This window comes from Streptomyces sp. NPDC046909, assembly GCF_040644695.1.
In the GTDB taxonomy this organism is placed as follows: Bacteria; Actinomycetota; Actinomycetes; order Streptomycetales; family Streptomycetaceae; genus Streptomyces.
In genome coordinates this window covers 55,702-168,126 of record NZ_JBEYXC010000016.1, presented here as the reverse complement: position 1 = coordinate 168,126, position 112,425 = coordinate 55,702, and the positions used below count along the sequence as shown (strand labels likewise).

Annotated in this window: 110 protein-coding genes and 3 pseudogenes (2 of these 113 cut by a window edge); 59 read left to right on the top strand and 54 right to left on the bottom strand. The window is 69.5% G+C overall.

The genetic code is table 11. The features are described from left to right. Nucleotides 1-847, top strand: the 3' portion of a protein-coding gene (locus tag ABZ928_RS40410) for a TIGR03619 family F420-dependent LLM class oxidoreductase (RefSeq protein ID WP_361530344.1). The gene continues 23 nt to the left of window position 1, outside the view; only the last 847 of its 870 coding nucleotides appear in the window; the start codon falls outside the window, past its left edge; the stop codon is at nt 845-847. Between the two features lie 270 nt (nt 848-1,117). Here ABZ928_RS40410 and ABZ928_RS40405 read toward each other — a convergent pair whose 3' ends face one another. From ABZ928_RS40405 to ABZ928_RS40375, 7 genes are all read right to left on the bottom strand, one after another. Next, the gene (locus tag ABZ928_RS40405) at nt 1,118-1,615 is read right to left on the bottom strand and encodes a hypothetical protein (protein ID WP_361530341.1); all 498 of its coding nucleotides are present in this window, start codon (nt 1,613-1,615) and stop codon (nt 1,118-1,120) included. After that, nucleotides 1,612-2,337 carry a DUF6152 family protein gene (locus ABZ928_RS40400; protein ID WP_361530338.1) on the bottom strand — a complete coding sequence of 242 codons (726 nt, stop codon included), beginning with the start codon at nt 2,335-2,337 and terminating at the stop codon, nt 1,612-1,614. Before ABZ928_RS40400 ends, ABZ928_RS40405 begins: the two co-directional genes overlap by 4 nt. Before the next feature lie 211 nt (nt 2,338-2,548). Beyond that, nucleotides 2,549-4,084, bottom strand: coding sequence for an AMP-binding protein (locus ABZ928_RS40395; RefSeq protein ID WP_361530335.1), 1,536 nt, complete (start codon nt 4,082-4,084; stop codon nt 2,549-2,551). Between the two features lie 29 nt (nt 4,085-4,113). Further along, nucleotides 4,114-4,620, bottom strand: coding sequence for a flavin reductase family protein (locus ABZ928_RS40390; RefSeq protein WP_361530332.1), 507 nt, complete (start codon nt 4,618-4,620; stop codon nt 4,114-4,116). A 72-nt stretch (nt 4,621-4,692) separates the two neighbouring features. Continuing rightward, complete coding sequence (locus tag ABZ928_RS40385) at nt 4,693-6,309, bottom strand: AMP-binding protein (protein ID WP_361530329.1); 1,617 nt, start codon at nt 6,307-6,309, stop codon at nt 4,693-4,695. A gap of 22 nt (nt 6,310-6,331) precedes the next feature. Further along, a complete protein-coding gene (locus ABZ928_RS40380; protein ID WP_361530326.1) occupies nt 6,332-7,447 on the bottom strand; it encodes a hypothetical protein in 1,116 nt (371 codons plus the stop codon). Then, nucleotides 7,444-8,493, bottom strand: a complete 1,050-nt coding sequence (locus ABZ928_RS40375; RefSeq protein WP_361530323.1) for an LLM class flavin-dependent oxidoreductase — start codon at nt 8,491-8,493, stop codon at nt 7,444-7,446. Before ABZ928_RS40375 ends, ABZ928_RS40380 begins: the two co-directional genes overlap by 4 nt. 175 nt (nt 8,494-8,668) lie before the next feature. Between ABZ928_RS40375 and ABZ928_RS40370 the strand changes: the two genes are divergently transcribed. Then, nucleotides 8,669-9,478 carry a MaoC/PaaZ C-terminal domain-containing protein gene (locus tag ABZ928_RS40370; protein WP_361530320.1) on the top strand — a complete coding sequence of 270 codons (810 nt, stop codon included), beginning with the start codon at nt 8,669-8,671 and terminating at the stop codon, nt 9,476-9,478. A 14-nt stretch (nt 9,479-9,492) separates the two neighbouring features. Then, the gene (locus ABZ928_RS40365) at nt 9,493-10,335 is read left to right on the top strand and encodes an SDR family oxidoreductase (protein WP_361530317.1); all 843 of its coding nucleotides are present in this window, start codon (nt 9,493-9,495) and stop codon (nt 10,333-10,335) included. Between the two features lie 54 nt (nt 10,336-10,389). On the opposite strand, the gene ABZ928_RS40360 is transcribed toward ABZ928_RS40365, so the two are convergent. Beyond that, entirely contained in the window at nt 10,390-11,301 is a 912-nt protein-coding gene (locus ABZ928_RS40360) for an SDR family oxidoreductase (protein ID WP_361530314.1), read from the bottom strand. Between the two features lie 30 nt (nt 11,302-11,331). Next, nucleotides 11,332-12,108, bottom strand: coding sequence for an SDR family oxidoreductase (locus tag ABZ928_RS40355; RefSeq protein ID WP_361530312.1), 777 nt, complete (start codon nt 12,106-12,108; stop codon nt 11,332-11,334). A 78-nt stretch (nt 12,109-12,186) separates the two neighbouring features. On the opposite strand from ABZ928_RS40355, the gene ABZ928_RS40350 reads away from it, so the two are divergent. The 4 genes from ABZ928_RS40350 to ABZ928_RS40335 are packed head-to-tail and all read left to right on the top strand — an operon-like array spanning nt 12,187 to nt 15,632. Further along, nucleotides 12,187-12,954 (top strand): enoyl-CoA hydratase family protein, encoded by a 768-nt coding sequence (locus ABZ928_RS40350; RefSeq protein ID WP_361530309.1) that lies wholly within the window; start codon nt 12,187-12,189, stop codon nt 12,952-12,954. Further along, the gene (locus ABZ928_RS40345; protein ID WP_361530306.1) at nt 12,947-13,810 is read left to right on the top strand and encodes a CoA-transferase; all 864 of its coding nucleotides are present in this window, start codon (nt 12,947-12,949) and stop codon (nt 13,808-13,810) included. The genes ABZ928_RS40350 and ABZ928_RS40345 overlap by 8 nt, the downstream gene beginning before the upstream one ends. An 8-nt stretch (nt 13,811-13,818) precedes the next feature. Continuing rightward, a complete protein-coding gene (locus ABZ928_RS40340) occupies nt 13,819-14,577 on the top strand; it encodes a CoA-transferase (RefSeq protein WP_361530618.1) in 759 nt (252 codons plus the stop codon). Next, a complete protein-coding gene (locus ABZ928_RS40335; RefSeq protein WP_361530303.1) occupies nt 14,574-15,632 on the top strand; it encodes a nitronate monooxygenase in 1,059 nt (352 codons plus the stop codon). The genes ABZ928_RS40340 and ABZ928_RS40335 overlap by 4 nt, the downstream gene beginning before the upstream one ends. A gap of 184 nt (nt 15,633-15,816) precedes the next feature. On the opposite strand, the gene ABZ928_RS40330 is transcribed toward ABZ928_RS40335, so the two are convergent. Then, on the bottom strand, nt 15,817-16,137 hold the full coding sequence (locus tag ABZ928_RS40330) for a MoaF N-terminal domain-containing protein (RefSeq protein ID WP_361530300.1): 321 nt from the start codon (nt 16,135-16,137) through the stop codon (nt 15,817-15,819). A 346-nt stretch (nt 16,138-16,483) separates the two neighbouring features. On the opposite strand from ABZ928_RS40330, the gene ABZ928_RS40325 reads away from it, so the two are divergent. Next, nucleotides 16,484-16,732, top strand: a complete 249-nt coding sequence (locus ABZ928_RS40325; RefSeq protein ID WP_361530297.1) for a hypothetical protein — start codon at nt 16,484-16,486, stop codon at nt 16,730-16,732. Nucleotides 16,733-16,874: 142 nt separating this feature from the next. Here the strand turns inward: ABZ928_RS40325 and ABZ928_RS40320 are convergent, their stop codons facing one another. The 6 genes and pseudogenes from ABZ928_RS40320 to ABZ928_RS40295 form a co-directional block, all read right to left on the bottom strand. Next, nucleotides 16,875-17,879: an alpha/beta hydrolase gene (locus tag ABZ928_RS40320; RefSeq protein WP_361530294.1), complete on the bottom strand. Its 1,005-nt coding sequence runs from the start codon at nt 17,877-17,879 to the stop codon at nt 16,875-16,877. Nucleotides 17,880-18,347: 468 nt separating this feature from the next. Then, nucleotides 18,348-18,527 (bottom strand): annotated as a pseudogene (locus ABZ928_RS40315) (IS256 family transposase); the annotation flags it as partial. Between the two features lie 4 nt (nt 18,528-18,531). Continuing rightward, complete coding sequence (locus tag ABZ928_RS40310; protein WP_361530291.1) at nt 18,532-19,689, bottom strand: acetyl-CoA C-acetyltransferase; 1,158 nt, start codon at nt 19,687-19,689, stop codon at nt 18,532-18,534. A gap of 26 nt (nt 19,690-19,715) precedes the next feature. After that, nucleotides 19,716-20,303: a TetR/AcrR family transcriptional regulator gene (locus tag ABZ928_RS40305; protein ID WP_361530288.1), complete on the bottom strand. Its 588-nt coding sequence runs from the start codon at nt 20,301-20,303 to the stop codon at nt 19,716-19,718. Nucleotides 20,304-20,354: 51 nt separating this feature from the next. After that, nucleotides 20,355-21,143 carry an SDR family oxidoreductase gene (locus tag ABZ928_RS40300; protein WP_361530286.1) on the bottom strand — a complete coding sequence of 263 codons (789 nt, stop codon included), beginning with the start codon at nt 21,141-21,143 and terminating at the stop codon, nt 20,355-20,357. Then, complete coding sequence (locus ABZ928_RS40295) at nt 21,140-22,306, bottom strand: acyl-CoA dehydrogenase family protein (RefSeq protein ID WP_361530284.1); 1,167 nt, start codon at nt 22,304-22,306, stop codon at nt 21,140-21,142. The genes ABZ928_RS40300 and ABZ928_RS40295 overlap by 4 nt, the downstream gene beginning before the upstream one ends. A 79-nt stretch (nt 22,307-22,385) precedes the next feature. On the opposite strand from ABZ928_RS40295, the gene ABZ928_RS40290 reads away from it, so the two are divergent. From ABZ928_RS40290 to ABZ928_RS40275, 4 genes are read left to right on the top strand one after another with little or no spacing between them, the layout of a single operon-like run. Then, a complete protein-coding gene (locus ABZ928_RS40290; protein WP_361530281.1) occupies nt 22,386-23,243 on the top strand; it encodes an enoyl-CoA hydratase in 858 nt (285 codons plus the stop codon). Then, nucleotides 23,243-24,421 (top strand): acyl-CoA dehydrogenase family protein, encoded by a 1,179-nt coding sequence (locus tag ABZ928_RS40285; RefSeq protein WP_361530278.1) that lies wholly within the window; start codon nt 23,243-23,245, stop codon nt 24,419-24,421. Before ABZ928_RS40290 ends, ABZ928_RS40285 begins: the two co-directional genes overlap by 1 nt. Then, a complete protein-coding gene (locus ABZ928_RS40280) occupies nt 24,421-25,410 on the top strand; it encodes an acyl-CoA dehydrogenase family protein (RefSeq protein ID WP_361530275.1) in 990 nt (329 codons plus the stop codon). Before ABZ928_RS40285 ends, ABZ928_RS40280 begins: the two co-directional genes overlap by 1 nt. Nucleotides 25,411-25,452: 42 nt before the next feature. After that, entirely contained in the window at nt 25,453-26,520 is a 1,068-nt protein-coding gene (locus ABZ928_RS40275; protein ID WP_361530272.1) for an acyl-CoA dehydrogenase family protein, read from the top strand. 101 nt (nt 26,521-26,621) lie between these two features. On the opposite strand, the gene ABZ928_RS40270 is transcribed toward ABZ928_RS40275, so the two are convergent. Then, a complete protein-coding gene (locus ABZ928_RS40270; protein WP_361530269.1) occupies nt 26,622-27,329 on the bottom strand; it encodes a TetR/AcrR family transcriptional regulator in 708 nt (235 codons plus the stop codon). A 155-nt stretch (nt 27,330-27,484) separates the two neighbouring features. Between ABZ928_RS40270 and ABZ928_RS40265 the strand changes: the two genes are divergently transcribed. From ABZ928_RS40265 to ABZ928_RS40240, 6 genes are all read left to right on the top strand, one after another. After that, nucleotides 27,485-27,856 (top strand): DoxX family protein, encoded by a 372-nt coding sequence (locus tag ABZ928_RS40265; protein ID WP_361530266.1) that lies wholly within the window; start codon nt 27,485-27,487, stop codon nt 27,854-27,856. 40 nt (nt 27,857-27,896) lie between these two features. Further along, nucleotides 27,897-28,535: an NAD(P)H-binding protein gene (locus ABZ928_RS40260; RefSeq protein WP_361530264.1), complete on the top strand. Its 639-nt coding sequence runs from the start codon at nt 27,897-27,899 to the stop codon at nt 28,533-28,535. A gap of 55 nt (nt 28,536-28,590) precedes the next feature. After that, a complete protein-coding gene (locus ABZ928_RS40255; RefSeq protein WP_361530261.1) occupies nt 28,591-28,782 on the top strand; it encodes an LLM class flavin-dependent oxidoreductase in 192 nt (63 codons plus the stop codon). A gap of 6 nt (nt 28,783-28,788) precedes the next feature. Further along, a complete protein-coding gene (locus tag ABZ928_RS40250) occupies nt 28,789-29,634 on the top strand; it encodes an LLM class flavin-dependent oxidoreductase (protein ID WP_361530615.1) in 846 nt (281 codons plus the stop codon). Nucleotides 29,635-29,728: 94 nt separating this feature from the next. Further along, a complete protein-coding gene (locus ABZ928_RS40245) occupies nt 29,729-30,616 on the top strand; it encodes a hypothetical protein (RefSeq protein ID WP_361530258.1) in 888 nt (295 codons plus the stop codon). 220 nt (nt 30,617-30,836) lie between these two features. Next, nucleotides 30,837-31,717 (top strand): IS5 family transposase gene (locus ABZ928_RS40240; protein ID WP_361530612.1). Its coding sequence is split into 2 segments (ribosomal slippage): nt 30,837-31,200 and nt 31,200-31,717, totalling 882 coding nucleotides; the frame shifts between segments, so codons are not numbered across the junction. Between the two features lie 18 nt (nt 31,718-31,735). On the opposite strand, the gene ABZ928_RS40235 is transcribed toward ABZ928_RS40240, so the two are convergent. Together ABZ928_RS40235 and ABZ928_RS40230 are read right to left on the bottom strand one after the other, a co-directional pair. Continuing rightward, the gene (locus tag ABZ928_RS40235) at nt 31,736-32,566 is read right to left on the bottom strand and encodes an aminoglycoside phosphotransferase (protein WP_361530255.1); all 831 of its coding nucleotides are present in this window, start codon (nt 32,564-32,566) and stop codon (nt 31,736-31,738) included. Between the two features lie 69 nt (nt 32,567-32,635). Continuing rightward, entirely contained in the window at nt 32,636-32,794 is a 159-nt protein-coding gene (locus ABZ928_RS40230) for a hypothetical protein (protein WP_361530621.1), read from the bottom strand. A 383-nt stretch (nt 32,795-33,177) separates the two neighbouring features. Between ABZ928_RS40230 and ABZ928_RS40225 the strand changes: the two genes are divergently transcribed. Together ABZ928_RS40225 and ABZ928_RS40220 are read left to right on the top strand one after the other, a co-directional pair. Further along, a complete protein-coding gene (locus ABZ928_RS40225; RefSeq protein ID WP_361530252.1) occupies nt 33,178-34,512 on the top strand; it encodes a hemolysin family protein in 1,335 nt (444 codons plus the stop codon). Then, nucleotides 34,509-35,531: a hemolysin family protein gene (locus ABZ928_RS40220; protein WP_361530249.1), complete on the top strand. Its 1,023-nt coding sequence runs from the start codon at nt 34,509-34,511 to the stop codon at nt 35,529-35,531. Before ABZ928_RS40225 ends, ABZ928_RS40220 begins: the two co-directional genes overlap by 4 nt. Nucleotides 35,532-35,878: 347 nt before the next feature. Here the strand turns inward: ABZ928_RS40220 and ABZ928_RS40215 are convergent, their stop codons facing one another. After that, nucleotides 35,879-36,103 (bottom strand): twin-arginine translocase TatA/TatE family subunit, encoded by a 225-nt coding sequence (locus ABZ928_RS40215; protein WP_361530246.1) that lies wholly within the window; start codon nt 36,101-36,103, stop codon nt 35,879-35,881. A 167-nt stretch (nt 36,104-36,270) separates the two neighbouring features. Between ABZ928_RS40215 and ABZ928_RS40210 the strand changes: the two genes are divergently transcribed. Genes ABZ928_RS40210 through ABZ928_RS40195 form a run of 4 tightly spaced genes read left to right on the top strand, consistent with a single transcriptional unit; the run spans nt 36,271 to nt 39,395 of the window. Continuing rightward, nucleotides 36,271-37,206, top strand: a complete 936-nt coding sequence (locus ABZ928_RS40210; protein WP_361530243.1) for an ion transporter — start codon at nt 36,271-36,273, stop codon at nt 37,204-37,206. Nucleotides 37,207-37,236: 30 nt separating this feature from the next. Further along, complete coding sequence (locus ABZ928_RS40205) at nt 37,237-37,500, top strand: GlsB/YeaQ/YmgE family stress response membrane protein (protein WP_361530240.1); 264 nt, start codon at nt 37,237-37,239, stop codon at nt 37,498-37,500. Nucleotides 37,501-37,543: 43 nt separating this feature from the next. Then, complete coding sequence (locus ABZ928_RS40200; RefSeq protein ID WP_361530237.1) at nt 37,544-38,158, top strand: TetR family transcriptional regulator; 615 nt, start codon at nt 37,544-37,546, stop codon at nt 38,156-38,158. Nucleotides 38,159-38,198: 40 nt separating this feature from the next. Continuing rightward, nucleotides 38,199-39,395 carry an acyltransferase gene (locus tag ABZ928_RS40195; RefSeq protein ID WP_361530234.1) on the top strand — a complete coding sequence of 399 codons (1,197 nt, stop codon included), beginning with the start codon at nt 38,199-38,201 and terminating at the stop codon, nt 39,393-39,395. Between the two features lie 133 nt (nt 39,396-39,528). Here the strand turns inward: ABZ928_RS40195 and ABZ928_RS40190 are convergent, their stop codons facing one another. Beyond that, the gene (locus tag ABZ928_RS40190) at nt 39,529-40,239 is read right to left on the bottom strand and encodes a response regulator transcription factor (RefSeq protein ID WP_361530231.1); all 711 of its coding nucleotides are present in this window, start codon (nt 40,237-40,239) and stop codon (nt 39,529-39,531) included. Then, nucleotides 40,236-41,513 carry a histidine kinase gene (locus tag ABZ928_RS40185; RefSeq protein WP_361530228.1) on the bottom strand — a complete coding sequence of 426 codons (1,278 nt, stop codon included), beginning with the start codon at nt 41,511-41,513 and terminating at the stop codon, nt 40,236-40,238. Before ABZ928_RS40185 ends, ABZ928_RS40190 begins: the two co-directional genes overlap by 4 nt. A gap of 262 nt (nt 41,514-41,775) precedes the next feature. Here ABZ928_RS40185 and ABZ928_RS40180 point away from each other — a divergent pair, with 262 nt between their 5' ends. Both ABZ928_RS40180 and ABZ928_RS40175 read left to right on the top strand, forming a co-directional pair. After that, nucleotides 41,776-42,681: an ABC transporter ATP-binding protein gene (locus ABZ928_RS40180; RefSeq protein ID WP_361530225.1), complete on the top strand. Its 906-nt coding sequence runs from the start codon at nt 41,776-41,778 to the stop codon at nt 42,679-42,681. Between the two features lie 39 nt (nt 42,682-42,720). Continuing rightward, entirely contained in the window at nt 42,721-43,659 is a 939-nt protein-coding gene (locus ABZ928_RS40175) for a transporter (RefSeq protein ID WP_361530222.1), read from the top strand. 103 nt (nt 43,660-43,762) lie between these two features. Here ABZ928_RS40175 and ABZ928_RS40170 read toward each other — a convergent pair. After that, nucleotides 43,763-43,993: pseudogene (locus ABZ928_RS40170) on the bottom strand (hypothetical protein); the annotation flags it as partial. Nucleotides 43,994-44,571: 578 nt separating this feature from the next. Between ABZ928_RS40170 and ABZ928_RS40165 the strand changes: the two are divergent. Continuing rightward, entirely contained in the window at nt 44,572-44,724 is a 153-nt protein-coding gene (locus ABZ928_RS40165) for a hypothetical protein (RefSeq protein ID WP_361530219.1), read from the top strand. 74 nt (nt 44,725-44,798) lie between these two features. On the opposite strand, the gene ABZ928_RS40160 is transcribed toward ABZ928_RS40165, so the two are convergent. The 3 genes and pseudogenes from ABZ928_RS40160 to ABZ928_RS40150 all read right to left on the bottom strand — a co-directional run. Next, entirely contained in the window at nt 44,799-45,827 is a 1,029-nt protein-coding gene (locus ABZ928_RS40160; protein ID WP_361530216.1) for a hypothetical protein, read from the bottom strand. 27 nt (nt 45,828-45,854) lie between these two features. Next, nucleotides 45,855-46,439: a TerD family protein gene (locus ABZ928_RS40155; protein ID WP_361530213.1), complete on the bottom strand. Its 585-nt coding sequence runs from the start codon at nt 46,437-46,439 to the stop codon at nt 45,855-45,857. A gap of 278 nt (nt 46,440-46,717) precedes the next feature. After that, nucleotides 46,718-47,325, bottom strand: a pseudogene (locus ABZ928_RS40150) (hypothetical protein); the annotation flags it as partial. A gap of 197 nt (nt 47,326-47,522) precedes the next feature. Between ABZ928_RS40150 and ABZ928_RS40145 the strand changes: the two are divergent. From ABZ928_RS40145 to ABZ928_RS40125, 5 genes are all read left to right on the top strand, one after another. Continuing rightward, a complete protein-coding gene (locus ABZ928_RS40145; RefSeq protein ID WP_361530210.1) occupies nt 47,523-49,214 on the top strand; it encodes a hypothetical protein in 1,692 nt (563 codons plus the stop codon). 210 nt (nt 49,215-49,424) lie between these two features. Next, nucleotides 49,425-49,940: a hypothetical protein gene (locus ABZ928_RS40140; protein WP_361530207.1), complete on the top strand. Its 516-nt coding sequence runs from the start codon at nt 49,425-49,427 to the stop codon at nt 49,938-49,940. Nucleotides 49,941-50,043: 103 nt separating this feature from the next. Then, entirely contained in the window at nt 50,044-51,477 is a 1,434-nt protein-coding gene (locus ABZ928_RS40135) for an SPFH domain-containing protein (RefSeq protein ID WP_361530204.1), read from the top strand. A 244-nt stretch (nt 51,478-51,721) separates the two neighbouring features. Beyond that, on the top strand, nt 51,722-51,946 hold the full coding sequence (locus ABZ928_RS40130; RefSeq protein WP_361530201.1) for a hypothetical protein: 225 nt from the start codon (nt 51,722-51,724) through the stop codon (nt 51,944-51,946). Then, a complete protein-coding gene (locus tag ABZ928_RS40125) occupies nt 51,939-53,243 on the top strand; it encodes a hypothetical protein (protein ID WP_361530198.1) in 1,305 nt (434 codons plus the stop codon). The genes ABZ928_RS40130 and ABZ928_RS40125 overlap by 8 nt, the downstream gene beginning before the upstream one ends. A gap of 52 nt (nt 53,244-53,295) precedes the next feature. Here ABZ928_RS40125 and ABZ928_RS40120 read toward each other — a convergent pair whose 3' ends face one another. The 7 genes from ABZ928_RS40120 to kdpF all read right to left on the bottom strand — a co-directional run bounded on the left by ABZ928_RS40120 (nt 53,296) and on the right by kdpF (nt 62,023). Then, on the bottom strand, nt 53,296-54,045 hold the full coding sequence (locus ABZ928_RS40120) for a DUF4118 domain-containing protein (RefSeq protein WP_361530195.1): 750 nt from the start codon (nt 54,043-54,045) through the stop codon (nt 53,296-53,298). A gap of 143 nt (nt 54,046-54,188) precedes the next feature. Next, nucleotides 54,189-56,741, bottom strand: coding sequence for a sensor histidine kinase KdpD (locus ABZ928_RS40115; protein ID WP_361530192.1), 2,553 nt, complete (start codon nt 56,739-56,741; stop codon nt 54,189-54,191). Between the two features lie 2 nt (nt 56,742-56,743). Beyond that, on the bottom strand, nt 56,744-57,427 hold the full coding sequence (locus ABZ928_RS40110; RefSeq protein WP_361530190.1) for a response regulator transcription factor: 684 nt from the start codon (nt 57,425-57,427) through the stop codon (nt 56,744-56,746). Between the two features lie 86 nt (nt 57,428-57,513). Continuing rightward, the gene (kdpC, locus tag ABZ928_RS40105; protein ID WP_361530187.1) at nt 57,514-58,125 is read right to left on the bottom strand and encodes a potassium-transporting ATPase subunit KdpC; all 612 of its coding nucleotides are present in this window, start codon (nt 58,123-58,125) and stop codon (nt 57,514-57,516) included. A 5-nt stretch (nt 58,126-58,130) separates the two neighbouring features. Then, nucleotides 58,131-60,269: a potassium-transporting ATPase subunit KdpB gene (gene kdpB / locus ABZ928_RS40100; RefSeq protein WP_361530184.1), complete on the bottom strand. Its 2,139-nt coding sequence runs from the start codon at nt 60,267-60,269 to the stop codon at nt 58,131-58,133. Beyond that, nucleotides 60,269-61,930 (bottom strand): potassium-transporting ATPase subunit KdpA, encoded by a 1,662-nt coding sequence (gene kdpA, locus ABZ928_RS40095; protein WP_361530181.1) that lies wholly within the window; start codon nt 61,928-61,930, stop codon nt 60,269-60,271. The genes kdpB and kdpA overlap by 1 nt, the downstream gene beginning before the upstream one ends. A 3-nt stretch (nt 61,931-61,933) precedes the next feature. After that, nucleotides 61,934-62,023: a K(+)-transporting ATPase subunit F gene (gene kdpF, locus ABZ928_RS40090; RefSeq protein WP_016434100.1), complete on the bottom strand. Its 90-nt coding sequence runs from the start codon at nt 62,021-62,023 to the stop codon at nt 61,934-61,936. Between the two features lie 373 nt (nt 62,024-62,396). On the opposite strand from kdpF, the gene ABZ928_RS40085 reads away from it, so the two are divergent. Then, nucleotides 62,397-64,445, top strand: a complete 2,049-nt coding sequence (locus ABZ928_RS40085; protein WP_361530178.1) for an amino acid permease — start codon at nt 62,397-62,399, stop codon at nt 64,443-64,445. 225 nt (nt 64,446-64,670) lie between these two features. Then, complete coding sequence (locus ABZ928_RS40080; RefSeq protein WP_361530175.1) at nt 64,671-65,147, top strand: CBS domain-containing protein; 477 nt, start codon at nt 64,671-64,673, stop codon at nt 65,145-65,147. On the opposite strand, the gene ABZ928_RS40075 is transcribed toward ABZ928_RS40080, so the two are convergent. From ABZ928_RS40075 to ABZ928_RS40060, 4 genes are all read right to left on the bottom strand, one after another. Next, entirely contained in the window at nt 65,086-66,207 is a 1,122-nt protein-coding gene (locus tag ABZ928_RS40075) for a hypothetical protein (protein ID WP_361530172.1), read from the bottom strand. The genes ABZ928_RS40080 and ABZ928_RS40075 overlap by 62 nt on opposite strands. 165 nt (nt 66,208-66,372) lie before the next feature. After that, nucleotides 66,373-71,280 carry a DNA repair ATPase gene (locus tag ABZ928_RS40070; RefSeq protein ID WP_361530169.1) on the bottom strand — a complete coding sequence of 1,636 codons (4,908 nt, stop codon included), beginning with the start codon at nt 71,278-71,280 and terminating at the stop codon, nt 66,373-66,375. Between the two features lie 81 nt (nt 71,281-71,361). Continuing rightward, nucleotides 71,362-73,440, bottom strand: a complete 2,079-nt coding sequence (locus ABZ928_RS40065; RefSeq protein ID WP_361530166.1) for a flotillin family protein — start codon at nt 73,438-73,440, stop codon at nt 71,362-71,364. Nucleotides 73,441-73,555: 115 nt separating this feature from the next. Further along, on the bottom strand, nt 73,556-73,987 hold the full coding sequence (locus ABZ928_RS40060) for a hypothetical protein (RefSeq protein ID WP_361530163.1): 432 nt from the start codon (nt 73,985-73,987) through the stop codon (nt 73,556-73,558). Nucleotides 73,988-74,342: 355 nt separating this feature from the next. On the opposite strand from ABZ928_RS40060, the gene ABZ928_RS40055 reads away from it, so the two are divergent. The 3 genes from ABZ928_RS40055 to ABZ928_RS40045 all read left to right on the top strand — a co-directional run bounded on the left by ABZ928_RS40055 (nt 74,343) and on the right by ABZ928_RS40045 (nt 78,562). Next, nucleotides 74,343-76,292 (top strand): NAD-binding protein, encoded by a 1,950-nt coding sequence (locus ABZ928_RS40055; protein WP_361530160.1) that lies wholly within the window; start codon nt 74,343-74,345, stop codon nt 76,290-76,292. Between the two features lie 252 nt (nt 76,293-76,544). After that, complete coding sequence (locus tag ABZ928_RS40050) at nt 76,545-78,179, top strand: hypothetical protein (protein WP_361530157.1); 1,635 nt, start codon at nt 76,545-76,547, stop codon at nt 78,177-78,179. Then, the gene (locus ABZ928_RS40045; protein ID WP_361530154.1) at nt 78,179-78,562 is read left to right on the top strand and encodes a hypothetical protein; all 384 of its coding nucleotides are present in this window, start codon (nt 78,179-78,181) and stop codon (nt 78,560-78,562) included. The genes ABZ928_RS40050 and ABZ928_RS40045 overlap by 1 nt, the downstream gene beginning before the upstream one ends. A gap of 15 nt (nt 78,563-78,577) precedes the next feature. Here ABZ928_RS40045 and ABZ928_RS40040 read toward each other — a convergent pair whose 3' ends face one another. Then, nucleotides 78,578-78,967 carry an AAA domain-containing protein gene (locus tag ABZ928_RS40040; RefSeq protein WP_361530609.1) on the bottom strand — a complete coding sequence of 130 codons (390 nt, stop codon included), beginning with the start codon at nt 78,965-78,967 and terminating at the stop codon, nt 78,578-78,580. 21 nt (nt 78,968-78,988) lie between these two features. Next, nucleotides 78,989-81,841, bottom strand: coding sequence for an AAA domain-containing protein (locus ABZ928_RS40035; RefSeq protein ID WP_361530151.1), 2,853 nt, complete (start codon nt 81,839-81,841; stop codon nt 78,989-78,991). A gap of 332 nt (nt 81,842-82,173) precedes the next feature. Between ABZ928_RS40035 and ABZ928_RS40030 the strand changes: the two genes are divergently transcribed. Together ABZ928_RS40030 and ABZ928_RS40025 are read left to right on the top strand one after the other, a co-directional pair. Further along, nucleotides 82,174-83,703, top strand: coding sequence for a potassium/proton antiporter (locus tag ABZ928_RS40030; protein ID WP_361530148.1), 1,530 nt, complete (start codon nt 82,174-82,176; stop codon nt 83,701-83,703). Between the two features lie 92 nt (nt 83,704-83,795). Beyond that, a complete protein-coding gene (locus tag ABZ928_RS40025) occupies nt 83,796-84,626 on the top strand; it encodes a hypothetical protein (protein ID WP_361530145.1) in 831 nt (276 codons plus the stop codon). 56 nt (nt 84,627-84,682) lie between these two features. Here the strand turns inward: ABZ928_RS40025 and ABZ928_RS40020 are convergent, their stop codons facing one another. Together ABZ928_RS40020 and ABZ928_RS40015 are read right to left on the bottom strand one after the other, a co-directional pair. Continuing rightward, on the bottom strand, nt 84,683-85,324 hold the full coding sequence (locus tag ABZ928_RS40020) for a chaplin (protein WP_361530142.1): 642 nt from the start codon (nt 85,322-85,324) through the stop codon (nt 84,683-84,685). A gap of 174 nt (nt 85,325-85,498) precedes the next feature. After that, a complete protein-coding gene (locus ABZ928_RS40015) occupies nt 85,499-85,825 on the bottom strand; it encodes a hypothetical protein (protein WP_361530139.1) in 327 nt (108 codons plus the stop codon). 244 nt (nt 85,826-86,069) lie between these two features. Here ABZ928_RS40015 and ABZ928_RS40010 point away from each other — a divergent pair, with 244 nt between their 5' ends. Next, on the top strand, nt 86,070-87,131 hold the full coding sequence (locus ABZ928_RS40010; protein WP_361530136.1) for a helix-turn-helix domain-containing protein: 1,062 nt from the start codon (nt 86,070-86,072) through the stop codon (nt 87,129-87,131). Nucleotides 87,132-87,473: 342 nt separating this feature from the next. Continuing rightward, the gene (locus ABZ928_RS40005) at nt 87,474-87,698 is read left to right on the top strand and encodes a hypothetical protein (protein WP_361530133.1); all 225 of its coding nucleotides are present in this window, start codon (nt 87,474-87,476) and stop codon (nt 87,696-87,698) included. 24 nt (nt 87,699-87,722) lie between these two features. On the opposite strand, the gene ABZ928_RS40000 is transcribed toward ABZ928_RS40005, so the two are convergent. The 4 genes from ABZ928_RS40000 to ABZ928_RS39985 form a co-directional block, all read right to left on the bottom strand. Beyond that, complete coding sequence (locus tag ABZ928_RS40000) at nt 87,723-88,100, bottom strand: GNAT family N-acetyltransferase (RefSeq protein ID WP_361530130.1); 378 nt, start codon at nt 88,098-88,100, stop codon at nt 87,723-87,725. Between the two features lie 345 nt (nt 88,101-88,445). Continuing rightward, the gene (locus tag ABZ928_RS39995; RefSeq protein WP_361530127.1) at nt 88,446-89,744 is read right to left on the bottom strand and encodes an ArsB/NhaD family transporter; all 1,299 of its coding nucleotides are present in this window, start codon (nt 89,742-89,744) and stop codon (nt 88,446-88,448) included. Further along, a complete protein-coding gene (locus tag ABZ928_RS39990; protein WP_361530124.1) occupies nt 89,741-90,163 on the bottom strand; it encodes a CBS domain-containing protein in 423 nt (140 codons plus the stop codon). Before ABZ928_RS39990 ends, ABZ928_RS39995 begins: the two co-directional genes overlap by 4 nt. Nucleotides 90,164-90,185: 22 nt before the next feature. Beyond that, a complete protein-coding gene (locus ABZ928_RS39985; protein ID WP_361530121.1) occupies nt 90,186-91,424 on the bottom strand; it encodes a cation:proton antiporter in 1,239 nt (412 codons plus the stop codon). Between the two features lie 307 nt (nt 91,425-91,731). Here ABZ928_RS39985 and ABZ928_RS39980 point away from each other — a divergent pair, with 307 nt between their 5' ends. Beyond that, entirely contained in the window at nt 91,732-92,160 is a 429-nt protein-coding gene (locus ABZ928_RS39980) for an STAS domain-containing protein (protein WP_361530118.1), read from the top strand. A gap of 209 nt (nt 92,161-92,369) precedes the next feature. On the opposite strand, the gene ABZ928_RS39975 is transcribed toward ABZ928_RS39980, so the two are convergent. Beyond that, on the bottom strand, nt 92,370-92,819 hold the full coding sequence (locus ABZ928_RS39975) for a hypothetical protein (RefSeq protein ID WP_361530115.1): 450 nt from the start codon (nt 92,817-92,819) through the stop codon (nt 92,370-92,372). Next, a complete protein-coding gene (locus tag ABZ928_RS39970) occupies nt 92,816-92,959 on the bottom strand; it encodes a hypothetical protein (protein ID WP_361530112.1) in 144 nt (47 codons plus the stop codon). The genes ABZ928_RS39975 and ABZ928_RS39970 overlap by 4 nt, the downstream gene beginning before the upstream one ends. A gap of 305 nt (nt 92,960-93,264) precedes the next feature. Between ABZ928_RS39970 and ABZ928_RS39965 the strand changes: the two genes are divergently transcribed. From ABZ928_RS39965 to ABZ928_RS39955, 3 genes are all read left to right on the top strand, one after another. Next, complete coding sequence (locus ABZ928_RS39965; protein ID WP_361530110.1) at nt 93,265-93,846, top strand: hypothetical protein; 582 nt, start codon at nt 93,265-93,267, stop codon at nt 93,844-93,846. Nucleotides 93,847-94,069: 223 nt separating this feature from the next. Then, entirely contained in the window at nt 94,070-94,492 is a 423-nt protein-coding gene (locus ABZ928_RS39960) for an alpha/beta hydrolase (protein WP_361530107.1), read from the top strand. A gap of 262 nt (nt 94,493-94,754) precedes the next feature. Further along, a complete protein-coding gene (locus ABZ928_RS39955) occupies nt 94,755-95,750 on the top strand; it encodes a PP2C family protein-serine/threonine phosphatase (protein WP_361530606.1) in 996 nt (331 codons plus the stop codon). A gap of 65 nt (nt 95,751-95,815) precedes the next feature. Here ABZ928_RS39955 and ABZ928_RS39950 read toward each other — a convergent pair whose 3' ends face one another. Beyond that, nucleotides 95,816-96,409 carry a hypothetical protein gene (locus ABZ928_RS39950; RefSeq protein ID WP_361530104.1) on the bottom strand — a complete coding sequence of 198 codons (594 nt, stop codon included), beginning with the start codon at nt 96,407-96,409 and terminating at the stop codon, nt 95,816-95,818. A 352-nt stretch (nt 96,410-96,761) separates the two neighbouring features. Here ABZ928_RS39950 and ABZ928_RS39945 point away from each other — a divergent pair, with 352 nt between their 5' ends. After that, nucleotides 96,762-97,997 carry an MFS transporter gene (locus tag ABZ928_RS39945; RefSeq protein ID WP_361530101.1) on the top strand — a complete coding sequence of 412 codons (1,236 nt, stop codon included), beginning with the start codon at nt 96,762-96,764 and terminating at the stop codon, nt 97,995-97,997. On the opposite strand, the gene ABZ928_RS39940 is transcribed toward ABZ928_RS39945, so the two are convergent. The 6 genes from ABZ928_RS39940 to ABZ928_RS39915 all read right to left on the bottom strand — a co-directional run bounded on the left by ABZ928_RS39940 (nt 97,956) and on the right by ABZ928_RS39915 (nt 102,276). After that, nucleotides 97,956-98,717: a class I SAM-dependent methyltransferase gene (locus ABZ928_RS39940; protein ID WP_361530098.1), complete on the bottom strand. Its 762-nt coding sequence runs from the start codon at nt 98,715-98,717 to the stop codon at nt 97,956-97,958. The two genes, ABZ928_RS39945 and ABZ928_RS39940, sit on opposite strands and share 42 nt — an antisense overlap. Nucleotides 98,718-98,808: 91 nt before the next feature. Continuing rightward, nucleotides 98,809-99,237, bottom strand: coding sequence for a hypothetical protein (locus tag ABZ928_RS39935; RefSeq protein WP_361530095.1), 429 nt, complete (start codon nt 99,235-99,237; stop codon nt 98,809-98,811). 29 nt (nt 99,238-99,266) lie between these two features. After that, nucleotides 99,267-99,992: a phytanoyl-CoA dioxygenase family protein gene (locus tag ABZ928_RS39930; protein WP_361530092.1), complete on the bottom strand. Its 726-nt coding sequence runs from the start codon at nt 99,990-99,992 to the stop codon at nt 99,267-99,269. Nucleotides 99,993-100,114: 122 nt separating this feature from the next. Next, on the bottom strand, nt 100,115-100,606 hold the full coding sequence (locus ABZ928_RS39925) for a DUF6415 family natural product biosynthesis protein (protein WP_361530089.1): 492 nt from the start codon (nt 100,604-100,606) through the stop codon (nt 100,115-100,117). After that, on the bottom strand, nt 100,603-100,965 hold the full coding sequence (locus tag ABZ928_RS39920; protein WP_361530086.1) for a hypothetical protein: 363 nt from the start codon (nt 100,963-100,965) through the stop codon (nt 100,603-100,605). Before ABZ928_RS39920 ends, ABZ928_RS39925 begins: the two co-directional genes overlap by 4 nt. 96 nt (nt 100,966-101,061) lie before the next feature. Beyond that, nucleotides 101,062-102,276 (bottom strand): helix-turn-helix transcriptional regulator, encoded by a 1,215-nt coding sequence (locus tag ABZ928_RS39915; RefSeq protein WP_361530083.1) that lies wholly within the window; start codon nt 102,274-102,276, stop codon nt 101,062-101,064. 131 nt (nt 102,277-102,407) lie between these two features. Between ABZ928_RS39915 and ABZ928_RS39910 the strand changes: the two genes are divergently transcribed. The 13 genes from ABZ928_RS39910 to ABZ928_RS39850 all read left to right on the top strand — a co-directional run. Next, nucleotides 102,408-103,085 carry a haloacid dehalogenase-like hydrolase gene (locus ABZ928_RS39910; RefSeq protein WP_361530080.1) on the top strand — a complete coding sequence of 226 codons (678 nt, stop codon included), beginning with the start codon at nt 102,408-102,410 and terminating at the stop codon, nt 103,083-103,085. Between the two features lie 571 nt (nt 103,086-103,656). Beyond that, the gene (locus ABZ928_RS39905) at nt 103,657-104,016 is read left to right on the top strand and encodes a hypothetical protein (protein WP_361530077.1); all 360 of its coding nucleotides are present in this window, start codon (nt 103,657-103,659) and stop codon (nt 104,014-104,016) included. 320 nt (nt 104,017-104,336) lie between these two features. Next, nucleotides 104,337-105,047 carry an ATP/GTP-binding protein gene (locus ABZ928_RS39900; RefSeq protein ID WP_361530074.1) on the top strand — a complete coding sequence of 237 codons (711 nt, stop codon included), beginning with the start codon at nt 104,337-104,339 and terminating at the stop codon, nt 105,045-105,047. 216 nt (nt 105,048-105,263) lie between these two features. Next, nucleotides 105,264-105,869, top strand: coding sequence for an SAF domain-containing protein (locus tag ABZ928_RS39895; protein ID WP_361530071.1), 606 nt, complete (start codon nt 105,264-105,266; stop codon nt 105,867-105,869). After that, nucleotides 105,866-106,702 (top strand): hypothetical protein, encoded by an 837-nt coding sequence (locus ABZ928_RS39890; RefSeq protein ID WP_361530068.1) that lies wholly within the window; start codon nt 105,866-105,868, stop codon nt 106,700-106,702. The genes ABZ928_RS39895 and ABZ928_RS39890 overlap by 4 nt, the downstream gene beginning before the upstream one ends. 179 nt (nt 106,703-106,881) lie before the next feature. Then, on the top strand, nt 106,882-108,138 hold the full coding sequence (locus ABZ928_RS39885) for an ATPase, T2SS/T4P/T4SS family (RefSeq protein ID WP_361530065.1): 1,257 nt from the start codon (nt 106,882-106,884) through the stop codon (nt 108,136-108,138). An 8-nt stretch (nt 108,139-108,146) separates the two neighbouring features. After that, nucleotides 108,147-109,046 (top strand): type II secretion system F family protein, encoded by a 900-nt coding sequence (locus ABZ928_RS39880; protein WP_361530062.1) that lies wholly within the window; start codon nt 108,147-108,149, stop codon nt 109,044-109,046. Beyond that, on the top strand, nt 109,047-109,940 hold the full coding sequence (locus ABZ928_RS39875) for a type II secretion system F family protein (protein WP_361530059.1): 894 nt from the start codon (nt 109,047-109,049) through the stop codon (nt 109,938-109,940). 32 nt (nt 109,941-109,972) lie between these two features. Further along, on the top strand, nt 109,973-110,158 hold the full coding sequence (locus tag ABZ928_RS39870) for a hypothetical protein (protein WP_361530056.1): 186 nt from the start codon (nt 109,973-109,975) through the stop codon (nt 110,156-110,158). Nucleotides 110,159-110,169: 11 nt separating this feature from the next. Next, the gene (locus ABZ928_RS39865; protein WP_361530053.1) at nt 110,170-110,637 is read left to right on the top strand and encodes a TadE family protein; all 468 of its coding nucleotides are present in this window, start codon (nt 110,170-110,172) and stop codon (nt 110,635-110,637) included. Then, a complete protein-coding gene (locus ABZ928_RS39860) occupies nt 110,634-111,164 on the top strand; it encodes a TadE family protein (RefSeq protein WP_361530050.1) in 531 nt (176 codons plus the stop codon). The genes ABZ928_RS39865 and ABZ928_RS39860 overlap by 4 nt, the downstream gene beginning before the upstream one ends. A gap of 2 nt (nt 111,165-111,166) precedes the next feature. Continuing rightward, the gene (locus ABZ928_RS39855) at nt 111,167-111,613 is read left to right on the top strand and encodes a pilus assembly protein TadG-related protein (RefSeq protein WP_361530603.1); all 447 of its coding nucleotides are present in this window, start codon (nt 111,167-111,169) and stop codon (nt 111,611-111,613) included. A 12-nt stretch (nt 111,614-111,625) separates the two neighbouring features. Further along, on the top strand, nt 111,626-112,425 hold the 5' end (the start) of the coding sequence (locus ABZ928_RS39850) for a hypothetical protein (protein WP_361530047.1). Its footprint extends 2,062 nt past the window's final position; 800 of the gene's 2,862 nt are visible here — the first part of the coding sequence; the start codon lies at nt 111,626-111,628; its stop codon lies beyond the right edge, outside the window.

Below are 112,425 nucleotides of genomic sequence, written 5' to 3'. Positions count from 1 at the left end.
CCTGCTGCATCCCGCCGTCTGGCGGGACTTCGCCGTCGAGGCGGACGCGCTCGGCTATGAGTCGCTCTGGGTTCCCGAACACCTCGTATTCACCGCCGACATGGCGGAGTCCGCCTATCCCGGAACGAGCAGCGGCCGCCCTCCGGTGGACCCCCGGGCCCAGCTCTTCGACGCGCCGGCCTTCCTCACCGCCATCGCGGAGGCGACCCGGCAGATCCGTCTCGGCACGTATGTCTACCTCTTCGGGCTCAGGCACCCGTTCATCGGCGCCCGCGCCTTCCTGACGCTGGACGTGCTCTCCGGCGGACGGGCCGTCGTGGGCGTGGGCGCCGGGTGGCTGGAGTCGGAATGGCGGGCGGTGGGGCTGGACTTCGCGTCGCGCGGGCGTCGGCTCGACGAAGCCGTCACCGTGGCCCGGCGTCTGTGGACCGAGCAAGTCGTCGAACACCACGGTGAGTTCTACGACTTCGAGGGCGTCCACTTCGAGCCCAAGCCCGTGCAGAAGCCCCACCCGCCGATCGTTGCGGGAGGCGAGTCCAAGGCCGCCCTGCGCCGGGCGGTGAGACTCTGCGACGGCTGGGTGAGCATGCCGCACACCCTGGAGTCGGCCAAGCCCAAGCTGGATCTCCTCCACCAGCTTCTGGAGGCGGAGGGCCGCGACAGAGACTCCTTCGAGATCACCGTCAGCGCCTTCGAACTCTCCGGCCCGGACGAGGTGGAGGAGTGGGAGGCGCTCGGGGTCGACCGGCTCATCGTGCGGCCGTACACGCGGACCACGGGGGCCGTCGACGATCTGCGGGTGTTCGCGGAGCGGTACGGCATCACCGCGAGCGCCGCCCAGGACTGAGGGCGCGGCCGAAACGACATGCCGGCAAGCTGACCGAGGAGACCGAGCACGGGGATCCGGTCGTCAAGGACGCCTGGGCGAAGGGCTTCAAGGCCTGGGCGAAGGCTGGCTTCAAGGCGCGGGGACCTCGTACGCGGCCGCGGCACTTGGTACGAGGTCCTGCGCGTCGGCCCGGAGCTCTGCGCAACACCGCACCTGGCCCTGCGGCCAAGCACCCAGAGTCGTCCGAACCTGAGAGCGGTCGCGGTGCGACGTGCCTCGGTGGCGGCGTCAGGTGTAGGCCAGGAGCCTCCCCGCGATCGTGACGCCTGACCACGACGTGAGGGAGACGACCGCGGAGATCCGGGCCGCGACAGGCGTCGGCTGGTCCACGTCCCACTCGGCCACGTTTCGGTAGGTCCGCCGATGGAAGATCAGGATGTTCAGACCTGCGAGCAGGATGAGGCCGAGCTTCCACGGGGCGCTGCCGCGGTCGGCGATGAGGCCGGCGCCGGGCACGAACATGGCCACGCCGGTGACTGCCGCGATCACGAAGCCGAGGTGTGACAGCCGGAGCAGGTGGCTGGCCGCGGTCGTCACCCGCAGTGCCCGCCGCCAGAGCCCCAGCAGCCGAAGATCGAAAGCTGCGGCCGGGCCGATGAGGAGGGCGATACCGATGATGTGGACGCTTTCGAGCATCGGGTAGAGGTAGTCCGTGCCACGGACGGCCTCGGCGAACCAGCTGTCCTCCAGCCAGGAGAAAACACTGTCCATGACGAGGGCCGTCACGATCGGGGCGAGCGTCGGCGCAGGTAGAAGGCTCCACCTGCGATTGTGGCGACCAATACGCCACCGAGCGTGGCCCACACCACGGCCGGTGACGTGCCCTCGGAGTCCGCTGTGGCCGTCGGGGAATCCTGGTCTGCGTCGGCGTCCGGGGCCGCCGCGTCGCCCTCCGGATACGGGACCGGCAGCGGCCTTGCCGGCAGTTCCTCGTTGAGTACCTGGTTGACAGGCTTCCCCTCTTCGTACCAGAACACGACCGGACGGAACTCGTCGGTGTGACTCCTGCCGACGTAACCGACGGCTTCGATGCGCTCGCCGTCCTCGAGCTCGCGGTCCAGGCCCCACATCCCCGTGAAGCTCGGCGGCGCGATGGTGACCGCGAGCTCGTCGTGAGACCCGCTGTAGGACGGTGCGGCGTTGATCGGATCGCTGTCGGGGGCGTCCCGCAGCCCCTCGGGCAGATCGAGCTCGGGGGTGTCGGCGGGGAGATCTCCCTCGACGGTCACGGTGAAGTAGGAGTGCGGCTCGCCCCAGCGGACCTGCGAGACGGTACCGGCTATGTAGTAGAGGCGCTCGGTGTCGTAGTCGTCGAACCCGTGATGCGCCTGCGCGGCACCCGCCGAGAACAAGGTGAGCATCGCCGTGGAGGCCAAGGACGCGGTCGCCAGCCTGACAAGACGGGCGCTTTTACGAGCCGCGGGGGCGGCGATCGAGCTGAAGTGCATACCGAGTCGTTCCTTCGAGAGGTCTTGGATGGTGCCGCAGCCAGTGAACCTCAACAAATGCCCGGTAAAGAGGGGTCAATTTTCTCCTAGGAATACGGTGGTCATGTCGATCCGGAGCTTCACGACCAGGCGACTCAACGGCGGATGCATCGAGTCGGCCATGGGCAGGACGGCCTTCTGCAAGTAGCCGAACCCGCGGCCGCACCGTACGTCAGAAGATGGGGTACCCGCCCCCGCCGAACCGGGCGTCCAACTCGTCGTAGTCGGGAGTGAAGCCACGTCGTGGAACGGCGTCGACGAACTCCACGGACTGGGGCTTCTTGTACGAGGCGATGCGATCGCGGCAGTGGTCGGTGATGTCCTGCTCGGTGACCCGGGCCCCGTCCCGCAGGGCCACGACCGCTTTCACGCTCTGGCCCCACCGGGCGTCCGGGACGCCGATCACGGCGCACTCCGCCACGTCGGGGTGCGCGGTGATGCAGCGTTCGACCTCGGCCGGGTAGATGTTCTCGCCGCCCGACTTGATCATCCTGACCTTCGGGCCGATGAAGGTGATGGTGCCGTCTTTCTCACGCCGGGCGAGGTCACCGGTGTGATGCCAACCGCCCGACCGACGAGCAGTGTTGAGCTCAGGGCGCTCGTGGTAGCCGTACATGACGTGAGGTCCGCGGGCGACGATCTCGCCGACCTCCTCCGGAGGCAGCTCACGGCCCTCGGGGTCGACGATCCGTACCTGTGCGAATGGAGATGGCCGGCCATGCGTGCCCAGGCCGCCGAGCCCGAGTCCCCCGTAGGTCAGCATGCCGCCGACCTCGCTCTGGCCGTAGCCGCCCAGGGCTCTGCCCCATGGGCTGTCGTCGACGGTGACCGCGGCGTTCCAGGCGTCGCTGCCGGCGGGTGCGCGCAGGCTGGAGAGGTCGTAGCGGCCATCGGCGCAGGCTTCCAGAAGCTGGTCGGACATGGGAGGGAACAGGAGCATCGACTCACAACGCTCGGCCTCTACCAGTCGGCACGCCTCGGCGGCGTCGAAGGCCGGCATGAACACGTTGGTGCCGCCGAGGTGGAAGGTGGCCGTGCAGAACATCATCGTGCCGACGTGGAAGAGCGGTCCGCAGTTGAGGTAGACGAACCCGGGCTCGATCTGCCGTACGAGGGCGAGGGACATGTTGTGAGTGAGGATGCCCGTGTGGCTGAGGAGGGCGGCGTTGGGGCGTCCGGAGAAGGCGGCGGTGTAGAGGGCCAGACACGGCGATGCCGGATCGATCTCGCGTTCCGCGGCCGGGTCCGGCGTGGACACTGAGGACAGCCGTGCTTCGTACTCGTTGTCGTCGGCCGGGCCGTCGGCTCGTATCCAGTGCGTGCGGGTTGCGGACGCCCCCCTGGCGGCCATGGCCGTGTCGCCGACCGCCGCCTGTTCCCAGATCACCACCCGCGGTGTGAAGTCGTCCATAACGAACGTCAACTCGTCTGCGGACTGGCGCCAGTTGACGGGGCAGAACACGGCGCCGACACGTGCGGCGGCCAGCAGGCACTCCAGGATCCGGAAGGAGTTGCGGCCGACCCAGAGCAAGCGGTCGCCGACTTCGACACCCTCGTCCCGGAGTACGGACGCGAGCCGGTCGACCCGGGCGTCCAACTGCTCGTAGGTGAGGCGTACCTCGCCGTCGACGACGGCCGTAGCCAGCGGCCGGCTGCGCCGGTTCTCGCTCGCGACGTCACCGAGCGTCAGGCTGTGCGGCATCTGCATGGTCGCGGACCTCCTGGACAGGGACCTGGTCAGCCGTCGAGGCGCCCGTACGCGCCTCGGAAGAAGAGCAGCGGGGCACGCTCCGCGGCGGCGAGGGCCCGCACGCGGGCGACGACGATGAGATGGTCGCCGGCGAGGTGCTCGTTCTCCGGCGTGGCGTCGATCCAGGCGACCGCGTCGTCCAGCAGGGGAGAGCCGCCGGGGGACGGCGACCAGTCGAGGCCCTCGAACTTGGCGGCGCCCTTCTTGGACATCTGCCGGCTGACGTGCTGCTGGTGCTCGGCGAGGATGTTGATGCAGTACCGCCCCGCAGCCCTGATCCTGGGCCAGGACGAGCTGGTGTGGGCCACGCAGAACGCCACGAGCGGCGGGTCCAGCGAGACGGAGGTGAAGGAGTTCGCCACCAGTCCGGTCGGCTGCCCGGTGTCCGGGTCGACGGCGGTGATGGCGACCACCCCGGTGGCGAAGTGGCCGAGCACGGTGCGGAAGAGATCGGGGTCGATGTCCGTGGGTGTGGCGGTGGGCAGACTCGTCATGTCCCTCTCCTGGTCAAGCGGTTGCTTGTTCATAGGCGTCGTGGGTGGTCCTGGACGAACGGCCCAGGTCCGTCAGGTGGGTTGTCCAGTGGCGGCCCGTGCTCGCAGCTGCCGCTTGTCGATCTTGCCGTTGGCGCTGACGGGAAGCTCGGGCACGATGAAGACCTGGCGGGGGACCTTGTAGTTGGACATGTTGCGGCGCGCCCAGGCGATCACCTCGTCCGCTGTGGGCTCCGTGCCGGATTCCGGTACGACATAGGCGCAGCCGACCTCGCCCAGTTCGGGGTGAGGCACCGGCACCACTGCCGCCTGCCCGACGTCCGGATGGCGCAGCAGCAGGTTCTCGATCTCCGCGGGGTAGGCGTTGAAACCCCCGGCGATGAACATGTCCTTCTTGCGGCCGACGATGCTGAGATTGCCCGCATCGTCGAGGACGCCCACATCGCCGGTGTGCAGCCAGCCGCCCGCCAGAGCCTCGGCGCTCTCCGCGGGCGCTTCCCAGTAGCCCTGCGTCACCCCGTAGCCCCGCACGAGTATCTCGCCGCGCTCCCGGGCTGGGAGCAGGTGGCCGGACTCGTCGACGATACGGACCTCCATGCCGGGGACCGCACGGCCGGCCGTGGCGGCGACGATCTCCGCGGGGTCGCCGTCCCGGGTCATCGTGACCACGGAGCCCTCGATGAGGCCGTAGGCGTTGATGACGCGTTCCAGGCCGAGCCTGTCGCGCATGTCGTGGACGAGTTCCTCCGGTACGGCGGCCGCTCCGACTATGGCGACGCGTAGCGAGGAAACGTTCCGTTCCGCAAGTTCGGGGTGGTTCACGAGTCTGGCGAAGAGCGTCGGCGGTCCGGCCAGCAGGCTCACCTGCTCACGTTCGACCAGGTCGAGTGCGGCGTCCGGATCGAACAGAGCGATGGGGAGCAGGGTCGCGGTCCGCATCACGCAAGCCAGGATCCCGGCGTTGATGCCGAACCCGTGGGCGAAGGGGCTGACCACCGGGTAGCGGTCACCGTCCCGCAGATCCGCGATACCGCTCCAGTCCCAGTACGCCCGCAGCATCTGTTCATGGCCCAGCATCACCCCCTTGGGTACCCCGGTCGTCCCCGACGTGGACAGCACCTCGCACAGATCCCCGGGGTGCACAAGTTCGGCGCGCTCTTCGGCCGCACCCGCGTCCACCTTGTCGGCACGGGTCAGGAATGCGTCGATGGTCTCCACTCCCGTACGGGGGGTGATCTCGTCGAACGAGACGACCAGCTCCAGTCGTTCGAGTCCGGCGAAGGGGGATGCCCCCTCGGGAGCGCCGTACACGTCGGCGAGCAGGTCGACGTACGACGTGCCCAGGAAGCCCTCGGATACGAACAGCACGCGCGCAGCGGTACGTCGTAGCAGATCACCTGCCTCGTATCCCTTGGCACGGGTGCTCAGCGGGACGACGGCCGCACCGGCGTCCCAGACGCCGAACACGGTCACGACCCACGAGAGGTGGTTCGGCGCCCAGATCGCGACGCGGTCGCCGGGCTGCACCCCGCTGGCGAGCAGCGCGCGGGCCACCCGGGTCGCGCGGTCACGGAGTTGGGAGAGGGTCAGTGTGTCGAGGCCGTCGGACACCACGACGGCGTCGGGACGGGCGGCTGCCTGAGCGCGCAGCATCCGGGGGACGGTTCCCCAGTCGGGAAGCGTTTCCATGGCGGCTGACTCCCTTCCCGCGTCAGACGATGGAGGACCGGTCCAGGCCCAGGTGCTGGCCGCGTCGGTCCACGACTTCGATCGGCAGCGGCGTCTCCTCCACCTGCTCGGCCACCGTGACGCCCACGTGCACGGGGGTGACCGCGTCGATCACTTGCTCGATACGCGCCTTCCACATCGGGTTGCCGGTGAGGGAGGCCCGGCCGAACGTCACCCGCAGGGTCGCCGCGTCGAGTGTGCCCTCGCGGGCGATGTCCAGGCGCGGCCGGGTGATGCCGTCGATCGCGCGCAGTGCTCCGGCGAGACGGGCGACCGGCAGCCAGCGGCCGCGGACCAGGACGTGTTCGCCCACCGTGTGGGCCGCCGCCGGCAGCGCCTTCGTCTGGCCTTCGACGCGGGCGAGGTACCCGGTGCGCAGGATCGCGCCGGACAGGACGTCGTGCCACGGGTGCGTGACGACGTACTCGGCGAGTCCCTCGGGGTACGGCGCCTCCCACGCGACGTCCGCCTCCGGCCGGGCCAGCAGCAGGGTGTCCTCTATGGTCGGTTGCCACGACGGGTCGGAACCGGTCGGGCGCCGGTGCGCCAGGGGCGTCCCGAGCAACGGATCGGCGAACAACTCGACGATCTCGGCGCCGAACTCACGCGCCAGATGCTTGTACGTTCGCGGGTCGGTGATCTCCCCGACCAGGACGATCAGCCGCAGTTCGAGGTCGAGCGGGTCCGCGAGGAACTCCATATGCAGCCGGGCCAGGAAATCCATGGCGCCGGAAGGGGTCGCCACCAGCACGTTGGCGCGAAGCGCTTCGACGACCTTGAGGAGCCGCATTCTGCCGCGCGGGCCGGTTGAGGTCACGGCTTCCGCGACGGTGGCCGCGGCCTGGGCGTAGAGGGCTCCCGACAGCTCGCCGTCACTGTTCAGTGCAACGACCACCCGGTCGTCGGCCACCAGCCCGGCGGCCGTCAGCGTCTCCCGCCCGATCGTGAGGGCCCGCGCCAGGTCCTCCGGGCTCATGGGCACGACGACGTCCGCGACCGGAGAGGTGAGCACGAGCCCGCTTGTCGTACGGGCGTTGATGCCGACCTTCGCCAGTTCTGACCGGGTGTACCAGTCCCGTGAGCCGGTGTCCGCGCTCACAATCCCGCCACCTCGCCGGCGAAGAGGCGGATCGTGTCAAGGACGTCGGAGTTGGCGAGCCCACCGACCTGGAACTGCAGGATGAGGTCGGTCACGCCCGCCTCCTCGAAGCGCTGGTAGGCCTTGCGGGAGCCCTCGACGTCATCGCAGACGATCATGTGGTTCTCGCGCAGCGTCTCGATCGCCTCCTCCTCCGACTGACCGGCGGCAAGCTGACCGAGGACCTTGTAGCTGGCATGGCGCGCGTCGTAGTAGTCGGGCGGGGTCACCAGGTTCACCTGGCGGCGGATGTACCAGAGGATCGCGTCGGCAGCCCTCTCGTAGGCCCCGTCCCTGGTCGGAGCCACGTGCCAGGGCACCATCAGTGCCACACGCCGGCTCTCCGGGTCGAATCCGTTGCGAGCAAGGGCCTTCTTGTACTCCGCGATGTCCTCGGCTACCGCGTCCAACCCCTTGAGCATGGTCATGCCTAGCAGGTTGTAGCCCTTGGCCGCAGCGGCGAGGTAGCCGTCGAGGCTGGTGGAGGCGACCCACACCGGCGGGTGGGGTTCTTGGACCGGCCGGGGGTAGACCGAGACATCGGGCACGCTCCAGTACTCGTGCTCGGCGCTCACCGGCTCGCCGTCGGCGTTCCAGATCCTCAGCACCGTGTCGAGGTTGTCCTCCCACAGCTTGCGGGACTGCTCGAACGGCCGCTGGAACGCCTGGTACTCGAGGGGAGAGGCGCCGCGTCCGGTGCCGAACTCGGCGCGGCCTCCACTGAGGACGTCCAGCGTGGCGACCCGTTCCGCGGTGCGCACCGGGTGGGCGAACGGCAGCAGAACGACGCCGAGCCCCAGCCTGATCCGCTCGGTCACTCGGGACAGTGCCGCGAGGACCAGGTCGGGCGCCGAGGAGTGCGAGAAGCCCCGGGTGAAGTGGTGCTCGACCATCCACACGGCCTCGTAGCCGAGTCGGTCGGCGAGCACCGCCTGCTCGATCAGGCTCTCGAACGCCCGTTGCTCGACCTGGCGGGAACGGCCCCGCACCTCGAGCTCGTACCCCATGCTCACCCGAAGGGATCCCATTCCCTCTCCATCTCTCGGACCAAACGCTTGCTTGGTTTTCAAGCTAGCGGGTCACCCTTCACTCCACAACCTTCCCCGACATCTTGACCAAGCACTTGCTCAACAAGTTACGTGAGGGGGAAGGGGCGACAACCGCCCCGCCGTTGGAGGTGCGATGGAACTGGCCGAACTGTCCGGGACGCATCTGGGCAGGCGAACAGTCGAATACGGCGAGCGGGACGTGATCCTCTACGCCCTCGCCGTCGGAGCGAAGGCCGACGAACTCGGCCTCGTCTTCGAGCGCGGTCTGCGCGTCCTGCCCGCGTTCGCGCTGACTCTGGGCCTGTGGACCGCCGACGCGGTCGGGGCGCTCGGCGCGTTCACACCCGACGCCGCGCTGCACGGGGCGCAGTCTCTTGAGGTCCTGCGGGAGCTGCCGCCGACCGGGATCGTGGACATCGGCGGGCGGGTCGCGGCGGTGTGGGACAAGGGGCGGTCGGCCGTGGTCGACGTGGTGGCCGAGTCGGCGTACTTCACCGCCACGTACTCCATCTTCCTGCCCGGCCGAGGCGGGTGGGGCGGCAGTCGCGGAGACGGTGCGCGGAACGGGGCACCCGCCACCGACAGGCCCTCCTGGTCCGCACGTTTCGCCACGTCACCGCAGCAGGCTGCCCTTTACCGACTGACGGGTGACCGTCATCTCATCCACATCGACCCCGAGGCCGCCCGTGCGGCAGGCCTTCCCGGCGTCATCCTGCACGGCCTGTGCACGCTCGGCATCGCCGCGCGGCAGAGCGCGGCCGCAAGCGGCGCCCACCCCGCGGAACTGCGCGGCCTGCGGGCCCGTTTCGCGGCGCCGGTCATCCCGGGCGACGTCCTCGACCTGCACGGCGTGCCCGGTCCGCCGGGCACCGTCGCGTTCACCGCCCAGGTCGGCGGTACTGCCGTGCTCACCGACGGCCTGGCCGTCTACGCCGAGCGTTGAAGGGGGCGGCCACGATGCCATCTGTACTGATCACTGGAGCGTCCAGCGGATTCGGTCTGGGGGTCGCGGTGGAGTTGGGGCGCCGCGGCTGGAGCGTGTACGCCGGACTGCGCGACCCGTCCCGACGCGCCGCACTCGACCTGGCGCTGGCCAAATCGGGCGTGCCGGCGGAACGGGTCCGGGTCGTACCGCTCGACGTCACCGACCGGGACGCCGTGGACGCCGCCGTCGCCACCGTGCTGTCCGAAACCGAGGGGAGTCTGGACGCCGTTCTGCACAACGCCGGATATACGACGGCGGGATTCTTCGAGGACCTTCCCGAAGCCGACGTCAGAAGGCTGGTGGAGACCAACTTCTTCGGCACCCTGGCGCTGACCCGGGCACTGCTCCCGGCGATGCGGGCCCGCGGCCGGGGCCGGATCGCGGTGGTCTCCAGCAATGCCGTCAACGTGCCCCACCCGATGTTCTCCGTGTACGCGGCCACAAAGTGGGCCTTGGAGGGCTGGTGCGAGGCGCTGGACGCCGAAGTGCGCCCGTTCGGGATCGACGTGCTGGTCCTGCAGCCGGGAGCGCATCGGACAGAGTTCTCCGCCAACGTCCTGCCCGTGTGCCCCGACGGCAGCGCCTACCGGGCACTGTTCGACGCCGCCGCTCCGCGCATGGCGTGGATCGGCCGGCACCAGCGGGAACCACAGGGGGCCGTACGGGCCATCGCCGACGCGCTGGAGGCGCGACGGGCGTCGTTCCGGGTGCGGCTCGGCGCCGACGACAAAATCGCCGCGGCGGTCCGCGCGCTGCTGCCCTATCGCGTGCGGGCGCGGGCGGTTCGCTGGATCACGGGCCTGCACCGCACCTGACGGACGGGACGGGCGAGCGGTGCGCCGTACGGCCGGGATCCTCCCATCACCGGCCTACTGTGCCCCGTACACGGGCAATGGTGCCTCCGCCTGCGCGAGCAGCTTCGGCACCGTCTCGCCCGCCTCCGTCGGGGTCCAGCGGACGCCCTTGTCGGCCGTGGGACCCGGCCGCCAGCCCTCCATCACGGTGACGCGGCCGCCCTCGGCCTCGAAGACCCGCCCGGTCACTCCCGTGGAGGCGGCGGAGGCGAGCCAGACGACGAGCGGGGAGACGTTCTCGGGTGCCATGGCGTCGAAGCCGTCGTCGCCGGGGGCGGCCATGGTGTCGGCGAAGGTCGCCTCCGTCATGCGGGTACGGGCGGCCGGAGCGATGGCGTTGACCTGGACGCCGTAGCGGCCCAGTTCGGCGGCGGCGACCAGTGTCAGCCCGATGATGCCCGCCTTGGCGGCGCTGTAGTTGCCCTGTCCGACCGACCCCAACAGCCCGGCCCCGCTGCTGGTGTTGACCACTCGGGCGACCGGCGTCCGCCCGGCCTTGGCTTCGGTGCGCCAGTGCGCGGCCGCGTGCTTGAGCGGCAGGAAATGGCCCTTGAGGTGGACGCGCATGACGGCGTCCCAGTCGTCCTCGTCGACGTTGACGAGCATCCGGTCGCGCAGGAAGCCGGCGTTGTTGACCAGGGCGTCGAGGCGGCCGTACGTCTCCACGGCCGTACGGATCAGGGACGACGCGCCCTCGGTCGTGGCTATGTCCGCGCCGTGTGCGACTGCCTGCCCGCCGAGCGCCCGGATCTCGTCGACGACCTGCTGCGCGGGCCCGTCGGCGCCTCCGGTGCCGTCGAGGCCGACGCCGAGGTCGTTCACGACGACCGCGGCGCCCTCCGCAGCGAGGGCGAGGGCGTGCGCGCGGCCGAGTCCGCGTCCCGCCCCGGTGACGACGGCGACGCGTCCGGTGCAGAGTCCGTTCATGGGTTCATCCTCACGTCGTGGATGGGCGGCTCACTGGTTGGCGGTGGCCGCGTCGAGAAAGGCCGGGCGTTCGCCGCCGCCGTGTACGAGGAGGCTGGCGCCGGTGATGTAGGAGGCGCGGTCGGAGGCGAGGAACGCGCAGGCGTCACCCACCTCGGCGGGGTCGGCCAGGTGGCCGAGCGGGATGGTTCGGCCGACGGCGGTGATGCCGTCCTCGTCGCCGTAGTGCAGATGGGCCAGTTCGGTGCGGACCATGCCCAGGACGAGGGTGTTGACCCGCACCTTCGGGGCCCACTCCACGGCCATGGTGCGGGCGAGGTGCTCAAGTCCCGCCTTGGCGGCTCCGTACGCCGCCGAACCGGGGGAGGGACGGTTGCCACTGACGCTGCCGATCATCACGATTGACCCGCCGCCGGGCTGCTCGCGCATCACCTCGTACGCGGCGAGGGAGACGGTCAGAGGAGCCAGCAGATTCAACTCGACGACCCGTGCATGCCGCTCTGCCCCGCCCTCGTCCAGCATCCGGTACGGCGTGCCGCCGACGTTGTTGACCAGGACGTCGAGACGGCCGTACTCCTGGCGCACCTGCTGGAGGAAGGTGCCCACGGCGTTCCCGTCGCGTACGTCGAGCGGCCGGAACCGGGCTGTGCGACCGGCTGCCTCCACCGGCTTGTCAGGGGGCCGGCGGGCGCAGGTGACGACCTCGGCGCCCGCCTCCAGCAGTGCCCGAGTGATCCCCCCGCCGACGCCTCGGGTGCCGCCGGTGACCACCGCCACAGCCCCGTCCAGATCGATGACCGATGCCATGTGGGCCTCCCGGAGGGTGTGCTCCGCTGCTACCTTCGTACCTAACAAACGTTTGGTGGAAAGGTAGCTGATTTGCTCATGGGTGTCTCCACCACAGCCCCCGAAGAGGGCGTTTCCGTCGTCAATGTCGACTTCCCACCGGTCAACGCCCTCCCCGTCCAGGGCTGGTACGACCTCGCCGCCGCGGTGCGCGCCGCCGGGGCCGACCCGAAGGTGCGCTGTGTGGTCCTCACCGCGACCGGCCGTGGGTTCAACGCTGGCGCCGACATCAAGGAGATGCAGCGCACCGAAGGACACGCGGCGCTCATCGGCACCAACCGAGGCTGCTACGAGGCATTCGCCGCGGTCTACGACTGCGAGGTCCCGGTCGTCACCGCCGTGCACGGCTTCTGCCTGGGCGGCGGTATCGGTCTGGTAGGCAACGCGGACGCGATCGTGGCCAGCGAGGACGCGACCTTCGGCCTGCCCGAACTGGACCGGGGTGCACTCGGCGCCGCCACCCACCTGGCCCGGCTGGTACCCCAGCACCTGATGCGGGCCCTCTACTACACCTCGCGCACCGTCACCGCCGAGGAACTGCACTGGCACGGCTCGGTGTGGCGAGTGGTACCGCGTGAGCAACTACTCGATGTGGCAATGGAGTTGGCGCGCGAGATCGCCGCCAAGGATGGCTTGCTGATCCGCCTGGCCAAGGCTGCGATCAACGGCATCGACCCGGTGGACGTCCGCCGCAGCTACCGCTTCGAGCAGGGCTTCACCTTCGAGGCGAACCTCAGCGGGGTCGCTGACAGGTACCGCGACGAGTTCGTGGCCTCCAAGTCGTCAGAAGGGAGCCGTGGTGAGTGACAAGACGATGACCGTCGAGGAGGTCGTAGGCCGCCTCCGCAGCGGTATGACCATCGGCATCGGCGGATGGGGATCACGGCGCAAGCCGATGGCCCTGGTCCGTGCGCTTCTGCGCTCCGACCTGACCGACCTCACCGTTGTCTCCTACGGTGGCCCGGACGTCGGACTCCTCGCCGCGGCCGGGAAGATCCGCAAGCTGTTCGCCGCCTTCGCCACCCTCGACTCCATCCCCCTGGAACCGCACTTCACCGCGGCCCGTCAGCGCGGCGCCTTCGAGCTGGTGGAGCTGGACGAGGCCATGTTCATGCATGGCCTGACCGCCGCCGCCCAGCGGTTGCCCTTCATGCCGATCCGGGCCGGTCTCGGCTCGGATGTGATGAAGGTCAATTCCCACCTGCGCACGGTCACTTCCCCCTACGAGGACCGCGAGGAGCTCGTCGCCGTGCCCGCCCTGCGCCTGGACACCGCGCTCGTACACCTGAACCGGGCGGACGCGCAGGGCAACGGCCAGTACCTGGGCCCCGACCCGTATTTCGACGACCTCTTCTGCCAGGCCGCCGACGCCGCCTACGTCTCCTGCGAGCAGATCGTCGACACCACCGACCTGCTCAAGGACGCGGCACCGCAGACCCTGTTGGTCAAGCGGGCGTTCGTCACCGGGGTCGTACAGACGCCAGGCGGCGCGCACTTCACCTCCTGCGCCCCCGACTACGACCGTGACGAGATCTTCCAGCGCGCCTACGCCCGTGCCGCCCGGGACCCGGAGGCATGGCAGGCGTTCACCGGTCGCTTTCTGTCCGGAGACGAAGAGACGTACCGGGCCGCGGTCGCGGCATTCCACGAGGAGCGGGCGTGAGCGCACCCATGACGAACGAGACGACCCGCGCCGAGTACTGCGTTGTGGCCTGCGCGGAGGCCTGGCGGGACGCCGGGGAGATCCTCGCCAGCCCCATGGGCACCGTCCCGACCATCGGCGCCCGGCTGGCCAAGCTGGCCTTCGCCCCCGATCTGCTGCTCACCGACGGCGAGGCGCTACTCATCGGCGACGTCCCGGCCGTCGGCGCTCCCACCCAGGTTGTGGAGGGCTGGCTGCCGTACCGTCAGCATCTCGCGCTGGTGGCCACCGGGCGGCGGCACGTCATGATGGGCGCGAGCCAGGTGGACCGCCACGGCAACCAGAACATCTCCTGCATCGGCGACTGGGCCCGTCCCAAACGGCAACTGCTGGGAGTGCGCGGCGCTCCCGTCAACACCCTCAACAACCCCACCAGTTACTGGATCCCCAAGCACTCGTCCCGCGTCTTCGTCGAACGCGTCGACATGGTCAGCGGGGTCGGCTACGACCGGGCCGCCGCGGCCGGTCCCTCCGCCATGCGCTATCACCGCATCCCCGAAGTCATCAGCAACCTGGGCGTGTTCGACTTCGACACCGCGGACCACACGATGCGGCTGCGCTCCCTACACCCTGGCGTCACGGTAGAACAGGTGCTGGAGGCCACCGGGTTCGAGCTCGCCGTCCCCGACGAAGTGCCGTTTACCCGCGAACCGACAGGCGATGAACTGCGCCTGATCCGGGAGGTCATCGACCCGGGCGGCGCGCGGAACCGTGAGGTGCCCGCATGAGCGACACCGCGATCGTCACTCCGCTCACCAAACTCGTCGGGGTGCGGTACCCGATCGTCCAGACCGGCATGGGCTGGGTGGCCGGTCCACGGCTGGTGAGTGCCGCGGCCAACGCCGGCGCGCTGGGGATTCTCGCCTCCGCAACGATGACCGTAGAGCAACTGCGCGCGGCCGTCCGCGAGGTCAAGTCCCGTACGGACGCCCCGTTCGGGGTGAACCTGCGGGCGGACGCCTCGGACGCGGTCGACCGGGTGCACGTCATCCTCGACGAGGGTGTGAGGGTTGCGTCGTTCGCGCTCGCGCCGAGCCGGGAGCTGATCGCGCGCCTGAAGGACGCGGGCGTGATCGTCGTGCCCTCGATCGGTGCCCGGCGGCACGCCGAGAAGGTCGCCGCCTGGGGAGCCGATGCGGTGATCGTGCAGGGAGGCGAGGGCGGCGGCCATACGGGTGCCGTCGCCACCACGGTCCTGCTGCCGCAGGTGGTGGACGCCGTGGACATCCCGGTGATCGCGGCGGGAGGCTTCCACGACGGGCGCGGACTGGTGGCCGCACTGGCCTACGGCGCCGCGGGTGTCGCGATGGGCACCCGCTTTTTGCTCACCTCGGACAGCACGGTCCCGGACGCCGTCAAGGCCCGCTATCTGGCGGCGGGAGTGCAGGACATCACCGTCACCACCAAGGTCGACGGCCTGCCCCACCGGATGCTGCGCAGCGAACTCGTCGACACGCTGGAACGCTCGGGCCGGGCCGCCGCGCTGCTGCGCGCGCTGCGCCACGCGTCCGCGTTCAAGCGGGAGTCCGGCATGGGCTGGGCCGCCATGATCCGCGACGGACTGGCGATGAAGCACGGCAAGGACCTCACCTGGAGCCAGGTCCTGCTGGCGGCCAACACCCCCATGCTGCTGAAGGCGGCCATGGTCGATGGCCGCACCGACCTGGGCGTGATGGCCGCCGGGCAGGTCGCCGGCCTGATCGACGATCTGCCCTCCTGCGCCGAACTCGTCGACCGTGTCATGGGGGAGGCGTATGCAGCGCTCCAGCAGCTGCGGCCGTGAGCTCGCCGACCTATCCCATTCGGTCGAAGGGCGCGGCAGGACACATCACGTCACCGCGGCCTTCCAGCAGGGTCCGATGGAAGGCCACGGTGGGCTTCGGACAAGCAGGCTCGGAGAAATACGAGCCCTCGCCCGCATCGAACATCGGTTTACGGGCCGTGTGTAGTCGGCGAGCGCCCGCTGTTCAGCGGATGCGGGTCCACTTCCCGGTGAGCTGGACGAATTCCCCGCTGACGATGGAGCTGGCCAGGGACGTCCCCGCCGTGTAGTCCTGGACGTGCGTGACGACATCACCGGAGACGGGCTCGACCCACCGCACGACGTACAGGCCGTCGCGGACCTTGGTCGCGGTGTAGTCCATGGTCTCGGTCTTGCCCTTGTGATCGCCCGTTGTCAGCGCGAAGCTGACCTTGGACTCCGATTCGAAGGTGATCTCGGCGTTGAAGGGGCCGAGCTCGGCCAGCCAGGTCTGTCCCACGCTGGGGAGGGTCGCGTTGGTGTCCATTCGTGCTGTCTCTTTCTGCTTTCTGAGGCGGTGCCGGGTCAGCCGAGGGCCTTGATGACCTCCTCGGCCAGCTCAGGCGGCGAGGACGGCGGTGTGGCCGTATCCGGAGTGGAAGGCGACGCGACCGTGGGGCGGGAGGGGGGAAGACACGAGGGGTTGCTCCTCGAAAGGGAATTGCGGGGTATGGCTGCCAGCATGACAGCGGATCGGCTGGTTGTGAGGGGGAAGAAACCTTCCCCTGTACGGGATTCACCGAGATCAGCAGGAGCGCCGTCACTGGCGGACCTGGTGGGAATTCAGCCGCAAAGGCAAAAGGGACTTTGCCCTGGTCTATCTCGTGAATAGCTTGCAGAAGAAGGACCCCGACTTTTCGTCGGTACGTGAGTCGGGTTCGACGTCCCAGCCGAGTCTGAGCTCACCGGTGAACTGCTCCGGGATCGGTGGAGTGGTCTGCCTTGGGTCTGATGGACGCGGGCTGCCGCACCAGCTGGCGGCGGATTTCTCCCACGCCGCGGCGATCTGTGACGACGATCAGATCCACCACGCCCGGATCGTGCGTGACTTCGTCGCCGCCCAGCCTGGTCTGAATCTGTGATGCGGCGCCAGCTACAGCCCGCACCACAATCCCACCGAATGCGTCTGGGACGCCTCACGGCCAGGGCACCGACGCTGGAACCCGGCCTGGCGGTGCGCTGGCATCGGATTGCCGAGAGGTCGATGCCAGCGATGTGCCCTTCTCAGATGGCGAGGTTCTTGGTGAAGAACTCGTCGAGCCTGTCGAAGGGGATGAGTTCCGTGCGGTCGTACAGATCGACGTGGTCTGCCTCCGGAACGATCACGAGTTCGATGTTGCCGGGTGCCGTCGCCTGGACGTCCTCGGAGTAGTAGCGCGAGTGAGCGTTGGCTCCGGCCACCAAAAGGGCCCGGCGGGGTGCGAGCATGGCGATGTTCGACATCATGGGGAACGCGAAGAACGCCGTGGGGGTGGTCGCGGTCCACGCGGTGGTGGAGTTGATCGATCGAGGGTGGAATCCGCGCTCGGTCCGGTAGTAGTCGAAGAAGCTGGAGACGATCGGGTTGGCGTCCTTGGGGAGGGTCTCGGGAAGCGTTCGGTTCGTCACGGTCAGGTTGCCGTCCGCGTCGAAGGGCACTTCGTGGGACGCCCGCGCGAAGGTGCCGGTCTCGGCGTCGATCCAGCGCTGCCTGCTGAGGTAGTCCACAACCTCATGGCGCTGCTGGGGCGTGTAGCTGTCCCTGTAGCCGCGGGAGATGCTGCGCGACATGTCGTACATCGAGCACGTGGCGACCGCCTTGATACGGCTGTCGGCGGCTGCCGCTGTGAGCGCCATGCCGCTCAGGCCACAGATGGCCTGCAGGCCGATCCGCTCGCGGTCGACGATCTTCTGTAGCCCGAGGAAGTCGACGGCCGCGCTGTAGTCCTCGGTGTAGATGTCGGGCGAGGCGACGTCGCGGTTGTCGCCTCCGCTTTCGCCGGTGAAGGACGGGTCGAACGCGAGGGTGACATAGCCGCGGCGAGCGAACTCGTTCGCGTAGAGGCCGGACGATTGCTCCTTGACAGCGCCGAAGGGCCCACTGATGGCCAGAGTGGGGAGTCTGCCTTCCGCGCTCTTCGGTACGTAGAGGTCTGCGGCGACCTCGATGCCGTAGCGGTTCTTGAACCGCACGGGGGTTCGGCCGACGTTCTCATTCAGCGGGAAGGTGTAGCCGTCGGACACGGTCATGGTTCTCTCCTGGTTCCCAGTGGTTGTGACGCTTCTGGTCGAGCCGTGTGCTGGGATCGGTCCGTTTCTGACTTCTTCATGTTCTCCGAGGCCAGTGGCGCTCGCATTTCCAGGAGGCAGCTGGTCGTGTGTAAAAGGGGCTGTACTGATGGCGGGTGCGGATTTGCCCCCTTGCCCACTGGATCCTTGGAATTCGCGCATTGCGCGCTGGAACGGTGCGGGGTGTGTGATCGGGCGGTTGCCCGGCGAGGGCCGACGGCGCGAGGACTTCGCCGAGCTTGTCGGAGTGGCGCCGCTGACGGTGGACCGGCAAGGCCCGTCAAACTGAGCGGGGCCTTGCCGGCCTGGGGGAGAAGTGCCGTGGCGGACCGCGCATCCAGGTGCGGGCGCGGTGATCGCTTTGACGAGGATGTACCCGCCGGCGGAATCAAGCCTGTCGCATCACGCAGCGCAGGGCTTCGGGCACTCGACGAGCTTGAAGACCATGGCCAGGGCGGCGGTGCGGTGGACGGAGCCGCGGGTTACCGTGGTCCGGAGGCGGACGGTGGGGGACCCGGACTCGATGGGGTTGGCGCTGCGCAGGTGGGCCCAGTGGTGGCGGACCGGGAAACTACAGAAGGCCAGTAGCTGCTCTTGGTCGTCGGTGAGCTTCTCAGAGCCGCTCGATGATGGTGACGTTGGCCTGGCCGCCGCCCTCGCACATGGTCTGCAGTCCGAACCGACCGCCGGTGCGCTCCAGTTCGTGCAGGAGCGTGGTCATCAGCTTGGCGCCGCTCGCGCCGAGCGGGTGGCCGAGCGCGATCGCGCCTCCGTTCACGTTCACCTTCTCCGGATCGGCACCGGTCTCCTTGATCCAGGCCAACACCACAGAGGCGAAGGCCTCGTTGATCTCGACCAGGTCGATGTCGTCGAGCGTCATGCCGGCCCGCTTCAGCGCGTACGCGGTCGCCGGTATCGGAGCGGACAGCATGCGGATCGGATCCTCGCCGCGCACCGAGAGGTGGTGGACGCGGGCGCGCGGGGTCAACCCGTGCTCCCGTACGGCCCGTTCACTCGCCAGCAGCATCGCCGAGGCGCCGTCGGAGACTTGCGAGGAGACCGCCGCCGTCAGCTTCCCGCCCTCGATCACCGGCTTCAGGCCCGCCATCTTCTCCACGCTCGTGTCGCGGCGCGGCCCCTCGTCGGCGGTGACAGCGCCGTAGGGAACGAGTTCACGGTCGAAGCGTCCCTCGTCGATCGCGCGGACGGCCCGCTGGTGCGAGCGCAGCGCAAACTCCTCCATGTCCTGGCGGGAGATGCCCCACTTCTCGGCGATCATCTCGGCCCCGGCGAACTGGTTGACGGGCCGGTCGCCGTAGCGGGCCCGCCAGCCCTCTGAGCCCGCGTACGGCCCCTGTGTCAGCCCGAGGGGCTCGGCGGCCTGCCGGGTGGCGAAAGCGATGGGGATCATCGACATGTTCTGCACACCGCCCGCGACCACCAGGTCCTGGGTGCCGGAGAGTACGCCCTGGGCGGCGAAGTGCACGGCCTGCTGGGAGGAACCGCACTGCCGGTCCACGGTGGTGCCCGGCACCTCCTCCGGCAGGCCGGCCGCCAGCCAGCAGGTGCGGGCGATGTCGCCGGCCTGCGGGCCCACGGTGTCCAAGCAGCCGAAGACGACGTCCTCGACCGCTGCCGGGTCGGCTCCCGAACGCTCCATCAGCGTCTTGAGCACATGCGCGCCCAGGTCGGCGGGGTGCACGGCGGACAGCCCGCCGTTCCGCTTACCGACCGGGGTACGGACCGCTTCGACGATGTATGCCTCGGCCATGGTCACTCCTCATCACTCTCACGGGGTCATTGCCGCAGGGTGATGCCCTCCAGCACCATCGACAGGTACTGGCGGGCGATCTCCTCCGGGCTGTGCTGCCCGCCCGGCCGGTACCAGGACGCGGCCACCCAGACGGTGTCGCGCAGGAAGCGGTACGTCAGCCGGACGTCGAGGTCGGCGCGGAAGACCTGGTCGGCCACTCCGCGTTCCAGCGTGCCCAGCCACGCCTTCTCGAACTTCGCCTGGGAGTCGGTGAGATAGGCGAAGCGCGGCTGGGCCTGCAAGTGCTTGGACTCCTTCTGGTAGATGGCGACCGCCGCATGATGCCGGTCGATCTCCCGGAAGGACTCGGTGACGAGGGCCTCGACGGTCTCCCTGGGCCCGAGACCGGCGGCGAGCACGGCGTCGTAGCGGGACCACAGGTCGTCGAGGAACGTCGAGAGGATCTCGTCGATCATCGACTCCTTGGAGTCGAAGTGGTAGTAGAGGCTGCCCGCGAGCATCCCCGCCGCGTCCGCGATCTTCCGGACGGTGGTGGCGCGGTAGCCCTGCGCGGCGAACACCTCGGCGGCGGTGGCCAGGAGCTCCCCGCGCCGTTCGGGGGCGGCGCTCACGGTCGTCTTCTTACGGTCACTACTGCGGTTCGGCACCGGGTCATTGTCACCTCACGCATGCTGGCTGCTCACGGAGACGATCTCGCCGGTCATGTACGAGGAGTAACCGGACGCCAGGAACACGATCACGTTGGCCACCTCCCAGGGCTCGGCGTACCGCCCGAACGCCTCCCTCGCGGTCAGCTCCTCCAGCAGCTCCGGTGTCGTCACCTTCACCAGATGAGGGTGCATGGCCAGACTCGGCGCCACCGCGTTGACCCGGACCCCGTACTCGGCTGCCTCCACGGCAGCGCACCGCGTCAGCGCCATCACACCCGCCTTCGCGGCGGCGTAGTGCGCCTGGCCCCTCTGTGCCCGCCACCCGATGACCGAGGCGTTGTTCACGACGACTCCACCCTCGCCCCCGGCCTTCATCCGCCGCAGCGCGGCACGCGTGCACCGGAAAGTGCCGTTCAGCGTCACGTCGAGCACCCGGCTCCACTGCTCGTCGCTCATGTCGACCAGATCGGCGGTACCGCCGAGTCCGGCGTTGTTGACGACGATGTCCAGCCGTCCGTGCCGTTCCTCGGCGAGGTCGAACAGCGCGGCCACCTGGTCCTCGTCGGTGACGTCGCAGGGCAGGGAGGCGACCCGGTCGGCCCCGAAGGCGTCGGCGAGTTCCGCGGCGGACTCCTTGAGTCGGCGCGCATGCGCATCCGACACGACGACGCTTGCGCCCTCCTCCAGCAGTCTGCGCGCGGTCGCCCCACCGATACCGGCTCCGGCCGCCGCAGTCACGACCGCGCCACGTCCGGTCAGCAGGTGGTGGCCGGGTACACGGGGCGGCGGTGAGGTGGTCACGGGCGAGCCTCCTTGGGCAGGCCGAGGACGCGCTCGGCGATGATGTTCCGCTGGATCTCGTTGGAACCGGCGTAGATGGTGTCGGCGCGGGAGAACAGGAACAGGCGCTGCCAGTCGGTGAGTTCGTACGGCCCGTCCACCGCCAGCATGCCCTCGGTGCCGCACACGTCCATGGCGAGTTCGCCCAGTTCCCGGTGCCAGGTGGCCCAGAAGATCTTGCCGATGGACGCCTCGGCTCCGGGGGCGCCGGAGGCGACCCCTTCGAGCATGCGCAGCGCGTTGAAGCGGATGATCTCCAGGCCGGTCCAGGCTCGGGCCAGGCGGTCGCGGATCAGTGGGTCCCGGGCGGCGCCGTTGCGCCGCGCCAGTTCGATGAGCGCCTCCAACTCGCGCCGGAAGCCGACCTGTTGCCCGAGTGTGGACACACCCCGCTCGAAGCCCAGGGTGGCCATGGCGATCTTCCAGCCGTCGCTCGGTTCCCCGACGACATGGCCGGCCGCCGTACGCGCTCCGTCGAAGAACACCTCGTTGAACTCGGAGGTGCCGGTCAGCTGGGTGATCGGGCGGATCTCCACGCCCGGCTGCTTCAGCGGTACCAACAGGTAGGACAGCCCATGGTGACGGCTGGACCCGGGTTCCGTACGAGCAACGACGAAACACCAGTCGGACTCGTGCGCCAGCGAGGTCCAGATCTTCTGCCCGGTGACCAGCCACTCCTCGCCGTCACGTACGGCGCGGGTGCGTACGTTCGCCAGGTCGGAGCCGGCGTCCGGCTCGCTGTAACCCTGGCACCACAGCTCCCGCACGGCCACGATCGGTGGCAGGAAGCGGTCGCGCTGCTCGGGTGTCCCGAAGGCGATGAGGGTCGGGCCGAGCAGCTGCTCGCCGATGTGGTTGACGCGGGCTGGAGCATCGGCGAGTGCGTACTCCTCATGCAGGGCCACCTGCTGCTCCAGACTCGCACCCCGGCCGCCGTATTCCTTCGGCCAGCCCACGCACGTCCAGCCCGCATCGGCCAAGTGCTGCTCCCAGGCGAGGCGTTCGGCGAAGGCCTCGTGCTCGCGCCCGGGTCCGCCGCGACCGCGAAGACCGGCGAACTCACCCGTGAGGTGCGCCCGAAGCCACGCGCGGAACTCGATGCGGAACTCCTCGACGCTGCTCATGGGCGGCTCCGGGCGGCTCTCGACGGCTGACTCCTCGTACGTTAACCTACCAAACACTTGTTAGAGAAGGAGAGGGCGGATGTCCGCTGCCCGCACCGCACCGGGGGAACCCGTCCGCTACGAGCGCCGGGGACCTGTCGCCGTGGTCACGATGGATCGGCCCGACTACCGCAACGCCCAGAACTCCGCGATGACGTACGCCCTGGACCGGGCCTTCTATCGGGCGGCCGAGGACGAAGAAGTCAAGGTCGTGGTCCTCGCGGGGGAGGGCAAGCACTTCTCCGCGGGGCACGACATCGGCACCCCGGAGCGGGACGCGCATCTGCCGTTCGAGCGCAGGGCCGGACTGTGGTGGGACCACTCGGACAAGCGGGGCGCGGAGAGCCGGTTCGCCCGCGAGTCGGAGGTCTACCTGGGCATGTGCCGCCGCTGGCGCGAAATGCCCAAGCCGTCCATCGCCTCCGTGCAGGGCGCGTGCATCGCCGGTGGTCTGATGCTCGCGTGGGTCTGCGACCTGATCGTCGCCTCCGAGGACGCCTTCTTCGCGGATCCGGTGGTCCGCATGGGTATCCCCGGCGTCGAGTACTTCGCCCATCCGTGGGCGATGCCGCCGCGGATCGCCAAGGAGTTCCTGTACACGGGCGACCGTATGACCGCACGACGGGCGTACGAGGTCGGCATGGTCAACCGGGTGGTGCCCCGCGCCGAACTGATCGACCACACCATGGAGCTGGCGGTCCGCATCGCCGAGATGCCGCGCATGGGCCTAGCTCTCACCAAGCGCGCCGTCAACCAGGCCGAGGATCTTCAGGGCCTGCACACCGGCATGGACTCCGTCTTCGGACTGCACCACCTCGCTCACGCGCACAACGCCGAGACGGCGGCCGACTCCCTCGGGGGCCTGGACGTCCGCGCGATGAAGGAGGCAGGAGCCTGATGGACCTCGACTTCTCCGCGGCCGAGGACGATTTCCGCACCGAGGCTCGCGCGTGGCTCACCGCGCACGTGCCCGAAACGCCCCTGCCCTCCCTGGAGACCGAGGAGGGCTTCGCCGCCCACCGGGAATGGGAGCGCACCCTGTCCGCCGATCGCTGGTCGGTGGTCTCCTGGCCCGAGGAGTACGGCGGTCGGGGAGCCTCGATGCTGAAATGGCTGATCTTCGAGGAGGAGTACTACACGGCCGACGCACCCGGACGGGTCAGCCAGAACGGCATCAACCTGCTGGCCCCGACCCTCTTCGAGCACGGCACCCCCGAGCAGCGTGCCCGTATCCTCCCCGCCATGGCCACCGGAGAGACGATCTGGGCCCAGGCCTGGTCGGAACCCGAAGCCGGTTCAGATCTCGCCTCCTTGCGCTCCACCGCCCGACGGACTGACGGAGGATGGCTGTTGAACGGCCAGAAGACCTGGTCCTCCCGTGCCGCCTTCGCCGACCGCGCCTTCGGTCTCTTCCGCAGCGACCGGGATGGCGCGGACGAGGCCAAGCCCCACCGGGGCCTGACCTACCTGATGTTCCCGCTCGACGCCGACGGCGTGACCGTACGGCCCATCGGTCGCCTCGATGGAAAGCCGGCCTTCGCGGAACTCTTCCTCGACGACGTCTTCGTACCCGACGCGGACGTCATCGGCGAGCCCGGACAGGGCTGGCGGGTCGCGATGAGCACTGCGGGCAACGAACGCGGCCTCACCCTGCGCAGCCCCGGCCGCTTCATCGCCGCCGCCGAGCGTCTTGTCCGCCTGTGGAGGGACCAGGCTGACCCCACCGACACCGCACTGCGTGACCGCGTCGCCGACGCCGTGATCGGCGCTCGCGCGTACCAGTTGTTCACCTACGCGGGTGCCTCACGCATCGCCTCCGGCGGCTCGATCGGCGCCGAGTCGAGCATGAACAAGGTGTACTGGTCCGAGCTGGACATCGCCCTCCACGAGACCGCGCTCGACCTGCTCGGCCCTTACGGCGAACTCGCCGACCATGCCGACGAGGCGCCCGATCATGGCAGTTGGGCCGAGGGCCATACCTTCTCCCTGGCCGGGCCGATCTACGCGGGCACCAACGAGATCCAGCGCGACATCATCGCCGAGCGGCTGCTCGGCCTTCCGAAGGGACGCCGGTGATGCGCTTCCTCCTCGACGACGGGCAGCGGGAGTTCGCGCGTTCACTGCACGGCATGCTCGCAGCGGCGGACACCCCGGACGCCGCCCGCGCTTGGGCCCGCGGCGACCAGGGTCCCGGCCGTGCCCTGTGGGCCCGCCTCGCGGACTCCGGCGTCTTCGCTCTCGCGACCCCCGAGGAATACGACGGCCTCGGCCTGCTCCCAGTTGAACTCACCGTGGCATTCACCGAGTTGGGGCGACATGCGGTGCCCGGCCCCCTGGTGGAGACCGTGGCCGCGGCGGCCCTGCTGGACCGCCTCGGCGACCGCACCGCGGCCGCCACCTGGCTGCCCGGCATCGCCTCCGGCAAGACGGTGGCGACCTTGAACCCGCTCACCGACGACAGCCCCTACACGCTGGACGCGGACACGGCCGACCTGGTCCTGATCGTGGCCAGCGGCACCGTACGCATCGCCGGGTCCACCGGCCCCGTCCAGCCGTCGGCCGACCCGGCCCGACGCCTGTCCCGCCCGGCCGGCGGCACCCTCATCGCCGACGGGCCGCACGTTTCGCGCGCCTCCGCGTGCGCTGCCGCCGTCGCCACCCTGACCACCGCCGCGCAGGCGCTGGGGCTGGGCCGGGCACTGCTGGAGAAGACCGTGGCCTATGTGCGACAACGCCATCAGTTCGGCCGGCCGATCGGCTCCTTCCAAGCGCTCAAGCACCGTCTCGCGGACGTCCTGATCGCCCTGGAGTTCGCCGAGCCACTCGTCCACGCCGCCGCGCTCTCGCTCGCGTCCGCGTCCCCGCGGGCCGACCGGGACATCGCGGCGGCGAAGGCGGCGTCCGGCGAAGCGGTGTACTTCGCTGCCCGTACGGCCCTGCAGTGCCACGGAGCCGTCGGCTACACCGAGGAGCTGGACCTGTCGCTGTGGATCCGCAAGGCACGCTCTCTGCGCGCCGCCTGGGGCACTCCGGCAGCCTGCCGCGCCCGCGTCCTCGCGCCCTGAACCGCGGTGCCGAACAAGCCGATTCGAGCAAGGAGCCGACGGATGAAGCTGACAGCGGAACACGACGAACTCCGCTCGGCCGTGCGATCCCTCCTCACCCGGAACGAGAGCATGGCGGCTTGGCGTCCGCTGACCGAGCAGATCGGCGTGGCTGGACTCGCCGTACCTGAGGAGTACGGAGGGGCAGGAGGCGGCGCGCTCGAAATCCACGTCGTCATGGAGGAGCTGGGGCGGTGCCTGAGCCCCGTACCCTTTCTCGGATCCTCGGTGCTAGCGACCCAGACGCTACTGGCGTCGGGCGATGAGGCGGCCTGCGCGACGCTGCTTCCGTCCCTGGCCGAGGGCCGAACAACGGCGACCGTCGCCTGGGCGGAACACGGCACCTGGGATCCCGCGACACTGCGCGCCCAGGCCGTACGCGGTGCGGACGACGAATGGCGGATCACCGGGACCAAGGAGCACGTACTGGACGGGGCAACGGCTGGTGTCCTCCTCGTCGCTGCCCGCACCGATGCCGGAGTGTCGCTGTTCCGGGTCGATACCGACGAAGCCGGTGTACACCGCGAGCCGCTGGTCACGATGGACCAGACACGCGCGCAGGCCCGGATCCGGCTGGACAACGCACCCGGCCGGCTCGTGGGGGAGGACGGCCAGGCGGAGCGGGCCTTGTGGCACGCGCTGGACCTCGCCTGCGTCGCACTGGCCGCCGAACAGGTCGGCGCGGCCGAACGCTGCCTCGAACTCACCGTCGCCTACGCCAAGGAACGTGTGCAGTTCGGGCGTCCCATCGGATCCTTCCAGGCTGTCAAACACCGCTTGGCGGACATGTACGTGCTGGTAGAGGGGGCGCGTTCGGCGGCACTGGGAGCCGCCGTGGCTGCCCTTGGCGATCCGTCGGAACTGGCGCGTCTCTCCGCCGTTGCCAAGTCCGCCTGCTCCGAGGCATTCTCCGCGGTCGCGGCCGAGACCATCCAGCTGCACGGCGGCATAGGCATCACTTGGGAACACGACGCCCACCGCTACTTCAAGCGCGCCCACGGCTCGGCGCAGCTGTTCGGCTCGGCGGCATGGCACCGAAGGCGATTGAGTGTTGCGGTGGGGTTGGGCTGAAAACGCACGAGGCGTCGCTGGTCTCACGTCAGGTGGAATGACCGGCATCTCTGAACCGATCTGAGCTTCACCCCCGAGATGCGGCAGGTGTTGGCAGAGCGTCAGATGGGTTTCTTGGACAGGGAGGTACCGCCCCGGGCGAGACGGACCATGGCGCGAAAGAGGGTCGGGGGATCGGGTGAAGCGGGCAGGGGCGGGGCGTCGGTGCCCGGCGCGGCGTAGGAGCGAAGCATGTGGCCGACCAGGCGGCGCCAGGCGTCGGGTGCGGCGTCGCCGGTGGCGGCGATGACGCCGGCATTGGCCATGAGAAGGATGACGAGGTCCTCCGCGGTGAAGTCGTCGAGGAGATTACCGGCGGCCTTGGCGCGGGCGATGAGTTCGAGGAGCCCCGCGTACGCCTCGGCACGACGCGTCTCCAGCGCCTTGGCAGTGGGAAAGGTCATGGTCAGGACGTCGGCGAAACCGCGATCGGCGGCCTGCATGAAGCAGACCGCCTCGATGTAGCCGGTGAAGCCGTGCCAGGGATCGGGGTCGTCCAACGCGACGGCGACGGCCTCGGCGTAGGCGTCCATGCGGTCGGCGAAGACCGCGTTGATCAGTTCCTCCGGGTTGGCGAAGCGGCGAGAGAGGGTGGCCTTGCCGACGCCTGCCTCGCGAGCGACCGAGGCCATGGAGACGCCGAGCCCTTCAGCGGCGTAGAGGCGACGGGCCGCGGCAAGGATTCGGTCGCGGTTGCGTTCTGCGTCGACGCGGAGCCCGGGTTCGGGCTCCCGGCTTGAGGTATCGGCCGGAGTCGCGGAAGGAGTCATGCCTCCACTCTACCGAAGTGGAACGCGTGGACCAGTTGTGTCACTATGCTGACATCGCGCAACTGGGAAGGCTGTTCCATTTGTGCGGTGTGTTGGCCGTGTGTATCGGCCTCACCCACCTCCCGTGCGCCCGTCTCCCTGAAAGAACCTCTACTGTGAACGCCTTCCTGTGGATCGTGCAGGCCGTGCTTGCCGCCATGTTCGCCATGGCCGGTGTCACGAAGGCCACCCAGCCCAAGGACAAGCTGGTCGAGAAGCTGCCTTGGGTTGCCGACTTCTCGCAGGGCACCGTCCGCCTCATAGGCGTGGTGGAGTTCGCCGCCGCCCTCGGACTGATACTGCCAGCGGCCACCGGCATCGCCTCCGTACTGACCCCGCTGGCTGCGACCGGCCTGGTCGTCGTGATGGTGCTGGCCGCGCTCACCCACGCCCGTCGCAAGGAGCCCGGCGCGATCGCCTTCAACGCAGTCCTGTTGATTCTGGCCGCCTTGGTGGCCTGGGGCCGCTTCGGTCCCTACAGTTTCTGACCGAGCCCGGCCGCTCAGCCCCACGCGAGGACCATCCCTGATGCGTGTCACCGTCTTTGGCGCGACCGGCGCCATCGGCCGTCTCGTCGTCCAGCGGCTCCTGGACGACGGCCACCAGGTCACCGCCCTGGTCCGCACTCCTGCCAAGCTCTCGCTCACCCACCGGAACGTCACTGTGGTCACCGGGCAGTTGACCGACCGGGACGCCGTCGAGGAGGCCGTCACGGGTGCCGAGGCGGTGATCAGCGCACTCGGTCCGTCTCTGAAGCGATCCGAGACCGGCACCGCCCTGAGTGAAGGAACCCGCACGCTCGTCGAGGCGATGGCGGCGCAGAAGGTCACCCGGTTCATCGGCCTGGCCACGCCTTCTCTGGCCGATTCCCGCGACGGGCCGCACTGGAAGCACAAGGTGCTGCCTGTCCTGGCCGGAGTATTGTTCCCCAACGCGCTGTCCGAGCTGACGAGCATGACCGACGCCGTCACCGGCTCCGGCCTCGACTACACCATCGCACGCATCACGAACCCGACGAACGGCCCCGCCACGGGCCGCATTCGTGCTGGTTTCCTCGGCCACGACCGCGTCGGTTCCGCCATGAGCCGAGGCGACATCGCCGCCTTCCTCGTCTCCCAGCTCACTGACACCCGCTACCGGCGGGCCATGCCAGCCATCAGCAACTGACCGCCCCGCGCCCTGCCGGGCCGGCACCAGCTTGCGACACTTCGAGGAGCTCGCCGTGGAACTCGGCATCCTTTCTCTGTCCGACCTGCAGACCGACCAGGCCACGGGAAACCTGAACGACGCCGGTCGCCGCACCCGCGAGATCGTCTCCTACGCGGTCGCCGCAGACCAGGCGGGCCTGGACGTCTTCGGCCTCGGCGAACACCATGGTCCGGACTTCGCCGTCGCCAACCCCGCCGTCCCGTAGGCCGCGATCGCCCAGGCAACCGGCCGAATCCGCCTGGCGAGCGCCGTGTCCGTACTGTCCACCGTCGACCCGGTCCGGCTGCACCAGGACTTCGCCTCCCTCGACCTGCTCAGCGGCGGCCGGGCGGAGATCATCGCCGGACGCAGCGCCTTCGCCGAGGCTTTCCGCCTCTTCGGCGTAGACCTCGACGACTACGACGAGGTGTTCTCGGAGAAGCTCCGCTTGCTGCTCGCCGTCCGGGAGAACCCCGGGCAGGTGACCTGGGCGGGCCGATTTCGCCCGGCCCTGGACGGTCTCCCCGTCCCACCACGCCCTCTTCAGGAACAACTGCCTCTGTGGCTCGGTGTGGGCGGCACTCCCGCCAGCGTGGAGCGTGCCGGGAGTCTCGGCCTGCCCATGGCGCTCGGCCTCATCGGCGGGGACATCCGCCGCACTCGCGCGATCGTCGAGCACTACCGCACCGTCGGAACCGCCGCCGGCCACCCGTACGAGCGGCTCGAATTCGCCGTCTCCAGCCACTTCTACGTCGGCGTTACGTCCCAGAGCGCACGCGACGACGTCTTCCCCCGCTACCGGGAGTATCTGCGACCCAAACCGCCCACCGGACGTGGCTGGCACGTGACGCGCGCCGACTTCGACGCCGTCTCCGGCCCTTACGGAGCCCTGGTGGTGGGCAGTCCTCAGGAGGTCATCGACAAGATCCTCACCGAGCGCGAGCTTCTCGGCCTCGACCGCTTCATGGGCCAGGTGGACTTCGGAGGTATGCCCGCTCCGATGGTTCACGGCTCCATCGAGCTCCTCGCGACCGAGGTCGCTCCCGCCATCCGCAAGGAACTCGGACTACCGGCATGACCAGCACGATCGGTGTGTCCGTCCGCGCTCCTCCCCCTCGATCGGCTGTTGCACTCCTGTAGCGAATCCCCCACTTCTCGAGGAGCAGACTGGAATGACCACGACCACTGATCCGTCCTACGTCGACCTGACCTTGATCAACCCCCGCGCGGTACGTCTCGTCGCGGCGTTCAAACAGGCTCTGGCCCGCCTGCGGGACGAGGAAGGACTGACCTTCGACGACCTCAACACCGCCGCTGACCTGTTGCAGCGCGTACAGGCGGCTACCGGTGCCCCTCTGGGGTTGGTCGCGATGCCGCTGTTCAGTGAGGTCTTCCAGGGCGACCGGGACGGCTACACCCCCTCCGAAGAGGTCGACAGCCCCACCTACCTCCCCGGTTCGACGCGCATCGACAACCCCGGTGCGCTGCCGATGCGTGCCGATGAGCCAGGCACCCCTCTGGTCGTCTCCGGCCGGATCCTGGACGGCCACCGTCGACCGATCGTCGGCGCCAGGATGGAGATCTACCACGCGGCCAACAACGGCGACTACTCCGGGCTTTACGACGACGGAGTACCCAAGGACAACCTGCGTGGACATCTCTTCACCGACAACGAAGGCCGCTACACCTTCACCACCGTCACTCCCGCGGCTTACGCCGACGCCCACGTCAAGGAGGTCGAGGGAGTCATAGAGGCGGTCGCAGCTCTCGGCCGCAGCCTGTACCGCCCGGCCCACATCCACTACGAGGTCCACCACCCCGACCTGATCGCCCCCTGGCGCGGCGAGGTCTACTTCCACGGCGACCCCGTCATCCCGGTCGATTTCGTCGGCGCCGCCCTGGCCCCCGCCGCTCTGCAAGCCACCACTGTCCTGCATGAGGACCCCCAGGACATAGCCGCACACGGATTCCCGAGCCCCTACCGGACCATGGAGTTCGACTTCACCCTCAAGACCCGCATCAGCCCCGGCACCGTCGACCCGAAGAGGGCGACGGCCTGATTCCCCAGGACGCGACAGCCTGAGCACTGGCCAGGCTCAACACCCGTGTTCACTCCCGATGCACTTCACGTGCCGCGCGGAGATCGGTTGGGTTCGCCTTCACGGTTGATCAGGGAATCGGAACACGACACGCGGCTCCTGTCGCAGGGGGTGCGTTGGCCGCCTAGGGCCTGTCCGGCGGATCTTGTGACCGTTGCGGCCTTGGTTCGTTGGCATGTTCATGGGGCGGGGAGATCTGACAAGCGAGGAATGGGCCCGGTTGAAGCCGCATCTACCGAAGTCTGGGCGGCGCGGGGGCCGTTGGGGCGGTCACCGCAGGATCATCAACGGGATCCTGTACCGGAACCGGACCGGGGTGCCGTGGCGGGATCTGCCTGCACGTTTCGGCAAGTGGAAGACCGTGTATGAGAGGCATCGGCGTTGGTCAGCGGATGGCACGTGGGACAGGCTTTTCGCGGCTGTCCTGGTCGATGCCGACGCGGAGGGCCGCATCGACTGGTCGATGGTGAGCGTGGACTCCACCTCCTGCCGGGCCCATCAGCACGCCGCCGGAGCACGCAAGAAGCCTCCAAGGCTGCCGGGAAAAGACGCACGCCCCGGCAGCACCGCCCTGATGAGGGACTCGGACGCTCCCGGGGCGGCCTGACCTGCGAGATCCATCTTGCCGGCGAGGGCGGACGCCGCCCACTGGCCCTGCTGATCACGCCGGGCCAGTGGGGTGATGCCCCGCAGTTCATCCCGGTCATGGATCGTGTCCGTGTCGCCCGGCTGGACGGGGGGCGTCCCCGGACTCGGCCTGACCATCTCGGCGGCGACAAGGCGTACTCTTCCCGGCGCAACCGCCGCTACCTGCGACAGCGCCAGATCAAGCACACCATCCCCGAGCCGAAGAATCAGCGGGCCAACCGCCAGGCACGCGGCAGCAGGGGCGGTCGGCCCGCCGGCTTCGACAAGACGATCTACAAGCGCAGGAACGAAGTTGAGCGAACGATCAATGCTCTCAAGAATTCCCGGGCCGTGGCCACGAGATTCGACAAGCGCGCCTACATCTTCCACGGCACCGTCATCCTCGCCTCGATCAGACTCTGGCTCCGACCATGACCGCGGTTCAGGCGTGTCCTAAAGCGTCGCTAGCTGCCTCACCACAACCTCGGCTGCCCTTGCATAGCGGGCGGGCTCACCCGAGTGAGCCCGCCCCAGTGGACCTGCACTCTCGCTGTGGGCGACGAGCCTGAAAATCAGTGCACGGACCAGCATCTGCGGCCAGTCAAGATGATCGCTGCCAGCCGCCAACAGGTCAGTCGGAAGGTCGAACCACAGCAGCCCGTCTGCAACCACGATCGCCTCAGCGAACCCCGGCGGCCGCCAGTACGGGGAAAAGTCGATCACGACAGGCACTTGATCCGGAGCGAACAGGACATTGCCCGTGAGATCTCCATGGATGAGCTGAGCTGCGTCCTGCGTAACCGGGCGCCTCAGCTCCTGCAGGGTCGAGAACGGTGCGGCGAGGTCGTCGATCACGTCGATGTCCTGCTCGCCCCACGCGACTCGGTCGGCCACAGCCCACGGGTGCACATGACGATCAAGGAATTCGGGCCGGGGCACATCCCGCAGAGCATTGTGGAGGGCGCGGCCGGCACTGAGCACACCGGTCCAGTGCCCCTCCGGTCCAGGTTGACCGGTCAGGAACTCGCTGGCGGTCCAGCCGTCCACGACGCTTCGCCCGTCGGCGGCCCGCAACGGCAGTGGAACGCGGAAGCCACTGTCTGACGCCAGCTTCTCAAACAGGGAAGTCGCCCACTCGACCTCCTCGTCAGTGCCCTCGGCAGGCTTGAATACAAACCCACCGACGAGGACGCTTCGCCCCTGTCCACCAGCCAGCGGAACAGCAGAACCCTTCACACCGAAGGCGTCAAGGACGGCAGGGGCTGGCACGGCGTTGCTCCGCATTTCAGTCACCCCGGGCATCCTGCCGACGTCATCGTGCCTACGCACCTCGTTTTCACCCAACCCCATCCGTCAAACGCCAGCAGGGAAGATCCGCCGGACAGGCCCTAACAGCTCGCCGTCGCGGTCGGAGATCCCCTTCAGCGCGCCCACCGGTGCGGCCAGGATCTCGGGCAGGCTCTTGCCCGCCCACGCCTTGTCGAGCACCTTGTCCAGGTCGATCGATGTCATGCGTCCTCTTCCGTGATGCGGGCAGGTGAGAGGCGTGCGTCGCCGGGGAACAGCCCGTGACAGCGACACGTTCTCTCTACAGACTCGTAGAAGCATAGGGGTGTCGGGGCCGGTCCAGGCCGTGTCCCGGCGGCCGTGGCGGGAAAGTCCGAAAAAGGCCGCCGAGTGCGACCGGCCAGGGACTTGACCTCGATGCTTTGCCGGTCTTTTACGATGGCGGGCAGGGGCGTGTCCCCGCCCTGTCGACCACCGAGGGTCTCCCGGCCCTCCAGTCCCAGAAGGAGCGACGGTCCCGCAATGGGTGAGCCTCCCAGTACCAGCCGCCGTGCCGTACCCCGTCCGCAGCCCGCGCTGCCCGTGCGCGAGGGATCGGGGGTGGCACGGTGACCGAGATCCTGCTGCTCCTGCTGGCCCTCCTGCTCACACTGGCCTGCGCCCTGTTCGTCGCCGCCGAGTTCTCCCTGACCACCGTCGAGCGCGGTGAGCTGGAGCGGGCTGCCGAGGCGGGCGAGCGCGGTGCGCAAGGCGCGCTGCACGCCGTACGCCGCCTGACGTTCCAGCTGTCCGGCGCCCAGCTCGGCATCACCGTGACCTCGCTGGTGATCGGCATGCTCGCCGAGCCGTCCCTCGCGGCGCTCCTGAAGGGCCCGTTGGAGGCGATCGGTCTGGGCGGTGCCGCCTCTACGGTGGCGACCGTGCTGGGCGTGGCCGTGTCCACCGTGGTGCTGATGGTGGTGGGGGAGCTGGTGCCGAAGAACTGGGCGATCTCCCGGCCGCTGGCCGTGGCCAAGGCGGTCGCCGGTCCCCAGCGCGGTTTCACCGCAGCCTTCGGACCGTTCATCCGCCACTTGAACGGCACCGCGAACCGGTTCGTACGGCGCTTCGGCCTGGAGCCCGCCGAGGAGCTGGCCTCCGCCCGCAGCCCCGAGGAACTCATCGCGCTCGCCCAGCACTCCGCCGCCGAAGGTGCCCTGGAGGCGGACTCCGCCGAACTGTTCGTCCGCACCCTGCACCTGGGCGAGCTGACCGCCGAGAACGTGATGACCCCGCGGGTCGACGTCCAGGCGCTGGAGGCCCATGCCACCGCCGCCGACGCGGCGAACCTCACCCATGCCACCGGGCTGTCCCGCTTCCCGGTCTACCGCGACAGCCTGGACGAGGTTATCGGCACCGTCCACATCCGTGACGTGCTCGCTCTAGAGCCGGAGAAACGCGCGGCCACGCCGGTCACCGAGCTGGCCACCGAGCCGCTGTTGGTCCCCGACAGTCTGAGCGCCGACCGGCTGCTGGAGCGGTTGCGCGAGACGCGCACCATGGCCGTGGTCATCGACGAGTACGGCGGCACGGCGGGTGTGGCGACGATGGAGGACATCGTCGAGGAGGTCGTCGGCGAGGTCCGCGACGAGCACGACCCCGTCGAGGTGCCCGACCTGGTGCCCGCTGCCCGGACGGAGGACGGCCGCAATGCGTGGGAGGCGGACGGTTCCGTCCGCCTCGACGAGCTCGCCGGCATAGGGCTGGCGGCGCCGGAGGGGCCGTACGAGACGGTGGCCGGCCTGGTCGCCACCCGTCTGGCGCGCATCCCGGCCAAGGGCGACGAGCTCGACCTGGACGGCTGGCGGCTTCATGTGCTCGACGTCGAGCACCACCGCGCGGACCGCGTCCGCATCACCGAACCGGCCCGGGTGCCGGTCCAGGCGGGGGAGGAGTCCCGATGACCGCACTGCAGCTCACCATCGGTGCCCTGACCCTGCTCACCAACGCCTTCTTCGTCGGCGGCGAGTTCGCCCTGATCTCGGTACGCCGCAGCCAGATCGAGCCACGCGCGAAGGAAGGCAACAAGCGGGCCCGGATGACTCTGTGGGCCCTGGAACACCTGTCGGCGATGCTGGCCACCGCCCAGCTGGGCATCACCGTCTCCTCCCTGGTGCTCGGCGCGGTCGCCGAACCGGCCATCGCCCACCTGCTGGAGCCCGGCTTCGAGGCGGTCCAGCTGCCGCACGCCCTGGTGCACCCGGTCGCCTTCGTGATCGCGCTGACCGTGGCGACGTATCTGCACATGCTGATCGGTGAGATGGTGCCGAAGAACATCGCGCTGGCCGCGCCGGTCCCCACCGCGTTGCTGCTCGGCCCGCCCCTGGTGGCCCTCACCCGGGCCCTCAAACCGGTGATCTTCGGCATCAACGCCTTCGCGAACGCCCTGCTCAAACTGCTCCGGGTGGAACCGAAGGACGAGGTGGAGGCGGTGTTCACCGACGACCAGCTCGCCCGCATGGTCGTCGACTCCAGCCAGGCCGGCCTGCTGTCGTCCGCGGACGGAGAACGGCTGCGCGACGCGCTGGAGCTGGGCACCCGCCCGGTCGGCGAGATCCTTGTCCCGGCGCAGCAGATGCGCACGGTCGCGCACACCGTCACCCCGGCCGGGCTGGAGCGCACGGCCGCCGAAGCGGGCTACTCCCGCTTCCCCGTCACCGGCCCGGACGACGCCCTCCTCGGATACCTGCACATCAAGGACACCCTCGGCATCACCGAACGGAACAAGCCGTTCCCGCGCACGGCCCTGCACCCGGTGACGCGGGTCCGCATCGACACCCCGCTGGACGACACCCTCACCGCACTGCGTGCCGACGGCAGCCACCTGGCCGCGGTGACCGGCGAGACGGGCGCGGTGCTCGGCTTCGTGACCATGGACGACGTCCTGTCCGAGCTGGTCGGCCCGGCACGTGCCGCCGCCTGACCGCCGGGCCGCCTGTGCGCGCCCCCGCACGAGGCGGCCCGGCTTGGCCTGCCGGGTGTGGCCGGTCCGGCGGTGATCCGCCCCGGACCTGCCGGCGACCGATAGTTCCACGCGCGCGTTCGGGCAAAGAGGGAGGGATGTTCACGGCGTTCGGGGAAGCTCCGGGGCTTCTGGGCCGCTCGCCGGACCGGCTGAACCGTGTCAGGGCACAGAGTCAGTGCCCCAGAAGGGGCAACGGGCTGTGCGGCTGTGCTGATCTGCGGTTCCGCCGCGATGGGAGTTCCTGCGCTCGAGCAAAGCCGAGAGCGGGCGACCGGCCGCGACAGACCCGCGGTCGACGCCGGCTTTCAGGAACGCGCGGACGGTCCGTCCCGTTCGACGGCCGTGTCGGCAACGTCCCGCCCGGGGCCGGAGGCGCCTGCGGCGGAGTCCTGCTCCTTGAGTGCCCTGGTCTCGCTCTTGAAGATCCGGGCCGCCTTGCCCGCCGACCGCGTCAGCTCGGGCAGCTTCTTGATCCCGAGGACCACGACGACCACGAGAAGGATCAGGGCCAGCTCGCTCAAGCCGAACATCAGGTGTGCTCCCCCGGGGGCTGGCGGCGGCCGATCGGTGGACCGGTGACGCACGGGAATCTACGTTGCTGTAGAAGTCTCTCCTGGAGTGCGACCGCTCAACAAGCCCCCCTTCCAGCCCGGTTGGCCGAGACCAACTCCCCGCACCAAGGAGCACGGACAGCAGCATGCCGGATCCACACCACCCCACGGCCGACCCGACGGCGCCCTCCGCCTGTCAGGAACTGGCGCGCCGCTGCCGCGCCGTCACCGAGGCCCGCTGGTTCGCCCTCACCGTCTTCGCCCTGATCCTCGCCAACGCGACCCTGCTGGGCATGGAGACCTACAGCGGACTGGCCGCCGACTGGCATCGCTGGTTACGCCTGGCCGAACACGTCTGCCTGGCCGCCTTCACCGTCGAGATCCTGCTGCGGCTGGCCGCCCACGCCGACCGTCCCTGGGGTTTCTTCACGGACCCGTGGAACCTCTTTGACCTGGCGGTGGTGCTGTCCGCGTTCCTGCCCGTCGTACGCGAGAACACCACCGTGCTACGGCTGCTGCGCCTGGCCCGCGTCCTGCGCACCGCCCGTTTCCTGCCCCAGCTGCGCGTCTTCCTCCTCGCGGTCGGCCGCAGCCTGCCCGGCACCTTCAGCTTCCTGATCGTCGGCGCCCTGCTCCTGTACGTGTACGCGATGGTGGGCTGGGTCTTCTTCGCCCACCACGACCCCGAGCACTACGGCTCCCTGGGCCGCGCCGCCCTCTCCCTCTTCCTCCTGATGACCCTGGACGGCATCGGCGACGCGGTCCGCGCGGGCCTGGAGATCTCCCCCTGGAGCATCTTCTACTACGCCTCCTTCGTCCTGCTTGCCTCCTTCGTCCTGGTCAACGTCCTGATCGGCGTCGTCATCACCTCCCTCGACGAGGTCCGCGACATCGAACGGGAGAACAGCGCGCCCGGCCCGGCGGCGGCCGGGGCGGCGGACGACGCCGAACGGCAGCTGCGCGACCGTATCGCCCGGGCACGCCGCGCCCTTGACGAACTCGAAGAGAGCCTGGAGCGCTTCCCCGCGCCCCGCCGCAGGGAAACGGAAGCGCGTGCACCGTCCTCTCCTGGGCAGACCTGAGACAAAGGGATACGGCAAGGGGAGGCCGTCGTGGAGATCTCGGGCATCATCAGCGCCATCGTGATCGGTATCGTCATCGGGGTGCTGGGGCGGCTCGTCGTGCCCGGGCGCCAGCGCATCGGCGTGCTCTGGACGATCCTCGTCGGCATCGCCGCCGCGTTCGTGGGCACCGGGATCGCGGCCGGCCTCGACGTCGCCGACACCAAGGGCATCGACTGGATCGAGATGGCCATCCAGGTCGGACTGGCGGCTGTTGGAGTGGCCGCGCTGGACCGGGTCAGGGCCCGCCGCTGATCCGCTGTCGGCCGGCCCGGGACGACATGGATACGCTGCGGCCATGCGGGCGGTGGCGAAGAGTGATCTGACCGGACGGGCGCGGCTGCGCGAGGCGGCGCTGGAACTGTTCGCCGAGCGCGGCTTCGAAGCGACCTCGACCCGGGCCGTGGCGGCCGCGGCCGGGCTCTCCCCGGCGCTGGTGACCCGGCACTTCGGCTCCAAGCAGGGGCTGCGTGCGGCGGTCGACGAGCACGTCCTGGACCGCATCGGCGAACAACTGCGCACCCTGGACCCCGACAAGGGCGTGATGGCCTCCCTGGGCGAGGTCTCCGCCCGGGTTTTTGGCGCGGATCCGGTCCTGCGCGGCTATCTGCGCCACGTCCTGCTGGAGGACAGCGAGGCGAGCGCGGCCCTCTTCGGCCGCCTCCTGGCCGGCGCCCGTAACGAGGTGGAGCGGCTGTCCGAGGTCTACGGCGAACAGGGCCCGGACGAGGAGTGGGCGCCGTTCCAGATGCTGTGCCTGATTCTCGGCCCGCTGCTGCTGGAGCGGGTGATGCAGCCCAACCTGGACGAGCCGATGTTCGGCCCGGAGGCGCTGGCCCGCCGCAGCGCGGCCAACCAGCGGCTGTTGCTGCGGGGTTACTACGGCCATCCGGAGGGAGCGGACGGGGGCTAGCACCAGTGCGGGGTGTACACATGTTTACAAAAATGAACTCATGGACACACCTTCGCTGCCCCTACGCCCGCGCACCTCCAGCCTCGCCTCAAGCCGCCTGGTCTGGCTGGACAACCTCCGTATCGCCCTGACCGTCCTGGTCGTGGTCCATCACGCCGCGCAGGCGTACGGTCCCGCCGACTGGTGGTACGTCGAGGAGCAGCCGCGCACCGGAGCCCTGGCCACCCTGTCGGCGGTCGACGGGGCGTTCTTCATGAGCCTGTTCTTCTTCGTCTCCGCGGTCTTCGTGCCCGGCTCCTACGACCGCCGGGGCGCCCGCCGCTTCCTGACCGGCCGTCTGCTGCGCCTCGGTCTGCCACTGGTGGCGGGCGCACTCACGATCGTGCCGGGCCTGATGTACGCCTACTACGTCCACTACCGCGGCTATCCGCCGATCTCCTTCCCCCGCTACTTCACCGATGTCTACCTCGGCCTCGGTGACGAGCCCGCCGACTGGAGCGGCCCGTCCTGGCCCGACCTGCAGTTCGGGCACCTGTGGTTCATCCAGAACCTGCTCGCCTACAGCGTCCTGTACGCGCTGTGCCGCCAGATGGCCCGGCTGGCGCGCTGGCGCGGTGGGCGGCGCCTGCCGGTGCCGGGGCACCGTGCTCTGCTCGTCCTCACCGCCGCGATCGCCGCCGCCACCTTCCTGGTGCGCCTGCGGTATCCGCTGGACAGCTGGGTACCGGTGCTGGACTTCCTCCAGGTCGAGCCCGCCCGGCTGCCGCAGTACGCGGCTTTCTTCACCCTTGGAGTGCTTGCATTCCGGCACGGCTGGCTCGAACGCTTCGACGCACGCACCGGATGGGTGTGGCTGACCGGAGGTCTGGCCTGCGTGGCGCTGCTGTTCGTGATCGGCGCGGACGCCGACTGCTTCGGACCGGGCGGCTTCGACGGCTCGTCCGCGCTGTGGGCGGCGTACGAGAGTGCATTGTGTGTGGCCTTGTGCGTTGGGCTGCTCACGCTGTTCCGGGAGACGGTGACCCGCCGCACCCGTCTGTCGGGAGAGCTGGCGGCCGGCTCGTACGCCGTCTACATCATTCACCTCCCGCTGGTGGTGACGCTGCAGTACTACCTGGCCGACCGAGGCCTGCCGGCCGTCGGCGCGTGGGCTGCGGTCTGCGCGCTCACGCTGCCGACGGCCTTCCTGACCGCGGCATGGCTGCGGCGGCTGCCGGGTTTTGGCCGGGTGCTGTGAGTGCCGGTCAGCGGCGCACCTTCACCCATGGACGGTGTCAAGAAGCTGCCCGAGCTGACGTGTTCGGCCGCCAAGCGGCCCGGATCTTCAAGAGCGTCGGAGAGCGACGGTTCGCATGGACAGTCGCTCGTGCCTACTGCCGCTCGGAGCCGTGCGCTCCGCTTGGCCGCACTGTGGCGCTGACCAGCCCGGTCTCGTAGGCGAGGACGACCGCCTGGACACGGTCGCGGAGCTGGAGCTTGGCCAGGATGCGGGAGACGTGTGTTTTGACGGTCGTCTCCGACAGGTGCAACCGGGCGGCGAGTTCGGTGTTGCTCAGGCCATGGGCGAGCAGGCGCAGCACTTCGAGTTCGCGCGGGGTGAGCGCGGTCAGATCGGGATGAGGGCCGAGCGATGGTTCGACCTGTTCGGGCGCGGCGGCGAACCGCTCGACGAGGCGGCGCGTGATCGCTGGGGCGAGGAGAGCGTCGCCGGTGCGGACCAGGCGGACGGCCGCGACCAGATGTTCCGGGGTGACGTCCTTGAGCAGGAAGCCGCTGGCGCCGGCGGCCAGCGCGTCGTAGACGAACTGGTCGAGGTCGAAGGTGGTCAGGATGATCACTCGTGGTTCGCCAGGGGCGCCGGTGAGGATGCGGCGAGTGGCTTCGAGGCCGTCCAGCTTCGGCATGCGGATGTCCATCAGGACGACGTCGGGGCGGGCGCGCCGGACCGCTGCCACGGCCTCCTCGCCGTCGCCCGCCTCGGCGACCACGTCGATGCCGTGGCCCGTGAGGATCATGCGGAAGCCGGTACGAACGAGGTTCTGGTCGTCGGCGACGACCACACGCAGAGGGCCGTCGGTCACGTGGTCTCCCCGGGCAGGAGTGGAATCAGGGCCGCGACACGGTAACCGCCGTCAGGGAGGGGCCCGTTGTGCAGGGTGGCGCCGTAGAGGTCGAGGCGCTCGCGCAGGCCGAGGAGACCGTGTCCGTTGCCAGTGGCCGTGCGGGCGCTCGGTGTGCCCGCGGTGTTGGTGATCTCAATGCCGAGGTCCGCCTTCTCGTAGGTGATGGTCACGGCCGCGGTGGCGCCCTGCGCGTGCTTCATCGTGTTGGTCAGCGCCTCCTGCACGACGCGGTACGCGGCGAGGTCGATGCCGACCGGGACAGCGCTCGGCCTTCCCACAACGGTGAGTTCGACCGGCAGGCCGGAGGCGCGCACTCTGCCGACGAGGTCCTCCACCTGGTCGAGGCCCGGCGGTGGTGCCGTGTCGGCCGGGGCCGAGGACGCGGCGCCGTCGTCGCCGGTGTTCATCGTGAGCAGGCCCATGGCGTGTCTGAGCTCCGTCATGGCGGCGCGGCCGCCGGCCTCGATCGCGAGCAGTGCCTCACGGGTCTGGTCGGGGGCGGAATCCAGGACGGTGCGGGCGGCCCCGGCCTGGATGACCATGACGCTGACGTTGTGGGTGACCACGTCGTGGAGTTCGCGGGCGATGCGGGCGCGCTCGTGCTCGGCCGCGCGGCGCAGTTCGGTGGCCCGCTCGTGCTCCAGCTCCGCCATCCGCGTCTGCCGTTCGTCGGCGCGGGCCCGCCAGGTCCGCATACCGTACGCGGCTGTCGCGAGGGGAAGGAGGACGAGCAGCGAGACGTACTCCTCGGGGACAGTCGGCACCCCCGACTCGCCGATCGAGGCGAGCACCAGCAGCGCCAGGGACAGACCGGCCAGAGTGGCCGCCCGGTACGGGCTGTAGGCGATGGCACTGTAGGCAGCGATGACGAAGGAGTAGAAAATGATCCGCGCCTCGCCGTCCGGCGCGAGCAGTCCCGCGGCCATCACGACCCACAGCACGGCGAGGGGATATCGCCTGCGCAGTGCCAGGGGCAGCGTGGCCAGAAGGGCGGGGACGACGGCCCCGATCCAGGTGTCCGCTCCGGTCCGGGCCCGCAGGACTCCGTCGATGAGCAGGTAGCTTCGGCCGACCCCGGCATCCAAGGCGTAGTCGGTGCCGACGATGGCGAAAGCCAGCGCGAGCATCACGTCGAAGAACAGATGGCGCCGAGTCGGCCGGGGCAGCGGAGCCGCAGGGTGCAGCAGCACGGCCACGGCTTCGCCCACCCTGCTGTCCGCCTTGACGTTCATCACCGGCTCATTGTCACCGGCCGCTGCCCGCGGGACATCCTCCCGGGCGCCCCTCCCGCCACGGCCCGTACATCTGTCGCCTACATCTCAGGGAGGACGCCATGCGGGGTCCCTCCGATGCGGTAGCGGAAATGGCTCGGGCGACCGACGCGCCCGCCCCGGCCGTGCTCGTAGCGTCCACCGGGCCAGATGCACGGGGCCTGGAGGGCCCGCGAGAGAAGGAGATGCGCGTGACCACAACACCGATGGACGGGAGCCCCGCGTGAGGGCCGTGATCCGCGCCCACGCCCTGGGCAAGAAATACCGGCGTCGGTGGGCACTGTCGGACTGCACCCTGGACATACCGGCCGGCCGGGTCGTCGGCCTCGTCGGCCCCAACGGCGCCGGGAAGTCCACGCTGCTCAACCTCGCCTCAGGCATGCTCACCCCGACCACCGGCACCATCGAAGTCTGCGGCGGGCGACCCGGCGGCGGCCCGGCGCAGCTTGCCAAAGTCGGCTTTGTCGCCCAGGACACCCCCACCTACGCCTCCTTGAGCGTCGCCGACCACCTCACCCTCGGCGCACGCCTCAACTCGGCCTGGGACGACCAACTCGCCCGCGATCGCATCCGCCGCCTCAACCTGGACCCCGCCCGGCGAGCCGGGCAACTGTCGGGCGGCCAGCGCGCCCAGCTCGCCCTCACCCTGGGCCTCGCGAAGCGCCCCGAGCTCCTCATCCTGGACGAGCCGGTCGCCGCCCTCGACCCGCTCGCCCGGCGCGACTTCACACACGACCTCCAAGAAGCCATCGGGCAGCAGGAGATGAGCGTCGTGCTCTCCTCCCACCTGGTCTCCGACGTCGAGCGAGTCTGCGACCACCTCATCGTCCTGGTCGACTCCACGGTCCAAGTCACCGGCGCCATTGACGACCTGCTGGCCACTCACCGCCGACTCGTCGGCCCTCGCAGCGAGCCCGTCTCCGCGCCCGTGGGCGCACACATCGTCTCGGCCGAGCACACCGCAGGGCAGACCATCCTCGTGGTCCGCACCGACGTACCGGTCCACGACCCCCGCTGGAGCGCCGCCCCGCTCCCCCTGGAGGACATCGTCCTGGCCTACATGCGGCGGGTCACTGACGCGAGCCCCGTCTCTCTGCCCGCTTCGAAGCCTCAGGAGACCCTGCGATGATCTGGCTGACCTGGCGCCAGTTGCCGAATCCCCGCAGCCGTGATCGGGGCCGCGGTGGCCGTACTCGCCGCGTTGCTCGCCGCCACCGGTACCGGCCTCGCCGACCTCTATGAGACCGCCGGACGCGATCTCATCCACCGGCTCACCGGCTCCCAACAGGCCCTGTACTACACCGGGATGGCGATCGTGCTCGTCATGCCGGCCGTCGTCGGCGTGTTCTGGGGCGCACCGCTGGTCGCGCGCGAGCTGGAAGCCGGCACCCATCGCCTCGCTTGGAACCAGAGCGTGACCCGGGCCCGTTGGCTGACCTGCAAGCTGGGCCTCACCGGGCTGGTGGCCGTGACGGCAGCCGGGCTGACGAGCCTCGCGGTGACCTGGTGGAGCAGCCCGATCGACGAGGCCCTCGACGGCGGCGGAGCGGACGTCGGCCTCAACTTCCTCCCGCGCATCGACCCCGTCACCTTCGGCGCGCGCGGCGTCGTCCCTCTCGGCTACGCGGCCTTCGCCCTCCTCCTCGGCGTCACCCTTGGGATGGTCGTACGCCGGACCGTGCCCGCGATGGCCGCCACACTCGCGATCCTCACCGCCGTCCAGATCGCCATGCCCCTATGGGTCCGGCCCCATCTGGCGCAGCCCGTCAGCATCACGGTGGCGTTCACCGCGCACACCATGGCCAACCTCGGCCTCGACTCGGTCTCCCAGGTGGACATCGGCACGCCCGGCGCCTGGGTCATAGCCGAACAGACCCTCGATGCCTCCGGCCAGCCGGCCGCCCACCTGCCCGCGGCGTACGACGACTGCGACTCGCCGCGGGACTGCCTCGCCGCTCTTGCCCAGGCCGGATATCACCAGCGGATCACCTATCAGCCTGCCGGCAACTTTTGGACCCTGCAGTGGGCGGAGGTCGGCATCTACCTCGTCCTCGCCGCCGTTCTGGGCCTCTTCTGCTTCTGGTGGATCCGACGCCGCCCGACCTGACGGACGTCACACTGAACCGCTCAGCAGCAGCGGGACGGCCACGAACCAGGCAGGACCCCGACGTCACGGCCGGGTCCCTGCAATCTGTGGAAACGCCCGGTCCGGCACCTTGTGGTTGCAGGTAGCGGGCCAGCAGATCGTCCAGGTTCGCCGTCCCCGTGAGCCGGCCGGGCTCGTCGACGACGACCGTCAGCGAGGCGCGGCGCCTGCACAGCAGGTCGACCGTGGCGCCCTGACCCATCTCGGGCACCGGCCGGGCCAGATGGCGAGCGCTCAAGGCGCGACCCCGGGCACGGGCGACCAAGGTGTCACCGGCATGGACGGAGCCGACGACCGTGCCGTCGAAGTCGACCGCGAGCAGTTGCTGCTGTCGTCGGCCGGCAGCGGATACAGGCCGATGCGCAGCGCGCTGCGCCCCTGCCAGGGGGGAGCCAGGTGCCGGTGGACGGTCTCGTCGGCCAGCGGCCAGAACACCCCGTCTGCCTCCGCCTTGCTCTCACGGCCCGCGAACAGGGCCCTGACCAGGGCGATATTCGACTCGATGCCGGGGAGGCATCCGCGTACCGGCGACCGGGACGTGCCGCATCGGCCAGCAGATCCTGGGTGCCGCCATCCTGGGAGATCGGCACATCCAAGCGCTCCATGCTCCCGCCACGCCCGCGCTGATCCAGAGCAAGCCGGCCGGACTCCACGTCGTAGAAGCGGCACCCGGTCATCCGCGCTTCGGGCAATGCGGAGGTCCGCATCACAGCCGACCGCGCCGCCGGGGACGACGGCTCGAACCACCGCTTCACCCTCACCGGTCCCTCGGGCGACGAGCTCGAGGAGACTCTCGACTACGACGGGAGCGACCCGGACTGGGAGGTCGGCGACCGGCTCACGGTCGTCCGTGACCCGGAGGGCGTCGTCACCTTGGAGGAGGCCTCCGACGTCGACCCGGACAGCTGGCTCGGCTCGCTGGCCCTGGGCGTCGTCGGCTGGACAGGCCTCGCGCTGCTGGCCGGCCGACGCGGTTTCGTACGACGCCGCGCGGGCCGGCACCCCTCCTTCGAAGACTTCGCCTGAACCGCCCAGGCCGCAGCACGATCCGGCGGCCGGCCACCCATCAGCCGTGCAGACAGCGCCGCGGCTGATGGCACCTAGTCGCCTCCGCCGCCACCATCGCCTCCGCTGTCGCCGCCGTCCGAACCCCAACCGTCGCCGCCGCCGGATTCGTTGTCGTCGGTCCCCCTGCCGAGGTTGCTGAACCAGGGGCGGTCCCATCCTTCGTCCGCGGCGATCGGCTCACCGCCGACCACCGGGTGCCGTTCCGCCCGGAACCGTGCCAGGCCCGTCGTGTCCCCGAGCCCGAAGGCAACGGCGAAGACCTGCGCCATGACGGCATCCAGGGGGTCGGGACTCTCGTAGCGCACAGGGGACAACGGCAGCAGCACCAAGTGCGGTTCGGGCATCGCTCGGCGCGGAGGCCGCGTCAGCAGGGCGATGCGCCGGTCGTCACGCAGCAGCCACGAACTCGCCGCGTCCTCCCGCCGCAACGTCCAGTGCTGCCCGGGCAGCCGCACCTCCACCAGGCTCTTCGACTTGCGCAACTTCTTCTTCAGAATGAGCTCCGCCGTCATGTCACCGACCGTCAAGCGCAAGCCCCTGGACGGATCGGCGGTCTCCCGGTGGAAGCCGTGGGGTGCACGGATCCGTACGACGGGAGCGTGCGGCCCCCACACATCCACGCGTACCAGACGCCGGTCCACCGCGACGGCGATCGGCCCGGCGGGGCCGGATGCGAACCGCCGCGCGATCCACAACGGCACTCCCTCGGCCCGGGCCCGGGCCGCCATGGCGGCCACTTGGTCGGGCCCACCACACTGCCGAACCGCCAACTCCCCCAGCGTGCGGGCGAATTCGGCGGCCTGCCGTGCCCTTACCGGCGTGCTGGTGCCCGTGGCACGGGTAACCGGCACCACCCCCGTCCCCTCTGGCAGCCGCTGCAGCGGGCGCTCCGCCCCGCCGCCCCCGAGCCAGCACCCGCGCTGGAACGCCTCAGCCATGGCACCGAGGTTCAGCTCACTCAACGGCGTGGTCCTGCCGCCCTGCCGCAGCTGGTCCGGGGTCAACTCCACTGTCCGAGCCAGCGGATTCCACGACCGCTCGCCATAGAGCACCTGACTCACAGCTATTCCCCGTGCCTGAACGACGTGTTACTTGCTGACGGCGAAACGCATGAGGGCGTGCTCGTCGCCCTGCTTGATCTTGCCTGTGGTGTTGATCACTTCGAGCTTCCAGCTCCCGCCGACCCGCATTGCCTTGGCCACGGCGCAGCCGTTGTCCTGGGTGAGCAGGCTCGGCCAGATGTCGGCGACCTGCTGCGAGCTGCCGCCGGTCGCGTCGTAGACCTTGAAGCTGATGTTGCGTGCCTTCTGGAAGGAGCTGCCCTTCTTGTAGGCGGCGGCCACGAACACGATCGACGTGATGTTGGGCGGGATGCGGGCGAACTCGACGGTCACCGTCTCGTCGTCGCCGTCTCCGCGCCCGGTCTGGTTGTCGCCGCTGTGGACCAGCGAGCCGTTGCCCATCGGGTCGAGCGAGTCGAGGCCCGCGAGGCGCACCGGGTCCCCGCCCTGGAGCGCGATGGCGATCAGGTCGAGGTCGGTGCCGCTGTTGCGGCGCAGCTTGCCCAGCACTCCGCCGCTGCTTCCGGCGGTGGGGTCCCAGGAAACGCCGATGGACAGGTGGGTCACTCCGTCCAGGTCCGCCGGTCCGTCTTCCTTGGTGAGCGTGATCATGTGGGGAGCATCCTCGGCTCGAAGGGACTACAAAAGGGACTACAACACGCAGAGTGTGCCCGACACCTTCTCGGTTCCATGTGACGGGTCCGTTGAGCACCCATGAATCCCGCACACCCGTGTGTGCGTCCGCGACGAGGCGGCTGCAGCAGCGGCAGAGCGAGCCGAACCTGCGCCTTCGGTCGTCGCGTTCACGCCCGGCGGGATGATGCACGGGACGTATCTGGAACCCTTGTGGAGCCACCTCCTGGAGTCAGCGTCCAGCAGCTCCCGGATGGCCGGTCGGCTGCGGCAGCCTCGGCCGAGCGCTTGCCGGTGAGGGGGTGTGGTTTGTAGAGGGCCCGCACGTTCTCCGCGAGGAGCTGCTCGACCAGGGAGACGCCCATCGGGATCAGCGAGGTGTGGCAGTCGTCGTCGCTCCAGTCCTCCCAGGTGGGGGCGTACAGGACGGTCGGCAGTGGAATGCCGGGGTGTGTTCGGCGGCCGGGCGGATGGGCGCCAGTTGTGGACGGCCCACCTCGACGATGGCCTGGTCGCTGATGGGGTGCCGTACCCGCTGGTACCGGTCGCGGCCAGCGCGGCCGGCCACCCAGATCTCGTCGTAGACCTTGCTGACCCGGTTGCTGCTGGCGAGCTTGTCGCTGTCACCGTGGCCGATGAAGACGTGCTTGGCCTCGGCGACCCGCAGCATGTGCACGTTCTTGCCTGCGTTGCCGGGATAGAGGACGACCCGCACGTCGGGCAGCTCCAGCTTGGCCAGGTCGTCGGCCTTGGGGACGCAGATCACGGGAAGCCGGGTGCGGCCCAGGTACCGGAACGAGGCGTGCTCGCGCAGGATGATCAGCGGCCGCCGGTCGAGCTGTTCCAGCGTCTCGATCCACATGTTGCCTGCATAATCCTCGCGTGTCCGACACACCCGTCCCGATATCTTCGGGCTCAGTTCCCGCCGGCGCACCCGCCTGGCTTTCCGCCGATGCCACCCACTGGGTGCGGGCCCGTCCCGCGTCGTGGGCTCGACCTTTGTGGTCCGTCTTGGCGTTGTTGCTGAGTGTGGCCTGGGCGATCGCGGTGGAGCCGGAGCCCATGTGCAGCGACGCGGCGCCGTGCGGTCCCGACTGGGGTGGCACGGTGCAGATGGGCCTGGCAGTGGGTCTCCTGTACTGGCTCGCCCGTGTGCCGGAACTCGTGCTGATCTGCGCGCCTGCGCTGGCGATCATCGTGGCGTGGGGAGAGCTGCCCGGCGACGGCGGAGCGTCCATGGCCGCGAACCTTACCGTGATCGCCGCTCTCGCCTTCGGCTGGGCCGGGGCGCGCGAGCGTCTGGCCGCCCGGTCCCGGCAACGGCGGCTCGCTGAGCGGGCCACCGGAATACGGCGTCGCCTGCCGGAGCCCGTCGGCCCGCTCGGCCGAGGGATGATCCCCATAGCCGCCGCGCTGGTGTTGTGCGCCGTGGCCGTCGGCTCCGTACTTCTAGGGCTGCGCGGCATCCACGCGGACGAGCACCATGCCGTCCGGGCGGCGCGCATCACGGGAACGGTGCTCAGCCGTGGCGAGGAGTCGGTGCGCCTCACCACCGACGACGCACGCCGGCTCACCGTCGACGCGGCCTACCCCGAGGACTACCGCATCGGCAGCACGGTGGCCGTGCTGGAGGACGGCTCCTGGCGCCGCCTGGTGGCCGAACCGTACGACGCCTTCGGCTGGCAACTGCTGGCCCTGGCCGCTGCGCTGCCCGGCCTCTCCCTGCTCACCGTGGGCCTCTTCGCGCGCCGGCAAGCCGCAGCGCTGCGGCGCGGACCCGTGCCCGTCCTCCAGGTGCTGGTGCGCCTCGACCAGGACGGCCGGACCTGGGTCCACGCAGCCGACGACACCTCGGGCCGCGTCCCTTTGTTCGGGTGCCTCTGTGTGGCGATGCCGACGGACGAGAATGAATCCGAGGATTTCGGGGACTCCGAGGGCGCGGCCGGTGTGGAGGTGGACTGGGGCGACAAGCAAGTTCGCGTCCTCGACCTGCGGTTGCGCGAGGCCGTCATGTTCGGCGCACCTCATGACGGTGGTGAACTGGTCTTCGCCAGTACCGGCGATGGCGGAGATCCGGTCCTGATTCGTACCGTGGGCCCGCTCCGGCCGCCCAAGCCGCGCAAGGGTCCCGCATCGAAGGAGCGCGCGGCCGGCAGCGCGCGGCCGCTGTCTCAGGAGCGAGTCGACGAAGTCGCCGCAGCCATGCCACCCGCGGGGCGCCCCCTGTGCTGGGGGCCGGGAGCCGTGGCTCGCGCGAGCGGACTCGCTCTCATCACGGTGGCGGTGGCCGCAGCCGGATTCTTCGCCCATGACACGGCGGCCAACGGAGTCGGCTGGCACAGCGTCCTTTTGCTGGGGATGGTGTCGTGGATCGGTCCGGCCGCCGTCCAACTGAGCTGGCGCGTCACCGCGGACTGCACCGGTCTGTGGCTGACCGGAGCATGGAACGTGCGGCACCTTCCCTGGGAGCAGTTGTGGGGCGCTCGCTACACCCGGGAGGGCACCGTCGAGATCGGCCGCTCGGACGGCAGCGCGTGGCGACTGCCCGGCCTGGGCATTCCACGGGCCGAACGACTCCTGCGACGACACCCGCCGTACGTACGCATGGTGGAAGAGGTCACCGCTCTGCACCATCACCCAGAACTACGTCCCATCGAACCCAGCCCACCACGCGATCACGGCTTGCCGCTGGGGCCGGTGCTGCTCGTACTCGTCGGCCTCGCTGCAGCAATCTCCTTCACCCTCATCGGGTGAATGAATCGTCATCGAAGGTCCTCGTGACCATCAGGCGACGAAACCCTCGCGCGGGCTGAGCGCCAGGCATCGGTCGGCATATCGAGATGTGGAGAGCACGGCATCAAAGCCGTGTAAAGATTGCCGGAACAAGGCAATGTGCTTGCTGACGTCCGCGTGCGAGTATGCGGGCACTAGCAGGGTGGCGTCGAAGGGAGGCGGTGCGCGCGGATGGGCTGGTTTCTTGGTCTCGGCATCGCAGGAGTCGTACTCCTCGTTCTGTCCCTCGTCTTCGACGGCGTCCTTGAGGGGCTGTTCGGCGGCGTCGACGCGCTCGACGGTCTCTTTGACGGATGGTTGTCGCTTCCAGTCGTCGCCGGGTTCGTCTCCATGCTCGGCTTCTCCGGGGCGATCGCCATGGGATCCACCGGACTGGGTGCGATCGGTGCCACCGCGGTCGGGGTGCCTGCCGGTGTCGCCACGGGGTGGCTCGCGTACCGGCTCAGCCGTGTGCTGATGAGCGATCGGTCCGGGGCCGCTCCGCGTGACGACGACCTGATCGGTGCTTCGGGGGCCGTGGTGACCGCGATCCCGGCCGACGGGTACGGCGAAGTGCTGGTTCACCTGGCCGGGCAGCCGGTGAAGCTCGCGGCGAAGAGTCCGACCCCCGTGGCCCGAGGGGCCGAGGTCTGGGTGGCGGAAGCGCTGTCGCAAACGGCGGTCTCCGTACGCCTCGTGGAGCGCTGAACCACCGAGCCGCGCGTCACATTCGGCACCGGGACCGGTCCCGTTCATCCGCATCAACTCGTATCGATCTGCCGTCCCCTGGGAGGGCTGAGGGGAATTCGTCATGAGTCCTGTCGTCATCGCCGTGATCGGCGTCGTCGTGCTTCTCGTTCTGCTCGGTCTCGTCGTCATCACGCGTTACAAGGTGGCCGGTCCGAGTGAGGCGTTCATCGTCACCGGGCGGCGTGGCAAGAAGGCCACCGACCCGGAGACCGGGCGGGTGTTCACCGACAACAGCGGGCAGAAGGTCGTGGTCGGCGGCGGTGTGTTCGTCGTGCCGTTCGTGCAGCAGAAGTTCACGCTCGACCTGTCCTCGCGGCACATCCCGGTCGCGGTGCGCGGCGCGGTCACCCTGCGCGGTGTGAAAGCACACCTTGAGGGTGTCGCGATCGTCAAGGTGGGAGGCAGCGAGGACTCGATCCGGGCCGCGGCGCAGCGGTTCCTGATGCAGCAGGACGGGATCGTGGGCTTCACCCAGGAGGTGCTGTCCGGTGCGCTACGGGCCATCGTCGGACGGATGTCGGTGGAGGACATCATCCGGGACCGGGCCGCGTTCGCCGGGCAGGTCGCCGAGGAGGCGGAGGCCAGCCTGTCCGGGCAGGGCCTGGTGCTGGACGCCTTCCAGATCCAGGACATCACTACCGAGGGCTCCTACCTGGAGGACCTCGGCCGTCCCGAGGCGGCGCGCGCCAAGCAGGAGGCCGACATCGCCGAGGCTGTCGCCCAGCGAGCATCCGAGCAGGCCCGGCTGAAGGCGGCAGAGGAGATCGCCATCGCCCAGCGGACGTTTGCCCTGAAGCAGGCCGAGATCAAGGCCGAGACGGACGAGGCCGCGGCCCGTGCAGCGGCTGCGGGGCCGCTGGCCGAGGCCGCCCGGCAGCAGGAGGTGCTCGCCGAGCAGGAGAAGGTCGCCGAGCGGCAGGCCGCACTGACCGACCGCGAGCTGGACACCAGGGTCCGCAAGCCGGCCGACGCCGCCCGCTACCAGGCCGAGCAGGAGGCCGAGGCCCGTCGTATCGCCCAGGTCAAGGAGGCCCAGGCCGCTGCCGAGCGCGCCCGGCTGACCGGTGAGGGCGAGAAGGCCCAGCGTGCCGCGCTCGCCGAGGCTGTACGGATCGAGGGTGAGGCGGAGGCCGCTGCGATCGGCGCGACGGGTGCTGCTGAGGCCGCGGCGATGCAGAAGAAGGCCGACGCGTTCGCGCGGTACGGCGACGCGGCCGTGCTGCAGATGCTCGTCGAGGTGCTGCCGCAGGTCGTCGCCAAGGCGTCCGAGCCGCTGAGCGCGGTGGACAAGATGACCGTCATCTCCACCGACGGCGCCAGCCAGCTGTCGCGGACCGTGGCCGACAACGTCGCCCAGGGCGTCGAACTCCTCAGCTCCACCACCGGAGTCGACCTCGCCGAGCTGTTGAAGGGCATCACCCAGCGCAACAGCGGTACGCAGCCCGCGACCACGGCACCCGCCGAGGCCAACGGCAAGATCGTGATCGCGGACTGATCGATCCGATCCGAGGCGCCGCCCACCCCACGAGGTAGGGCGGCGCCTGGCTGATGGCGGAGTCGAAGGTTGAGCCGCTCGGCGGCTCTAGGGACAGGGAGTCCGGACTGTGTTCAGGTGGTTCTGGATGGCGGGCTGGACGGCACTCGTGCTGCCCCTGGGGTTTGCTGCGCTGCGTGGCCGGGCGCCTCGGTGGGTCCGTAGGCGTACCAGCCCGTGGGGCATTCGCGTCCGCGGAGTGGCCATGCTGGTCATCTGGGTCGGCGGAATGGTGACTCCGGTCCTGCGGCGCGACGCCTTGGAGGCCGACGACTCGGCGTTCCTCGCCACCTTGCTCCAGGCAGGCTCGATGCTGTTCGCGTGCGGGCTGATCGGTGGTTCCGAACTGGGCGAGTGGTTTCACCGGCGCGATATGGGACGCCAAGCCGTCGAGCAGGCGGACCGGCGAGGACGTGGAGACCATGCGTAAGGCGATTCCCGCCGTGCTCCAGGCCACCGCTCTCGGCCTCGATGCGACTGGCGCCGCCGTTGCCGGACATCGTCGACGCGCCTGGGCCTGGTTCTGGGGCGGGTTCGCGGCCATCGCCGCTGGATTGGCTGTCGGGCCAAGCGCGGACGAAGCCGGTATCAGCTGGTTGAACGAAGTTGCCGTGTTCTGCGTCGGGGGCGGCCCGGTCGCCATGACCGTAGGCATGGCGACGTTCGTCAACTGCCGCCGTATGCGGCGCGCGCTGATGACACGTCCCTGGTCCGCGTGCGCCGCCGTGGCCATCCCGCTCGGCCAAGGGGCCCCGAGGGTGGTGCTCCGCGACCCGGTCAGCGGCGGCCTCGTCCCCTTGACTGTCCGCACCGTCCAGCAGCGCTATCACCTGGCTGTCCCCGGCTCCGGCGGCTTGCTGTGGTGGTGCGGCGACCCGCATACGGGTGGGGTGCTCGCCCAGCCGGGTGGCGCACAGCTGTTGTGGGCTCGCCCCACTCGCACCCAGCGGGCTCGCCGCAGCGACGTGCAGGCCGCGCAGCGAAGAGGGCTTCTGTCGCGAGCACACCCACCGCAGCCGCAGACCGTCGTGAGCGATGAACCGACCGGGAGCCGGGAGCCGGACCTGTCGTATGCAGCCATGGCCGAAGCAGCCAATCGCCTCGTCTTCCCGGACGACAGCATGGACAGACCTCACCGCGGGCCCGACATCCGTACCGCGCCCTGGTGGCGGATCCGCGCGCTGCTGGAGATCTCACAGCTCTGGCCGACCGCGGTCAACGCGTTGGGTGCGCTCGTCCTGGTCCTGGCCTGGCTGCTCGTCAGGCAGGCCGGTCTCCCGATACTGCTGGTCATCGCGGTCCTCTGCGTGGTCAACGCCCTACGGTTCGGCTACGGCATGATCGTGGGGGTAACCGAGGTGAAGGCTCTGGCGCGCGCTGCTCGCGCACCCGTTCCCGTGCCCAAGCGCTACGTACTGCTGCCCGGCCCCGACGACGGGCTGGTCCTGGTGCTTTTCCCCGCGCACGGAGGCCCCGTCGGCCTGCCGGAAGCCGCCATGGAGGTTAACGCGCCGGGCACGCCCAGACGCCCCTGGAGCAACATGCCGCCCCTGGTGGGGACAGCCGAACTGCATGGCTGGCTGGATGACGGTCCCACCGTCGTCCCGTGGATCGACGGTCGCCCTCTGTGGCCGCGGCACCCGTTCGAGCCGGTGAATCTGGGCGACCGGCGGGACCGGGATTACCTGGCAGCCGTGATTGGAGATGCGGGGGAGCGGGCGACCTGAGCCGGTTGCTGGGTCCAGGTGTCGCTTTGCTTGCGATGCTGCAGGGCGTTGCTCAGCCGTCGAGGACCGGACCCGCCGTGTCGAGCGCGGCACCGACATGGTCGGCGAGGCTCACGGCCACCAGACGTGTCTGCAGCGGTGGCGGCACGGCACCGGGGGCGGGGAGGAGCATGAACCGACCGAGGTAGTGGGCGCCGGCCGACGCACGCAGCTCGATCTCGCCGGGAGGCCAGCCGTCCTGGTCGAGGTCCCAGTGTGCCCGGTCCACGGTCACCTGACCGTCCTGCTCCAGACGTGGTGGGCGGCCGAGCAGTGAGCCGTACTCGAAGCGGCAGCCTTGCAGCCCGAGTACCTCGACGAGCTGGCCGCACACCTGATCGACGACAGCGTCAGGGGAGGCCCCGGCCTGGACGAGGCGCGCCGTGTCGTGGACATGGGCCAGGTGCCTCGCGTCCGTCACGGTGATCAGCTTCAACTTGCGGGCATGCGCGGCCAGTTGTGACACGGCTACGCCGACCGCCAACAGCAGGACGGCCGTTGTGATGTCGTCGCCGTGCGAGATGGTGAACCGCTGGTACGGGCGGGTCAGGAAGAAGTCGAACCACACCGCCGACGACAGGGCGGCAAGCACCCCGGCGGCCCTGTTGCCGAGCGCGGAGACCGCCACGATGACGACGACCAGGAGCAGGGCCAGGTTGGCGGACGAGAGGTGCGTACGGAGGGGTGTCAGGGCCAGCGCTACGACGAGCGGTGCGAGCAGAGCGGAGATCGCGGCGATCCGGTCACGAAGTGAGCTCTTCATGGTCCACCTCGGTGGAGTGGGGATGGTCCCCATGGGTGGGAGGCCGCGGCGGTCGGCCGCGACGTGGCCAGCGTGGCCCCTGGCAGACTCACCAGGCCATACCAGCGCACGATCTTGACGGATTTCTGACACCGTGAGGCCTCCTAAGTGGTGGTTGCCGCCGGCAGCTCGGGTCGGTCCGACGGGAGACCGGTCGCCGCCGGGAGGGTGAGGACCATGGTGAGTCCGCCGCCCGGGGTGTCCTCGGCGGTGAGGGTGCCGCCCATGGCCTCGGCGAAGCCGCGGGCGACCGCGAGGCCCAGCCCGACGCCGGCGCCGCGCGGGGCGTCGCCGTAGCGCTGGAAGGGCGCGAAGATGCGGTCCTTGGCTTCGTCGGGGACGCCCGGCCCACGGTCGACCACGCGGACCTCGACGCGGTCGGCGATGGCGCTGGCCTTGACGACGACCGGCTCGCCGGCGGGGCTGTACTTGACCGCGTTCTCGACGACGTTGGCGACCGAGCGCTCCAGCAGTCCCTTGTCCACGGCGACCATCGGGAGGGTTTCGGGGATGTCCAGGACGACGGTCGACTCCGGGTCCGGGATTCCGCCGAGTGCCATGGGGACCACTTCGTCCACGTCGATCTCGCGGATGAGCGGGGCCAGGGTGCCGGTCTGCAGGCGGGACATGTCCAGCAGGTTGCCGACGAGGTGGTCGAGACGGTCGGCGCCCGCCTCGATGCCTGCCAGCAGTTCAGCCTGGTCCTCCTCCGACCACTCGACGTCGTCCGAGCGCAGTGAGGTCACCGCGGCCTTGATACCGGCGAGCGGGGTGCGCAGGTCATGGCTGACGGCGGCCAGGAGTGCGGTGCGGATGCGGTTGCCCTCCGCGAGTTCCTTGACCTGGTCGGCCTCGGACTGCAGACGCTGACGGTCCAGAACCACGGCGGACTGGACGGCGAAAGCGGCCAGCACCCGGCGGTCCTCGGCGGGCAGCACCCGTCCGGACAGGGCGAGAGTCATGTGGTCGCCGACCGGCATGTCGACGTCCGCCTCCTCGGGCCGGGCGACGGCCTGTCCGGCGCCCACGCGGCCGGCGCAGGTCCAGGGCTCGACGTCGCTCTCGCGTTCCAGCAGCGCCACCGAGTCCATGGCGAAGGTCTCCCGCACCCGCTCCAGGAGGGATTCCAGGCTGGTCTCGCCACGCAGGACGTTGCCGGCGAGGAAGGAGAGAATCTCGGATTCGGCGCGCAGCCGGGCCGCCTGGTGGGTGCGCCGGGCGGCGAGGTCCACCACCGACGCCACCGAGGCGGCGACCAGGACGAAGATCGCCAGGGCGAGCATGTTCTTGGGGTCGGCGATCGTGATGCGATGCACCGGGGGAGTGAAGTACCAGTTCAGGAGCAGGGTGCCGACCGCTGCTGAGACCAGGGACGGCAGCAGCCCGCCGAGCAGAGCGGCGCCCACCGTGAGCGTCAGGAACAGCAGCATGTCGTTGGTGAGGCCGAGGTCGGCGTCGACGTGGGTCAGCAGCAGCGTCAGCAGGGCCGGGCCGCCGATACCGGTCAGCCAGCCCCAGATGATGCGGGCTCTGCCGAGGCGTGGGCCGCGGGCCACGGGCAGCCCCCGGCCCTTGCCGACCTCGCTGTGCGTGATGAGGTGGACGTCGAGGTCGGGGCCGGAGTCCCGGGCCACCGTCGCGCCGACCCCGGGGCCGAAGACGTACTGCCACCCCTTGCGGCGGGAGACGCCGAGGACAATCTGGGTGGCGTTGACGCCGCGTGCGAAGTCCAGGAGGGCTGCGGGGACGTCGTCGCCGACGACGTGGTGGAAGGTGCCGCCGAGATCCTCCACCAGGGTGCGTTGGACGGCGAGTTCCTTGGGGGAGGCGGAGGTGAGGCCGTCGCTGCGGGCGATGTACACGGCCATCACCTCGCCGCCGGCGCCCTTTTCGGCGAGACGGGCGGCGCGGCGGATCAGGGTGCGTCCCTCGGGTCCGCCGGTGAGGCCGACGACGATGCGCTCGCGTGAGCCCCAGATCTTCGAGACCCGGTGTTCGCTGCGGTACTGCTTGAGGTACTCGTCGACCCGGTCGGCCACCCACAGCAGGGCCAACTCCCGTAGCGCGGTGAGGTTTCCGGGCCGGAAGTAGTTCGACAGTGCGGCGTCGACCTTGTCGGGCTTGTAGATGTTGCCGTGCGCCATGCGCCGCCGCAGGGCTTGGGGCGACATGTCGACCAGCTCGATCTGGTCGGCGCGGCGCACCATCTCGTCCGGGACGGTTTCCTGCTGCCGTACGCCTGTTATCGACTCGACGACGTCTCCCAGCGACTCCAGGTGCTGGATGTTGACGGTCGACACGACGTCGATCCCGGCAGCGAGCAGTTCCTCGACGTCCTGCCAGCGCTTGGCGTTGCGGGAGCCGGGCACGTTGGTGTGCGGGAGTTCGTCGACGAGGGCCACGGCGGGGGAGCGCCGCAGGACGGCGTCCACGTCCATCTCGGTGAACGTCGTCTCGCGGTACTCAATCTCCCTGCGCGGTACTTGTTCCAGCCCCTGCAGCATCACCTCGGTGCGCGGTCGGCCGTGGTGCTCCACGTAGGCCACCACGCAGTCGGTGCCGCGTTCGACGCGCCGGTGCGCCTCGGAGAGCATCGCGTACGTCTTGCCGACGCCCGGGGCCGCGCCGAGGTAGATGCGGAGCTTGCCGCGTGCCATGTTCACCCTTCGAAGCGGTAACCCATGCCGGGTTCGGTGATCAGATAGCGCGGATGCGAGGGGTCCGCTTCCAGCTTGCGACGCAGTTGGGCCATGTACACGCGCAGGTAGTTGGTCTTGTTGGCCTGGGTGACCCCCCAGACCTCCTGGAGCAGATGCTTCTGCGTGATCAGCCGCCCGGGGTGGGTGACCATGATCTCCAGCAGATGCCATTCGGTGGGCGTCAGACGTACGTCACGTCCGCCGCGTACGGCCTTCTTGGCGCGCAGGTCGATGGTGAAGTCCGCGGTTTCCACGAGGGCCGTCTCGGGAGCGAGCGGGGTCTCCTCGGTGCGGCGGACGGCCGCTCGTAGCCGTGCCATGAGCTCGTCCATGCTGAACGGCTTGGTGACGTAGTCGTCGGCGCCCGCGTCGAGGGCGGCGACCTTCTCCGCGGAGGCGGTCCGGGCGGACAGCACCAGGATGGGCGTCCGGGTCCAGCCGCGCAGCGCCTTGATGACGTCGACGCCGTCCATGTCCGGCAGGCCCAGGTCGAGGACGACCACGTCGGGCTGGCGGGCGGCGGCGAGGCGGAGGGCGGTGGTGCCGTCCGGAGCGGCGTCGACGCCGTACTGCCGGGCCTGCATGTTGATCACGAGGGCTCGTACGAGTTGTGGATCGTCCTCCACCACCAGCACCCGGGTCATGGGTGTGCGGCCTTCCTGTCGTCGGTGGGGTCGGGGCCGTCGGAGCCGGGGTGGGAGCCGGGTCGCCGGCTCCCACCCCGGAGGCATCAGTGGTCGGCCAGTGCCTTCAGTGCGATGTTGAGTTCGAGGACGTTGACCCGCGGCTCGCCCAGGAATCCGGCGGTACGGCCCGTGGTGTGGTCGTCGACCAGCTTCTGCACCTGGGTGACGGTCAGGCCGTTTGCCTCGGCGACCCGCTTGACCTGGAGGTCCGCGTAGTCGGGGGAGATGTCCGGGTCGATGGCGGAGGCGGAGCCGGTGACCGCGTCGACGGGCACCTCGGACTCGGGTACGCCGTTGAACTCGGCGACCTGCTTCTTCGCCGCCTTGACCAGCTTCACCAGTTCGGGGTTGCTGGCGCTGAGCTGGCTGGAGCCGGTGGCCAGCGGGTTATAGCCGCTGTTGGAAGGGCGGCCCTGGAACCACTTCGGGTCCGGCTTGTCCGTGCCCTTGATGTTCCAGCTCTGGCCGATCAGCGTCGAGCCGACCTCCTTGCCGTCGGCCTTCACGATCGAGCCGTTGGCCTTGTCGTGGAAGGCCAGTTGGCCGATGCCGGTGACGACCAAAGGGTAGAGGACGCCGGTCACGACGGTGAGGACGAGGAGCATGCGCAGGGCCGCCCACGTCAGGCGTCCGGTGTTCGCCAGTGAGTTGTTCATGTCCTTCATCCGATCCCGGGGATCAGCGAGATGAGCAGGTCGATGAGTTTGATGCCGATGAAGGGCGCGATCAGTCCGCCCAGGCCGTAGATGCCGAGGTTGCGCCGCAGCATCTTGTCGGCGCTCATCGGGCGGTACTGCACGCCGCGGAGGGCGAGCGGCACGAGCGCGATGATGATCAGCGCGTTGAAGATGACCGCGGACAGGATCGCGGACTCCGGGCTGGCCAGGCCCATGATGTTGAGCTTGTCGAGGCCCGGGTAGGCGACCGCGAACATGGCCGGGATGATCGCGAAGTACTTCGCTACGTCGTTGGCGATGGAGAACGTGGTCAACGCGCCCCGGGTGATCAGCAGTTGCTTGCCGATCTCGACGATCTCGATGAGCTTGGTCGGGTTGGAGTCGAGGTCGACCATGTTGCCGGCCTCCTTGGCGGCCGACGTACCGGTGTTCATGGCCACACCGACGTCCGCCTGGGCCAGCGCGGGGGCGTCGTTCGTGCCGTCACCGGTCATCGCGACGAGCTTTCCGCCCGCCTGCTCCCGCTTGATGAGTGCCATCTTGTCCTCGGGAGTCGCCTCCGCGAGGAAGTCGTCGACGCCCGCCTCCTCGGCGATCGCCTTGGCGGTCAGCGGGTTGTCACCCGTGATCATGACGGTCTTGATGCCCATGCGGCGCAGCTCCTCGAACCGCTCGCGCATGCCGTCCTTGACGACGTCCTTGAGGTGGATGACCCCCAATACCCGGGTGCTCTCGTCGTCCTGGACAGCCACCAGCAGCGGCGTGCCGCCCGCCTCGGAGATCTTGTTGGCGGTCTCGTCGGCGTCTTCGGCGACGGTGCCGCCCTGTTCCTGGACCCAGGCGATGACCGAACCGGCCGCGCCCTTGCGGATCTTGCGTCCGTCGACGTCGACGCCGGACATCCGGGTCTGCGCGGTGAACGCGATCCATTCGGCGTGGGCGAGCTCGCCCTGGTGGCGTTCGCGCAGTCCGTACTTCTCCTTGGCCAGTACGACGATGGAGCGGCCCTCGGGCGTCTCGTCGGCCAGCGACGACAGCTGGGCGGCGTCGGCCACCTCGGCCTCGGTCGTCCCGCGCACCGGCACGAACTCGGCGGCCTGACGGTTGCCGAGGGTGATGGTGCCGGTCTTGTCGAGCAGCAGCGTGGAGACGTCACCGGCGGCCTCGACCGCGCGGCCGGACATGGCGAGGACGTTGCGCTGGACGAGACGGTCCATGCCCGCGATACCGATCGCGGAGAGCAGCGCTCCGATGGTCGTCGGGATCAGGCAGACCAGCAGTGCGGTGAGCACGATCAGCGAGGTCTGCTTGTCGGCGCCCGCGTAGATCGCGAACGGCTTGAGCGTCACGACGGCGAGCAGGAAGACGATCGTGAGCGACGCCAGCAGGATGTTGAGGGCGATCTCGTTCGGCGTCTTCTGCCGGGCCGCGCCCTCGACCAGGTTGATCATCCGGTCGATGAAGGTCTCGCCGGGCTTCGTCGTGATCTTGATGACGATCCGGTCGGAGAGCACCTTCGTACCGCCGGTGACGGCGCTGCGGTCGCCGCCCGACTCCCGGATGACCGGGGCGGACTCGCCGGTGATGGCCGACTCGTCGACGGACGCAACTCCCTCGACGACGTCACCGTCGCCGGGGATGATGTCGCCGGCCTCGCAGACGACCAGATCGCCGATCTTCAACTCGGTACCGGGAACCTGTTCCTCGGCGTCACCGGTGAGCCGACGTGCGACCGTGTCGGTCTTGGCCTTGCGCAGCGTGTCGGCCTGCGCCTTGCCGCGACCCTCGGCGACGGCCTCCGCCAGGTTGGCGAAGACCACGGTGAGCCAGAGCCAGGCGCTGATGACCCAGCCGAACCAGTCGCCGGCGTCCTTGACGGCCAGCACGGTGGTGACCACCGAGCCGATGAGGACGACGAACATGACGGGGGACTTGACCATCACGCGCGGGTCGAGCTTGCGGAAGGCGTCCGGCAGCGACTTGAGTAGCTGCTTGGGATCGAACAGGCCTGCGCCGACGCGGCCTTCGGGGGCCTTGTGCCCGGTCGGTACGTCCTGATGCGGTGCCCGGGTGGGGGTGACCGTGGACATCGGGTCCTCTTGCTTCTCGGTGTTGGTGGTCATCACGCCAGCCCCTCGGCCAGCGGGCCCAGCGCCAGTGCCGGGAAGAACGTCAGACCGGTGATGATCAGGATCGCGCCCACGAGGAGGCCGGTGAACAGCGGCTTCTCGGTGCGCAGAGTGCCTGCCGTCGCCGGGATCGGCTTCTGCTCGGCGAGCGAGCCGGCCAGCGCCAGCACGAACACCATCGGCAGGAAACGGCCCAGCGCCATGCACAGTCCCAACGTGGTGTTGAAGAACTCCGTGTTGGCGCCGAAGCCCGCGAAGGCCGAGCCGTTGTTGTTGCTGGCCGACGTATAGGCGTACAGCACCTCGGAGAAGCCGTGTGCGCCGACGTTGGTCATGGCGTCCTTGCCGTCCGGCAGGGCCATCGCCACCGCGGTGCCGATCAGGACCAGGGCCGGGGTGATGAGGATGTAGCAGGCGGCCAGCTTGATCTCGCGGGTGCCGATCTTCTTGCCCAGGTACTCGGGCGTACGCCCGACCATCAGACCGGCGATGAACACCGCGATGATCGCCATGATCAGCATGCCGTAGAGCCCGGAGCCCACACCGCCGGGCGCGATCTCGCCCAGCATCATGCCGAGCAGCAGCACGCCGCCGGACAGACCGCTGAAGGAGTCGTGGAAGGAGTTCACGGACCCGGTCGAGGTCATCGTCGTCGAGACCGCGAACAGGGACGAGGGGCCTTCGCCGAAGCGCTGCTCCTTGCCCTCCATCGCACCGCCCGCGAGCTGTGAGGCGGTGCCGGGGTGGGCGTATTCGATGCACGTCACGGCCACGACGGCGCCGAACCAGATGATGCCCATCGCGGCCACGATCGCGTAGCCCTGCTTGACGTTGCCGACCATCTTGCCGAAGGTGCGCGGCAGCGAGAACGGGATCACCAGCAGCAGGAAGATCTCCAGCAGGTTGGTGAAGCCATTGGGGTTCTCGAATGGGTGCGCGGAGTTGGCGTTGAAGAAGCCGCCGCCGTTGGTGCCCAGGTCCTTGATGGCCTCCTGGGAGGCCACGGCGCCGGGGCTGATGGCCTGCTTGTCGCCGGTCAGCGTGGTGATCGTGTGGATGTCGCCGAAGTTCTGGATGGCGCCGGCGGCGATCAGCAGCACGGCCGCGACCACGGAGATCGGGATCAGGATGCGAATGGTGCCGCGCACCAGGTCCGCCCAGAAGTTGCCCAGGTCTCCGGTGCGGGAGCGGGCGAAGCCGCGCACGAGCGCCACCGCGACGGCGATACCGACGGCCGCGGAGACGAAGTTCTGCACGGCGAGCCCGGCGGTCTGGGTGACATGGCTCATCGCCGCCTCACCCGAGTACGACTGCCAGTTCGTGTTGGACACGAACGACACGGCCGTGTTGAACGCCTGGTCCGGACTGATCGGCTTGAAGCCGAGCGACAGCGGCAGCTTGTCCTGCACCCGCTGCAGCAGGTACAGGAACAGCACGCTCACCGCGGAGAAGGCCAGCACTCCGCGCAGATAGGCGGGCCAGCGCATCTCCGTGTCCGGGTTGGCGCCGACCGAGCGGTAGATCCACTTCTCGACGCGCAGGTGCTTCTTGGAGGAGTAGACGGCGGCCATGTAGTCGCCGAGGGGACGGTGCACCAGGGCGAGCGCGCCGATCAGCGCGGTCACCAGGAGCACGTCAGCAAGTACCGGGCCCACGGCTCAGAACCTCTCCGGGAAGATCAGGGCGAGGACGAGATAGCCCAGCAGGGCGACGGCCACGACGAGGCCGACGATGTTCTCGGCGGTCACAGCTTCGCAACCCCCTTGGCGATGAGGACCACCAGCGCGAACACCGCGATCGTGGTGAGGACGAAGGCCACATCGGCCATCGCAAGCTCCCGGAGGACGTTCGGAAATCCGTAAGCGGATCGGACCGGTACAGGAAAACCCGCTCCGAGGCCGTATACAGCCGCCGTTAACGGGTTCCATACGGCGCCCGGTCTTCCTTTGACGCACCTCTTACACCGGCGAGTCCGCGCCCCACCCAGAAGAAGTACCTGCCGGACAATCGGGATTTTTGCTCCGTTTGTGCGTGTCCCGCGAAATCCTAACGGCCCCTTAACGCCCTGCCTGCGGGCCAGCCCTCCTTCCCTCACCCCCATCGCGGCTTACCCTCGCGCACGTGTTCAACGTGACCGGTCTGCTCAAGCGCCTGGTGATCGGGCGGGCGAAGCGCAGCGAGGAGCTCCACGAGACGCTGCTGCCCAAACGGCTCGCCCTGCCGATCTTCGCATCCGACCCGCTCTCCTCGGTGGCGTACGCGACCCAGGAGATCCTCCTGGTCCTGGCCCTCGGCGGGCTGGCCTACCTTCACTTCACGCCGTGGATCGCGGCCGCCGTCGTGGTCCTGCTGGCGGTCGTGGTGCTCTCGTACCGGCAGGTGGTGCAGGCGTACCCGAGCGGCGGCGGCTCGTACGAGGTCGTCTCCACTAACCTGGGCCCCTCGGCCGGGCTGGTGGTCGCCGCCTCACTGCTCGTGGACTACGTCATGACGGTGGCCGTCTCGGTCGCCTCCGGCGTCGACAACATCATCTCCGCGGTGCCCGAACTGGCCGACCACCGCGTGGCCATGGCCCTCGGCTTCGTCGCCCTGCTCACCGCCATGAACCTGCGCGGCGTACGCGAGTCAGGACGGGCGTTCGCTGCGCCCACCTACCTGTTCGTCGGCGGCGTGCTGATCATGATCACCACCGGTCTCTTCCGCTACCTGGTCGGAGACGCGCCCGTCGCCGAATCCGCCCAGTACGGCATTACGGCCGAGCCGCACGAGGCGAATCTGACCGGTCTCGCCCTGGTGATGCTCGTGCTGCGCGCCTTCTCCCAGGGATGCACCGCGCTGACCGGCGTGGAGGCCATCTCCAACGGCGTACCGGCCTTCCGCAAGCCCAAACCGAAGAACGCGGCGACCACCATGGCCGTCATGGGCGCCATCTCCATCACCATGTTCGTCGGAGTCACCACCCTGGCCCTGGTGTCGAAGGTCCATGTCACCGACGACGCCTGCCGCCTGACCGGCCTCGACGCCAACTGCGACAACTACACCCAGCGCACCGTCATCGCCCAGGTCGCGGCGGCGGTCTTCGGCGGCGAACACTCGGTCGGCTTCTACTACATCCAGGCCGCCACCGCCCTCATCCTCATCCTCGCCGCGAACACCGCCTTCAACGGATTCCCGCTGCTCTCCTCGATCCTGGCCCAACATCGTTACCTGCCCCGCCAGTTGCACAACCGCGGCGACCGACTCGCCTTTTCCAACGGCATCCTGGCCCTGGCGATCGTCGCCGGCCTGCTGCTGTGGGGCTTCCAGGCCAACGTCACCAACCTCATCCACCTTTACATCTTGGGCGTGTTCACCTCCTTCACGCTCTCCCAGACGGGCATGGTCCGGCACTGGAACCGCGAACTGCGTGCCCAGACCGATCCCGCGCTACGCCGCCATCACAAGATCACCCGGGTGATCAACGGCACCGGCGCCGTCGTCACCGGCCTGGTCCTGCTGATCGTGCTGGCGACCAAGTTCACGCAGGGAGCCTGGCTCGCCGTCCTGGCTGCGGTCGTGCTGTGGGTGATGATGCGCGGCATCCGCCGCCACTACGACGCCACTGCCGCGGAACTCGCCGTCACCGACCCCAGAGGCGAACTCGCCCTGCCCAGCCGGGTCTTCGCGATCGTCCTGGTCTCCACCATCCACAAGCCGACCCTGCGCGCCTTGTCCTACGCCCGGGCCTTCCGCCCCGACCATCTGGAGGCGCTCACGGTCTCCGTCGACCGCGACGAGGCGGCGGCGCTGCGCGAGCGCTGGGAGGACTACGGCATCGAGGTTCCCCTGAAGATCCTCGATTCGCCCTACCGTGAGGTGACCCGTCCGGTCGTCGACTACGTCCGCTCCGTCCACCGCGAGAGCCCGCGTGACGTCGTGGCCGTCTTCATCCCCGAGTACGTGGTCGGCCACTGGTGGGAGAACCTCCTGCACAACCAGTCCGCGCTCTGGCTCAAGAGCCGCTTGCTCTTCACGTCCGGCGTGATGGTCACGAGCGTCCCCTGGCAGCTGACGTCCTCGGCCCGCGCCGACCGCCCGGCAGCCCGGGCCCCCGGCTCCGTCCGCCGCGGCGAACCGCCGAACCCGGCGGTGCGCGCGGAGGGGCATACGGGATCCAGGCGGCGCCAATGACCGGGACCGCCGGCCAGCGGATCGGTCTGGCCTGCGCCCCATCCGGCGCCGACCAGGAGACCGGTGTTCGGCCGTCTTGGAGAGTGGACGCATTCGGTGAGCGCAGCGGTGCGATGCGTATTGGCCGAGGCCGCCGCGTATGTTTCGCGTCAATGACCTGGCCCGCGCCCGCAATACGTACGACGCTGGGGGCAGGAACGTTTCCAGTAGATGAGGAGCCCCGCCGTGCGCGCTCGTGACCTGGCGGTCGGATACGAAACGGTGAGCGTCGACAGCGACGCCATGGACGCGGCCCGGCTGATGGCCGAGCACAGGCTGCCGGGCCTCCTGGTGCTGGACGAGCAGGGCGAGCCGAAGGCGATCCTGCCCGCCTCGCAGATGATTAAGGTGCTGGTGCCCGCCTACGTCATCGAGGACCCGACCCTGGCCGCTGTCGTCGACGAGAAGCACGCCGACCGGCTGTGCCAGGCACTGGCCGGCCGCAGGGTCGGGGACTGCCTGTCCAGCAAGGCCGCGCCACCGCCGATCGCCGACCCGGACGACACTGCGCTGGAGGTGGCCGCGCTGATGGCGGAGGTGCGCAGCCCGCTGGTCGCGGTGGCGGAGAAGGCGAAGGACGGCACCCATCTGCTGGGCGTGATCACGGCCTCGCACCTGCTGCACGAACTCCTCGGCGCCGCAGGAGCAGTCGGCACCAACTAGACACACGTGAGCCCTTCGGGGCTGGTGCCCGCTCCATGCCGGAGCGCCGAAGGATTCCACGGCACACCTCGCCGTCGATCCGCCGTCCCAGTCGCTCCAGCACCGGCATTCCGCTCCTGAGTGTTCCCCGCTCCACGGACTGCCGTGCGCCCTGGTCCAGTTGGTGCCACAGCACCGGGTTGGCGACCAGGACGCGCGGGTCCAGCAGCAGCCGACCGCCGAAAGCGTCGGTGAGAAGCAGCCGCGGGGTAACCCCCTCGGACACGCGCACGGTCACCAGCCGGTCGACGCGCACCCGGTGGTGGAGCACGAGCCCGCGTGCCTCGAGTTCGCCGTGGCACGCGCTCACCCGTGGCGGCGTCAGCACGATCAGGAGCAGCATGGCGAGTGCGGCCCACCAACTGGCGCGCATGCCGGTCAGCCGCGCAACGCTCCAGTCGAGCAGTACCAGCGCCCCGAAGAGCAGCGCGGCGCTGAGTATCGCACCGCGAAACTCCCGCGCCCAGTATCGATCATGGATCACATGGGCGTACTCACGGTGAGTACCGCGTGCCGGGACAGGCTTTCGGCCGTGCCGTTGCATACGGCCATAGTAGGCACGGCACCGGTTCGTGTCTCCGACTGCAACGAGCCCACCGAGCGTCAGCAGCACGCCTACGTATCCACTGATGCCCACCGTCAGGGCGAGGAACGCGAGCATCGTGTGGACGGCGAGCCGGCCGGGCCTGTCTCCGTCGAGGAAGGCGCGGGCGGCCCGGCTCACCCGCGGTCGCGGCAGGAGGCCGTCCCCCGACGGCCGGGTCAGCGCGCGGCGCACCGCCCGCCGTCCGGCGGATGAGCTGATGCCGAGCCACACCCCGTCGGCGTCGCTGATGACGAGGCTGCGGAACACACGGCCGTACGAGAAGAACGTCAGGAGCCGGACGCGGCTGAGGCGGGTCAGGTCGACCGAGCGCACGCCGGTCAGGGTCCGCGCGGTGATCCTGGTCGCCGAGTGGCGTGCCGGTGTGGACTCGTCGCACATCGCGTCGTACAGCAGGACGACGGCGGGCCCGGTCACGCACCCCAGGATTGCACCCCCTTCGCGCGCTCCGGGCAGCGCCATGACGGCGAAAGGCAGCATGAACAGCGCACCCGTCAGGCACAGGCCGGCCCGGGCCCGACGGCGTGCCGTGCCCGGGGCGGGCATCTGCGGGGTGGTGCGGTTGCTCGGGTGCGGGTCATGTCACGGCTCCCCGTCGCCGGTGGTCGGACGCGCGGCGTGCCGGGCCATGGGGTTCACCAGAAGGTGGCGTGGGTCGGCGGCCCGGTTGATCGCCGACTCCACGGCCGCGATCCGGTCGGCGAGCAGGCCGAGGGTGGCGACCGCCCGGGTGAGGGGGTCGTTCTCCGGGCCGCCGAGGGTCTGGGTGCGGACGTAGGACGCCTTCAACTCGCTCCAGCGCGCGGCCTGTTCGGGCGTGAGTGCGCCCCGCAGTTCGGCCAGTTTCAGCAGGTTGGCCTCGGCGCCGGTGGTGAGGGTCTGGGCCTCGGCCCGGTAGTGGTCGTCGATCAGTGCGGCCAGTTCGGCGTCGTTCATGACCGGCTGGATGCGCTGGGCGAGTTTGTTCATGTTGCGGTAGGAGCCCTGGAGTTGGAAGGGCGGCTCGCTGCGGGTGGCGTCGCTCTGGGCGGCGGAGGCGATGTAGGTGGCGTTGACCGCCAGGACCGTCTCGCGGGCGGTGAGCAGATGGCGCAGGACGGCCAGGATCCGCTCCAGCTCGGCAGGGGCGTAGGGGTGCGTCAGGCGGTCGGCGCGGGCGGTCGGGTCGCCCGCGGCGAGGCGGACCATGAGGTCGAGGTCGGCGTGGTCGCGGCCGGCGAGCGGGGCCAGGACCGGGTTGGCGGTGAGGGCGTTCTCGATGAAGCTCAGCGCGAAGGCGTCCTGCTTGCCGGTCAGGACGTCGCCGAGGTTCCACACGTCGGCGCGGTTGGCGAGCATGTCGGGGATGCGGAAGCGGCTGCCGGACTCGGTGTAGGGGTTGCCGGCCATACAGACGGCGAAGCGTTTGCCGCGCAGGTCGTAGGTGTGCGCCTCGCCGTTGCGTACGCCCTCGATGCGGCGGGTGGCGTCGCACAGCGGGATGAACTTCTGCAGCAGTTCCGGTGAGGTGTGCTGGATGTCGTCGAGGTAGAGAAGGGTGTTGTTGCCCGCCTCCAGTGCGAAGTTGATCTTCTCGATCTCCTGGCGGGCGGTGGCGTTGGGGGCCTCGGCCGGGTCGAGCGAGGTGACGGTGTGGCCGAGCGCCGGGCCGTTGACCTTGACGAGGATCAGGCCGAGGCGGTCGGCGACGTACTCCATCAGCGTCGTCTTGCCGTAGCCGGGCGGGGAGATGAGCAGGAGCAGGCCGCCGGTGTCGGTGCGCTTGGTCTCGCCGGTGGTGCCGAGCTGCTTGGCGAGGCTGTCGCCGATCAGCGGGAGGTACACCTCGTCGATGAGGCGGGAGCGGACGAACGCCGACATGATCCGGAGGCGGTACTCGTCGAGGCGGAGCCGGGCGCGCTCGGCGGCGACCACCTCGGTGCGGTGGCGCTGGTAGGCGCGGTGCGCGGGGACCTCGTCGGTGCGGAACGCGTGGGTGCGGGCCAGGAACTCGTCGACGCGCAGCGTCAACTTCCCCTCGCTGATCCGGGGGTGGACGCCGAGCAGGCCGTCGACGGTCCCGGTCAGCTGCGCCTCGGAGTCGTAGCGGGTCAGTTCGGGGCAGAGCTCGGCCGCCACCGCCTCGGCCAGGTCGCCGGCCGGGATGTCGGTGCCGGTCGAGGCGGTGTACGAGGTGAGCCACGCCTCGACGAGCTGGCGCCGGGCGGCCGGGGCGCCGAGGGCGGCGAGGTCGTCGTCGTAGGCCGAAGTGCCCACCGTGCGGCGGAACTTGTCGAGCACCGTGCGCGCTGCGGCGCTGAGGACGAAGCCTTCGGGGCCGCTGGTCAGCTCCTCGAAGAGGTATGCGGCGGCGGCATCCGCCGTCTCGCCTCCGATGGCCTGCGCCAGCTCCTGCCGCAGGTCGTCGATGGCGGGCGCGAGGCCGAAGGTGTCCCGGGCGCGGGCCAATGAGACCGCGCGGCGCTGCCAGTCGCGGCGGGCGTCGGCGGTCGTGGCGTGGGCCCAGAAGAGCTGGGCGGCGGCGCGGGCGGCGGGTTCGTGGCGGAGCGGTCCTGCGCCGTCGTGCAGGCGCAGGAGAGTGGTGAGGATCAGGGTCGTGTCGTTGTCGTGGACGCCGCGTTCGTAGCCCTCGTCGTATGCCGACTCCGCCTCCTGCCGCACCAGGGTGGGCAGGTCGTCGGTGGCGGCGAGCACGGCCGGGCCGTGTTCGGCCAGGAGGCGGGCGGCGAGGTGTTCGGCGCGGTAGACCTGCGGGGACTCCGAGGGCAGAGGGCGGTCCCAGTACGGGCGGGTCGCGGCGAAGGCGGGGTCGGTGACCGGGGCGCGGTAGTCGGTGCCGGTCAGGGCGAAGGCCAGGCCCTCGCCCTGCGGGACCAACGTGAGGTCGAGGGGCTGGGTGTTGACGGCGAAGCGGTGGGTGCCGAGGCGGATCGTGCGACCGCCGTCGGCGTAGAGGTCGGTGCGGTCGCGCAGGGCGCGCAGGGCCTCCTGGCGGGCGGACTTCAGACGGCCGTCGAGCTCCTCCGCCCTGACCTGGTCACCGAGTTCGCGCAGCTCGCCGGCGATGCGAGTGACCTTGGCGGGCATCGGGTCGGAGGTGAAGTAGGTGGCGACGGCGTCCGCGTCGGCAAGCGTGGCCGCTCGGCGGGCGACGGTCCTCAGCACCCGGGCGGCCGAGTCGGCCAGCCGCTTGGCGCGGCGGGCGCGGGCGTCGGCGAGGGTCTGCTTGCGGGTGGAAAAGGTCTCGTGGATCTCGTCGCGCTGGTCGGCGAGCCGGCCGAGGAAGTCGTCGGACTCGGCGAACCGGGACTCCAGGTTCTCCACCTGGACGAGCAGACGGGCGAGCTGCTCGTCGCAGGCGTCCACGGTCGTCGCCGCCGCGAGGGCGCCGGTGACGGACTGGCCGAGCAGGGCGAACTCGGCGCCGAACTCCGCCCGCCCCTCGGAGTCGAGGAGGGCGCGGCGGCGGCCGTCGAGGGTGGCGCGGGCGCGGTTGACGCCGCCGAGGACCTCGGCGATGCGGGCCAGGATGCCGGTGCGGACGGTGGCGTCGCCGATGTCGAGCCCGGCGACGACCTCGGTCACCGTCCGCAACCCGTCGGCGAGTTCGTCCAGCCGGGCCGAGAGAGGGGCTGCCTCGGCGACGGTGGTGAGCGCCTCGGCGTCGGCGACCAATTGCTCGATGTCGGCCTGGTGGTCGGCGAAGGCGTCCTCGCGGGCGAGGTGGGCGACGGCTCGCCGGCCGAAGGAGTCCAGGTCGGCCTCGACGTCGGCGGCGAGGGCGTCGATACGGTCGGTGTCCGCGTACCGCAGGTCCTTGAGGGTCAGCAAGTGCCCTTGTGCGTGCCGGAGTTCGGTCAGGCCGGTGACCCAGGCGGCGGCACTGCGGGGTGCCTCGCCGCGCAGTCGTCGTACGACTCCGGCGACTCGCGCGGCGGCCTCGGCGAGCGCGTCGGCGGCCTGGCGGGTCAGGGCCTGGACGGTCTCGAACTCGGCCAGCACCTGCTCGGCGGTCGCCCTGACTTGCGTCAACGGGCCGAGCAAGTCGCCCAGTTCGGGGTCACCCAGCCAGTGGTAGGAGTCGGCCGCCCGGACACACGCGGCGGCCAGCGCCTCGTACACCTCGCTCGTCGGGGTCGTCTCGGCGACCGCGCGGGTGAGGGACAGACAGTCGGAGATCCCGCGTACGAGATCGGCGTTGCCGACTCGGGCCAACGGGCCGGTGCCGGCCGGGCGGGCGGCGGCATGGATGTCGGAGACGAACGGAGAGTTCCACAGCTGCACGGGATGCACACGCTGCGGCTCGTCACCGTCGGCACGCAGCACGATGAGCGTGCCGTCGTCGAAGAGCGCCCAGCCGTGGCAGGACAGCGGGGTGGCGACCTCCTTGCGGATCATGTTGTACGGCAGCAGCAGGCTGCGTCCCTCCACGCGCGCGTGGAAGGCGTACAGGACGTCCTCGCCGTTCGGTGAGCGCACCTCACGCTCGAACTCCAGGTCGGCGGTGTCGAGTTCGTACGTCTTGTGGCTGCCGGTGGCCAGACAGTAGCCGCCGGGGAAGACGATGCCCTGGTCCTCGGGCAGCCGGCGGCAGGCCCGGCCGATGCCGTCGAGGCGCACGACGGTCCTGGTGAGGGTGTTGAACACCAGGTGGCGGTCGGTGTCCTCCTTGTAGGGGCGGACCCGCAGCAGGATCAGCACGCCCACGCGCGCGTACGCGATGTCCGCGTCGGCGAGGGACTGGAGCGGCTCGGCGACCGGCTCGGAGTAAATTCCCTCGCCGGTCTCGGTGTTGTTCTCGACCTTGACCGTGAGGGTGCCGCCGACGGTCTCGACGAAGACCTCGCCCTCGACGGAGACGTGCGGGTGCCGGCCGAGGACGTGGTCCTCGCGGGTCGCCGGGGTCCACTCGAAGTCGTGGGCGGGCGGGAAGACGTGGTCGCGGTCGCCGCGCGCGTCGAGGAAGGCCGCCTGCCCGTCCTCGGTGACCGACCAGCGCAGCACGCGGATGTCCCCGGCCTTCTCACCGGTCTGGAAGACGGCCAGCAACTTTCCGTCGACGCGACGGAGTTGGAGAAGGTGGGCTTGGCGGTAATAGCGGTAGAGGGCCGAGAACTCGCGGACGAAGGCCGGGTCGTCGAGGAGGCCGGGCACGGCGTCGTCGGCCAGCCGGTTCAGGTCGCGGTCGTACAGGGCGAAGACGTCGCCGACGGTCGTCTCCGGCTTCAGGCCCAGGAACACGTTGTGGCCGAAGAGCAGGGTGTCGCCGACGGAGACGATGTCCCGGGGCACGCAGGCGTGCTGGGTGCGCAGCCGCTCGGTGCCGGCCAGTTCGAGCCGCAGCGCGCCGAACTCCTCGGTCCGGCGGGCGTTGAGCGCCTCGGCGCGGCGGGCGAGGTCGGCGGCCTGTGCGGTGAGGCGGTCGCGGAGCACCTCGTAGGTGCCGGTGTCGAGCGTGTCGTGCGTTCCGGTGTTCAGGCCGGAGGTCATGGGATCCCTCTCAGAAAGTCGGGAGAAGACGTGGTCCGGAGCTGCCGTCCCCTCGTGCGGCAGCTCCGGACCACGGGTCGATCAGCCCTTGGCGCTGCCGTTCAGGGCGGCGAGAGACGTGTCCGCGACACCCAACTCGCCTGCCTTCTCCAGCAGTTGCTGAAACTGTCCGGCGTTCGCACCACCGGTCTTCATCAGCCGCATCAGCAGCGCGGAGACGGTCAGGTTCTGCACGTCGGCCGTGGAGACCGAGCCCAGGAGGTGGCTGAGGTCGTCGGTGAAGCTTGACGTGCCGTCCAGCCAAGGCTTCGCCAGCGTCTGCGCGGTCTCGGAGTGCTGGACGAAGCCGTCGACGCCCTTGCCGAGCGCGATCGACCCGACCAGCCGGTCGAAGAACACCGACTCGCCGCCGACGATGTCGATGTCGGCGTTCTCCAGCCCGGTGGCCAGCACCGTGGCCTGCGCCTCGGCGACCTGCCGCTGCACCTCCAGACCGGCGAGCCGGACCTCCTTGTCCGCCTGGATGCGCAGTCGGTACTCCTCGTGCCCGCGCGAGGCGTCGTCCAGGGCGGCCATCGCCGCCGCCTTCTCGGTCAGACCCGCGGCCTCGGCCTTTAGCTTCTCGCCGATGCCCTCGGCCTCGGCGAGGGCCTGCGCCTTGCTGCCCTCCGCCACGGCGAGCGCCTTCGCCCTGGCGCCCTCCGCCTCGGCCCGCATCCGCGCCTGGGTCGCCTCGGCCTCCGCGCGGCCGGCCTTCTCGATGACCTCGGCCTCCTTGTCCCGGACCTGGACGGCGGCCAGGCCCTCGGCGGCGGCCTCGGCCTGCACGCCCTCGGCGAGCCGCAGCTTGGCCCGGGCGTCGAGGTCGGCGGTCTTCAACCGGGCGTCGGCCAGGGTGAGTTCCTCGGCGGCGCGGTGGGTGGCGGCCTGCTCGGCGGCCTCGGCGGCCTTGATGTCCTTGACCAGCTGCTCCTGCGCCTCGGCCTCGGCGGCGATGACGACCGCCTGCCGCTGCCGCTCGGCGTCCTCCACGGCCCGCAGCGTCTTGATGGACTCCTCCTGCTCGGCGACCGTACGGTCCACCGCGACCCGCTCCCGGATGACCTCGGCGATCTCCCGCTTCTCCGCCTCGACCTCCTTCGCGGCGGCGATCTGCGTCAGCTGGGTCTCCCGCTCGCGGGCGATGACCTCCAACTGCCGGTCTTTCTCGATGCGCTCGTTCTCCACGGCGATGACCCGCTCGCGGTTCTTCGCGGCGACGGCGATCTCGCGGGCCTGGTTCTCGCGCTGGATGCCGAGCTGTTCCTCGGTCCTGAGGAACGCGCCCTGGGCCCGCAGCCGCTCCTCCTCCACCACCCGCGCGGTCTCGGCCTCCTCACGGGCCCGCACGGTGTCGATCTCCCGCTTCTGCTTGATCTCGGCGTCGGCCTGGCGGCGCTGAAGCTCCAGGATGGCCTCGCGGGCGTCGACGTTCTGCCGGGTGATCTCCTTCTCCTCGGTGCGCTGGGCCTCGTTGGTGCGGACGTGCTCCACGGCCGTCAGCTCGGTGATCTTGCGGATGCCCTGGGCGTCGAGGACGTTGGCCGGGTCGAGCTGGGTCAGCGGCGTCTGCTCCAGGTAGTCGATCGCCGCGTCCTCCAGGTGGTAGCCGTTGAGGTCGACGCCGATGACCTCGATGATCCGGTACCGCAGCTCCTCGCGCTTGGTGTAGAGGTCGGTGAAGTCCAGTTGCTTGCCGACGGTCTTCAGCGCCTCGGAGAACTTCGCGTGGAACAGCTCCTGGAGCGTCTTCTGGTCGCTGGCCCGCGCGGTGCCGACGGCCTGGGCAACCTTGACGACGTCCTCCACGGTCTTGTTGACCTTCACGAAGAACGAGATCCGGATGTCCGCACGGATGTTGTCCTTGCAGATCAACCCGTCCTTGCCGGCCCGAGTGATCTCGATGGCCTTCACCGAGATGTCCATCACCTCGGCCTTGTGCAGCACCGGCAGCACGACCTGCCCGGTGAAGGTCACATCTACCTTGCGCAGTTTGGAGACAATCAGCGCCTTGCCCTGCTCGACCTTGCGGAACAGCCGCGAGACGACAAACAGTACGGCGGTCGTGACGAGCAGGACGGCGGCGACGCTCACGGCGACGCCCACAGTGGTGGCATCCATACGAAATCCTTGAAGTCTGCGAAGAGTTGACAGCGTGACGTCAGGCCGAGACGGCCCTGTCGGCCGCGTCCGTGCGCGTCAGGCATGGCCCACGGCTCCACCGCGGGTGGCTGGATCAGTCGCGAGCGCGGCGACTGCCAGGGTCGAACGGGGCGGCGTTCGCCAAGTTCCGTCGGTGAGACCGAGATGATCGGGAGAAGGCCCTGGCGAGCGGTCCGGCGAGAACACGCGCCGCCGACCAGGCAGCCACCAAGGAGAGCGCGAGCAGCGTGATGCGGGCCAGGACGGCACCGAGCCCCGTCAGATCGAGATGATCCATGACGAGCGTTCCGGTGAGGCTGGTGAGCCACCCGCTCCCGGCGGCGACGGAGGCGGACACGGCGAGAGGTGCTTCTCCGAACGCCCTGGCCAGTGCCGGTGCGTCGGCATCGAAGTCGCGTACGCCGGCCCGGCCCAGCAGCACCAGGAGCCAGAAGATGAGTGTCACCACCACGGCAGAGGCGAAGATGACGGTGGGGAACTGCGCGACAGCGTCGACAACCTCCACGAATCCTCACCCCCGAGTAATGGTGCTGCGGCGCCCGGGCTCGTACGGCAGTTGCCGGAGCCAGGCATCGGGACGCACCCGTTCGTGCGCCGAGATCATTGTGAAGTGGCGCTGCGCATCGTCGCATTGCCGCGTTCCGGCAGTCTTTACGCCTCGTTGATGCCGGAGTCCGATACCCAGGCGACAGTCGCGATGCCTGCAATACGCCATGATCGAGTCCGGTGGTGACCGCGTGCCCTGCAGTGGCCGCCACGTCTGCACCGGCATCGGGGGAAGGACAACAGATGGGTCGACCCAGGTACGGCATAACGGCCGGGAAGGACATGGCCGGACGGAGGCGCGCATCATGAGGCGGATGCCGGCACTTCCCGACCAGGCCCGGAGGCCGGCGCCGGCCGGACACATGGTGGTCTGCGGCGACGACGCCCTCGCGGAACGCCTGGCCGCCGAGCTGCGCGAGCTCTACCGCATGCGGGTCACCGTCGTCGTACCGTCGCTGCCCGGTGCGGGCGACGCCGGAACCGGTATGGCGGGCCGGGCGCGGGCCGCCACTCTGTTCGCCCGCATGCAGGCTGCCGTCAACCGGACCGCCGACGCCGATGCCGCACGAGATGTCCGCGTTCTCCAGGCGCCGGTGCTCGACGAGGAGGCGCTCACGCAGGCCGATGTGGCGCGGGCGGACGCACTCGCTCTCGTCCATGACGACGACGAGACCAACATCCGTGCCGCGCTGGCCGCCCGCCGTCTGAACCCCCGTCTGCGCCTGGTGATCCGGCTCTACGACCGCAAGCTCGGCCAGCATCTGGCCGAGCTGCTGGACCAGGCCGCCGCGGTTGCCTCACCCGGGCTTGATCCGGAGGCGCTCGACACCTCAACCACCGTCCTGTCCGACGCGGACACCGCGGCCCCCGCCCTGGCGGCGACGGCCGTCACGGGCACCAGCAAGGTCGTACCGGCGGACGGACTGCTGCTGCGGGCCGTGGAACGCACTCCGCCAGGACGTGGCGAGGTGGCCGACCCTGGCCTGTGCACGCTTGCCCTGCTGTCCGCCACCGCCAACGACCCAGCGGGAGCGGAGGGTTCGGACGCCAGTGGCCAGGACGGACCGCAGCTGCTGCCCGACGACCGCACGGTCGCCGCCGCATCCGGCCGCGGCACCGTCGTCCTGGAAACCGTCACCCACGACGGCCCCGAGCGGGCCCCCGCCCGAGGCCTCGGCCTGCCCTTCGGCTCACTCTTCTCGCGCCGCCTGCGCTGGTCCCTGGCCGGGCTCGTCCTGAGCGTCCTGGGTCTGGCAGTGGCGTCGTGGCTGACCACCGGCGACCACCCCCTGCACGCCGCCTACCTCACCCTCCTCGACATCTTCGCCATCGGGGACCCCGCTGTCGGCGACCCCGTCGCCCGTCAGGTCCTGCAACTTCTGTCCGGGCTGACCGGGCTGCTCCTGCTGCCGGTGCTGCTTGCCGCCGTCCTCGAAGGGCTGGGCACCTTCCGCACCGCTTCCGCGCTGCGTCGCCCGCCCCGTGGACTGTCCGGCCACGTCGTCCTGCTCGGCCTCGGCAAGGTCGGCACTCGCGTCCTGGCCCGGCTGCACGAGCTCGGTATCCCGGTGGTGTGCGTGGAAGAGGACCCCGAAGCGCGCGGCATCCCGCTGGCCCGCCGCCTGCACGTGCCCACGGTGATCGGAGACGTGACCCAGGAAGGCGTACTGGAAGCGACCAAGATCCACCGCGCGCACGCTCTGCTTGCCGTCACCAGCAGCGACACCACCAACCTCGAAGCGGCCCTGTACGCCCGCTCGGTGGCACCCGGCCTGCGTGTGTCCTTGCGCCTGTACGACGACGCCTTCGCCGTCGCCGTCTACCGCACCCTGCGCGCGGCCCACCCCGAGGCCCTGACCCGCAGCCGGAGCGTATCCACTCTCGCCGCCCCCGCGTTCGCCGGAGCGATGATGGGCCGTCGGATCCTCGGCGCGATTCCTGTCGAGCGCCGCGTCCTCGTGTTCGCCGCGCTCGACGTCGCGGGCCATCCGAAGTTGGAAGGCCGCACGGTCGCCGAGTCGTTCCGCGCTGGCATGTGGCGCGTCCTGGCCATCGACTCCGCCGCCCCGGACGAACGCCTGCCCGACCTGGCGGTGTCCCCGTCGTACGACGGCACGGAGCACCCGAGTGGTCTGGTCTGGGACCTTCACCCCGGCTATGTGCTGCGGCCGCAGGACCGTGTCGTGGTGGCCGCCACCCGGCAGGGGCTGGCCGAGCTCCTGGGCAGGCAAGCGCGAAGCCGTACCCGTCCCACAGGCTCCTGAGGCTCGAGGCGCTCTCGTATCTCTTGGGCCCGTCAACTCCCTTGGTTTTTGGCCTGATTGTGGTGCCCAGGCGTGGTAGGCAGAGCCGGTCCGCGTACGGCACGATCGTTTCTCGTGCTGAGGGGGCGGGGCATGGCCACGGATTCGGCGAGGTCCGCGAGCGGGCGGGTGAACGGTGCGTCACTGTTGAAGGTGCCGGCAGTGCCGGTGCTTGGGCCGGACGGTGCGTATCGGGCCAGTGACGCCTCGGACGTGAGGACGGAGCCCACGCGATTACTGTGCGCGGCCGCGCATCTGCGGCCGGACAGAGCCGAGGAGTTCGTCGAGAAGCTGCGGAAGTGGCGGAAGAGACAGGCCAAGGAGCTCGGGGACAAGCTCACGTCGGAGAAGGTCCGGCTGCGGCGTCTGGAGCAGGCTGCCAAGCGGGCGGCCGAAGGGGAGAAGGACAGACTCGACAGAGTGCTGGACGACGAGGAGCCCGCTGATCCCAAGCAGCCGCGGGTGCTCGTCGGCCATGAGTACGTGCGCTGGATACGCAGCCGGATAGCCGGCGACGCGCGGCCGGTGCCCTCGCAGGGCTTCGACCTGGAGGCCGTGCTCACCGCGTGTGCAGAGGCGGAACGGCTCCTGTGGCTGCGCCGCGCCATCATGGTTCTGGCCTGCGTGGCAGGTGGACTGTGGATATTCATGCCGCTGGCCTACCTCGCTCCGGTGATTGTGCTGGTCGGGCTGTGGGCGGCCTACTGCACGGACCGGGTGCTGGCCCGGCGGCGGTTGCGCGCGCTGATCGGTGCCGATGAGCGCGAGGCGTGGGGTGCGGGGGTGCCACGCCGGTTCCGCAGCGCGGTCGAGCGGATCCGCGACGGGGCGTACGGCGAGGTGGTGCCGTATCAGAACCAGATCCGCGCGGCAGGATCGAAGTACCACTTCGTGGGGGCGGGCAAGGTCTGGTTCGAGACCCAGATCGGCATCGACGTGATGCCCGCCAAGTCACGGGACGAGGACGACGGAGCGGAGCCCGCGGACGGGAATAGCCGACTGAGGTCCCTGCCCAGCGTGGAGGAGCTGCTGGCCGGGTCCCGGACCGGTGACGGGGTCGTCCGGTTCACCCCGGACGACCTGCACGCGCATGTGGCCCGCGAGCTGCAACGGCCCATCGATCCGCTGCCGGACTTCCACCCCGACAGCGCGCAGGAGGTGTTCGGTGTCGCGGCGATCTCCGCCGACCGGTGGGGCACGCTGACGGGCGAGCGGTGGGAAGGGCTGGTCACCCTGGCTCGCGACGGGGTACGGGCAGCGGACGCCCAGCGCGCGCCGAAGATCGCCCGTCGGTTCCTGTGCGCACGAATGACCTCGTGGGACGGTGAGTTGGTGGCCTCCCTGTTCGTGGGTTTCGCCTACGAGAACCACTACCTGCGGGTCGTGATCCGTCCGCACGTGGTCAACCCGCTTCACCCTCGGCTCCACAAGGCCGACACCGAAGCGGCGCAAGGGGGCTGGGGCTGGAAGCGGCGCGCCGCGTATCTCGCGGCCGTGGACACTGGCTGGCTCGTGGTCCGCCTCTTCAAACGGTCCAAGGACGACAAGAAGAACCCTGCACAAGATCCCGGAAAGGGGCCAGTGAGTCTGCGGGAGGCCTACTCGACCCGGTACATGGACGACATGCTCCAGTACGACGACGCCCGCCGCTACATCGACATGATGCAGGGCCGGGTCCTGGCCGCGGTCGAGGGCTTCCTCGTCGACCACAACGTGGACACCGTCGCCTACCGGGAACAGATCACGGTGGTCCTCAACACCGGAATCATCAACACGGGCGAGATGAACAACGTACAGAACCAGCCGGGAGCGGTGGGCTCCCAGCAGTCGGCAGGAGGGGCGAAGTGATGTTCGGTCGCAAGCCACAGCCCGGTGACGGCAACACAGGGATCCAGAACAGCGGGACCATGCAGAACGTGCAGAATCAGCCGGGCGCCTTCAATTCGACGCAGAGCCAGGACAACTCCGGTATCGGACAGGAGGAGTTGCGGAGCATCGCCGAGCTGCTGGGGCGGATCCGGCACACGATGGAGGCCGAGCGGGGCCGCGTCAAGGACTACGAGGTGTGCGTCGGCTTCCTGGACATGGCGGCCGAACAGAAGCTGGACAGCCCCGAGGGGCGCGCCACGGCGACGAGCCTGTTGGCGAAGATCAAGGAGAAGTGCGGAGGAGTGCCCGGGCTGGTCTCGCTGATCGCCTCCACGCTGTCCGCGGTGTCCGCCCTCGCCTGACAGCAGGGCCGGACGTCACCCTTCTTGTCGCTCGCCTCGCCAGGTGTGCGTCGGCAAGGCCTCGGTGAGAGTGGCGAAGTACCGCTGATCGCGCCACGCCTTCCGGTCGCCGATGACGAACAGGCGGCGCTTGGCCCGGCTGACGGCGACATTCAGAAGATTGGGCTTCGACGCGGCCCAGGCACGGGCGCCGGGGCGGCGCGGATCGGTGCCGAGGACGAGGATCACGACGTCGGCCTCCTTGCCCTGGGTGGTGTGGATCGTGCCGACCCGCCCGTCCGGTAGCAAGTTCCGGCAGGCCCTCCGCGCACCGGTGACGACGGCACGGAACGGGCTGATGACGTACACGTCCCGGGCCAGGTCCACGCCGCCGTCGTCGCGTAGGCGCTGCAGGATGCGGCGCAGCGCCCGGCCCTCCTCGGGGATTCAGTGCCCGTCGGCCTCGGCGGCGGCCACGTGCACCCAGCAGCTGAGCGGGCCGTAACGGTAGGGGCCGCGGTCGGGGGTGCCGTACACCATGAGGCGGTCGTAGGCGATGGCGTTGCTGACGCTGAACATGGGGTCGTCGCAGCGGCGATGGACGCGCAGCGGGGCGCCGGTCCACACCTCCTGGGAGCCGTCGGGGAGTTCGGCGGGCAGCAGGGTGCCGTAGCGGTTGGTCCGGTCGGCCAGTTGCTGTACTGAGGTGCGGCCAGGCGCCCACTCCTCGGCCACGCCGTGGTCGTCCCGCAGAGCGCGCTGGGCCGTCCAGGGCAGGACGACGACGGGTTCGAGCTGCAGCGGATCGCCGACGACCACGGTGCGCTTGGCGCGCCACATGCCGCCGACCGCCATCTGCGGGGTGGCCTGGCCCGCCTCGTCGATGAACAGCCAGCCCAGTGCCTCGCCGCCCAGCCGTCCGAAGACCCGGTCCAGCGACGCGAAGGTCGTCGAGACGACCGGGACCAGCAGGAACAGGCTCTGCCAGGCGGCCCGTACCTTCTCCTCCGACACCGTCTTGGGGATCGCGCCCGTCACCGCGTCCATGGCCGCCATGAGGTTGGCGTACATGGTGCGGGCCGTGCAACGCAGGAAGGCCTCGTGCAGGGCGAGGGCGGCCAGGAACAGCTCGCTTCGGGCGTGGGTGATCTCCGGGTCCGCCCAGGGGGCGGCCAGCTCGCGCGTGGTGTCGTCACGCAGCCAGGCGTCCTGCGGGACATGTCCGGGCCAGTGGGAGTGCGCGTCGGTGACTCTCGCCTGGAGCCGGTCGACGTGAGTCTCGGCTTCGTCCCGACTCCGCTCCGACGCGTCCCGCTCGGCCACCGCGCGGGCAACGGCTCGTCGAGCTTCGTCCAAGCGGTCGCGGGCATGATCGCGCACCGCGAGCTGCTCCGTCTCCCGAACGGCCAGGCCGTGGTCGATGCGGTGCCAGTCGCGGGCCGCTCGCCCCAGCGTGAACAGGCTCACCACGAGGCCGGGGCGGCGGCCGTGATGGGCCGCACGGCGGGTTTCCGCCTCTGTCAGCAACCTCTCGGCCTCATGCAGCGTCTGCTCGATGCCGGGCATCGCGGCACGGCGTTCACGTAACTGTGCGGCGGCGCGGTCGGCCGCTTGTCCGGCCGTGTGCAGGGTGGTCCGGGCAGCGGGCAGATCACGGAATGCCGTCGCGGCGGTCTGGCGCTCGGCGCTCAGCCGCTCGACGTCGGCGAGCGCGGTGTGGAAGCGTTCCCTGGCCTGTCGCCACACGCCGCTGTGCGGAGTCTTGAGGTAGCCGCGCAGCAGGTGCGCCACACCCCGTTCGCTGTCGACCCAGGCGTCCCGGCCACGAGGACGGCGCCCGTCCGGCGGTGGCGGGGCCTCCTGGTCCGTGAGCCGGTACTTGCCGTGCCAGAGCCGGTTGACGAACTCCAGGCGGTTCTTCTTGCTGCCCAGGCGGGCCGCGACCGCACCCCACGCAGGGACGCCGCCCAGCAGGCGGGTGGCCTGCTCGGCGAAGTAGTCGGCGTCCTCCCGCCACTCCTCGCCGAGGGCCTGACGGGCCGGGATCTCGGTGGAGATGTTCTCCACCGCGCCGTTGTTCGCCGACGCCACCACCATCTCGAAGCCGGTGAACTCCGGTCGCAGCGGGGTGACCGTGCGCGTGTAGTCGCCGCTCTTCCAGGTGTACGGAGTCCGGTCGGCGAAGGCCTGCGACGGCAGCCGCAGACCGGCCAGACGCGTCGCCCGTTCCACGATCACGGCGGCGAAACAGTCGCGCAGCATCGTCGTCTTGCCCGTGCCGGGCGGGCCGTTGACCGCGAACAGGCCCCCTGCCTCGCCCAGTTGGTCCCAGATGGTGTTGACGGCGAACTGCTGGCTCAGCGCGAGCGGATGCCCTGGCTCGGCCGGCCACCGTCCCGAGGGGAAGGCGGTGGGCGTCACTCCGTCCAGCGCCACCTCGGGCCGCTGCCGCAAGTCGATGCGCCAAGCGGTGTTCACCTCGGCACCAGGGGTGAGGTACGCGGCCAGGCCGGGCCCGGGATCCCGGGAGCCCAACGCCCGTGCTATCAGGTCCAGATCGGCGGCGATGAAGCTGTTGAGGAAGTCCTGATGGTCAGCGTCCCCGGTACGGCTCTGCCGTACCGCCGCACTCCGCACGCGCAAGCCCTCGGGGCTCAACGTCTCCGCCACGCCCCAGACTTCGGCGATCTCGCGGGCGAACTCCAGCAGTTCCTTGGCCAATAGCCGCCGCTGACCGACCCCCTCCTCCAGGTCCTCGCCTTTGGCGCGGTCGGAAGCCGCCTCGTCGAGGTCGATGCTTGACGGCTCGTCGGCCGGGAGTTCCCCGAGTTCGGCGGCGCGTGTCAGCCAGATTCCGGCTTCCTCGTCGAATCCGTCCAGCCAGGTGGGGCTTCCCGGCCCGGGTGACATCGCACGTCCCGTGGCCCAGGCGCAGGTGGACAGCACAGGGGAGTCGAGTAGCAGTCGCCCCTCGTCGGTGACCGTCAGGGCGAACAGGGCGCTCTCCCCGTCCATCCGCCCGTCGTGGTCCTCCTCGCTCTCGCCGAAGACACCCAGCAGAGTGTCGCGCACCGCGCGCAGCGCGTACGTCCCGCCGTAGACCACGTGCTGCCATCTGAGGCCCGGCTCCAGTGGCATCGAGCGCAAGGGGTGCCCCGCCTCCCAGGGGAGCGGACCGTCCGCCGTCACGGCGTAGACCCGGTCACGTGCCGAGAGCGCGGGAATCTTCTGCGGGCTGAACATTTCCACCGCACGCCAGTACCGCACGATCCCGGCCCGCCGAAGCCGTTCATCCTCCATACCCCGCCCCGGCCTCTCAGTCCGTTCCCCGCCGTCCCCGGCACCCTACGCAGCTGCCCTGCTGCCCCGAGTAACTGCCCCCTCGGAACCGCCGGAACCGTAGATCGTGCGTCGGGAACAGGGACCGCACCCCGTCCGCTGACGGGAACGGTCATCTCACCGCGTTACCGTGGCGTGTCCGCCATGTCCTGATCACTGAGGCGGCGATGGTGACTGTGCCCTTGTGCGGTTTGTCGGCAAGACCGCATCGGTCGGCCGCCGGGCGAGGAGGGGCCTGTGGCCTGTGGAGGAATGACCGTCGATCGGCCGGGAGCAGGGACGGGGTCCGCACGGTGACCTTGCACGACCTCTACCTGACGCTCCTCGTCGGCGGCACCGTTCTGCTCGCCAGCATCGCCGCCGCGCGTACCGCCCACCGGGCCGGTCTGCCCAGCCTCCTGCTGTTCCTGGGGGTCGGGGTCATCGTCGGTGAGGACGCGATCGGCCTGCGCTTCGACGACGCTCAGCTGGCACAGGCCCTGGGCACGGCGGCCTTGGCCGTCATCCTGGTCGAAGGCGGTCTGACCTCGGACTGGGCCGACGTCCGGCGCCTGCTCCTGCCCGCCGGAGTGCTGGCCACTGCGGGGGTGGCTGTCTCCGTCATGGTCACCGCGGCCGGCGCCCACTGGCTGCTGGGCATGGACTGGCATCTGGCGCTGCTGCTCGGCGCGATCGTCTCCTCGACCGATGCCGCCGCCGTGTTCGCCGTACTTCGGTCCCTGCCCTTGCCACACAAGGTCACCGGCCTGCTGGAAGCCGAGTCCGGCTTCAACGACGCGCCCACGGTCATTCTGGTTCTCGTCTTGAGTACGACGACTGCGGAGCTGCCCGACCCGGGAGACGTCGTCAGTCATCTCGCCTATGAGCTTGCCGTCGGTGCCGTGCTCGGTCTGGCCATCGGGCACCTCGGTGCCGCCGCCCTGCACAACATCGCTCTCCCCGCCACGGGTCTGTATCCGCTCGCCACGGTCGGGTTCGGCATCGTCGCCTTCGCAGCCGCCGGTGCCGCACACGCCAGTGGCTTCATCGCCGCCTATCTGGCCGGACTCGTCCTGGGCAACGCCCAGTTGCCGCACCGTGCCGCCACCCGGTCCTTCGCCGAGGGGGTGGGCTGGCTCGCCCAGATCGGCCTGTTCGTCATGCTCGGCCTGCTGGTGGACCCCAGTGAACTGCCCGCCGCGATCGGCCCGGCGGTCGCCGTCGGCCTGGTCCTGCTGCTGGCCGCCCGGCCCCTGTCCGTGCTGGCCTGCCTGCTGCCCTTCCGCATGCCTTGGCGGGAGCAGGGCTTCATCTCCTGGGCAGGGCTGCGCGGGGCCGTACCGATCGTGCTGGCCACCTATCCCATCGTCGAAGGCGTCAGCGGTGCCCGAGACTTGCTCAACATCGTGTTCGTCCTGGTCGTCATCTTCACCGTCGTCCAGGGACCCAGCCTGCCCGCGGTCGCCCGGCTGCTGCACCTGACGCGACCAGGTGCCCTGCGCGACATCGAGGTCGAGGCCGCTCCGCTGGACACGCTGGACGCCGACCTGCTCACCGTGAGCATCCCCGTCGGATCACGCCTGCACGGCGTCGCCGTCTTCGAACTGCGCCTGCCGTCGCCGACGGTGGTCACGCTGATCGTCCGCGACAACACCACCATCGTCCCCGGCCACGACACCGTGCTGCGGGCCGGTGACGAGCTCCTCCTGATCACCACGCCCAAAGTGCGGCAGGCAGCCGAAGACCGCCTGCGTGCGATCGGCCGGCGCGGCAAGCTCGCCCGCTGGCTCGGCGAGTACGGCGACACGGAGGCCACGGGACGGACGGGGAACCGGGATCGATGAGGAGAACGCTCGGAACCCGGCAAGAAAACCGGTCCGATCACTGCCTGGCCGCACCGCTGCGCGAGCGGCAACTCGACAGCCACCCTTGACGCATGGTTCGTCTCCGGCACACCGTGAACGTCGCTGCCGTGCCCCGACGGTGGTTCGAGTCGAGTGTCCGCGCGCTCCACGACGTCGCCGAGGGCATCGAAGCCGAGGTGACGCGCCTGCGGCTGCCCGACGGACGGTGGCTGCCCGAACTGCTCCTCGGCGAGGGCGGTCACCTACGTCCGGGCGCGCGCTACCACCCGCAGAACGACGACAACAGCGGGCCGGACCCTGACGTGACGGTGACGATCCTGGCTTGGGACCGCAAGCGCAGGACGGCTGTGGAGGTCGTTGTACTCGACGACGATCCCGACGGCCCCGGCCATATGGCCTGCACGCTGTGGCTTGCGAGCGGCGAACGGCCGCGTGAGGCAAACCTGTCGGTCAAGCTGTGGGCTGGCGGCGGTACATGGGCGAAATACGCCGCCGGCACCGGACGTCTCCGTCTTGACCTGGGAAAATGGTGGTCGTCAGCAGCGGGCCGGGGCCGTTCGAAGGCCACGGCCTTCACGGGCAAGTTCGACCACGCACTGGCCTCCGCCGCGCTGAGCGTCGTACCGCGTCCCGCCGACGACGGCCGTTGGCGCGTCACGGTCACAGTGCGAGTCAAGGGACGGTCATTCGCCCGGCTGCTGTTGCCGCTCACCATGACCATCATCGGCCGACGGGTACGAGGGGTATTCGCCAAGGCGCTGGACGACGCGGCGAGGAAGTGGAACAGCCAGGTACCGGAGCTGCTCCGCAAGGACGCGGAACAACTGCAGTCCGAAATCAATGAGGCACTGGTCGCCGTCGCACCACAACGCGCGACGCAGGAAACGGAAGGCGGCGTGTGACGGCACGCCGGGAATCTGCGGCGTGCCGTCCGATGCCTTGCTTTCAAAGCGCCGCGTCAGCTCTGTGCGGACCTGAAACTCCGGCGCAGCGCCGCACCGCCCAGGACGAGCGCCGCGCTCGCAGCGGCGGCCGGCACCACGCCGTCCGTGCCGGTGTCGGCGAGGTGGGAGAGCGCGACCGGCTGCTGGGCCGTCCGCTGTGTGGGGTGCAGGCCTGAGTGGGTCATGGGCGGCTCGAACGGGTCACCGATGAACGGAGGCGGGACCTGCTCGACGGGCTCGGGTACCGAATGGTTGGGCTGGGAAGACTGCTCGACCGGTTCGTCGCCGCTCACGGACGCGTTGTCCAGGACCGGGTCGCCGACGCCCACCACGTTCACGGTGTTGCCGCTGACGTTGACCGGCAGATCCATCGGCACCTGGATCCCGATCCCGGAGACGACGCCAGGTGAATCCTGTGTATCGCCGGCAGAGATGACCCCGCCGCTCTCTCCGGCCGGCTCCTTCTCGGCACTGTCCTCGGCACAGGAGTTGCGCGCTGCGGGGTTGAGAAGCCCTACGACGCTGACCGTGTTGCCGCACGCGTTCACCGGCACACGCACCGGCAGCCGAATGGCGTTGCCGGAAACCAGCCCGGGTGAGTCGGCCGCGGATCCGTCCGCCGCAGAGTCGGCGTAGGCCGGCACTGTGACAGCCATCGCGCCGGAGAGAGTGGCGAGGGCGATCACACCGTTTCGGGTGGCCCGTCTCATAGGTTCCCTGCCTTCCAGATCAGGTGCGGGCAGACACCCGCATCAGTGAAACGCGATGGAAACCAAGCAAGTTATGACATATCGACCGTTCGCCTCAGAGGGCACAGCAAGACGTAACGCTCACCGCAGCCGCATCACCATGCGAGCAACTCCATAAGCCAGCACCATGGAACCGGCCAGGACCGCCACGGCCAGCACGGCGTACACAGGCCCGGAGATCTCGGGACGCAGCAGCAGAACCGAACCGCCGAGACTGAACACCCACGCCAGTGCGATCACGAGTGTGGCCGCGGCTGCCACGGGAAGATCGGCACCCGCCGCGGAGACGAGTCCGTCGCGTTGAGCCCTGCTCAGCAGAACCAGCAGCCAGAACCCGGTGACCACGACGAGGGAGACCGTGAGCATGACGGTAGGGAAGCCCACAGCGGCGTCGGTGATCTCCTGCACCTGACTCACCCCGATCCGCCGACGGACGGGAGATTCCGGTGCTGGTTCTCCGTAGCCCGGCACCGGTCTTGTTCCGTCCCTGCCCGTTCCATCCTGGCACTCGGACCGCCGTTTCCGCACTGCCCTGCACCGGCAGCCTTGCCATGCTCCTCATGCCGGATCCCTGCACCGTCGCGGGGTCTGCCACTCTTGTCCCCGTGCGTTAGGAATACGACAACAGAGTGTCAAGAACAGAGGAGGCCGGGTGACCGGGCGCGAGGTACCCGACGAGTACCTGGAGGGCTACGCCCCGATACTTGCCGAGGTGTGTGCGACAGGCCGCCGCCTCACGCGGGACGAGCTGGAGTCGCTCCGCACCCGGGGAGAACGTGCCGCCGACGCCGGTTACGGGCTGCGGGCCCTGGTCCGCCGGCACCTGTCCGTGACCCGGGAACACTGGCCCACCCTCTCCGCCACGGAAGCAGATCGCGTGCTGGCCATGGTCGAGCAGGCGATCGACGCCTTCGCCGAGGGGCATGAGAGGGCGCAGAGGCTCGCCGTACGGCAGGAGGAAGCCGTTCGGCGGGAATTCATCGACGACCTGCTGTACGGCCGCAGCGACCTGGGCCGCCTGGCCGAGCGCGCCGAACGCTTCGGACTGCTCCTGTCCCGGGCGCACGCAGTCGCCGTCGCCCAGGGTGGCAAGCCGGTCGAGGACATGCATCCGGCCACCCGACAGGTCGAGAACGCTCTGATCAGCAGGTTCGGCGAGCGGCGCATCCTGATCACCACGAAGGACGGGCGGCTGGTCTGCATCGCTCCCGGCGACCAGGGCGAGGTACTGGCGTTCTTCGCCAAGCAGGCACACGCAGTCACCGACGGGGGTCAGGTGGGCATCGGGCGCCCGCATCCGGGCGCTGGGGGAGTCGTCCACTCCTACGAAGAGGCTCTCAACGCCCTCGACCTGGCAGAGCGGCTCCAACTGGACGAGCCGGTGCTGCGCGCCGCCGACCTCCTCGTCTACCCGGTCCTGACGCGCGACCGACAGGCCATGGCCGACCTCGTGCGCAACACTCTGGGTCCGCTGCAGTCCGCGCGCGGTGGCGCCCAGCAACTCGTCGACACGCTGACCGCGTTCTTCGACTCGGGGTGCGTCGCGGCGGAGGCCGCCCGGCGCCTCAACCTGAGCGTTCGTGCGCTCACCTACCGCCTGGAGCGCATCCACAAGCTCACCGGCGCCAACCCGGCCGACTCCGTCCATCGGTACACCCTGCAGACGGCGGTGATCGGAGCCCGGCTGCTCGGCTGGCCCGACAGCGAAATCTGACCGACCGGTGGGGGCAGATTCCCTGGAGGTCTCGGCGAAAGCCGCGGGCGCATACAGGACGGCAGGCTTGTCCGCCAGCGATACCCATCGCCGGCGCGGCCTGGTCGCGCGCTCTGCTGCGCCGCGCTGTCGGCACTCGGGCTGTACCTTGCCCGGCCTGGGCTCTCCAGGTACGAGGCATCCTGATGCCGTCCGGGATCGAATGGCCGACCAACGCGAACGCACACGTGGTTGCCGGGGTACGGAACGAAGTTGGTGCGCGACTGTGCCGAGGACGGCCCGTGAACCGGGCGCGTTGAACCCGGAGGATGGACGCGTGGCTCACGCCGGACAGGAGAGGCTATGACGCTCGTGGTGATCCTCGGTACTGCTTTGGCCGCGCTCGTGGCCTGGGCGATCGGCGTGCTCGTCCGGCGAGAACGCCGACGGCTCGGGACCAGTGCGGAGGGACACCGGATCGAGTCGGCCGCCACCCGGCGGATCCGCGACACGCGGCGCTATGCCCGCGTCCTCCACCACATCGGCGGGGGAGCAGGGATCGGCCGCATCGACGACCGGGACATGTAGACGGATCCGAGTTCAGTACGGCGGTCAGCGACTCAGCAGACGCTGCCATGTTCGCCGGAGCCACCCTCCGAGGTGACTGCACAAGGGGCCGCTGTGAGGCAGGGCCACGCTCGTCTCCCGAGTCATCACGGTGAAGAAGGCCCGCCCGTCCCGGGTCTGCAGCGTCGTGCTCCACCGGTAGCCCGGGCGCTGGGCGAGCAGGCAATGGACGAGGTCGCTTCCCAGCCCTTGACGCTGTCGGCTGTCGCGGATCCAGATGTCCAGAATCCGTCCCGTACGGCACTCGCGGCAGATGCGGAAGCGCAGCCGTCCCATGAGAAGGCCGCCCTGATCGAGCAGGACGAACTCGGTCGGGGTGTCCGAGCTCCATAACCACGTCGGTATGGGCTCATCTGTGTCCACTCGGGTCACCCGTCCTGGGGGCTTTGCCGTTTCGCCCTCGTTCTTGCAGAGTCTGACCTCGTGGAGAGGGTGACCGTGTAGGTGACAAGGGCCCCGCGAGCGGCGCCCACGCCACGCACACGTAGCCGGCCGTTCGCCCGCCGACCGCGGACAGGAGCAGAGTTGCTGCGGATCCTGCCGCGACCGCTTGACGGTTGGTGAGGAAGGACCCTTGCCGACGTGCGCTTCCCGGGTGACGGAACTCCACCAGGGCGGATCGGATCACGAGTATGGCGATGACGGCCACGGGCGCCATCAGCGTTGGATCCATGTGTGCATGCCTCCTTCCGGTGCGCGGGTGACAGGTCAGGTGAGGGCGAAGTAGCGCAGCCACACGTACCCGAGGGCGATGGCCACGGTGACGACGGTGACGATCAGGCCGTATTTGGTGAACTGCCAGAAGGAGATGGGCTGGCGGTTGCGTTCGGCGATGCCTAGGACGACGACGTTGGCGGAGGCGCCGATGGCGGTGGCGTTGCCGCCCAGGTCGGCACCGAGGGCGAGGGCCCACCACATGACGTGGTCAGTGCCGCCGCCCATGTTCTGCACCAGGTCGCTGGTGATGGGGGCCATGGTGGCGACGTACGGGATGTTGTCGACGATGCCGGACAGGACGGCGGAAGCACTCAGCAGGGTCATGGAGCCGCCGAGTTCGTTGTCGCCGATCGCGTCGGCCAGCGACTTGGAGACCTCCGAGATCACGCCGGTCTCGATCAGACCGCCGATCATGATGAAGAGCCCGGCGAAGAAGGCCAAGGTGGGCCACTCCACCTCCTTCAGCACATCACCGGTCTCCGCGGTGGAGACGGCGATGAGCAGTCCGGCGCCGAGCAGGGCGACGATGCTCGGCTCGTAGTGCAGCACCGGATGCAGCACGAACCCGGCCACCACCAGTGCCAGCACGATCAGCCCCTGGACCAGCAGCCGCGGGTCCTTGATGGCCTCGCGCTCCTCCAGGGCCATGATCTCGGCGGCGCGTTCCTCGTTGTAGACGAAGAACTTGCGGAACATCACCCGGCACAGCGCGAGCAGCACGACCACCAGCACTGCCACGATCGGGGCGAGGTGGACCAGGAAGTCGTTGAAGGTCAGGCCGGCGCGGCTGGCGATGATGATGTTGGGCGGGTCGCCGACCAGGGTCGCGGTGCCGCCGATGTTGGAGGCGAGGACCTCGGCGATCAGGAACGGGGCCGCCGGGAGCGCGAGGCGCTCGCACACCAGCAGGGTGACCGGGGCGATGAGCAGGACGGTCGTGACGTTGTCCAGCAGAGCCGAGGCGACCGCGGTGATGACCACCAGCATGGCCATGACCCGGAAGGGCTTGGCCCGGGCCCGTTTGACCGACCAGATCGCCAGGTACTCGAACATGCCGGTCTTCTTCAGCACACCGACGATCATCATCATGCCCATCAGCAGGAAGATGACGTTCCAGTCGACGCCGCTGTGTTCGGAGTAGAACGCCGACTTGTCGTCGGTCGCCCTGATCGCCAGCATCAGGCCCGCGCCGCCGAGGGCCACGGCGACCCGGTGGATCTTCTCGCTGATGATCAGGGCGTACGCGCCGACGAAGACGACAACCGCCGCCCAGCTGTGCCAGTCGTTCACGATCCTCCGATGAAGTGTTCGAGCAGGGCGGTCGCGGTGATCGCGCCGGTCACCGCGGTTTGGTCGGCGTCGCGTTCGACGACCGCGACGAGTGGTGAGTCCTTGCGGGCCATGAGCGTGGCGATCTGCGCGGGCGAGGCGTCCGGCCCGACCACCGGGGGAGTGAGGCGCCCACGCGGCAGCCACTCGGCCACCGAGCGCCAGTTCATCGCCTCCCGGGCCTCCTCATTGAAGTGGTCGTCCGTCTCGGCTGCCAGAACCGGGCTTTCCCGCAGGTACCAGGGCAGCAGCGCGCTGATCACGCGCGTGGCCGGTACGACCGCGTACGGGTAGCCGTCGCGGTCGAGGTCCAGCAGTGCGGGCAGCTGATGTCGTACGACCAGACGGGCGGCGGCGAGGGCGTCGTCGTCCGCGGACACGGTGGGACAGGGCCTGACCAGGTCATGGGCGCGCATTGGCCTGCATCTCCGCGGGCTGAGTGTCCTTCTTGTGCGGCTCCGGAATTCCGGCCAGCTCATCGACGTCGAAGGCACGGGCGATCGGCACGTCCGTGGAGCTGTGCGCGATGATCGAGAACGCGATGCACACGGCGATCAGTGTGAACGCCTCCTTGGCCTGCGGGATCCCGGACTGCAGCACCAGCAGGCCGTAGACCACCGAGGCGAATCCCTTCGGCCCGAACCAGGCCGCCACCAGCTTCTCCTTGCGGGAGATGGTCGTGCCCAGCAGCGAGATCAACAGGGAAGCCGGGCGGATCAGCACGATCGCCAGAACGACAGCGACGTACCCGCCGACGGACAGGTCGCCGAACAATTGCGGGGTCAGCAGCGCGCCGAACACCAGCAGGGCCGCGAACTTGGCCAGCTCCGCCAGCGCCTCCCCGAGCGGCTCGAACGCCTCCTTCGCCTCCAGCGACCGGGCGGTGAGAACCGCGCCGGCCGAGAACGCGGCCAGGTAGGGGTTGGCGTGCGTCAGGTGGCAGACGGCGTACAGGATCACGCCGATCGCGAGAGGCAGCAGCGGCTGCAGCTTCGGCTCGGCGCCCAGCAGCCGGAACCGCACGAGCTCGATGACGACGAAGGGCAGCACGATGCCGAAGACCAGGCCGAGGACCAGCTCCAGCGCGATCTTCCCGAGGTCGGCCTCCGCGTGCCCGGAGATCGGCCCGGCCGCGGCGATCAGGATGAGGACCACCGGCAGGGCGAGCCCGTCGTTGATGCCGCTCTCCACGTTCAGCAGCTGCCGCAGCTTCGCCGGGACCTCCTTGCGCCCGACGATCGCCGAGGCGAACACGGGGTCGGTCGGCGCCAGCACGGCACCCACCAGGAAGGACGTCGTCCAGTCCAGACCCACCAGGAAGTGTGTGATCAGGGCCATGCCGACGAACGCGAGCGGCATGCCGAGCCCTAGCGCGCGGGCCGGGTTGCGCCAGTTCGCCCGCAGCTTGGGGAAGGACACGTGCATTCCGTCGGTGAACAGCACCGCGAACAGCGCCAGGTCCGCCGTCACGGACACGATCTCGCTGTCCGGCGTGATGTGGATCAGCCCCAGGAAGCCGTCACTGACCAGGGCCCCGCCGACCAGGAAAAGGAAAGATGTGGAAAGCACGGTCCGTGCCGCCAGGCCTGACAACAGCACGGCAACCAGCAACGCGACGCCGAACACCGCCACAAGCACCATGACGGCCACCCCCGATCGGAAGAGAGACTTATCCCTTGCTCGCCGACCAGGCTTCCCGGCACACCGGGGGGAACCCTACCCGTCCTTGACGCGTTTTTGACAGATCACTAATAGGCACAATGAACTGCGCCACTTTGCCGGATCCCGGCAACAGTGATGATGAGGCTGGAAGGGAAGCCCGTAGATCCCGATCGGCTCAACCTGCGGCCGCCCAGGCGGCGAAGGGCGTGACCTGCGCCTACGCTGACCCACAGGTGCGCCGGGAAGCCTGGTCGGCAGTTGGCCCTCCTCTGCCCTGGAGCTCCGAATGCCTCGTCCTTCTTCGGCACGGCAACACCGCGGGCATCACAGGCTGCTCGCCGCGGGAAGTCGTCTGCTGCATCCGTTTCGTGGCCGTCAGCTCAGAGCCGAGTCCACCCCTGACCGTGCCGTCGTACACCTCTCGGGGGAGATCACCTCCAAGAACGCAGCCCAGACAGGGAAGGTGCTCGTAGAGCTCCTGCGTTCAGGAGTCACCGGCCTTGAAATCGACCTGAGCAAGGTGACCTACCTCAGCAGTGATGGAGGAGCGGTGTTCTTCATGGCCCTGCGCGCCGCCCGGCGGCACGGTACGCGCGTGTTCGCCACGCACACGGGACCCCAACCCCGGGCCACCCTCGAAGGTCTGGGGCTGCTTCGCGTCGTCGAGGTGTACGAAGGGGATGGGCCAAGCTGTTCATCGTGCGGGAGCGAGTAGCTGTGCAGTGCCCGATACCCCCGATGATCAGCAGCTTCGACCAGGCTGTTGACCACACGGGGAGGGGAACCGCTATGGCTCGCAAGCCAGTTCGCGCAGCGGTCGGGGACATCTGGATCACCTGTCAGGTCTGCCGGAGCGACCTCTTCCGAGACCGGGACGTGCTCCTGAACCGCGCCGCGGGGTCTGGAGTTCATGAAGGCGGACCATTAGCCCGTGCAGGAGGCCGAGTCCTCTGCAGCCGGACAGGCGGTCTCCGTCTGCTCCGGTTCCGAGGCGTCCTCCGATTGCGTCCACGTCGCCTCGTTGTCCGTTGAGGGCTGGTCGTCCGAACCGGTGGGCAGGTAGGACAACGCACCCAGAAGCAGAATGAGCGCACCCACCGTGCCGAGGGCACGGCCGACTCGACGGCGTCTGCCTCGCGCGTCCATGTCGCGCCACGCCGGGCCGGTCCAGGGGTCCTCCGGTGTCCACAGCTCACCTACGGCCTCGAACGGTATCGACTTGGTCGTTGCCGTCTGCTGCTGAGTGGGCAGTTCTCTGGAAGCTGTGCCGCGGATGAGACGTTCGCTGTCCTGGATGAACTGCTGCCACACCTCGTCGGGGAAGACCGAGGCGTCGTCGCCTTCTCCGGGCGCCGGGTTGTTACGAGAATTCAAGGTTGACCGTCGCTGTCCGTGGGGCGCTCCCAGCGCTCCGGGTCGAAGAGTTCCGGGTGCAAGTCCCCGGCGACGATGCGGTAGACGGCCAACTCGTCCAGGTGAGAGACGAGATCAGCGCGTGAAGTGCATTTCGACACGATCTCCCCTCCTTCGCCGCGGATATCGTGGAGCCGGGCGCCCGTTCTGGCTTGCGGTCACGCACGCGACCGTGCGCGCCGAATAGTGCCATCGCGGAACTCGGGCAGACAACAACAGTGTGGTGTTCGGACCGCCGCTGCCCGCGTCATAAGGGTCGTGACATGCACCCAGCGGCCCCGTATCCCAGCGAGGCCTCGAAGCGCCCGCCAAAACCGGCTACACCTTGGAGTGCCCAGGCCCCCCGGCGAGCAGGCACACTGGATACGTGGGCTGTCGGTGCTCTCGACCGAGGGGGTGCGAGCCGATGGCGAGAACCCCTCGTACTGGCGTGCGGTGGTGGCGGTGGCGGCGCAATCCGCTCAAGCGACGCATCGACGTCGTCGAAGCCTGGTTGCTGATCGTCCTGTGGCTGTGTGCCGCGACTGCCGGACTCCTGGCAGGGCTGGCCGCAGGGATCACGTCCGCCGACTTCCTGGAACGGCAACGGGCGGAGCGGCAGGAGGTATCAGCCGTCCTTCTGCAGGACGCCAGGCCTCGTGGCGCGAATCGGGTGGGCAACGCTCCGGTGTGGATCACGGTGCGCTGGACCGGATCCGACGGCTCGTCGCACACCGGCCAGGCGCGAGTCGAGCCCGGTCTGAAGGCCGGGGCTCGGATCACGGTCTGGACGGATGGGAAGGATCGGCTGCTCACGACCCAGCCGTTGTCCAGCTCGGCCGCAGTGCTCCAGGCGAGCGCTACGGGCGTCCTCGCCGCGGCCTGCGCGATCGGGGTCGTAGTGGGTGGTGGCCAGGCTGTTCACTCGGTTTTGAACCGGCGGCGCCTGCGGCAGTGGGACAAAGCCTGGGCGGGGGCCGACGCACGGTGGGGCGGAAAGACAGTGTGATCCTGGCGCAAGCTCGCCGAGAGCAGTAGCTCGGCGATATATCGGCCGGTGGTCCCACAGCGGTGGCCACGGCGGCGCGGCATCCCGCCCTGGTGGACAGGATGATTTCTGCAGAGTGCCGTGGGCCCCTGCCCCTGGCCCGACTGCCGTACGCGCATGGTCGCTCGCGTTGCCTTCGCGGCCCCGATGGAGCCCCTCCTGTGGGCTTGCGGTACGCGCCTTTATGCGCTGCGCGCCCGAGGCCGGGCTGCGCCTGCTGCTGCGGGATCTGACGGTGCTTTCCGTGCGGGATGCGGTGTCCGGTCTCGTGGTGGAGGACCGCTCGAAGCTGATCGCGCTGTTCTCCCGGCTGCGGTCGGGCCGTGGTTTTCTCCGCGACCTCGAAGTCCTGGAAACCGCCGCGGAGATGACTCGTCACATGGGACAGGTCTCCCAACCCGGTCTCGTGATCGCGACAGGCCAGGATAGTGCCGTACCGTTCGCGCATGCCCAGGCGCTCGCCGCGGCTCTGCGCCAAACCGACCTGATCAAAAGCCGGGCGAACGGACACTTCATCTGGTTCGGCCAGGACTGGTCGGCCATTGCCGACCGCATCCAGGATTCCTTGCTCGCGGACCCGTACTTGACGCGGCGTGGGACGTCGTAGGGGGCGAAAGCCGGCTGTCCAAGCGGCCGTTCTGACCGTGGCGACCGCGACGTGCGACGGTTCAGGAATGGCGCGCGAGATGCCAGGCGAACGTCTGTGCTGATCTTGCTGGAGATCCCGTCCCTGCTTACTGTTCAGTACGCGAAGAGAAGCCACGGCGGTGGTCCCGGACCCTGGCGCGGGATGTGCCGCCGCCAAGCGGGGGTGAAGCGTGTCCGACAAGAGCCGTCGCCTTGCTGTGCTGTCCGCCCTCCCGTTCGCCATGATGGTGGCCGTCACCGTGGTCGACATCGCCGTGGGTCCCGGAGTCGGATTCCTTCCGCTGCTGTCGCTGGGCCCGGCATTCGCCAGCCTGGTCGGTGGCTGGCGGCGCACCCTGTGGATCGGTGTCATGGCTCTGCTGCTCTGTGTCGCCCTCGGCCTCTACAACGACATGCTCCAGGCGCGCCGCGGATACATGACCATCGCCTCCGTCGCCGGTGTCACGACGGCGGGCATCGTCGCCGCGGTGATGCGCCAGCAGCGCGAGGCGGAGCTGGCCAACGTGCGCTCGATCGCCGAAGCGGCCCAGCGCGTTCTTCTCAAGCCTGTGCCGCGCAAGGCCGGTCCGTTGCGAGCCGCCGTGTCCTACACGTCCGCCGTTGCCGAGGCCCGCATTGGCGGTGACCTGTACGAAATGGTGGCCTCGCCTCATGGGGTACGCGTGATCGTCGGCGATGTGCAGGGCAAGGGGCTGGAGGCCGTGGAGACGGCGGCCGTGGTCCTGGGAGCTTTCCGGGAGTCGGCGCCGGAGGAGGTCGATCTGGCGGAGGTAGGCCAGAGGCTGGAGCGCGCCGTGAACCGACAGTTGCACGGGGAGAAGTTCGTCACGGCCATCCTCGCGGAGGTCACCGCCGACGGGGTGACGTTCCTCAGCTACGGTCATCCAGCCCCGATGGTGATGCGCGCCGACGGCTCTGTGATCTTCCCGGAACCTCCCGCCTTCGCGCTCCCCCTCGGTCTCGCCGCTCATGACACGATCGGCCCGCTGCCTTTTGAAACCGGCTTCGCGGCTGGAGACCAACTGCTGCTCTACACCGATGGCGTCACCGAGGCCCGTGACGACGCGGGACGCTTCTATCCCCTCGACGAACGTGCCCATGTCCTGAAGGAGCATGATCCCGAGGCCGCGTTGGAGAGGTTGCGGCAGGACCTGGTGCAGCATGTGAAAGGTCCACTCCGCGACGACGCTGCCATGCTGCTGCTTCGCTACCGCTGAGACGGACCGGCCTCGACCGCAGTGCGGCCGGCAACGTACGCGGTGGTCAGCGGCTCGCGACGACGTCACAGTGAGCGGAGTTGCTGCGCGAGTCCGGCAGCGGTGAGGCGGCGGTCGGCCGGCGCGGTCAGAACCTCGGCGAGCACCTGTTGGACACCGGGCCAGGAGTACGGGCCGCGCAGTGGGATCTGGCGGGTGCCGATGAGTTGTCTCAATACTGGTGCGGTCACTTTGGCCGGGGTGATGCCGACGTGGGCGTAGTCCCGTGGCCAGTCCCCCGTCAGGGACCACCAGAGGCTCGCCGCCAGGGCGTAGACCTCTGCCGACTTGGCTGGGGCGACCGGCCGTTCGCCTGCGTGGATGGATCGTGCCAGTTCGGGTGCCAGCAGGTGTGGGAGCCCGCCTCTGAAGAGGAGGGAGGTTTCGAGCCGTTCCGGGTGCCAGGACCACGAGCAGTCGATGAACCGAACGCCGTCAGCCGTGTGGATAGCGTGGCTCGGCTGGAGGTCGCTGTGCACCCAACCGCTTTCGTGGAGCCGGGCCACGGCATCACACAGGTCGATCATGTGCTGCCTGGCGGCCGACGACTGGGAGGTCCCGGCGCGTACGTCGCGCAGGATGTCCCAGGTCGAGGGACCCTCCCACCAAGGGGTGAGCATCCAGGCCAGGGCGTTACCCCGACCTCGTCCCAGCACGGTCCCCGGCGGACCCATGAGGGTGACGGCCTCAGTCTCGCGTGCTGTGATTACGGCTCCGTCCGGACCGGCCCCCACCTTGACGGCGACCGTCCTCTGTGGGCCGTGCGCCTGCCAGACGATGCTGGCTCGCCGGTTGCTGACCAGCTTCAGTTGGGTGTCCGGACCGCACAAGACCTCGGCCGCGACTCGTGCTTCAACGGGACAGGGGGTTTCTACCGGCATGGAACATCCGCCTTTCTGAGTGCCCTAAGGTGTCTGGCGTCCCGGCGAGCACCTGTGCCGGGATTTCGCGCTTTCCCGGCAGGGAGTGATCTTGGGATACGTCCGGCTGCTGCGCCGCCGCCGCGTGCTTGCCCTGTGGGGGGCGCAGGCTCTGTCGGTCTTCGGGGACCGGCTGTATGCCATGGCGATCATGTGGATCGCGTGGGAGCAGTCGGGGGCCGGAGCGATGGGCTGGGTGGCCGTCGCCGAGTCGGTGCCGTACATCGTGATGGGCACGTTCGGTCGTCGGATCATGGACCGGTTTGCGTCTCTGCGGGCGCTGGCCGCCGTCGACGCGGTGCGGGTGGGCCTGGTGGCGCTGCTGCCCTGGGCCTGGGCCATGCTCGGTACGCCGGGCATGCTTGTGTCGGCCGCGGCCCTGGGGCTGGCCGGGGCGGTGTTCGACCCGAACCTGGGTGCGCTGGTACCGGACCTGGTCCGCTCCGACGAGATGCAAACCGTCAACGGGCTGATGGACCTGACGGGACGGATCGCCCGGGTGGCCGGGCCGGGTGCCGCAGGCGCCCTGCTCGCGTTCATTCCGCACGCGGCCTTGTTCTGGCTGGACGCGGCCACCTTCGCGGTGTCGGCCGTGGCGCTCGCGGTTCTGGGCCGGGCCGTGCGTCCGGTTGCCGCTGAGGCGCTGCCGCAGGCGGAAGCGGTGCGGCTGCGGGCCCGGTCCCTTGTACGGGCGCATCCGGCGACGGGTGCAGCGATCGCGGTGCACGGCGCGGGCATCTTCGCGCAGGCCGTGGCGATGGCGATGCCCGCGTTGTTGGCGAGCCGTCTGGATGCCGGGGCCGGGGCGTACGGGCTGGTGCTGGCGGCCACCGGTGCGGGGGCTCTGGCGGGGAACTTCGTTGCGGGCAACGTACGGTTGCCGTCCCGGCCGCCGGTTGCGTACTGCCTCCTGTGGGCGCTCTCCGGGCTCCTGCTGGCAGTGACAGGCTCTGCCGGGAACATGCTTCTGCTGCTCGCGATCTCTGCGGCTTCCGGCGCCCTGTCGCCGTTCCTGGGGATCACGCTGCAGACCCACCTGTCCACCTTTCCGTCGGCTGCGCGTCGGCGGCTGATGTCCGTGGATCTGACTGTCATCAGGGCCGCCGGTACCGCATCGATGCTGATCGTCCCTGTGTTGGCGGCGAGTTCACCCGGCACGGGCTTCTGGGTGGGAGGTATGGCCACGGTCGCCGTGGCGTCCGTGGGGGCCGGCGCCGCGTGGTGGTGGACGCGGGAGACGAGAGCGCTACCGGTCACGGAGGTGGCCCCTGTTCTCTCCCGCGAGTGAGTACACGCTGACGTGTCGCGGAGACCCTGCCCGAAAGGGGGCCAGGTTCCACCCCTCGTAGCGGGCCTCAAGGCACAGCCCGGCGGTCCGCGCCATCAAGTCCAGCTCGGACAGGTGGGTGTAGCGGCGGGTGACCGGCAGGAAGTGAAGTCCCGCCTCGTCCAGGCGGATTTCCTGCGAGCGCAGCGTCTGGGTGACGGGGTCGTGCGCGATGACGGAGAGTTTCACGTACTCGGGCTCGACGGCACGGACGTAGACTCCCTTCTCCAGAGGCAAGGCGATGGTACCGGGTACGGCAGCCTCGATCACCAGCCGCCCGTCTGCACTCAGAGCGCGGGAGCAGGACTGCAGACAGGAGATCTGCCGTTCGGGCGTGGTGAGCAGGTAGAAGGTGCTCGACACGACGTAGATCAACGCAAACGGGCCGGGCACCTCGAAGACCGCCATGTCGGCGATGAGGATGTCGACGGGCAGGTCATCCCGGCGGCTCAGGAGACGTTGAGTCATCTCCTCTGAGGCGTCCAGACCCAGGACACGGACTCCGTGTCGTGCCAGGGGCAGAGCGACACGGCCGGCGCCGATTCCGAGTTCGAGCGCGGGGCCGCCGTCGGCCAGTTCGGCGAGCGCGTGGGCGGCCGGACCTGCCGGCCCGAGGCTGACTTCGTTGTACGTGGCGGCCCATCGGTCCCACAGCGCGGCCTGCTCCTCGAACTCCGTCATGGAGCTGTGGCCTCCTTACGGCGAAAAGGGGTGGCCGAGTCCCGCTCAGGGGAGGACGGGACCCGGCCGGACTTGGAGCGGCGGTGCCAGATCACGCCGCCAGGCGGACCCAGTGGTCGACGGTGATGTTCTCCAGGGGGATGCCGAGCTGCTTGTAGATCTCCTGGTGCATCCGGCCGAACCAGGCGTCGCGGCGCTCGTCGAAGAACGCGCGGTCGTACCAGGCCACACCGAGGATCACCGTGCCGCCGCCGTTGGGGTTGTCCTTCTCGGCTTCGAAGTAGGTGGACTGCCAGTCCCAGAGCATCAGTTCCTCCGGGCGGGAGCGGAGGCGCTCGTCCGACTCCCTAAGCGACTCGATGCATCGGCGGGCCGTGGCCTCGTCGGGGCAGTAGTACGTGCAGTCGCTGCGGGCGATCACCTGTTTGTCGCCACGGCGGTCACCGTCGGCGTCCTCTCCGGTGAGGACGCGGACCCGTGTGGGAGCGTCCTGGTCCAGGAACTCCTTGAGGATGGTCATGGCGGTGCTCTCCTCTCGTTCGTTGGGAGTTACCAGCCCGTCCCCGTGATCGGGTGAAGGCTGGGGCTTGAGTCGTCGCGCCTGCGGATGCCTCCGGGCGCCACGTAGCGGATGTTCAGACCGAAGCGGGCGCCGACGCCTTGGTTGGAGTGGGAGCCGTGCACCAGGCGGGTGTCCATGAGGACCCCGCTCCCGGCGGCGACCGGCACGGGCATGCTGCGGGTGTCGGGGGAGACGCGCGTGCCGAGAGCACGGCCGCGGGCCGCGCCGGTTGCTACGTCCCGTTCGTACGGGAGGTAGCCGGCCCGCTGCGAGCCGGGCACGACGTGCAGGCAGCCGGTCGTCACATCGGCATCGGTGAGCGCGATCCAGGCGGCCACCGCGCGGAAGGGGTCCAGCTCCAGTCGGTCGTTGACGCCGTCCTGGTGCCAGGGCACCTCGAAGTCCCGGCCCGGCCATTTCACGACGAGGAAGGTGTTCTCGACCGCGATGTCGGGGCCGATCAAGTCTCGTACGGCGTTGACCAGGCGGGGAGCTCGGACAAGCGTCTGGGCCCACTCTTCATCGGCATGGGGGTTGCCTACGATCTCCCGCAGAGAGCCGCGGTGGATCGTCACGAGTTCGGCGGCGCGAGCCCGCGCCGTGGCAGGAGACGCCCATCGGTGGAGCTGCCTGTACCCGGCGGCGCCCAGTGGGCCGTCGCCCGCAGGCGCGCTGTAAGGCGGTGCGGTTGCGTCGGATGACGGGTCGGGCATGAGTGATCTCGCTCTCGGTGTGCATTCGGTGGCCCGCTCCGCCTCGTCCCTCTGTCTCCCGCACTGCGGACGGCGGGACAGGGGGTATAGGGGGTGGCACTGCATGCGCGGGCTGACGCTCGTCAGTGGCGGCGTACCGTGTTGGCGCAATGGGCGTGGATACGTGTCGATCTCGATGTAGCGCCTGAGGGACTGAGGTACTCAGTCAGCACGGAGGGCTCCTCGCGCATGATCTGCCTGTCGCAGGCTGGGCAGATGTCCGCGCCACCCAGCTTTTCGTAGTGCTCGCACAGGGAGTCGAGGGTGCGTGCGAGGCGCCGGGCATAGGCGGCGGCCCCGCTGAGGCCGGGGAGCGGCGCGACGCGGAGTTTGCCATGTGCCTCTCCTACGCAGGCGAGTGCGCAATAGCGGAGAACACCGTCCGTCGAGTGGGTCAGTGCCTGCTCCTCGACCTCGGGGGCGAGCAGACTCAGGTGACCACGGAGCCGGCGAATGAGGTCCTCCAGCTCGTCGGCGGCAGGGGGCAGAACGTCTGGCGCGGCATCGGGCTGCAACAGACGATGGGCCAGAGCGCGCATCGTCGCGGTGTTCAGCGGCGGCGCCTTGGCATTCATTGCGCCGCTTCCAGTGCCTGTCGCAGCGCCGCTGCCGCTGTCAGCCCGTGCTGTCGAGGAATGAGCCAGTACGGTCCCGGCGGTGAGTCTCTGTTGTCCGGCGGCAGGACCACGTACGAGTTCGAACCGAGTGCGTCCGTCTCCGGAACGTCCCAGTGGGCGGCACTGCCCGCGGGGACGAGGAAGTACAGCACCGGTTCGGGGCGAGTCGGATCCACGACGACGGCGCCGGGCTCCTTAAGCAGTTCGATCGCGCGTACACCCAGGTGCCGTTCCACCTTCACGGTGTCCCATTCGACACCGACGGATACGAGCCGTAGACCGGCCGCGGTCAACATGTCTTCTACTTCGTTGATCATCTGTCGCCTCGTCCTTCGCTGCGCTGTGCGGCGAAGGTACGACTGGACCAACAGCGCTACCCGAACTGAGAGTTCGGGGGAACCGCGAGTTCGTGGTCAGACGAGCTGGAGACGCTGAACGAGTTCGTCGACCTGGCGTCGGAAGGTGGGACGGACTCGATTCTGGAGATCCAGGATCATGTTGCGCGCGAGAGGGCTGCGTGCCAGATCTTCGGGAGCGATGTCCTCCAGGTCCAGCAGGTGGACGAGGACGGCTGCGTCCTCCCGCCGTAGATCGTGGCACCTGGCGAGTTCCAGGCCGAAGGTGAATTGCCGCTCACGGCTGGGCAAGCCGTGCGTATCGATCCGGTCGGCAACGCGCAGTCCCTCGGAGGCTTCGCCGGCGAGCATCTCGATGCTCATCGCGTGCATGGCGACATTGGTCGGTCCGAACACGGTCCACTGGACGTTGCCCTCACCGACCTGCTCGGCCAGCGGAGCAGCGTGCTGTTCGAGCCGGTCACGCGCCTCCCACCAGTGACGGCGGCGGGCATCGGAGACCACCGCGACCAGTTCGAGCGCCCCTTCAACGGCCTTGGACTCAACCGTCACCGGCGCTTGTAGCAGCTGCTCGACGGCGCGGAGAGCAATCTCCTTGGCTTCCTCGACGGCGCCCGGCTCGCTGTGGGAGAGGAGAACATGGCCGAGGTTCCACTGGGCTGCGGCGATGCGCACCGGGTCGTCGGCGTCCTCCGCGGCTCGGATCGCCCGGTCGGCGACCATCAGGGACAGGTCGAGGCGTCCGGCGCGACGGCAGTACGAGCGCAGCAGCCCATACAAATCGGCGGCCACGCGCAGGACTTCACGTCGTGCCTGGGCGTCGGTCCCGGTGCGGTGCACCCGCACGGCATGCTCGACGTCGCCGATCAGGTCCGGAAGGACGAGGGCCGCCGCGGTGAACCGGTCCTTCGACGACTGCCAAGTCCGCCAGGCTTGCTCAACCCGTTCCCGTAACTCCGAAGGGCTCGCGGGAGCCGAGCTGTGTGGTCGGTCGTAGCCCATCAGCGCACGAGCAACCGCGGGGGCAGCCGTGAGCGGGACCGACGACTCCTCGACGCCGTATTCCGTGAGCAAGGCAGCCAGCGGTACGCCCAGTTCGGCGGCGAGGCGAGCGAGCACATCGGCGGAGGGCACCTTCTGCCCGGCCTCGATCTGTTGCAGGTAGCGTTCGGAGATGCCGCACAGCCCGGCGATGGCCGCCTGAGTCCGATTGCCGTTCTTCCGCCGGTAGTACTTGACCCTCTCGCCCACGGGCAGTCTCGGTGAGATCACCGTTCCGCCCCCTTCCCCGCCTGTGTCTCGTACCGTCAGCGTAGAACGGAGTGCTCCGGCGTGTGCACGGTCTGCACACGTTCACGTGACACGTAAGAGCCCTGGGATGGGTGAGCCGTTGGGGAGGCACGATGCCGCGACTGGTCCTGTGGGACATCGACCACACGCTGATCGACACGCGCGGCGTGGGCCGCGAGCTGTCGGCGGCCGCGTTCCTGCAGACCACAGGGCAGGCCATGCGTGAGCAGGCCAAAATCGATGGGATCACGGAGCCCGTCATCTTCCGTGAGACCGCGAAGTTGCACGGGCTGTCCACGACTCGTGCCGACTTCGAGCGCTTCGCTCGTGCCCTGACAGAGGAGCACCTGAAGCGAGGCGCCGAACTGCGAGAGCGCGGCCACGCTCTGCCCGGTGCGGCTGCCGCGCTGGACGCACTCGATGCCGTCGGGATCCGGCAGACGGTGGTCTCTGGCAACATCCGCCCGGTCTCCGAGATCAAACTTCAGGTGTTCGGCCTCGACCGGCACATCCTGTGGGAGCTCGGGGCATACGGCGAGGACAACGACGTTCGTGCCGAGCTCGTCAGACTCTCCTTGCGCCGCGCAGACGCAGCAGTCGAGGAGGCAGTGTTGATCGGCGACACGCCGGCCGATGTGGAAGGGGCTCGCACCAACGGCGTGCGGGTGATCGCCGTTGCGTCAGGACGTAGCGACGAGGCCGTACTGCGGGACGCCGGCGCGGAGGTCGTGCTGTCAGACCTGAGGGACACAGAGTCGCTCGTGAAGCTCGTACGCGGCGACAGCCAGTAGGCCTGCAGCCCATGCCGACCCAACCCGGAAATGTCATATCAAGTTGGTGAGTGCTGTGCCAGAAGCTGGATGGGGGCATCGAAAGTTCCCGACTGCAATGGATGGTGGAGCGTTGAAGGAGTGGAGTTCCCCTCTGTAGTCCTGGCTCAGATTCCGGCGATACCCCCGCTCTTGAGTAAAGAGTTCACCAAATTGCCGTTCCCGCTCTGAAGATGGAGCGCGCTGGGTGGTGTTCGCACCTTGCAGTGGGAACGAGGTGAAGCGATAGATCTGGGAATCACGCTTAGACCGAGTGACGGATCTACATCGTTCGCGGGGTGATGTGACGGTGGTGGTTTTAGGGACGCGCACACTCGCCAGACGAGTCGTCGAGAGGGTGACGGCGGCTGCGCTGACGTTGCTGATCGTTGGCTGTAGTACGACGGGATCAGATGGCTCGACCTCGCGAGAAGAGGACCGGACCCCCACTGCCGCGGTGAGCGGTTCGGCTCCTGGTTCTCCGCATGCGGCTGCTCCCACCGATACCGCGCGTTCGCAGGCGACGACGGCGTACCTGGGGATGTGGCGGGACATGGCGCAGGCCGCGACGACGGCGGACTGGAACTCCCCCAAGTTGGCCCAGTACGCGACAGGTGACGCGCTGTCCGTGATTTCACGCGCTCTGTACGCGGATCGTCTCAACGGCCTGGTGACGAAGGGCGAGCCGAAGAACTATCCGAAGGTGACCTCGGCGACGCCCGCTGAGAACCCGACGACGGTCATGATCTCTGACTGCGGCGACTCGACGCACTGGCTGAAGTACCGGAAGGACAGCGGTGAGCTTGCGAACGACACGCCCGGTGGCCGACGTGCCATCACGGCCGAGGTGAAGAAGCTCAACGGCGCCTGGAAGGTCACGCGGTTCGCGGTTGAGGCGGTGGGGTCGTGTTGACGCTGAGGAAGGCCACTTTCGCCACGAGTCTGTCCCTGGTGATCGTAGGGGTGGCCGCGATCCCCGCGTTCGGCGATGACGGATGGGGTTCGGTGCAGTGTGGCCAGGACCCGAGCCCTGGGTGCGAGCTAGGCGCGGGATCAGATGGTCGGCCCGGCACGCCTCGTCACGGCAGCGGAGGGTCCTCCGGGTCCGGCGACACCTCCAGCGGCGGCGGGAACAGCGGAGGGGGAGGCCGCGAGCAACCGAAGCACGCGAACCCCGATCTGAACTTGGCCGATTGTTCGTATCAGCGCAGCGACTACGAGGATCCCCCCGGGGTGGCGCAGACGGCCTACGAGGGTGGGCAGGGCGGCGGCGCGACGGTTGCGGCGGTGTCCGTGGCGTACGCGACCACACCGTCTGTAGCCGTGCCTGCGGCTGACCCGAAGCCGGGGGAGTCGGGGGCCTGGTACGTGTACAAGTGCGAGGCAGGCGGCGTACGGGATGCCGTGTACCGCCCGCCGATCTGGATCCCGGACGCGCCGCAGCAAGGCGGAGGCGCTCCTCAGCCGCCCCCGGCCCAGCTGGCGCAAGTCGCGCGCAACCAATTGCGGTTGCCGTCGCCGGGGATTCAGGCGAATCCGGCAGAGGAGCAGCTGGTGAACCTGCCGACCTGGTTGTGGCTGGACCGTGGCGATTGGGGTCCGGTGTCGGCGACGGCGTCGGTGCCCGGGGTGTCGGTGACCGCCGTGGCGCGGCCGAAGTCCGTGGGGTGGACGATGGGTGACGGCAAGTCGGTGACGTGCGGCGGACCCGGGACCCCGTATGGATCGAGCACGAACCCGAAGACCCCGTCTCCCGACTGCGGTTACACCTACCGCGCCTCTTCCGCGGGCCAACCGGACAGTGCCTACCCGGTCTCGGCGACCGTGCACTGGACGGTGACGTGGGCTGGTGCGGGCCAGACAGGCGTCTTCCCCGACATGACGACCACGTCCAATGCGGACTTCCGGGTCGCGGAGAGCCAGGCACTGAACAACGGCGGCTGATGCCAAACCCGACCGCGCTGTCGAGGGACGGCGCGGGAGCGACAACCCCTACATCTGATCTTGACGCTGTGCCGATGGCGCGGTGGAGAGAAGACCTGTGCTGGGAGGCGGCAGTTGGTGAGTACACGTGTGCCCGCGCACGCGGATCCGGCCATACGAGGGAGCACCCCTCCCACAGGGCGGGGAGGGCGGCGCAATGCGAAGCGTCCGGCACGGATGACCAGCGCACCGAGACCGCGTCGGCTTCCCTATCTCCTGGTGGGACTGCTGCTGATCCTGGGCTGCACCGCAGGTGGCGTCGTAGTGGCAACAACGGTTGGCCATCAGGAGCCCGTGTTGGTGCTGGCGCGTTCGGTCACGGTGGGCCAGGTGCTGTCCGACGAGGACCTGCGGGAAGCGAGCGTGTCGGCCGACAGCGGGCTGGCCTTCATCCCCGTGCAGTCGCGGGCCGAGGCGGAGGGACAACCTGTCGCCTACAGCCTGCCGGCCGGGACCCCGCTCACCGAGGACTTACTGGGGGAGGCGCATATCCCGCCGACTGGGCAGGCCGTGGCCGCGGTGGGACTCAAGGCGGGGCAGTTCCCGCCGGGAGTACAGCCCGGCAACCACGTCGTCGTGGTGGTGGCGCCGAGCAACGGGAGCTCTGCCTCCACCGCGTCACCGTCCTCGGCGTGGGACGCCTCGGTGACCGACGTACGGAACGACAGCACCGATCAGATCACGGTGATCTCGCTGCAGATGACCCAGGGAGATGCCCGCCGGCTGGCCGCGGCACCGACGGGCCAGATCAGCGTGGTCATGGTCCATGGAGGCGGGAAGTGACACTGGTGGCAGTGTGCAGCCTGAAGGGCTCCCCGGGGGTGACCACGGCCGCCTTGGGCCTGGCGGCCGGGTGGCCGTCCGCGGAGCAGCCGGTGGTCGTGGAATGCGATCCGGCCGGCGGTGATCTGATGGCCCGCTTCCGGCTGGAGACGGCGCCGGGGCTGATGACACTGGCCGCGGCCGCCCGGCACAGGGCAGAGCCGGGCCTGGTCTGGCAGCACACGCAGCGACTGCCCGGCGGGCTGCCGGTAGTGGTGGGCCCGGCCGGTGCGGATCAGGCCCGCGCGTCACTCGCCCAGCTCACCCCCAGTGACAGCGGTGCGCTGCGACGAGCCGCGGACCGCGCCGGGACGGTTGTGATCGCCGATTGCGGGCGCATCGATCCGGATTCTGCGGGGCTGAACGTGGTCCGAGAGGCAGACGTCACGCTGCTGCTGGCCCGCGCGCGCGACGACGCCCTGGCCCACGTCGCCACGTGGTGGCATGCCGCAGCGGGCTGGTCGCGGGGCCTCTGCTTCGTGCTCGTCGGCGACGGCTATCCGACCGACGAGGTCGTACGGGAGCTGGACGTCGAGGTGATGGCCCGTATCCCGGAGGACCCGAAGGGCGCAGCCGCACTGGGCGGACGACCTGGGCGGCGGTCGGCAGCGGCCCGTTCGCCTCTGGGCAGGGTCCTGGCCGGCATCGCCGAGCTGACTGCCTCCCGTGCTCTCGATCGCCCCGGCCGGGTTGCGGTGCAGGCCGCCAGCGTCACTACCGGAGTGAATTACGTCGACCCGTCGGTTAGTCAGAGCCAGCATCCGACGCAGTTGTGGAGTGAGGTACGGCGATGACCGAACCGGAGAAGAGGTACGCGGCCCTGCCTTATGGAGGAGTCGTTCCTCCGCTGAGTGGGAACGGGCAGGCACCTGTTCGCCTCGCGAGGCTGAACGGACTTGGGGCACGCCGGATGCAGATCGGCCCTCCGGCCGAGCGGTTGCGGATCCATCTGCGTCAGCAGCTCTCGGAGCGGATGGCCCAGCACATCCGCGATGACGACGCCGCCGGCCGCCCACCCATGACCGATACCGCCCGCTTAGCTCTGGCAGAGAAGATCCTTGCGGACGCTGCCGAGGAACACACGCAGAAACTGCTCGTCGGCGGACAGACGGTGGTGGCGCCGGATGTCGAGCAGGTGGTGATCACCACCGTCCTGAACGAGGTGTTCGGGCTGGCCGGGCTGGAACCGCTGTTGAGCGACCCACAGATCGAGAACATCAACGTCACCGGCGACCGCGTCTTCGTCCGCTATGCCGACGGTCACCGTGACCGGTTGCCACCGGTCGTCGGCTCGGACGCGGAACTGGTGCAGCTCATCCGCGACCTGGCGGCCCGGAGCGGAGTCGAAGAACGCCGCTTCGATCGGGGCAGTCCCGGTGTGAGCTTCCAACTTCCCGGTGGGGAGAGGGCGTTCGCGGTCATGGCGGTCACCACTCGCCCGTCGTTGGCCATCAGGCGGCACCGCTTTCAGCACGTAACCCTCGCCCAACTGCGTGAGAACGGCACCCTCGACCCCGGCTTGGAGGCGTTGCTCGCCGCGATGGTCCGTGCGCGCAAGAACATCCTGATCACCGGTGGAACGGCCATCGGCAAGACCACAATGCTGCGCGCCCTGGCCTCCGAGATCCCGCCATGGGAGCGGCTGGTCACCGTCGAGGATGTCTTCGAGCTCGGCCTGGATGCCGACGAACACGCACACCCGGACGTGGTAGCCATGCAGGCGCGCGAGGCGAACATCGAAGGCCAAGGCGAGGTCAGTCAGGCGGAGTTGGTGCGGTGGGCGCTGCGCATGTCCCCGGACCGGGTGATCGTCGGCGAGGTCCGCGGGCCCGAGGTCATTCCGATGTGCAACGCGATGTCCCAGGGCAACGACGGCTCCATGGGCACGCTCCACGCCTCCACGAGCCGGGGAGCGTTCACCAAACTGGCCGCCTACGCGGTGCAGGGCCCGGAGAGGCTGCCCCTGGAGGCCACCAACCTGCTGGTCGCCAACGCCCTCGACTTTGTGGTCCATCTGGACAAACCCCGTGGCCGCGAGGACAAGCGAGTCGTGTCCTCGATTCGGGAGATCGTCGATGCCGACGACAAACAGATCGTCTCCAACGAAGTCTTCCGGCCCGGCCCCGACTTGCGCGCGGTACCCGGCGTGCCGCTGCGCACCGAGACCATGGAGGACTTGATTGCGGTCGGCTTCAAACCGGAGGCGCTCGACCGCGCCGAGTGGATGTGACGCTGACGATGAGTGGATACGTACCGCTGATGGGACTCCTGGGCCTCGGTACGGGGTGCGGCCTGGTGCTGTTGATACGTGCGGGGCGGTTCCCCGCCTCCGTTGCCGCGCCGGCTCGCCGCCCGCGGCGGCGCGAGCCGCGCCGCTATGCCGGGCGCTGGCTGGCGGTCGCAGCCGGGTCGGGCCTGCTGGTCGGGGCGATCACAGGGTGGGTAGTGGGTGGCCTGCTGGCGGCGATGGGCGGCTGGAGCATGCCGCGCATCCTCGGCTCCGGCACGGACGGCCGCGAGCAGACCGCCCGGATCGAAGGCGTCGCCGGCTGGACGGAGATGTTGCGCGACACCCTCGCAGCCGCAGCGGGACTGGAACAGGCGATCCTGGCAACCGCCCCCGCCGCACCGGAAGCCGTCCGTCCTCAAGTAACAGACTTGGCAACCCGGTTGGAGCACGGGGAGCGGTTGAGCCCCGCCCTGCGGCGCTTGGCGGACGACCTTGACGACCCGACTGCCGACCTGGTGATCGCAGCCCTGATCCTGGCCTCCGAGCACCAAGCCCGCCAACTGGCCTCGCTGCTGGGTGAACTCGCCGCCACCGCCCGTGCGCAGGTGGAGATGCGCCACCGGGTCGAGGCGGGCCGCACTCGCACCCGCACCACCATGCGCGTGGTGGTGATCACGGCCCTGACCTTCGCGGGCGTCCTGATCCTGTTCAACCCCCAATTCCTCACCCCGTACGACTCCATGACCGGGCAACTGATCCTGCTGCTGATCGGAGCGCTGTTCACGGTCGCATTCATGTGGCTGCGTCGCATGGCCCGCATCGAGGAACCGGACCGGTTCTTCACCGAGCTTGACGCCGTCGGCCAGGCACCCGAGGCCGCCGTGACCTTGCCTCGGGAGGTGACCTGAATGATCGCCCTCGTACTGCTGGGCGTCGGAGCCGGTCTGGGCCTTTGGGCGCTCGCGGTGTGGCTGGTCCCGCCCCGCCCACCCCTGGCCGCGCTCATCTCCCGGCTGAACACCGCCCCCGCGCCGCCGCCGATTCTCACGACCGACACGGGTGGTTGGGCCGTACGCCTCGGCAGCCCGTTCACCGGCCTGCTGCGCGCGGTCGGCCTCCCCGGCAGCGCCGCCGGTCAGGACCTGGCCATCGCCGAACGGTCGCCCGAAACCCATCTGGCGGAGAAGGCCGCACTCGCACTGACCGGGCTGCTGCTGCCCGCCGCGGTCGGTGTGCTGCTGACTCTGGGCGGCCGCTCCCTGCCCTGGCCCGTGCCGCTGGGAGCCTCGCTCGCCCTGGCGATCGGCGGCTTCCTCCTGCCGGATGCGACGGTACGGGCCGAGGCCGAACGCCGCCGGGATGCCTTCCGCCACGCGCTCGGTGCCTACCTCAACCTGATCCACGTACTGCTCGCGGGAGGCGCCGGAGTGGATGGCGCACTGAACGATGCGGCCGGCATCGGACACGGTTGGTCCGCCCAGCAAATCCGTCGCGCCTTGAATACCGCCCGACTCACCCGCACGTCCCCCTGGACGACATTGGGGCAGCTCGGCGAGGAACTCCAGATCAGCGAGTTGGCCGAGCTCGCTGCGGCCCTCTCGCTGGCGGGTACCGAGGGCGCCAAGGTTCGGGCCTCGCTGGCCGCCAAGGCCGCCGCCATGCGGCAACGCAGCGCCGCCGAAGCCGAAGGAAAGGCCAACGCCGCCACGGAACGGATGGCCTTGCCCGGCATCCTCATGGCCTTCGGCTTCATCATCTTCGTCTTCTATCCCGCACTGACTCAGATCACGAACTCGCTGTAAACGGGCGGCGTCGACGCCGGAAGGAAGCTCGGATGTCTCTGCTGAATGCGCTTGTTACCCGTGCCCGGTCCTTGATCCGCAACATGGCCCATGACGACCGTGGCGTCACAACGGAACACGTCATCTGGATCGCGGGCCTCGCGGCTCTCGCCCTCACCATCGTCGGTATCTTCGGCCCGGAGATCACCGCCGCGGCGAAGAGCGTGGTGTTCAAGTAGGCCGTGGCGACATGACACTTACCGAGGCAAGAGAGCAACGGCGAGCATCCCGCGCGCCTCGCATCGACACCCACGTCTACACGCATCGGCTGCGGGACGACTCGGGAGCGGTCACAACCGAGATGGTGATCATCATGCCGGTACTGCTCACCATGGTGCTGCTGCTCGCGCAGGCCACCGTCTGGTGGCACGCCGTCCACATCGCCCAGGCGACCTCCGCCCACGCGCTGGCCGTCACCCGCGTCCAGGACGGGACCACAGCTGCCGGCCAGGACGAAGCCCAACGTGTCCTGGACCAACTCGGCCGTGGACCGCTGCGAGCCTCGCATGTCACCGTCACGCGCACTGCCGACCACGCCGAGGTCCGGGTCACCGGCACCGCGACCAGCGTCATTCCGTTCCTCCACCTGCCCGTCCGCTCCCATGCGTCCGGCCCGGTCGAAAAGTTCCGCCCAGTCGCCATGCAGGCGGGGCCATGAGACAGCTCCCGCGCACCGCCGGTTTAGGCAGGACCAAGGGCCGGTGGCGGCAGGTCGGCCACCGGCTTGACGGGGGGCCGCTCGACGGGCGCGGGTCGGTGACGGTCGAGCTGGTGCTGACCATCCCCATCCTGATTCTGATGCTGTGGTTCCTGGTCTACTGCGGCCGGCTTTCCGATACTCGGCTACAGATCGAGGACGCCGCCCACCAGGCCGCCCGCGCCGCCACCCTGGACCGCAGCCAATCCGCTGCCGTGACGGACGCCCGCTTGACCGCTGCCTCCGCCCTCAGCGGCGCCGGCGTCACCTGCCAGAGCCTGTCCGTCACCGTCCACGGATCCCTTCAAGACGGCTCCACCGTCCGAGTCGCCGTCTCCTGCACCGTCGGCCTACACGACCTGGCTCTGCTCCAGGTGCCCGGCACCACGGTCCTCACCGCCGAGTTCGCCTCGCCGGTCGACGTCTACCGCTCAAGAGCTCTTGGGTTCGCGAATTCCGAGACGGTCGCAAGAGGTGACACAGCGTGAGAATGAGGCGTTTCCTCCCCGCCTGCTTGCCCGGCTTCGCTGCCGATGACAACGGCCAGGTCACGCCGTTCGTCGTCATCCTCGCGGCTGCGGTCGTGATGTTCGCCGGCCTTGTCGTGGACGGCGGCCTTGCTCTGGCTGCCAAGGTCCGTGCTATCGGCGAAGCCCAGGAAGCCGCCCGCGCCGGTGCCCAGGCTCTGGATCTCGCGGCGTACCGAGACTCCGGCACCGTGCGCCTCGTTCCCGACCAGGTCCGCACGCTGACCCACGCCTACCTGGCGTCCACCGGTGATACGGGCACGGTCACCGTGGACGACGACACGGTCACGGTGACCGTCGCCGCCCACCAGCACACCCAACTCCTCGGTCTGCTCGGCGTCGACTCCCTGAGCGTGACCGGCACCGGCTCCGCCCACCCCGCGCGTGGCGTCCTCACGCCCGAACCCTGACAAGGCTCGGTCATGCCCGCACACAAACAACCTTCCCGCTTTCAACTGGCCCTGCGCGGCACCTACTTGCTGCTACGCGGCCTCCTCGCCACCGCCGTGTTGACGGTTCTGGTTGTGGGGATCCCCTGGGGGCTGATCCGCTACATCGGCTGGCCGCTTCCGCCCCGCCTCCCCGCATGGTCCGAGATCGAAGCGGTCCTGCTCACTCCGATGAGCACCGGCTTCCTGCTCAACGCTCTGGCCTGCATCCTCTGGCCGGTGTGGGTCGCGTTCGTCTACGACGTCGTCCGCGCGACGGCGGACGAGGCCTGGGGCTTCGCCCGGCCCGCCAGGCCGCGTACGGGCCCGCTGAACGCTGCTGCTGCCGTTCTCGTCGGCACAGTCATCATGGCTCTGCTTGCGCAACGGTCCGCCGCTCCCGCAACCTCCGTGCCGATCTCTGCGGCGACGAGCCCCGTCACCACTGTCAACACCCCAACGCTCCTGCCAGCTGGAGTGGTTGCCGTTCCTCAACCCGCCACCGTGCAGCCACACCAGCACAGCCGAACAGGCGAAACTGTCGAAGTGGAGCCGCCCCGCGACGGCATCTACGACAGCCTCTGGCGCATCGCGGCCCGCACCCTCGGTGACGGAAGCCGATGGCCAGAGATCTACGCTCTCAATTGCGGTCTCCCGCAGTTCGACGGACGCAGCCTGACCATGCCCGACCTGATCCGCCCTGGCTGGATCTTCCGTCTGCCTGATGACTCATCAAACCCGGCCCCTCACGCCCCTGGGCCCCGTGAACCCACCAGCCCATGGCCCGAATCGCC

Bases quoted from the DNA above. Each gene is read 5' to 3' on its own strand.
- ABZ928_RS40400 (WP_361530338.1), bottom strand. From the start codon at position 2,337: ATGCACTTCAGCTCGATCGCCGCCCCCGCGGCTCGTAAAAGCGCCCGT.
- ABZ928_RS40395 (WP_361530335.1), bottom strand. From the start codon at position 4,084: ATGCAGATGCCGCACAGCCTGACGCTCGGTGACGTCGCGAGCGAGAAC.
- ABZ928_RS40390 (WP_361530332.1), bottom strand. From the start codon at position 4,620: ATGACGAGTCTGCCCACCGCCACACCCACGGACATCGACCCCGATCTC.
- ABZ928_RS40385 (WP_361530329.1), bottom strand. From the start codon at position 6,309: ATGGAAACGCTTCCCGACTGGGGAACCGTCCCCCGGATGCTGCGCGCT.
- ABZ928_RS40375 (WP_361530323.1), bottom strand. From the start codon at position 8,493: ATGGGGTACGAGCTCGAGGTGCGGGGCCGTTCCCGCCAGGTCGAGCAA.
- ABZ928_RS40370 (WP_361530320.1), top strand. From the start codon at position 8,669: ATGGAACTGGCCGAACTGTCCGGGACGCATCTGGGCAGGCGAACAGTC.
- ABZ928_RS40365 (WP_361530317.1), top strand. From the start codon at position 9,493: ATGCCATCTGTACTGATCACTGGAGCGTCCAGCGGATTCGGTCTGGGG.
- ABZ928_RS40360 (WP_361530314.1), bottom strand. From the start codon at position 11,301: ATGAACGGACTCTGCACCGGACGCGTCGCCGTCGTCACCGGGGCGGGA.
- ABZ928_RS40355 (WP_361530312.1), bottom strand. From the start codon at position 12,108: ATGGCATCGGTCATCGATCTGGACGGGGCTGTGGCGGTGGTCACCGGC.
- ABZ928_RS40350 (WP_361530309.1), top strand. From the start codon at position 12,187: ATGGGTGTCTCCACCACAGCCCCCGAAGAGGGCGTTTCCGTCGTCAAT.
- ABZ928_RS40340 (WP_361530618.1), top strand. From the start codon at position 13,819: ATGACGAACGAGACGACCCGCGCCGAGTACTGCGTTGTGGCCTGCGCG.
- ABZ928_RS40335 (WP_361530303.1), top strand. From the start codon at position 14,574: ATGAGCGACACCGCGATCGTCACTCCGCTCACCAAACTCGTCGGGGTG.
- ABZ928_RS40330 (WP_361530300.1), bottom strand. From the start codon at position 16,137: ATGGACACCAACGCGACCCTCCCCAGCGTGGGACAGACCTGGCTGGCC.
- ABZ928_RS40320 (WP_361530294.1), bottom strand. From the start codon at position 17,879: ATGACCGTGTCCGACGGCTACACCTTCCCGCTGAATGAGAACGTCGGC.
- ABZ928_RS40310 (WP_361530291.1), bottom strand. From the start codon at position 19,689: ATGGCCGAGGCATACATCGTCGAAGCGGTCCGTACCCCGGTCGGTAAG.
- ABZ928_RS40295 (WP_361530284.1), bottom strand. From the start codon at position 22,306: ATGAGCAGCGTCGAGGAGTTCCGCATCGAGTTCCGCGCGTGGCTTCGG.
- ABZ928_RS40290 (WP_361530281.1), top strand. From the start codon at position 22,386: ATGTCCGCTGCCCGCACCGCACCGGGGGAACCCGTCCGCTACGAGCGC.
- ABZ928_RS40285 (WP_361530278.1), top strand. From the start codon at position 23,243: ATGGACCTCGACTTCTCCGCGGCCGAGGACGATTTCCGCACCGAGGCT.
- ABZ928_RS40280 (WP_361530275.1), top strand. From the start codon at position 24,421: ATGCGCTTCCTCCTCGACGACGGGCAGCGGGAGTTCGCGCGTTCACTG.
- ABZ928_RS40275 (WP_361530272.1), top strand. From the start codon at position 25,453: ATGAAGCTGACAGCGGAACACGACGAACTCCGCTCGGCCGTGCGATCC.
- ABZ928_RS40270 (WP_361530269.1), bottom strand. From the start codon at position 27,329: ATGACTCCTTCCGCGACTCCGGCCGATACCTCAAGCCGGGAGCCCGAA.
- ABZ928_RS40260 (WP_361530264.1), top strand. From the start codon at position 27,897: ATGCGTGTCACCGTCTTTGGCGCGACCGGCGCCATCGGCCGTCTCGTC.
- ABZ928_RS40245 (WP_361530258.1), top strand. From the start codon at position 29,729: ATGACCACGACCACTGATCCGTCCTACGTCGACCTGACCTTGATCAAC.
- ABZ928_RS40235 (WP_361530255.1), bottom strand. From the start codon at position 32,566: ATGCGGAGCAACGCCGTGCCAGCCCCTGCCGTCCTTGACGCCTTCGGT.
- ABZ928_RS40230 (WP_361530621.1), bottom strand. From the start codon at position 32,794: ATGACATCGATCGACCTGGACAAGGTGCTCGACAAGGCGTGGGCGGGC.
- ABZ928_RS40220 (WP_361530249.1), top strand. From the start codon at position 34,509: ATGACCGCACTGCAGCTCACCATCGGTGCCCTGACCCTGCTCACCAAC.
- ABZ928_RS40215 (WP_361530246.1), bottom strand. From the start codon at position 36,103: ATGTTCGGCTTGAGCGAGCTGGCCCTGATCCTTCTCGTGGTCGTCGTG.
- ABZ928_RS40210 (WP_361530243.1), top strand. From the start codon at position 36,271: ATGCCGGATCCACACCACCCCACGGCCGACCCGACGGCGCCCTCCGCC.
- ABZ928_RS40200 (WP_361530237.1), top strand. From the start codon at position 37,544: ATGCGGGCGGTGGCGAAGAGTGATCTGACCGGACGGGCGCGGCTGCGC.
- ABZ928_RS40195 (WP_361530234.1), top strand. From the start codon at position 38,199: ATGGACACACCTTCGCTGCCCCTACGCCCGCGCACCTCCAGCCTCGCC.
- ABZ928_RS40185 (WP_361530228.1), bottom strand. From the start codon at position 41,513: ATGAACGTCAAGGCGGACAGCAGGGTGGGCGAAGCCGTGGCCGTGCTG.
- ABZ928_RS40155 (WP_361530213.1), bottom strand. From the start codon at position 46,439: ATGATCACGCTCACCAAGGAAGACGGACCGGCGGACCTGGACGGAGTG.
- ABZ928_RS40145 (WP_361530210.1), top strand. From the start codon at position 47,523: ATGTGCAGCGACGCGGCGCCGTGCGGTCCCGACTGGGGTGGCACGGTG.
- ABZ928_RS40140 (WP_361530207.1), top strand. From the start codon at position 49,425: ATGGGCTGGTTTCTTGGTCTCGGCATCGCAGGAGTCGTACTCCTCGTT.
- ABZ928_RS40135 (WP_361530204.1), top strand. From the start codon at position 50,044: ATGAGTCCTGTCGTCATCGCCGTGATCGGCGTCGTCGTGCTTCTCGTT.
- ABZ928_RS40130 (WP_361530201.1), top strand. From the start codon at position 51,722: ATGCTGGTCATCTGGGTCGGCGGAATGGTGACTCCGGTCCTGCGGCGC.
- ABZ928_RS40125 (WP_361530198.1), top strand. From the start codon at position 51,939: ATGCGTAAGGCGATTCCCGCCGTGCTCCAGGCCACCGCTCTCGGCCTC.
- ABZ928_RS40120 (WP_361530195.1), bottom strand. From the start codon at position 54,045: ATGAAGAGCTCACTTCGTGACCGGATCGCCGCGATCTCCGCTCTGCTC.
- ABZ928_RS40115 (WP_361530192.1), bottom strand. From the start codon at position 56,741: ATGGCACGCGGCAAGCTCCGCATCTACCTCGGCGCGGCCCCGGGCGTC.
- ABZ928_RS40110 (WP_361530190.1), bottom strand. From the start codon at position 57,427: ATGACCCGGGTGCTGGTGGTGGAGGACGATCCACAACTCGTACGAGCC.
- kdpC (WP_361530187.1), bottom strand. From the start codon at position 58,125: ATGAACAACTCACTGGCGAACACCGGACGCCTGACGTGGGCGGCCCTG.
- kdpB (WP_361530184.1), bottom strand. From the start codon at position 60,269: ATGACCACCAACACCGAGAAGCAAGAGGACCCGATGTCCACGGTCACC.
- ABZ928_RS40070 (WP_361530169.1), bottom strand. From the start codon at position 71,280: ATGACCTCCGGCCTGAACACCGGAACGCACGACACGCTCGACACCGGC.
- ABZ928_RS40065 (WP_361530166.1), bottom strand. From the start codon at position 73,440: ATGGATGCCACCACTGTGGGCGTCGCCGTGAGCGTCGCCGCCGTCCTG.
- ABZ928_RS40055 (WP_361530160.1), top strand. From the start codon at position 74,343: ATGCCGGCACTTCCCGACCAGGCCCGGAGGCCGGCGCCGGCCGGACAC.
- ABZ928_RS40045 (WP_361530154.1), top strand. From the start codon at position 78,179: ATGTTCGGTCGCAAGCCACAGCCCGGTGACGGCAACACAGGGATCCAG.
- ABZ928_RS40035 (WP_361530151.1), bottom strand. From the start codon at position 81,841: ATGGAGGATGAACGGCTTCGGCGGGCCGGGATCGTGCGGTACTGGCGT.
- ABZ928_RS40025 (WP_361530145.1), top strand. From the start codon at position 83,796: ATGGTTCGTCTCCGGCACACCGTGAACGTCGCTGCCGTGCCCCGACGG.
- ABZ928_RS40020 (WP_361530142.1), bottom strand. From the start codon at position 85,324: ATGGCTGTCACAGTGCCGGCCTACGCCGACTCTGCGGCGGACGGATCC.
- ABZ928_RS40005 (WP_361530133.1), top strand. From the start codon at position 87,474: ATGACGCTCGTGGTGATCCTCGGTACTGCTTTGGCCGCGCTCGTGGCC.
- ABZ928_RS39985 (WP_361530121.1), bottom strand. From the start codon at position 91,424: ATGGTGCTTGTGGCGGTGTTCGGCGTCGCGTTGCTGGTTGCCGTGCTG.
- ABZ928_RS39980 (WP_361530118.1), top strand. From the start codon at position 91,732: ATGCCTCGTCCTTCTTCGGCACGGCAACACCGCGGGCATCACAGGCTG.
- ABZ928_RS39965 (WP_361530110.1), top strand. From the start codon at position 93,265: ATGGCGAGAACCCCTCGTACTGGCGTGCGGTGGTGGCGGTGGCGGCGC.
- ABZ928_RS39960 (WP_361530107.1), top strand. From the start codon at position 94,070: ATGCGCTGCGCGCCCGAGGCCGGGCTGCGCCTGCTGCTGCGGGATCTG.
- ABZ928_RS39955 (WP_361530606.1), top strand. From the start codon at position 94,755: ATGATGGTGGCCGTCACCGTGGTCGACATCGCCGTGGGTCCCGGAGTC.
- ABZ928_RS39950 (WP_361530104.1), bottom strand. From the start codon at position 96,409: ATGCTCACCCCTTGGTGGGAGGGTCCCTCGACCTGGGACATCCTGCGC.
- ABZ928_RS39940 (WP_361530098.1), bottom strand. From the start codon at position 98,717: ATGACGGAGTTCGAGGAGCAGGCCGCGCTGTGGGACCGATGGGCCGCC.
- ABZ928_RS39935 (WP_361530095.1), bottom strand. From the start codon at position 99,237: ATGACCATCCTCAAGGAGTTCCTGGACCAGGACGCTCCCACACGGGTC.
- ABZ928_RS39930 (WP_361530092.1), bottom strand. From the start codon at position 99,992: ATGCCCGACCCGTCATCCGACGCAACCGCACCGCCTTACAGCGCGCCT.
- ABZ928_RS39925 (WP_361530089.1), bottom strand. From the start codon at position 100,606: ATGAATGCCAAGGCGCCGCCGCTGAACACCGCGACGATGCGCGCTCTG.
- ABZ928_RS39920 (WP_361530086.1), bottom strand. From the start codon at position 100,965: ATGATCAACGAAGTAGAAGACATGTTGACCGCGGCCGGTCTACGGCTC.
- ABZ928_RS39910 (WP_361530080.1), top strand. From the start codon at position 102,408: ATGCCGCGACTGGTCCTGTGGGACATCGACCACACGCTGATCGACACG.
- ABZ928_RS39905 (WP_361530077.1), top strand. From the start codon at position 103,657: ATGGCGCAGGCCGCGACGACGGCGGACTGGAACTCCCCCAAGTTGGCC.
- ABZ928_RS39895 (WP_361530071.1), top strand. From the start codon at position 105,264: ATGACCAGCGCACCGAGACCGCGTCGGCTTCCCTATCTCCTGGTGGGA.
- ABZ928_RS39885 (WP_361530065.1), top strand. From the start codon at position 106,882: ATGGCCCAGCACATCCGCGATGACGACGCCGCCGGCCGCCCACCCATG.
- ABZ928_RS39880 (WP_361530062.1), top strand. From the start codon at position 108,147: ATGAGTGGATACGTACCGCTGATGGGACTCCTGGGCCTCGGTACGGGG.
- ABZ928_RS39875 (WP_361530059.1), top strand. From the start codon at position 109,047: ATGATCGCCCTCGTACTGCTGGGCGTCGGAGCCGGTCTGGGCCTTTGG.
- ABZ928_RS39870 (WP_361530056.1), top strand. From the start codon at position 109,973: ATGTCTCTGCTGAATGCGCTTGTTACCCGTGCCCGGTCCTTGATCCGC.
- ABZ928_RS39865 (WP_361530053.1), top strand. From the start codon at position 110,170: ATGACACTTACCGAGGCAAGAGAGCAACGGCGAGCATCCCGCGCGCCT.
- ABZ928_RS39860 (WP_361530050.1), top strand. From the start codon at position 110,634: ATGAGACAGCTCCCGCGCACCGCCGGTTTAGGCAGGACCAAGGGCCGG.
- ABZ928_RS39855 (WP_361530603.1), top strand. From the start codon at position 111,167: ATGAGGCGTTTCCTCCCCGCCTGCTTGCCCGGCTTCGCTGCCGATGAC.